The sequence below is a fragment of the Rhodococcus sp. NyZ502 genome, assembly GCF_041464245.1.
Taxonomy (GTDB): Bacteria; Actinomycetota; Actinomycetes; order Mycobacteriales; family Mycobacteriaceae; genus Rhodococcus_F; species Rhodococcus_F qingshengii.
The window spans coordinates 4,080,172-4,195,514 of the sequence record NZ_CP167155.1; the positions used below are offsets into that span (position 1 = coordinate 4,080,172).

A 115,343-nucleotide genomic window follows, 5' to 3' on the forward strand; every position below is an offset into this window, starting at 1 on the left:
CGTCTGGAATGAAACCGATTCCGGTCTCGGGCATTCCGATCATCGAGCGCTCGGTCACGATGCGAATGTCGCCGTGTGCGGACACTCCGACGCCACCGCCCATGACGATCCCGTCCATGATCGCGACGTACGGCTTCGGGTAGTTCGCGATCTCGGAGTTGAGGATGTACTCCTCACGCCAGAAGTCGAGCGAACCGGTCTTGCCGTCCTTGGCGTCATGGTAGATCGAGACGATGTCGCCGCCGGCGCACAGACCACGCTCGCCGGCGCCCGTGAGTACGACTGCCTTGACGTCGTCGTCGGACTTCCATTCCTCGAGGGCCTTGGCCATCGCCTTGACCATCGAGTGGTTGAGGGCATTGATCGCCTTGGGACGGTTGAGAGTGATGAGCCCCAGTCCGTCACGCTTTTCGATCGATACCTCGAGCTCGTCGCTCATGCTGCTCCCTGCTTTCCCTGACCTGATGCGACCACGCTGCGGGCGATGACCACCCTCATGATCTCGTTGCTGCCTTCGAGGATCTGATGAACCCGAAGATCGCGGACGATCTTCTCGATCCCGTACTCAGCAAGATAGCCGTACCCGCCGTGAAGCTGGAGGGCCTTGTTGGCTACGTCGAATCCGGTGTCGGTGGCAAAGCGCTTGGCCATCGCACACAACTCCACGACGTCGGACGCTCCGTCTTCGAGTGCGGCAGCGGCGCGCCACAGCAACGTCCTGGCCGCTTCGAGTTCGGTACGCATGTCGGCGAGCTGGAACTGCAGGGCCTGCGACTCGATCAGTGCCGAACCGAAAGCTTTGCGGTCCACCAGATATGCGACTGCCTTCTCCAGCGCTGCCTGGGCCCCACCAACCGAACAGGCGGCGATGTTCAGCCGGCCGCCGTTGAGACCTTTCATGGCGATGCGGAATCCGCTGCCCTCTTCACCGAGCATGTTGGCGGCAGGAACTCGCACGTCTTCGAAGATCACCTGACGGGTGGGCTGCGCGTTCCAGCCCATCTTGATCTCGTTGGCACCGAACGACAGTCCGGGCGAATCCTTGGGCACGATGAACGCCGAGATCCCCTTGGCACCGGCAGATCCGGTGCGTGCCATCACGACGTACACGTCGGAAGTGCCTGCGCCGGAAATGAACTGCTTGACGCCGTTGAGGATGTAGTCGTCGCCGTCACGAACGGCCTTGGTGCTCAGGCCCGCAGCATCGGAGCCAGCGCCGGGTTCGGTGAGGCAGTAGCTGCCCAGTTGATCCATCGAGCAGAGTCCGGGAACCCACTTGTGGCGCTGTTCGTCGTTGCCGAACTGGTCGATCATCCACGTGACCATGTTGTGGATGGAGATGTACGCGGCGATCGACGGATCGCCCTTGGCCAGCTCTTCGAAGATCCGGGCAGCGTCGACGCGACTCAGCTCACTGCCACCCACGTCTTCACGAATGTAGATACCGCCCATTCCCAGGGACGCCGCCTTACGGAGGACGTCCACCGGGAAATGCTTGGTCTGATCCCACTCCACTGCGTTGGGCGCCAGATGCTCGGCCGCAAAGTCGCGGGCAGTGTCACGAATCGCCCGCTCGTCATCGGTCAGAGTAAACATGGAAAGTGTTCCGATCAGTTCATCGTGGGGATGACGAAGTGGTTGTCAGGAGCGGAGTCTACGGAGCGACCCTCCTGACCTGCTTCCTTCTTGCCGGAAGGCCAGCGCTGCGTCACGGTCTTGGTCTTGGTGTAAAAGCGGAAGGAGTCGGGACCGTGCTGGTTCAGGTCACCGAATCCGGAGCGCTTCCAGCCACCGAAGGTGTGGTACGCGATCGGGACCGGGATCGGCACGTTCACGCCGACCATGCCGACGTTGACGCGAGCGGTGAAGTCACGCGCGGTGTCGCCGTCGCGGGTGAAGATGGAGACGCCGTTGCCGTACTCGTGTTCGGTCGGAAGACGCAGTGCCTCTTCGTAATCGGCAGCGCGGACCACCTGAAGGACGGGTCCGAAGATCTCTTCCTTGTAGATGCGCATGTCCGAGGTGACGTTGTCGAACAGGGTTGCGCCGGCGAAGAATCCACCTTCGTGGCCTTCGAGGGTGAAGCCGCGGCCGTCGACGACTGCCGTTGCGCCCTCGTCGATGCCGATCTGCACGTAGTTGTTGACGCGGTCGAGGGCATCCTGGCAAACGAGCGGTCCGAAATCGACGCCTTCGTCGTCACTGCGACCGATCTTGAGCTTCGCGACGCGCTCCTTCAGCTTCGCAACAAGAGCGTCCGCGGTCTCCTCGCCGACGGGAACGGCAACCGAGATGGCCATGCAACGCTCGCCGGCGCTGCCGTAGCCTGCACCGATCAGGGCGTCGGCAACCTCGTCGAGGTCCGCGTCCGGCATGACGATCGCATGGTTCTTGGCGCCACCGAAGCACTGTGCGCGCTTGCCGTGAGCTGCGGCCGTCTCGTAGATGTACTGAGCGATCGGCGTGGAGCCGACGAAGCCGACAGCCTTGATTCGGTCGTCGGTGAGCAGAACGTCGACAACTTCCTTGTCACCGTTGACCACGTTGAACACACCCGCGGGCAGTCCCGCCTCGAGGAACAGTTCAGCCAGGCGCAGCGGGACGGAGGGGTCGCGCTCGGAGGGCTTGAGGATGAAGGCGTTACCGGCGGCGAGGGCGGGGCCGGCCTTCCACAGCGGGATCATCGCGGGGAAGTTGAAGGGCGTGATGCCTGCAACGACGCCGAGCGGCTGGCGCATGGAGTACACGTCGATGCCGGTGCCGGCACTCTCGGTGAATTCGCCCTTGAGCAGGTGCGGAGCGCCGACAGCGAACTCGATGACCTCGAGGCCACGCTGGATGTCGCCCTTGGCGTCGGCGACGGTCTTGCCGTGCTCGGACGAGAGGAGGCGGGCCAGAGAATCCATCTCGGCCTGGGCGAGCTGCAGGAACTTCATCAGCACGCGGGCACGCTTCTGCGGGTTGAACGCTGCCCACACCTGCTGCGCCTCTTCGGCATTGGCGATGATGGCTTCGGTCTCGGCCTTGCTCGCGAGGGGAACGCGGGCCTGCACCTTGCCGGTGTTGGGATCGAACACGTCCGCAAATCGATCAGATGTCCCGGGAACACGCTTGCCACCGACGAAGTGCGTCAACTCGTGAACCGTCGCATTTTCAACCATTGTGCTAACCCGTTCCTTGCTCGTATGGACCGCCCAGGAGGCAGCAGTGAATATGTCTACCATCCTATAGTTGGATGTCCATGTATGTCTAGAGCCCAAGGGCTGTGCGCCTTTATTAACCGCGGGGGGTTAATAAAGGCGCACAGCGCGGAGCGCGGCTGCCGCTTCCTGCGCGACTACTGCATCGGTGACGTCGTATCCGTCCGATCCCCCGCCCGGGCCACCGGACACCGCGACAACCTTGCGTGCCGAGAGATGCACCGCATCGACGCCGACGGCGGCGATTGCCGGGATGTCGTCGACGGTGATTCCGCCACCGGCCATGATCTGGATCCGGCCTGCGGCATGTTCGACCATTCGACCGATCTCGTCGAGTCCCTCACTACAGGTATCGGCACCCCCGGACGTCAGCACGCGGGTCACGCCCAGGTCGATCAGTTCGTCCAGCGCGGTCAGACGGTCGGTCACCACGTCCATCGCACGATGTACTGTCACCTCGACCCGCGCACGGTCCACGCATCCGATGATGCGGCGCAGCACGACGGTGTCGATCGAATTGTCTTCTGTCAGCGCGCCGATCACGATGCCGGAAGCTCCACCGGCCACAGCAGCATGTACGTCGTGCTCCATCACCCACACTTCGTCGGGTGAGAACACAAAACCTCCGGCGCGCGGACGGATCAGCGGGTGAACCGCGATCCCCACCTCCGTCGCAGCCTCGATCACTCCGATGCTGGGCGTCAATCCCCCCGTCGGGCCGAGTGCCGCACACAACTCGACTCGAGTCGCTCCCACCGAACGCGCGATCCTCGCCCCCCGCACGTCCTGCACAGCCAGCTCCAGAACCGTCATGTCAGAAGGACTGCCACGACGGCTTGTGTTCGAGCGCATACCGGTAGTAGTCGGCAAGTTTGAGTGAACTGGCCGCAGCTTCGTCGATGACGACGGTGACATGGCGATGCAATTGCATCACCGAAGCCGGGCAGAAAGCAGACAACGGACCTTCGACGGCAGCGGCGATCGCGTCAGCCTTGCCTTCTCCGGTCGCGATCATCACCAGATGCCTTGCATCGCTGATGGTTCCGAGCCCCTGGGTGAGCACGTGATGTGGGACGTCGTCCACACCGTCGAAGAAGCGTGCGTTGTCGATCCGGGTCTGCTCGGTCAGCGTCTTCACGCGAGTTCTCGAGGTCAACGACGATCCGGGCTCGTTGAAGCCGATGTGGCCGTCGGTACCGATGCCGAGCAACTGCACGTCCACTCCCCCGGCCGCCGCGATGCTCTGGTCGTACCGGGCGATCTCCTGCTCCGGGCACGGCGCTTCACCGTTGGGACTGGACACCATCGCGGGATCCAGGTTGACGTGATCGACGAACTCCGACCGAATCACCGAGTAGTACGACTGCGGATGGCGTTTCGGCAATCCCAGGTACTCGTCGAGCAGGAATGCCCGAGCCAGCGAGAAGTCGAGTTCGGCGTCGCGATGCCTCGCTGCCAGTTCACGATAGGTTCCGATCGGCGACGACCCCGTTGCGAGACCGAGCGTCGTCGCCCCGGCTCTGACGTAGCCTTCGACGATGTCCGCGACGGTCGAGTCGACCTCCGCGGGTGTCGGCTGAATTACGATTTCCATGATTTTTCCTTTCCGGCGACTTTTCCGCCGAGTAGTACACGCCCCAGGCGCAAGTGACGATCGGTGATCAGGATGTCGGCTCGGCAGCCCACGGCTAGCGATCCGATCAGGTCGCCGAGCCCCAGCAGATGCGCTGGGCTCCGAGTTGCCGCTGCGACAGCGTCTTCCAGCGCGACGCCGCCGTCGAAGACGGTGCTGCGCAGCACGTCGAGCAACCTCGCGGTCCCTCCGGCGATCGCGCCGACCGAGCCGTCGGTCGTCGCGAGCCGTGCGACGCCCGCCTGTACGGTGACGTCGAGCGCACCGAGTTGGTAGTCGCCGTCGTCCATTCCCGCAGCGGCCATCGAATCGCTGACCAAGGCGATCTGGTCCGGTCCGACAGCATCGAAGACCATCGACACGGTCTCGGGTGCAAGATGCACACCGTCTGCTATCAGTTCCACCACCATCTCGCCTCTCGCGGCAGCCGCCAGGCACGCCGCGACGGGACCCGGAGATCGATGGTGCAGGGGCGGCATCCCGTTGAAGAGGTGGGTCGCGCTGATCTGTCCGGCCCAATCCCCGTGCACCGCAGCATCGATCCGCGCCGACGTCGTTGCCGCGTCGGCATCGGTGTGACCGAAACTCGGCACGATGTTGCGATGACGCATGATCGCGAGCAGCTCTTCGAAATTCTCGGTCTCGGGCGCCAAGGTCATGGACCGCACGGTCCCCCGCGCGGCGTCACACACGGCTTCGAGCAGATCCGGATCACCGGGAATGATCGCTGCCGGATCCTGGGCACCGCAGCGGACGCCGTTGATGAACGGCCCCTCGAGGTGGATACCCAGAAGTTCTCCGCGTTCGACCAGATCGGCGAGCATCGTTGCTTGTCGCACCAGATCTGCGCGCGGTGCGGAGACCAGGCTGGCCAGCATTCCGGTCGTGCCGTGCTCACAATGATGCGCCGCCGCGCGGCTCGCTCCATCGGCGTCGGTGTTCGGGAAACCAGCACCCGCGGCGCCGTGGCTGTGGACATCGATCAAGCCGGGCATGATCACCGCGTCGGTGCGTTCCGGAATGACGACGACGGGTGTGGACGCCACATAGTCCGCAGCCGAGCCGACCCAACTGATCTTTTCGCCGTCCACGACGACGACTCCGTCGTGAATCTTCCCGGCCGGAGATCCGATCACAGTTCCCCGCAATACGATCGGATCGCCGACAGTAGCCGAGCCTGATGTACTCATGCCGACTCGCGAATCCGCGCGACGGCCGCTCTACCCTCGATCGGGTTTCGCGCGCCCCGCGCCGCCGCGGCCATGTCCTTGCACACCGCCAGATCGAGAGAGGCCAGTTGCGCGCGAACTGCGCCCAATGCCGGGACCGACATCGACAGACTCGTCACGCCCAAACCGACCAGAACCGGAGCCAACAGCGGGTCCGACGCGGATTCTCCGCACACACCAACAGGTTTCCCGGCATCGGCGCCAGCCTGACCGACCATCGCGATCAGATCGAGGACCGCCGGCTGCCACGGATCGAGCAGTTGGGCCAGGCCTCCGGCCATACGATCCACGGCGCAGGTGTACTGGCTCAGATCATTGGTACCGATACTGACAAAATCGAGGTGCTCGAGGATATCCTTCGCCCGCAACGCTGCAGCTGGAACCTCGATCATTGCTCCGACCTTGCCGATCCCCCGCGAACGCGCAAGTTCTGCAAAGTCTTTCGCCTCGTCGGCCGTAGCTACCATCGGCGCCATGACCCACAGATCGGCGCCCGTCGCATTGCCTGCCGCCGCGAGGGCGTCGAGCTGGCTGATGAGTGTGTCGGGATAAACCGTGCCGACACGGAGCCCGCGGATACCAAGGGCCGGATTCTCCTCGACCCCGAGATCGAGAAACGGCAACGGCTTGTCCGAACCCGAATCGAGAGTGCGGACCACCACCTTCTGTCCGGCGAAGTGCCCGAGCACCGACGCGTACGTCTGTGCTTGCTCCTCCACCGACGGTGCGTCGTGACGCCCGAGATACGAGAATTCGGTACGGAACAGTCCGACGCCCTCGCAATCCGCCGCTCCGGCCCGCGCGGCGTCCTCGAGGGTTCCGATGTTGGCCGACAACCTCACCGCGAACCCGTCACGCGTGCGTCCTGGACCCTGTGCCGAAGCCGACTGCTCTGCCACGAACGATGCTTCGAGGACAGCGCGCTCGCGCGTTTCTGCCGAGGGATCGATGGTGACCGTCCCGGTGGTGCCGTCGAGGATGAGAAGTTTCCCCTCCGCCAGCAGATCGGTTCCCGAACAGTTGACCACGGCCGGGATTCCGAGCGACTTCGCCAAGATAGCCGTATGGCTGGTCGGACCTCCTTCGGCAGTCAACAATCCGACCACGTCACTGGTGCCCAGCGTCGCTGTATCCGCCGGAGCGAGGTCGCGCGCCACCAGTATGTACGGGTAACCGGGAGTGGGGATTCCGGGCATCGGCTCCCCTCGAAGAACGGCCACAGCTCGCTGCCCGAGATCGCGCAGATCGGTTGCCCGTTCGGCCATGTACCCGCCGAGCGCCGTGAGCTTTTCACAGAAGGCGTCGAAGGCGACTGCGACGGCGTGTGCGGTCGGCAGCCCCGATTCCAGGTTCGCCTTGGCCGCCTTCACGATGCCCGCGTCGCGCGCCATCGCAGCCGACGTCGTCAGGATCTCCGCGGAGACGCCCTCGACTGTCTTTGCACGCGAGAGCAGTTCCTCCGCGACGGCGTCCAGTGCCTCACGGATCCTGATCAGCTCCGCCTCGGGACTGCCCGTGATCGGGTCCGCCGCCGAGGTCGGCTCAGGCGTGGAGAATCGCAACCACGGCGCGCAGACCGAACCCGCGCTCACTCCGATACCCGCGATGCGGTTGTCCACACTCGCCGTCATCAGGCTTCGTCCAGTTCGGATGCGAGAAGCTCTGCGAGCGAACCGACCGCAGCGTCGGCGCCGTCACCGTCAGCACGCAAGGTCACCGAATCCCCGAATGCTGCACCGAGAGTCATGACAGACAACATGCTGGAGGCATCGACGGGTTCGCCGTCGCCGAGCGCGATGGTGACGTCTACCGGTAGATCGGCTGCGGCGCGCGCGAAGAGCGCTGCGGGTCGTGCGTGGAGTCCGACACGGGATCCGATTGTCGTGGTTGCGATCGCCATGTTCAGCGTCCTTCCAGTTCCTTGTCGAGCTTGTTTTCCAGTTCGGCGACGAGCGGGGCGTCGGTGCGGCTGTCACCTTCGGCAGCCAGTGCCAGTTCGGCCTCGAGCAGCGCTGGGTCGGGCTCACCTGCAGCCACCTCGACCTCTTCTTCTCGTCCTGGCGTGCGCAGATTCCACTTCTTGATGACGAAGCTGAAAAGGAAGTAGTAGATCACGGCGTAGCCGAGTCCGATCGGGATCAACATCCATGCATTGGTTGCCTTGCCGAAGTTCAACACGTAGTCGAAGAAGCCTGCGGAGAACGTGAATCCGTCGTGAATCCCCAGCGCATTGACCAAGGCCATCGACGTTCCGGTCAGGAGCGAGTGGATGACGTACAGGGGCCACGCGACGAACATGAAGGAGAATTCGAGCGGCTCGGTGATACCGGTGAGGAATGCGGTCAGGCCGGTGGAGAGCATGATGCCGCCGACGAGCTTCTTCTGAGAAGGCTTGGCGTTGCGCCAGATTGCGAAGGCTGCAGCGGGGAGGGCGAACATCATGATCGGGAAGAAGCCGGTCATGAACGTACCGGCGGAGGGGTCGCCGGCGAAGAACCGATTGAGGTCACCGCGAACGATCTGACCGCTCGCGTCCTGGTAGTCGCCGATCAGGAACCACACGGCGGAGTTCAAGATGTGATGCAGGCCCGTGGGGATCAGGAGGCGGTTCGCTGCGCCGTAAATGCCGCCGCCCACAACGGTATTGGAAGCAACTGCTTCACCGACCCAGTTGAGGCCGGAGTTGAACAAGGGGTACACGAATGCCATCAGGACACCGACCACAAGACCGGTGATCGCTGTCAGGATGGGAACCAGCCTGCGCCCGTTGAAGAACCCGAGATAATCGGGAAGCTTCGTTCGATAGAACCGCTGCCACAAGATCGCCGACAGCAAGCCCATCACGATACCGGCGAGCACACCGTAGTTGATCAGGGATTGATCCCCGTTCGGGTCGGTCTTCCCTTCGAGGACGATCGGCGACATCGCCTTGAACACGCCGTCGATCACCATGTAGCCGACGACGGCTGCCAAGGCAGTCGATCCGTCGGCCTTCTTGGCCCAGCCGATCGCGATACCGACGGCGAAGATCAGCGGCAGCCACGTGAAGACTGCTTGTCCTGCCGCAGAGATCACTGCAGCAGCACTGTGCATCGAACTGAATCGCCCGAGCAGGTCGTCCTGGCCGAGGCGGAGCAAGATTCCCGCAGCCGGCAGAACGGCGATCGGAAGCATCAAGCTTCGGCCGAGGCGTTGAACCCCGGCGAACACTTTCGATTCCTTCTTCGGGGTGTCTTCGAGAGTCATCAAGGACCTTCTTCGTTCGCCGGGCCGCGTCGCGATCGGCCGCTGGTTCTGGAAATTCGGGTGTCGTACACGTGCAGGTTTCGTGAAAATGCAGGTCACGGTTCTTGCTCGGAAGTGAGGCCGAAACCGTTTTGTCGAAACTGTTGTGGAGCCGGACTTCCAACGGGTACTGTCCGGTCATAACCAGTTGTAGTTTTACCTGGTGGAGGCGAGTTGTCAACACCCAAATGTGACATACGTAACCGGGATAGCCTTGACCAGCAACTAGTCAGCCCACCTGTACGACCGTTCAACGATCACGACCAACCCGACAATCAGGAGCAGCAAATGTCGAAAGCGGAAGCAATCATCAAAGGCCTCGGCGGCGCAGAGAACATCGTCGAGATCGAGGCTTGCATCACCCGCCTGCGTACCGAGGTCAAGGACGGAGCGAAGGTGAACGAGTCCGCTCTCAAGGCTGCCGGCGCACACGGCGTACTCAAGGCCGGAACGGTTGTCCAGGTCATCGTCGGGCCCGAGGCCGACACCCTTGCCGAGGACATCGAGGACATCCTGTGACGGTCGTCCTCGCCCCGCTCCCCGGTCGGGTCGTCGCACTCGCTGACGTACCGGACCCGGTGTTCGCTCAGCAGATGGTCGGCTCGGGCGTCGCGATCGAACCCGCCCGCGGTCAGGGCCCGCTCACGGTCGTGGCGCCGATCAGCGGAAAGATCCTGAAACTTCACCCCCACGCGTTCGTGATCTTCGGCGAGAAAGCCACCGGCGTGCTGGTCCATATCGGCATCGACACGGTCAAGCTGGAAGGCGACGGATTCACCCTCATCGCCGCCGAGGGTGACACCGTCGATGCGGGTGATCCCATTGTCAGCTTCGATCCAGCGCACATCGACACGACCGGTTACTCGGCGATCTGCCCGGTAGTCGTGATGGATTCCAAACCGGACACCGTCGAATCCCCTTCCGTCGGTGGGGACGTCGCCACTGGCGACACTCTGTTCGACTGGTCGGCGTAACGCAAAGGGCGAGCACACCGGAAGGTGTGCTCGCCCTTTCGCTTCGAACGATGACTATTGGTCGCCGCGCGTTTTGGGCCGCGCTTGGCCCTGGACTTCCATCTGCAACTGGTAGCGGTCGGATCGGTACCAACTGCGAGTGTGCTCGACCGGTGCGATCTCGCTGAACGACACTCGATCGAAGTACAGAACCGGAGCGCCCTTACGAGTGCCCAGGAGAGTCGCGATCTCCGTACTGGCACCATCGGCACTGACTGTCTGCTCTGCCCGATCGATCGGCTTGTCGTACTTGTCGGCGGTTGCCCGATAGATCGAACCCGTCAAGTCCATGTCGAGTAAACCCGGCAACAGTTCGGGATTGAACCAGCCGTCGTCCACGCTCACCGGCTCGCCGTCGGCAAGGCGCAAGCGCTTGACGTGGTAACCGTCGGAACCCGGTCGCATATTCAGTGCGGCAGCAGTATTTTCGGGGACCGGCCCCTGTTCGCTGACCAGGACCACCGTCGTGGGGTGATGCCCCTGGGCGCGCATTTCCTCGGTGAAGGATGCAAGGTGCAGCTTGGATTGGACAGCACGGTGCGCAACGAAGGTTCCCTTGCCACGCACGCGAACGAGGTGTCCGTCATTGACCAGTTGCCCGATTGCCTCGCGAACGGTGATCCGACTGACGCCGTAGTCCTGCATCAGGTTTCGCTCGCTGGTCATCAAGTCGCCAGGCTGGAGTTCTTGGGTGCACTTGCGCAGGAGAATGGTGCGCAACTGTTCGTGTTTGGGTATTGCGCTGTCGCGCAAATGAACGGGCATCACAGCGACTGTCCCTCCGAGAAATGAATAGTCGTCTATTCGCCGACGACAACGACCTGAAATCGCAGGCAGGTCCCGACCGGACCGGTCCAATTAACGATACTGGAATTTACGACAGGAAACTAGCACCAGTCCGGAGTTGTCCGATTTCAACCGTCCAACCGTCGGTAGATGGACCGTATTTCGTCCAAGGCGACGTTCTGCTGAGCCATGTCCAATCCCAATGCCGCAACCGCCTCGCGCAACCGCCTGATATCCAGATCGTCGATCGCCGCGCGAAAAGGCACCTTCGGTAGCGCAGGGAGGGCAGCCGCGATTCCGAACCAATTCTCGACGTCCACCGAAACAGTCGACTCGTCTTCCACTCCCCCGATCAACTGCTCCAGGTCGACCCCGCGAAGTCTCAGCAACCTGAGCGGATCGGTGTCGATTCGCTCCGCGGTCAAGAACGCCACGGCCGCAGCGTGTTTGCACGGCCAACCGACATCGGGGCAGGTGCAGTCGAAGCGAAAAGCCGACGGGCCGTCCGGTATCAGTTGAGCAGCAAGCATGTCCGGGACAACGCCGGACACCAGTGCGGCAAGACTTCCCGGCACGCGGCGGATCTTGGTGATGATGTCGTCGATATCCGATTGGTCAAGGGTGTCGATCGACAGCGTGGAAACGAACGGTTGAAGTTGGCTGCCCTGAACCTCGGCCGTCACCACTCCTGGTTCGATGTCGAGCGCCAAGACCTGACCCGAACGCGCATACGTACGCCCACGCGTGACACGAGGTTTGTCGCCGATCTCTTCGACGACCCGAACAAAAGCCTTGCCCCAGAACGTCCTCCCGAACGCTGGACGAGGCTTGACCGGCGCGGGTGCTCGCCGTCGAGGCCCGGTGTACTCGCTGAAATCGGGGCCCTTGCCGCGCGGACTCATTCGCCCACCGCGTCGTCGCCGAGTCGCAACAACTCGTCCAATTGCTCGACGCTCATCTCCGTCACCCAGTTCTCACCGGTCCCGACTGCAAGTTCGGCGAGTTCACTTTTACTCGCGATCATCGTGTCGATTCGCTCTTCCAAGGTTCCGACGCACACCATCTTGCGTACCTGAACGTTCTTTCTCTGACCGATGCGGAAGACACGGTCCGTCGCCTGGTTCTCTACCGCCGGGTTCCACCATCTGTCGAGGTGAACCACATGGTTGGCCGCCGTGAGATTCAGACCCGTGCCGCCGGCCTTGAGCGAGAGCACCATGATGGGCGGGCCGCCTTCACCTTGGAATGCCTCGACCATGGCGTCGCGCCCGGCTTTCGACACTCCGCCGTGGAGAAACGGAACTTCGGTGGTGAACCGGTCGGCCAGGTACGGCACCACCAATTCGCCGAACTCACGAAACTGTGTGAACAACAGAACCTTCTCGTCGTCGCCGATGACCGACTCGACGATGTCCTCGACCAGTCCGAGCTTTCCCGAACGGTGTTGCCCGCGGCGCATCACCGGCGAACCGTCGCGCAGGAAGTGCGCGGGATGATTGCACACCTGTTTGAGTTTGGTCAGCGCAGACAGGACGGCGCCCTTGCGCTTCATCCCTTCCGTCCCCTTGATCTGCGCCATCATCTCGTCCACCACGGCGCGGTACAACGCGGCCTGCTCTTCGCTGAGATTCGCTCGAACCGTCATCTCCAACTTCTCCGGGAGATCCGCGATCACGGCGGGATCGGTCTTCACGCGCCGCAGCACAAAGGGGGACGTGACGGCTCGCAGTCGCGAGACGGCAAGCTGATCTTTTTCCCGCTCGATCGGTACGACAAACCTTTTGCGGAACATCTGCTCCGAGCCGAGCACACCGCGATTGGCAAAATCGAGGATGGACCGCAGCTCGTCCAGTCGGTTCTCCACCGGCGTTCCGGTCAGAGCAACACGATGATCCGCGGGTATGCTGCGAGCAGCTCTCGCCTGAGATGTCTTGGCGTTCTTGATGTGTTGAGCCTCGTCGAGCACTACGCGCCGCCAGTCGAGATCCTTGAGGGCCGCGACGTCGCGGGTCATGAGCGCGTAGGTGGTGATCACGAGGTCACTCTCACGAACTGCCTGTTCCAACTCCGCCCCGGTAGCGCGATCCGAACCGTGATGAACGTAGACGCGCAAGCTCGGCACGAATCGCGCCGATTCACGCTGCCAGTTACCCACAACCGACATCGGGCACACCAAAAGGGTTGCTGTCTTGGACTTCTCGTGCGCAAGTAACGCCAACAGTTGCAGCGTCTTACCCAGACCCATGTCGTCGGCCAGAACAGCGCCGAGCCCGAGAGCACTCATGTACGCCAACCAGTCGAGACCGCGTCGTTGATACGGACGCAAAGTCGCGTTGACCGTCGACGGTACCGCCACCTGCCGCGGAGCCACCGACTGGTCGAGCAGTGCCGAGGCCCATCCGGTTGCTTTCACTTCCTCGACCGGCAGGTCTTTGAGGTCGTCGGCGATCAAGTCCTTGATCAGATCGACGATCGCTCGGTCCCCGCTCGAGTGCCGCTGACTGACAAAACGAGCCGCGCGGGCCAGGACGTCTTTGTCCGCCTGAACCCACTCGCCGCGCAACTGGACCAGATCGGACTTCGCATCGACGAGTCGGGTCATTTCCTCGGCGGTCAGTACCTTGTCTCCGAGCGCCAATTCCCAATCGTATTCCAGCAATTGGTCCATACCGACCGTACGATTCTCCGCAACGATCGGAGATGCCGCCGAGGTCACGCGCACACGCAGGGATGGAGACACCACGTTCCATGCGCGAGGAAGCAGCAGCGTGATCCCTCGCTCTCGCAGGACAATCGCGCCGTGTCCGACCAGGTCCATCACGACAGGTGTGGGCAGCAACAGGTCGAGGCTGTCCTCGTCGCGCGGCACGTCGCGAAAACGTGGGTAAGCCTTGATTGCGTCTTCGAGCTTGCGGCTGCCGAGCTGGATACGTTTGGGATCTGCCCGGTGCAGTCGAACACGTTCGGGCGCTTCACCTTCAGGACGCAAACACACTTGCAGACGCCACAGCGCATCGTCGTCGGGATCGGAATTGTCGTCGAGTTCAGGCTCGATCAGCCGCAGAACCAAGTCCGGCTCTCCGGCGGTGAACGTCGACCCCCATTCGGCGAGTCCCTCGGCCGCTCGTAACGACACGTCGTCGAAAGCGTCCCCGGACAACACGGCCTGCCACAGCGGGGTCTGCACCACCGGATGTGAGTCCCCGAGAGCACGACGAACGATCGGGTCCGTGAGTTCGTTCGTGATGTCTTCGATCGTCGCCCTCGGCGAACCGACCGCCCGCTGCACCGGCGGCATCGCCACGACCAGTTCGCCGATCCAGGCGCGCTGGCGTTCCCCCACCGACAACTGCCAGCGTGGCCACCAACTTCCTTCAGCCCGCGTCAGTGCGGGGACCACCCGTCCGGCGCGCACCCACCGGTCTATTCCTCGCGCCACATGTACGAGAAAGTGCAGGTCTCCCGCAATTCGCTGATCGTCGGCCTTGAACCGCAGCAGGAGATCGACTGCGTCCGGCGGCGCCAACGCAACAGCTGCGTACTCACTCTGCAAAGGCCCGCCAGGTACGGGCGGCATAGCGACATTCACACGATGACGGAACTTGCGATGCAGGACAGCACTGACCGGATCACGGGGATCGTCGGTCCCGGCACCCTCGTGCCCGTCGACCCACAGTTTGAGCCCCGATCCCGGTGACCAGAGTCCATGCAGCATCCGACCATCCAATCAGGTGCCACCGACACCACTTCCCGCCTACCGGGCAATAGGCTGGCAGGCATGACGACGGCATACGGCTTCACCGAGTACGGCGGACCCGACACACAGTCCTACTTCGACGTCACCTTGCCCCCGCCCGGTGCCAGCCAACTGCTGGTGTCGGTCCGAGCGGCGGGCGTCAACCCCGCTGACTGGAAAGTTCGCGCGGGTACTCGAAAAGATACTGTCCCGGTGACGCTGCCTGCGGTTCTGGGCCGCGAAGTGTCCGGTGTTGTCATCGGAGTAGGTCCGCGGGTCACCGAGTTCGAGGTCGGCGACGAAGTGTTCGGCGCTACCGCGACCGGCTTCGGCGGCTACGCCGCGTCGACATTGCTCAACGTCTCCTCGACAGCACACAAGCCGCCTACCGTGTCCTGGGCCGATGCCGCAGTGCTGACGGTTGCGGCAGGAACGGCCTACGACGCACTCCACGATCTCGGTCTGAAACCCGGGGCGACACTCCTGCTGCTCGGCGCCGGCGGCGGCGTTGGTCGCAGCACGATCGCGCTTGCTCTGGCGCGGAGTATCAACGTGATCGGTGTCGCGAGCGAGTCCAAGAGAACCGCGATCGAGGAAGCGGGAGCACGTTGGGTTGCGTCGGGGGACGGCTTCGCAGACGACGCGTCCGCGTTGTCCCCAGTCGGAGTGGACGCGGTTTTCGACCTGGTCGGCGGGGACACTCTCACTCGCGGCGCTGAGCTCGCCCGACCGGACGCACCGATCCTGAGCATCGCCGATCCTCTGGCGGCGAGCCGACTCGGCGGCGGTGGTGTCGAACGCCGAAGAACTACAGCAGTATTCACGGAGATCGCGGCGCTCGTGGCCGACGGGATCCTCGACCCGTCCGTGTCCGGGCGGTACCCATTCTCCCGCGCTGGGGAAGCGCTCGCTGCAGTCGAAGACGGCCATGCCGCCGGCAAAGTGGTGATCGAGTTTGGCTGATTCCTGTCGGCCCCCGATGGTTCAATCACCGTCTACGACGGACGGCGTTGAATCACCGTCTACGACGGGCGGCGTTGAATCACCGTCTACGACGGACGGGGGCACAGGTGGTTGCACGGTTATCTGCGATCCTGTCGACGCTCGTGCTCGTATGTCTCGTCGCGTCCTGCGGATGGTTCGGGGACGAGCGTCTCGAGTCGGCCCCGGGCAGCCCGACACGATCGGAGCTCGAATCGCTGCTGTCCCGGACCGCGATTGTCGACACCCGACCACATCCGGGTGGATACCAGCGCGGCTGCGGTAACGGCGAGGCCTGCGTCTTCGGCCCCGCGTGGTCCGACGACCAGGACGCACCTGGTGGCCACGACGGGTGCGATACCCGCAACAACGTCCTGGCCCAAGATCTCTCGGACGTGGTGTTCAAACCGGGAACACGTGACTGCGTCGTACTGTCCGGCGCGATGACCGACCCGTACTCCGGAGATCGCATCGAATTCGAACGCAGCCAGGCCAAGTCCGTCCAGATCGACCACGTCTTCCCGCTCGCCGCGGCCTGGGACTTCGGCGCGAACTCCTGGACTCCTGCGTTGCGGATGAGGTTCGCGAACGACATGTCTCTGAACCTGTTGGCCGTCAACGGCCCCGACAACCAGGCGAAAGGCGACAGCACGCCCAGTGACTGGTTGCCGCCCGATCCTGCGTACCGATGCTTCTACGCCGGCAAGTACCTGACCGTCGCGATTTCCTATGGCTTACCAGTCAGCCGAGCTGATCATTCGACCCTGACGGACCTTGCCACTCGCTGCTGATCTAGCGGCAGTCCTTCACCACTCGCCCACTCTGGATGACGAGTGCGATCCGCTCACGATCGGCAAAGATCGAGGGATCCGTCAACGGATTGCCGCGGAAGGCAACGAGGTCGGCGAACTTACCGACTTCGATGGTGCCGACCTCGTCGGCGATTCCGAGAATGTCGGCGTTGATCCGGGTAGCGGAAACCAGTGCATCCATGGGTGTTTCGACCTTGGCGCGCAGGACCAACTCCATCCCACGGCCCGTTTGATCGGTACCGATGAGGTCGGATCCCAGCCCCACTCTGACCCCGGCATTTCGAGCGGCGAGGAGCCCGTCGATCTGCCCCTGCATCATCTTTCCGATGCGAGCCGAAATCGATTCGGGCAGACCCGCCGACGCCGCACTGTCCGAGAGCGCCTGCACCACAGCCAACGTCGGCACCAAGGCGACGTCGTGCTCGGCCATCAACTTGGCGGTCTCGTCGTCGATATCGGAGCCGTGCTCGACGCATTTTGCCCCGGCAGTGACAGCGTTTCGGATTCCCTCGTTGTTGTGGGCATGCACCGTGACATAGGTACCGCGCGCATTGGCTTCCTCGACGGCAACTTCGATCTCGTCGACCGTGAATTGGGTATCGGTTAGCTTGTCGTGAGTCGATACCACTCCCCCGGTGACGCACAGTTTGAGGAAGTCGGCACCCCTGCGAAACGTCTCGCGAACGTTTTTTCGCATCTCGTGCGGACCGTCGGAAAGCAGAGACATACAACGCAATCCGGGGATGTCGTGATCGGACCAGTCCGAAGTCGGCTCCCACTCGGCCGCCAGGTGTCCGTGTCCACCGGTCTGGCACTGGATCGGGCCGCACTGAATGATCCGCGGACCCGGAATCTTGCCCGAGGCGACAACTCCGGCGAGTCCACCGTCGATTCCGCCGCAGTCACGAACAGTGGTGAATCCCCCGTCGAGGGTCGATGCGCAGGTCGCGAACATGTCTGCAGCGAGCTCGGCTACCGAGATCTGACGCCGCAGACTCGGTGCGAGATCGCTCGATCCACCGAGATGAACGTGCGCGTCGATGAGGCCGGGCGTGATTGTCAGCCCGGTGCAGTCCAACACCTCCGCCCCCGCAGGTGGCGTGCCACCGAGTGCACTGATGCGCCCGTTTTCCACAGCAACAGCGCAGTTCTCGATCGGGTCGGCGCCCGTCCCGTCGATGATCGTTGCACCGGTCAGCCATACGACAGACATATTGAATGTTCCTCCGACGTGTACCGATCGCCGGAAGATTCCGCCGACATACCGAATAGGGTTCGGTTAGTATGATGCATATCGGCTCCCGAAATCAAGGAGTTGTCATCACTCGATGAAGTCCGAGATTGCTGACGAATCCCTCACCAGGAGAATCGATGCCGCGTCCCACCCAGCCGATACTGTCCACGCGAAACATCACCGACGCGGCTCTGGATGCTGTCGACGCGACCGGCGACTTCACCATGCCCGGGATCGCCAAGCAATTGAACGTGACTCCGTCTTCGCTCTACACACATATTTCGGGTCGATCCGAGATCGTCGAACTCATGCGCATCCGCGTGATGTCGTCGATCTCTGTCCCCGAACCACCCGCAGGATGGAGCGAGCGGATCAGCGCGTGGGGGTGGGCCTATCGCCGAGCTGCCGTCGAACATTGGCGCCTCATCCCGCTACTCATGACACGCAGCGTCCGCACCGAGGTGACTTTTGATATCGATACTGCACTGGTTCAAGCATTTTCGGACGGGGGTTTCAATTCGGCCGATACGCGTCACGCAATCTCCACACTCGACAGTCTGGTTCTCGGATCCGTCGTGAAACTCTCGACGCCGGATGTCGCGTGGACTCAATCCTCCAATCCGAGCGAGGTCACGCGCGAGGCTACGACCCCGCTGCGAACCGACGACACGTTCGACTTCGGCCTGCGAACCCTGATCGCCGGATGGATGGCTCAACGCGTTGTTCGTCTGTATACCGAACCTCATTCGGATTCCGACGTCACTTCACGGTGAACGACCTGGTGTGCCATCCCGTGGCGCCACCGGGAATCGGCGGAGTGCGCTCTTCCACCTGAACGTTCCCGTCCAAATCCGTCGCTCTGACCTGCACCGTGTGCAAACCCGAGCCTGCATCCCACATCCACGACCATTGACGCCAGGTGTCGATCGAGTACTCCTGCGCCAGTGTCGCCTGTTGCCATTCACCGTTGTCGACGCGAACCTCGACCTTCTCGATCCCGCGATGCTGCGCCCAAGCAGTTCCCGCCACCAGCACCTGTCCCGGCTCGATCGGCGCCAAAGCTGCCGGCACCTCGATACGCGACGACGTCTTGATCGGTGCCTGCGCACCCCAACCGCGCTGGGTCCAATAGGCCTCGACCTTGTCGAAACGCGTGAGTTCCCACTCCGTCACCCACTTGGTGGCGGAGACGAAACCGTACAGGCCGGGAACTACCTGCCGAACGGGATAACCGTGCTCGAACGGCAACGGCTCACCGTTCATCGCCACGGCGAGAATCGCGTCACGGCCGTCGGTGACTATCTCGACGGGAGTCCCGACCGTGAAGCCGTCGACGCTGGTCGAGAGGAGCATGTCGGCGTCGGGATGGACACCGACTTCGTCGAGCAGGTCCTTCATGGGATAACCGATCCACTTCGCGTTTCCGGCCAGAACGCCGCCCACCTCGTTGGAAACACACGTCAGCGTGATGACCCGCTCGATGGGCGTTCGCGCCACCAGATCGTCGAACGACAACGTCATCTCCCGGTCCACCATTCCGTGAATCCGCAGTTCCCACGAATCCGTCGTCAATTGCGGAACGAGGAGAGCCGTGTCGATTCGGTAGAAGTCGTCGTTGGGCGTGATGTACGTCGATGCACCCGAAATCCCGATGTCCGCACCCGCCGGAATCGGCGGCGCCGGGTCAGCGGCGGTGGGCACGACAAAATCTTCACGATTCGCTACTGCTCCGGCGATTCTCTGCCCCACGAACTTCCCGGCCGCACCCGCTGCCGCAGCCACTGCCAACGCCGCACCTGCCAGCAGAAGGAACTGACGACGAGGCAACCACGAGTCGGCGACGCCAGGCGAGAGCGGCACCTCCAGCTGTGTGATCAGCAAACGCAGTGTTGCGACGCCCGCCACCACACCGACCAGTGTCGGGAACACGTACATCGCGTCGGCAGTCGGCCGCTGCATCGCCGCATACACACCAACCGCGCCCAGAAGAACGAGAATGACGCTGCCGATCGGGCGGCGTCGCCGTTCCAGGAGCCCGGCCACCGCACCGAGCAGAACGATCAAGATCGACATTCCGATGAACAGCGCCGGCTTGTCATTGGTACCGAAAGTATCGATCGCGAACTCGCGAGCCCACGCCGGCGTTCGGTCGACGGTAGTCGCACCTACCGCGTAGAAGGGCGACGCGTCCGGGTTGATCGGCAGCGCCACCAGTTCACCGACGCCCAGGACGACAGCCGCGGCCAAGACCCCGGAGATCGCGTGAGCAGCCCATCTACGACGCGGTGGACGAGATTCGGTGCTCGGGTGCTCGTCGATGTTCTGTGTGACCATGTCGTCTCGGCTCTGTCGGTGCGAGTGGTGCTTCGATCGGATACCCGACATTCGGCGCTGCGGGCCATCCGGATGGGTGCACTCCTCCATCAAGAACTACTCCGAACTCGCGATTAGAGTGGGAACGATGACCGTCGACCTCAACAAGGACACGCTCCTGTGCATGTCGCTCTCCGGGCGACCGAGCAACATCGGCACCAGATTTCACAATTACCTCTACGAAGAATTGGGCCTGAACTTCGTCTACAAAGCCTTCACCACCGAAGACGTGCCAGCCGCGATCGGCGGCATCCGAGCACTCGGGATTCGAGGCTGCGGGGTGTCGATGCCGTTCAAGGAACAGGTCATCGAGCACATCGACGTCATGCATGATTCGGCCAGCGCCATCGACTCCGTCAACACGATCGTCAACGAGTCCGGAGTGCTGCACGCCTACAACACCGACTATCAGGCGGTGGCCGATCTACTGCGTGACAACAACGTCGACACGAGCCTGTCCGTCGCTGTCGCCGGCAGCGGTGGCATGGCAAAAGCAGTCGTCGCCGCGGTGCGCGACACCGGATTCACCGACGTCACCGTGATCGCCCGCAACCAGCAAGTGGGGTCATCGCTTGCGAAGCAGTACGGCTTCGACTGGCAGGCCGAACTCGGTGAGCTTCGTCCCGGTGTGCTGATCAACGCCACCCCGATCGGTATGTCCGGCGGCGCAGAAGCAGATGCACTGTCGTTCCCCGAGCACGCAGTGCGCGCAGCCGATGTCGTCTTCGACGTCGTCGCGATGCCTTCGAAGACGCCACTGATCGCGTTGGCGACCGAACTCGGCAAAACGGCGATCACAGGAGCGTCGGTCATTGCCCTTCAGGCCGCCGAGCAGTTCGTTCTCTACACCGGTGTGCGCCCGAGCGCGGAGCAGATCCAGCGAGCGTCGGAATACTCACGGGCGTAGGAACCACGTCGCCGTGAACGAGACCGGGGAGACTCCACCTCAACAACTCGCGCGGAACTTCAACGAGTTGTTGCAAGAGCTGCGCGTCGCGCTCTCTGGTGTGCAGATCCTGTTTGCCTTCCTGCTGGCCGTGGCATTCACCGAACGCTACGAGGAAGCGTCGGCGTACATCCGCGGCATCCACTTGGTGACGGTGATCCTTGTTGCCATCTCGTTCGGGTTCCTGATGGCACCCGCGGTCTGGCATCGCATGCTTTTCCGCCGTGGGCACCGCGAGAACATATTGCCCGTGGCCAACCGATTCGCCCTGTGCGGCATAGCCTTTCTGGCCGCCTCCATGACCGGCACGGTCCTGTTGATCGCCGAGGTCGCCGTCGGCGGAGTTGCCGCAAAGGTTTTGGCAGCGTGCGCCGCGATCATGTTCACGGCGCTGTGGTTTCTCGTGCCGTCATTCATCGATCGCACCAAGAGCTGACTCAGGCTCCGGTGTCGACGGCGCGAGTGCTGTCGTTGGACCACTGTGACCACGAGCCCGGGAACAGCGTCGCGTCGTAGCCGGCGATCGCGAGCGCCGCGATCTCGTGCGCTGCAGTCACTCCGGATCCGCAGTACACCGCCACCTTGTCTCCGACGCCCAGTCCGGCGAATCGCTCACGCAGGTGGGTCGTATCCAGGAATCGCCCGTCGCCGGTGATGTTCTCGGCGGTCGGCGCGTTCACCGCACCGGGGATGTGCCCTGCGACGGGATCCATCGGCTCGACCTCGCCGCGGTACCGCTCCCCGGCTCGGGCGTCGAGAAGGACACCGCCCTCGCTCGTCCAGTTGCCGACACCGTCGATGTCGACAGTCGGCATGTTGCCGCCGGTGAAAGTCACGTCGCCCGGGCTGACGGACTCGCCGATACCGGCCGCCAACGGCAGTCCTGCGGACTCCCAGGCCTGCAGCCCGCCGTCGAGCAGTCGGACATCCGAGAGTCCGGCCCACCGCAGCAGCCACCAACCACGGGCAGCGGCCGTGTTGCCGGTGGCGTCGTAAATCACCACCGAATCACCGTCGTCGATTCCCCAACGACGCGCCGCGGCCTGCAGGTCTTCGAGACTCGGCAGCGGATGCCTTCCCTTGCCCGGCGACGGCGGCGAGGCAAGTTCCTCGTCGAGGTTCACGAATACCGCACCGGGAATATGGCCGTCGCGAAAATGCTGCTCGCCGTTCGAATCACCCAGCGCCCATCGGACATCGAGCAATCGCGGCGCAGCGCCGGCCTCGATGAGAGCGGACAGTTCTTCGACGTCGATCAGCACGGGAAGTGTCATGAGCCCATCCTGACACGACCACTCATGCAACCCCGAAGAAGGCACCGAGGCCCACCAACAACACTCCCGTCACCACGTCGATTCGCTTGCCGACGCCAGGGCGACGCAGCTTCTTGCCGGCTCCGGCCGCCAACACCACCACGATCGCCCACCACAGTGCCGCGGCGACCACCGTCGCGCCCGCCAACATCAACGTGCGCAGCCCTGCGCCTTCACCCGGCTCGATGAATTGCGGGAGTAGCCCGAGAAAGAACAACAGCGCCTTCGGGTTCAGCAGGTTCGAGAGGAAGCCGTAGCGAAATGCCGTGGTGACCGCGATCGGTTCTTTCGCTGCCGGAATTCCCTCGTCCGAGGCTCGGGCTTTGAAAGCACTTCGAATCGCGGAGATGCCGAGCCAGGTCAGATATGCCGCCCCGGCGTATGTGAGCGCAGAGAGCAACTGTGGCCGTGTCGCCACAAGTGCGGAGAGACCAAGTGACGCGGCAGCGGTGTGAACGAAGAGCCCGGAAATCACACCGGCGGCCACCACCGCGCCGGTCCGACGATCTGCCAGAGAATGACGCAGGATCAGGACAAAATCCGGTCCCGGCGTGAACAGGACGATGGATAGCAGGGAGCCGAAAGCGAGCCATTGACCGACACTCATCCGAAATACCTCACACCCGAGCTGATTCGAGACACATGTTCATGCCAGGAGTGTGCAACTGGATCCGGGAAGTTCAAAACGACTCCGGATATAGTTCGGCAGATGACGAAGAATGAGCCTCTGGATCCGGTGGACTGGAAGATTTTGGCCGAATTGCAGAACGACGCGTCGATCACCAACAAGGTGTTGGCCGATCGAGTCGGCTTGGCGACGTCCTCGTGCCACGAGCGCGTACGACGCCTACGTGCCAACGGAACGATCAGCGGTATCCACGCGGTTGTCGATCCGGCAGCCGTTGGCCGGTCGATGCAGGCGATCATCGCCGTTCAACTGCGACCACACCGCCGCGACCTCGTCGACCGGTTCACCGCCGACGCCCTAGCACTGCCGGAAACGCTTGCGCTCTTCAACGTCTCGGGGCCTGAGGATTTCTTCCTCCACGTCGCGGTCCGTGACAGTGCTCATCTACAGCGAGTATTGATCGACCACCTCGCCGCACATCCCGAGGTCTGGCACGCCCAAACGCACCTCATCTACGGCAAAGCGGTCACCTCACCCATCCGACCGGACAGGTAAATCGGGTCTGGGGCGGGTCGGGCAGAATCACTGACCATGTCGGACTCCACAGATACCACCGAACCGGAAGCCGTTCGCAGCAACTCGCAACCGATGAGCGCAGGCATCGTCACGGCCCTCGTCGGCTTCACCAGTTCGTTCGCGGTGGTGCTCACCGGCCTCGCGGCTGTCGGTGCGGACGCAACCGAGGCGGCGTCCGGACTGCTGGTTCTGTGTGTGACCCAAGCGTTGGGAATGCTCTGGCTCTCACGCCGGTATCGGATGCCGATCACCCTGGCCTGGTCGACGCCCGGTGCCGCTCTGCTCGCCGGCGCCGGAGCGGTCGAGGGTGGGTGGCCGGCCGCGGTCGGAGCATTCATCGTCGTCGGAATCGCGATCGTGCTGACCGGACTGTGGCCGACGCTCGGAAGGATCATCTCGGCAATCCCGACGCCCCTCGCGCAAGCGATGCTCGCCGGGGTTCTGATGCCGTTGTGCCTGGCGCCGATCATCGCCGTCCGGGACGCACCGGCAGCGGTCGCGCCCGTCATCCTGGTTTGGCTTGCCGCGCAGCGCTTCTCCAAGCGATGGGCGGTTCCGCTCGCGTTTCTCACAGCAGCGGTCGTGATCGGGATCAGCCTCGTCACGTCGGATCGAGTGCTCGACGCCGGCGCCATGATTCCCCGCATCGATCTCACCGCGCCGTCGTGGACCTGGCAGGCAATGATCGGCATTGCGATTCCCCTCTACATCGTCACGATGGCTTCGCAGAACATTCCCGGTGTGGCCATGATGAATTCGTTCGGATACACCGTTCCCTGGCGGCCGTCGATGATCGTGACGGGTATCGGCACCATCGTCGGCGCACCGGCCGGTGGCCATGCGATCAACCTCGCGGCGATCAGCGCAGCCCTGGCCGCCGCCCCCACCGCACATCCGGATCCCAAACGTCGATGGATCGCTGCCTTCACCGCAGGCTGGGCGTATCTCGTTCTCGCTGCCGGCGCGGCCGCGGTGGCCGCTCTGGTAGCCGCCGCACCGGCCGGAGTCGTGGAAACTGTTGCCGGACTGGCGCTCCTGGCAACGCTTGCCGGCGCCCTCACTTCGGCGCTGAGCGAGGCGAGTGAACGTGAAGGCGCCGTGGTCACGTTTCTGATCGCCGCATCCGGGGTCAGTATCCTGGGAATCGGATCGGCATTCTGGGCGCTGTTAGTGGGGCTGATCGTGCGTGCAGTCCTACAGGGCACCACCCTGCCCCCACTCTCGCGAAAGTCCTCACTACAGTCGAAGCCGTGAGCACAGCGCAGACGCCCCCGTCGATCAGCGAGTTTCCCGTTCTCTGGCCCGTCCCGACGCGGTGGGACGACAACGATCACTACGGCCACGTCAACAACGTGACCTACTACTCGTACTTCGACACCGCGGTCAACGCCTGGCTGATGTCTTCCACAGGAACCGACATCCGCACCCTGCCTGCCATCGGCGTCGTCGCCGAGACGTCGTGCCGGTACCTGAGCGAGCTGTCGTTCCCCGAGCAGTTGCAGGTGGGTATCTCCGTCGAGAAGCTCGGCACCAAGAGCATCGTCTACGCGCTGGCGATATTCCACGAGGTCGAAAGCGGCCATTGGGAACCTGCCGCGACCGGGCGCTTCGTGCACGTCTACGTCGACGCCGACACCCGTAAGCCGGTGGAGATCCCGGCGGCCATCAGATCGGCAGCCGGGACCTTGACCGAAAACTAGCTCAGGCCGAGCTGATCTGCCGTCAAGACGGCGCGTGCAACGATTCCGTCGATCAGCGCGACCGTCGGGCCGCCGTGCTCGGCCTTGTTGCGCGGATCGTCGAGAATGCGTCGCAGCACGCCCTCTGCGATGATCGAGAGCTTCCACAGAGCGAGTACGTGCCAGTATCCGACCGCTGACACGTCGCGGCCAGTCGCCTCGACGTAGGCAGCGACCAGCTCGTCACGGTTCGGGAAGCCTTCCAGCGTGGACGCCATGAACGGACCGGCAACCTTGTCACCGGCTTCCGGCCAGTACGCGAGTAGCGCACCGAGATCCGCGAGCGGCTCCCCCAACGTGCACAGCTCCCAGTCGACGACGGCAACGATGCGCCCCTCGGCCGGATCGGTGATGACGTTGTTGAGGTGGAAGTCGCCGTGAACCAACGTCACTTCGTTCTGTTCCGGAATGTTTCGGTGCAGAATCTCGGCCAATCGGTCGACATCCGGAACATCGCGGGTCTTCGACTTCTCCCACTGCGCCGACCACCGCTTGAGCTGACGCTCGGCAAAGGGCTTGCGGCTGGCCAGGTCGTCCAGCCCGGTCTCTTCCAGGTCAACTCCGTGGATGCTGGCGAGGGTTTTGGGCATCGCCAAGCCGACCGCGCGACGCTCGTCCTCGGTCAACTTCTGAGCCACCGGAACGCCGTCGATCACAACGCCGTCGATGTAGCTCATGAGGACCAGCGGAGCGTCCGTGATCTCCGGATCTTCCGTGATGCCGAGGATCTTCGGAACCGGCACTTTGGTTCCCTGGAGCGACGACAGGATGCGGTGCTCGCGGACGACGTCGTGCGCGGACGCCAACAACGTGCCGAGTGGAGGTCTGCGCAGTACCCACCGTCCTCCGCCCGCATCCGTCACGGAGTAGGTCAGGTTCGATTGCCCGTTACCGATCCTCTCGAAAGTCAGTGGTGTCGTGGCGCCGACCCCCAGTTCGGCGATCCACGCGGAAACAGCTTCTTCGTTCAAACCGACTGCAGTCACCGCACCGATGCTAGCGGTTGAAGTCCGATCGGTTGGCCGTACCGACACGTTTGTTACTCGCCAGTTCGCAGTTCAGGTCTTGATACGGCAGTGAAAATACTTGCGGATTTCCCAATCAGGGGGATCCTGATGGTAGAGCGACAACTGCATACGACACATCGGGATTGTGCGGCGTACTCACGAGGCGCGCCGGGCATGAGCAGAAACCGAGGTGAGCGAAGATGATCGACAACCTCGATTATCCGGTCCAACTCATCCAACCGAACGGCGCACGAGTGTGCCGTCCCGAATTCGACCGCCTGATAACAGACATCGGGCCTGACGAACTGCTGTCGTTGTATCGCGATCTCGTCGTGAGTCGCCGAATCGACACCGAAGCTGTTGCCCTGCAGCGTCAAGGCGAAATCGGTTTGTGGGCTCCGATGCTAGGCCAAGAAGCCGCCCAGGTCGGTTCCGCGAGAGCGCTCGCCCCAGACGACTTCGCGTTCACCAGCTACCGCGAACATGCCGTCGCGTACTGCCGGGGTGTTCCCCCCGAATTGCTGACCACCATGTGGCGAGGAATCTCCCATTCCGGTTGGGATCCAGAACAATTCAACGTCACCAATCCGGCGATCGTCGTCGGCTCCCAAGGGCTGCACGCCACCGGATACGCACTCGGCGCACACCTGGACGGCGCCGAGATCGCAACGATCGCGTACTTCGGCGACGGCGCCACAAGTCAGGGCGACATCGCCGAGGCGATGGGATTTGCCGCCAGTTTCCGTGTCGGCGTTGTCTTCTTCTGCCAGAACAACCAGTGGGCAATCAGTGAACCGGTATCCCTCCAGTCACGCACGCCCATCTCACATCGGGCAATCGGTTACGGCATCCCCGCGAACCGCGTCGACGGTAACGACGTCCTTGCCGTGCTCGCCGTGACGCGCTCGGCGCTCAATCGCGCACGCGAAGGCAGCGGCCCGACGTTCATCGAGGCGATCACCTGCAGAATGGGCCCGCACACGACCTCCGACGATCCGAGCAGGTACCGCACCGATACGGATATGTCGGAGTGGAGAAGCCGCGATCCGCTCGAGCGAATGCGTCTGCTCCTCGGCCGTCGCGATCTTCTCGGAGAAAACGAACTCAGCACCATCGCGGCAGCCGCCGACGACGTCGCCGCTGGACTGCGACGCGCAACCATCGCGCTCGCCGATCCGCCCCCGTCAGCGCTCTTCGATCACGTCTACGCCGAGGCACACCCACTGATCGACGCTGAACGCGAAGAGCATCGCGCGTATCTCCGTAGCCTGGAAGGGGCTTCGTCATGACCGTCATGAATCTGGTGACCGCGCTCAACACCGGCCTTCGACGCGCACTCGAAGACGATCGTCGCGTTGTCATCATGGGCGAGGACGTCGGCCGTCTCGGCGGCGTATTCCGGGTTACCGACGCCCTGCAGAAGGACTTCGGCGACACCCGGGTGATCGACATGCCCCTCGCCGAATCAGGGATCGTGGGAACAGCTTTCGGTCTTGCCTTGCGCGGATATCGGCCTGTCTGCGAAATTCAATTCGACGGGTTTGTCTACCCGGCTTTCGATCAGATCGTCTCGCAGGTGGCCAAGATCCAGTACCGCACCCGAGGCGCTGCCTCTGCGCCACTGACGATTCGGATTCCCAGTGGCGGCGGAATCGGTGCGGTGGAACATCATTCGGAGTCGCCGGAAGCGTACTTCGCTCACACCGCGGGACTGCGGGTGGTGTACCCGAGCAATCCGATCGACGGTTTTCACATGATCCGCCAATCCATTGCGGCCGACGACCCGGTGATATTCCTCGAACCCAAACGGCGCTACTGGGACACCGCCGACGTGGATACCGATGCCGCGCCCGAGCTTCCGCTCCACCGTGCCCGCGTCGCTCGCCCTGGAGACGACGCGACAGTGGTTGCGTACGGATCCATGGTCGCCACCGCACTCGACGCCGCGCGGATTGCCGAAGAAGAAGGCCACGATCTGGAGGTCGTGGATCTGCGTTCACTCTCCCCCATCGACTTCGACACGATCGAGGCTTCGGTGAACAAGACAGGCCGGCTTGTCGTCGTCCATGAGGCGCAGAAGTTTCTCGGCGTCGGCGCCGAAATCGCAGCACACGTCGCGGAACACTGCTTCTATCAGCTGGAGTCACCGATCCTGCGGGTCACCGGATTCGACATCCCCTACCCGCCCGCCAAGCTCGAGCGATTTCACCTTCCGGACGCCGACCGGATCCTCGCGGCGCTCGATCGAACGCTGGCAGCATGAGCACGGCGCACGAATTCCGGTTACCGGATCTCGGCGAGGGCCTGACGTCCGCCGATCTGGTCGAGTGGGCGGTCGGCGTCGGCGACACGGTGGCACTCAATCAAGTTCTCGCCCAGGTAGAGACAGCCAAAGCTCTTGTCGAACTGCCGTCGCCCTACGTCGGCATTGTCAGGTCACTCCTCGTCGAACCTGGCTCTACCGTCCCGGTCGGCACTCCGATCATCCGCATCGAGGAGTCTTCAGATTCACCGTCTCCAAGTGATTCGCAGTCTCCGAGTGTGCTGGTCGGGTACGGACCCGCGGCCGAGAGACCGAGCCGACGACGGAGCAGGATCACGCCGGACTCGCAATCCGCGGCGAGTACCGAGCGACGGCCCGCAACCCCCGCGGCGCGGCGCGCGGCCCGCGAAGCCGGCATCGATCTGAGCGAAATCACCGGCAGCGGATTCGACGGTGCCGTCACCGCGGCTGACGTCGCAGACGCGCTTACCGTGCAGGCGCCTTCGGATAACGCGACACGCCTGGCCCCGTCCGGCATACGAAAACAGATGGCGTCGGCGATGGTTGCCAGCACCCGCGCTCCGCAGGCCAGCGTCTTCCTCACCGCTGATGTCACGCCTTCGATGGAACTGCTCGGCAGGCTCCGTTCCTCGGAGGCGTTCACCGGACTGTCCCTCACTCCGCTGACTCTCGCTGCCAAGGCAATGGTGGCCGCCATCGCCTCGCACCCGATGGTGAACGCGCATTGGGACGAGGCCCGCGGCGACGCCGTCATCGACGATCACGTGAATCTCGGCATCGCCGTCGCCTCCGAACGTGGACTGTCCGTGCCCAACATCAAGAGCGCCCAGACCCTGAGCCTGGTCCAACTCGCACGCGCGGTGACCGAACTGACCGTCGCTGCCCGTGAGGGAAAGACGGACGTCCATCACCTGACCGGTAGCACCGTCACGATCACCAATGTCGGAGTCTTCGGCGTCGACGGCGGCATTCCGCTTCTCAATCCAGGAGAAGCCGTCATCCTCTGCCTGGGCTCGGTGAGCGAGCGTCCGTGGGTGATCGAGCGCAAGATCGAAGTGCGGAGCGTCGTGACACTGACGTTGACGTTCGACCACCGCGTGCTGACCGGTGAGCAGGCCGCGAGATTCCTCTCATTTGTCGCAGAGATGCTCGCGAACCCGGACCTGTTGCTGACTCACCTGTAGAAAGGAACGAGTGAGCGTCAACCCCACCGACCGCGCAGTCCCCACCTCCGCCCTGGTGCGCGCCCGCGCCGGCATCTTCGGCATTTTCGGCATCAACGGATTTCTCCTCGCGATGTGGGTCGTCCACATCCCGTCCATCGAACACCGAGTGGGGATCAGTCACTCGACGCTCGGCTCACTGCTTCTCCTTCTTGCTGTCGGAGCCATTGCCGGTATGCAATTGAGCGGTCCGCTCGCCGATCGATACGGCAGCAGGCGCATGGTCATCCTGGCGGGTAGCGGGCTGGCATTCGCCACTCTCGGCCCGGGATTTGCCACGAACACCTGGCAACTGGGCGCTGCACTTGTTGTATTCGGCTTCGCGAACGGCGCGTTGGACGTGTCGATGAACTCGCAGGCCGTCGAGGCCGAACAGTTGTACCGGCGCCCGATCATGGCGGCCTTTCACGGCATGTTCTCGGTCGGTGGCGTATTGGGCTCTGTCATCGGATTCGGCACTCTCGCACTGGATCTTCCGCCGTACGTCACGCTCAGCATCGCGTCGGCAATCGGCTTGCTGGCAGTCTGGTTGTGCTCGCGACCCCTTCTCCCTCACGTCGACGTGCATGCCGAAACCGGGTCGACTACCGGAAAGACACACGGCAGATTCTCGGCTCGCGTACTTGCCCTCGGAACCCTCGCCTTTGTTCTGATGCTGGCCGAGGGAGTGGCAAACGACTGGAGCGCGCTGCAGGTCAAGGAAGATCTCGGTGTTTCGAATGCCGTTGCCGCACTGTCGTTCGGCGCATTCTCCGCCATGATGACCGTCGGCCGGTTCACCGCGGATCGGATCAGCGCGGCGGTAGGCCCGGTGGCCGTGGTTCGCTACGGTGCGTTGCTGTCGTCCATCGGAATGCTGACCGTCGTGGTATCCGGCTGGCTACCACTGACGTTGCTCGGTTGGGCCCTGTTCGGCGCCGGCCTGTCGGGATGCATTCCGCAGATCTTCACCACGGCCGGAAATCTGGGCTCAGGTTCGGCCGGCACCAACATGTCTCGCGTCGTCGGCATGGGATACATCGGATTCCTCGCCGGTCCGGCAACCATCGGCTGGGTCACCAAGCTTGTGCCTCTCACCACAGCAATGTTGATCCCGTTTGCATGCGTCCTGGTCGCAGCGGGTTGTGCGGGTGTCGTTCGGCGCGATTCTCCGACCGCCTACAGACCTCACAGCTGATCCTCACGATCGGCACAGACTCAACAGGGATGCTGGTACTCGTGACCGTCTCGACCTCCACCCAGCACCCCGCTCCCTCCACAACCACTCGCTTCCTCGTCCTTGCCGCGATCGCCGTCGTAGCGCTGGGCGTCTTGTATTTCGTGCGACCCACCTCGCCCGGTTTGAGCGTCCCGGAACAGGTGCGCGCACTTGCCGAGTGGACGGTAGGCCGATTCGACGTCACCGCTGTACTCGCAGCCACTACCGCTCTGGCCGTCGTCTCGATGGTCCGCGGACTGCCATACGGCATCGGCGCGATCCTGCTCCTCGGAATGGGCGCCAATCTCACCAACGCGGCATTCGGTTCCTGGCTCCCCGATGTGCCCCAGGACCTATTGCCCAGCGGTCACGTCGCAGCGGCGACCGCGCTGTACTGCTCGGCGATCTTGATCTCCGCCCCGCAGTGGCGTCCGGTGGTCGCCGGGCTCGGATTCGTCGGAGTTGCTGCGATCGGTGCCAGCGCGCTCGCCGCCGAGCTGAGCGGCCTTTTCGGAGTGATAGCTGGCATTCTGATCACCCTGGTATGGGCCTGTGCCGCAGCCATTTTGATGGCACGATCGCCCATCGCCGCGAAACGTGAAGAGCTACGCCCGGATACGGCAGCCATCGCGTTCTCCAGGCACCGGAGCATCCGACTTTAGTCCTAAATCTTTGGGATTCAGAGATTTTCGCCGATAGCTCTCCCGCCACGGTTGGACATGACGTATGTTCTGAAATGTCCGAATCAAGTAGTTCCACAGCGAAGGAGTCTTTACCGTGAGCCTCGAAGATCTGAACCCGCTCGAACTGATCCAGAAGTTGATCGAACTACTTTCCGGCTTCTCTTCCGACCCCGAAACCCCCGAGGTTCCGTAAAACGTCGCCAGAGGCGCCTGTTCCGAGTTTCGTCTCGGACCAGGCGCCTTTGTCGTTTCAGCACAAGAAGTCGTTTCAGCACAAGAAGTCGTTGCATCACACGACATCTTTGCAACACACGGCCACGAAAAAAGGCGTCCACTCGCAGCTGCGAGTGGACGCCCCTTCCGAGTACCAGCGCTAGAGCGCCTTGAGTTCCTCGGTTACTTCGGAGACCGACTTCTTGGCGTCACCGAAGAGCATCGAGGTGCCCTCGGCGAAGAAGAGCGGGTTCTCGATACCGGCGAAACCGGAGTTCATCGAGCGCTTGAGCACGATGACGGACTTCGACTGGTCGACGTTGAGGATCGGCATTCCGTGGATCGGTGAGCTCGGATCGTTGCGCGCCGCCGGGTTGGTGACGTCGTTCGCACCGATCACCAAGGTGACATCGGTACGAGAGAACTCGTCGTTGATGTCGTCCATTTCCTTCATCGCGTCGTACGAGACATCCGCCTCTGCGAGAAGAACGTTCATGTGACCGGGCATACGGCCGGCGACCGGGTGAATGGCGTACTTGACCTCGACACCCTTCGACTCGAGCAGTTTCGCCATGTCCTTGACGGCATGCTGAGCCTGCGCGACGGCAAGTCCGTATCCGGGTACGACGATGACCTGGTTGGCGTAGGCCATCTGGATGGCCGCGTCGGCGGCCGAGGTCGCCTTTGCCGTGCGCACGACGCCGTCGGAGGATGCGGCTTCACCGCCACCACCACCGAAGCCGCCGGCAACGATGGCCGGGATGGACCGGTTCATGGCCTTGGCCATGAGGTTGGTCAAGATGGTGCCCGAAGCACCGACGATCATGCCGGCGACGATCATCGCCTGGTTGTTGAGCGCCAAACCTGCAGCAGCAGCTGACAAACCGGTCAGAGCGTTGAGCAGCGAGATGACGACGGGCATGTCCGCGCCGCCGATGGGCAGCACGACCATCAGTCCGAGGATGCCCGAGAGCACGAGCACGCCGACGATCCACAGTGAGCTGGTCGGGCCTTCCGGTGAGATCGCCTTGATACCGATGATCACCGAGAACGCGACGGCGGCAATGAGCAGCAGAGCATTGAGCGGCTGCTGGAGCTTGCCGATTCCGATCGGACGACCAGGCAGAGTTTCCTGCAGCTTCAGGAACGCGATCACGCTGCCCCAGAAGGAGATCGATCCGATCACCGCGGCAAAGAGCGAAGCGATGACGATGTGTACCGTCGGCGATTCGCCGTGCTGGAATGCGGTGAAACCGTCCGAGTCCAGGAACTCCGCGTACGCGATCAACGCGACCGTGCCGCCGCCGACACCGTTGAACAGTGCCACCAACTGCGGCATGGCCGTCATCTTCGTCCGGAGCGCCGGCGGAACGCCGAGCACGACACCGATGACAAGGCCGGCAGCGATGAGGATCCAGTTCCCCATTTCCGCATCACGAATGGAGATCAGAGTTGCAACGACGGCGATGAGCATGCCGACCGCGGCGATCTGGTTGCCGCGGACTGCGGTCTTCGGGCCGGTAAGACCCATGAGGCCGTAGATGAACATCGAGAACGCGACAATGTAGAGCGCATTGACCAGGTATTCCATTACTGGTCACCATCCTTCGACACAGACTTGGCGGCCGGCTTGGCCTTGAACATCGCCAACATGCGGTCCGTGACCACAAAACCACCGACAACGTTCACGGTTCCGAAGACGAGCGCGACGAACAAGATGATCTGCAACCCGATCGAGGGATCGTGCACCTTGCCCAGGACGACCAACGCACCCAGGACGACGATGCCGTGGATGGCGTTCGTACCGGACATCAACGGGGTGTGCAGGGTGTTCGGAACTTTGGAGATCACAGCGAAACCGACGAACCCGGACAACACCAGGATCGCGATGTTCGCCAGAAGTGATGTGTACATCAGGCGCCCTTCTCTTCACGGGTGACGCACGCACCGGCCAGAACCTCGTCGGAGAAATCAGGCGCCAAGGCACCTTCCACCAACATGAGTTCGATCAGCGCGGAAATGTTCTTCGAGTACAACTCGGACGCATGCTCCGGCATGGACGCCGGCAAATTCAACGGAGAGCAAATGGTCACGCCGTGCTTGACGACGGTTTGACCCGGCTCGGTCAGCTCGCAGTTACCACCGGTTTCACCCGCGAGGTCGACCACCACACTGCCCGGCTTCATGCCTTCGACCGCGGCAGCGGTCACCAGGCGCGGCGCGGGACGACCCGGAACCAGAGCTGTGGTGATCACAACGTCGAAGCCCTTGATCGCATCTTCGAGTGCCTGCTGCTGCTTCGCTCGCTCGCCGTCGGTCAACTCGCGGGCGTATCCACCCTCGCCCGCCGCATCGATTCCGAGGTCGAGCCACTGTGCACCCACCGAACGCACCTGGTCGGCGACCTCAGGACGCACGTCGTACCCGGTAGCGCGGCCACCGAGACGCTTGGCTGTCGCCAGCGCCTGCAGACCTGCCACACCCACTCCGAGGACCAGAACCGTCGCAGGCTTCACCGTGCCCGCAGCGGTGGTGAGCATCGGGAAGAACCGCGTCGACTCCGATGCTGCCAACAGAACAGCCTTGTACCCGGACACGTTCGCCTGCGAGGACAACGCGTCCATCACCTGCGCGCGAGAGATACGAGGAATCGCCTCCACGGCGTATCCCTCGATGCCGGCAGCCTTCAACTCGGCGATGCGGTTGTCCGCATTACGCGGATTCAGGAAACCGATGAGCTTCGCGCCGGTACTGATCCGGGCGATCTCTTCTGTCGACGGAGGCGCAACCTTGACCACCACGTCAGCAGTCCACGGATCGCCGATCTTCGCGCCGGCAGCGGTGTACAACTCGTCGGGAATCAACGCCCCGAGACCGGCCCCGGACTCGACGACCACGTCGACACCCTTGCCGATCAAAGCGGACACAATTTTCGGCACCAATGCGACCCGACGCTCACCATCACTCGATTCTCGAGGGACGCCGACCGACGGACGCACTTGTGCGCTCTTCGATGTTTCCATTTTCCATTACCTTCTGCGGTTGGTGGTTCGCCTGCTGCGACGAGCGGCAACCAGCATGTGATGAGCGGAAGATGACCCGCTTTTGGGTGAATGGTGACTGATAGTAGCCAGAGTTAACGCGGCGTAGGGAAACCGACGACGCACTTTCTCCATCTGAATCGAGTCCGAACAGTATGTTTGGACATACCTGAAGAAGCCTGCTGTGAGGCCGATCACACCGGAATGGCGGACTATTCCACTATTTGAAACGGCCGAAAGACGTAAAGGCATCAGAATGACGCGCCGAATAATCACCGTCGAGCGAGTTTACGAACCGGCTTCCGAATGTAACGCCGTCCGACTCCGCGTAGACCGACTCCGGCCACGCGGCCTCAAACGCGAAAACCTGCAGTACGCCTCGCACCGTCCTCGGATGCTCGACCCGTTGTTCTACTGACAGCAAGCAAGGACCTGCCGTACGGTCACGCGCAGGTCCTTGCCGACTATCTCGCAGAATTACTCTGATGTCCTAGTATTTCACTAGAGCATCAATTGCTCACATATTGAGACCGCAACTTGTGCTTGACGAGCTTTCCTGTAGCGGTCCTAGGCAATTCGTCGGCAAAGTCAATGCTTCTCGGAGCTTTGAAATGTGCGACCTGACTGCGAACGTATTCCAGCAATTCCTCGGCGACATGGGCACCAGGCTCGATTCCCTCCGCTAGTTGGACAACCGCCTTGACCTGCTCACCCATTTCCTCGTCGGGAACACCGATGACCGCCACGTCGAACACCTTCGGGTGCAAAGTAAGGATGTTCTCGGACTCCTGTGGGTAGATATTCACACCACCGGAGATAATCGTGAACGCGGCGCGGTCGGTCAGATAAAGGAAACGCTCGGAGTCGATATAGCCGATATCTCCACTCGTCGTCCACGTCGGATGATCCGGATGCTGCGCGGCAGCCGTTTTCTCGGGATCATTGTGGTACCGGAACGGCAAAGTCTCCCGCTCCCAGAACACGGTACCGATCTCGCCGACCGGAAGATCGCGCCCGGCGTCGTCACAGATGTGCACGATCCCCATCACTCCGTCACGCCCGACGGAACCCGGATGCGACAAGGCCTGCTCACTGTTGATGAAGGTAGCGCCCGAACCCTCGGTCGAGGCGTAGTACTCGTAGATCACCGGCCCCCACCAGTCGATCATTGCCGTCTTCACTTCGGGCGGGCAGGGAGCAGCAGCGTGAATGGCAACCTTCACCGTCGAGACGTCGTAACGATCACGGGTCTCCTTCGGAAGTTTCAACATTCGAACGAACATCGTCGGTACCCACTGACTGTGCGTCACAGCGTATTTACCGATCAACTCCAGCGCGGTTTCGGCTTCGAATGCATCCATCAAGATCACGGTTCCGCCGACCGAATTGATCACGCCGCAAAAACGCAGGGGCGCCGCATGATAGACCGGAGCCGGGCACAAATAGACTGTGTCGGAATCGAACCCGTACATCGGTGCGAACACCGCGGTGTACGGATCCATGGTGGTGTTCACCTCACCCTCCGGGAGATCTCCTTTGATCCCCTTCGGCCTGCCGGTCGTTCCCGACGAATACAGCATGTCAGCCCCACGCGGCTGCGAGTCGAGTGGAGCAGTGGACTGCGCATCGACCGCGTCTTCGTAGTCGTCGAAGCCCTCGAGGGCGCCGCCGTACACCAATCGGTGCCGCACGCGTGGAATCAGCTTCTCGTCCAACGGAACTGCTGCGGACGCCTGCCCCGACGCCACCAGAATTGTCGCCTCGCAGTCGTCGACGATGTAGGCAGCCTCCGCAGCCGTGAGATGCCAGTTCACCGCGGTGATGTAGAGGCCGGATCTCAACGCTGCCCAGTACACCTCGAACGCCCGGAGATCGTTGTTCGAGATGAGAGCGACGTGGTCCCCAGGCTTGGCACCGACACTTCGGAAGTATCGCGCCAACTGCGTCGACCGTTCGTCGAGTTCCCGATAGGTGATGGACTCACCCGTCGCAGGGCGAATGACGGCGGGCTTGTCCGGTGTGGACTGGACAAAATTTCCTGGAAACACGAAGACTCCTCTGTCGGTGACGACAACGCCGCGTGAGCCTGATTCGGCGTCGACAATCCTGGTCTACCACAGGAACTCTGCCACCCTCGGAGGTTTGGCGACACCGACTCGAAGCATGGGAATGCCCGCTCACTTATCCGCCGGGACATACAGTGAGGAGAACCGCACCGTCCGAAACAGGAGATGTCCACATGAGTGGTTGGCCCCAGGACTCAGTAGTCGACGCATTGACCGAGGAATGGAGAGTCATCGACGCACTGCTGGCCGAACTCGACGGCGATCAGTGGTTGGCACCGTCGAACCTTCCGGGGTGGACGGTTCACGACATCGTGTCCCATCTGATCGGTACGGAATCACTGCTCTCGGGCATCAATCCGCCGTCGATCAATCTGGACGTGCACGCATTGCCCCACGTCCACAACGAGATAGCGGCGTTCAACGAGCGCTGGGTCGAAGGCCTGCGGCGGACACCGCACTCGGACCTGCTGACCCGATATCGCGAGATCACCGCCGAACGAACCGAAGCGCTGCGCTCGATGACCAGCGCGGACTGGGACGCCGAGACACAAACACCGGTCGGTCTTGCGCCCTATGGCCGGTTCATGCGTATTCGGACCTTCGACTGTTGGATGCACGAACTCGACATCAGAGATGCAGCTGGCATTCCGGGTGAGGAAGGCGGATTGCGCGCGGAGACTGCATTCGGCGAAATCACCAGCGCGCTCGGATTCGTCGTCGGAAAACGAGGAAAGGCGCCAGAGGGAGCACGGATCACTTTCGAACTCGAAGGGCCACTTGCCCGTTCACTTCACGTCTCGGTCGACGCGCGAGCAACACTCGTCCCGGAGCTGGACGGTCCGGCGACCACGACCATCTCGATGAGCTCACCGCTCTTCACCCGAATTGCCGGTGGCCGCGTCCACGCGTCGGATCACCGAACCGACATCTCGCTTCGCGGTGACATCACGGTGGGCACACGCGTCGTCGACAATCTGGCGTTCACGATTTGAGGGCTGGGTGGGTAGGTCGCGAAGGTACTGAGAAGTGAAACTGTTTCTCTCGTCCTACCGATTCGGCGATCACCGCGAGGCTTTTGTCGATCTCGTAGGCCGCGGCGCTCGCATCGCGGTCATCGCCGCGGCTGCAGATTCGTGGCCCGCCAATGCCCGCAGTTCAGCAGTCACCAGCGAATTGACTCCGCTACGGGCAGCGGGCTTTACCGCCGAGGAAGTGGATGTCCGAGACTTCCTGGGTGCATCGGAAGCACTGGAACTCCGGCTCCGCGAATTCGACTGCCTGTGGGTTCGCGGCGGAAACACGTTCGTCCTGCGAGCTCAGCTAGCTCGAAGTGGCGCTGACAGGGTCATCGAGATGCTGGTTCGTTCAGGCGTCGTGGCCTATGCGGGATACAGCGCCGGAGCGTGCCTGGCGACTCCGACTCTGATCGGGCTGGACGCGTCGGACGACCCCGCTGAAGTCATGCCAACGTGCGGTATCGACCCGATCTGGTCCGGGCTCGCGCTGATCGACTTCGCGATAGTGCCGCACGGCGGCGATTCGCTACTCGAAGATCCACAGGTGACTGCGCGGACGGTTGCGGCCCTGACCACGGCGGGCGTGCAATTCACCGTGCTCACCGATTACGAGGTGATACTCGTCGACCGTTGATGTAACGCAGACGGTTGATCTTGACGCAGACTGAGCAGTCGACTCGGCCCGACCGGATCAGCCGTGCTCTGCCACCGCGGTTCCGGCTGCCGGCGACTGACGCTCGAGCCTCGTCCACGCGATCTCCCAGCGCTTGACAGAGACCTCGTCAGCGTCCTCGAGAAGGGCGTCGAGGAGCAGGCGTGGATTTTCGCGCCATGCCAGTTCAGCGGCATGAACTTCCGCAGCCGAGAACAACCCGGAAGCCTCGAGATCACGAATCCATTCGCAGATCTCGCCTCGGTGAATCCGTGCGATGGTCTCGTATCCCAGACCTTCGTCAAGGAAGTCGTACGAAAAAATTGCGGCAAAGTAACTGTTCGACTCACGCTGCCCGAAAATCATGTGCGTTCCTTCCTCGAAGTTGTCCGACGAAGACTCGAAATCGAACCGTTGAGCAGCGACGCCAAAGTTTTTTTGGCGAAGTTGTAACGCTTCTTCTATCCCCGACGATTCAAACGCTAACCCCCCGAGCGGGTCTTTGGGATCACGTCCGAGAAACGATCTGATGACCAACGCAATACCCCTGGGGTTTCCGGCCGCTCGCACCCATCATCGACACGCAACCAGCGCGCCGCTGACCTGCAATTTGCCCGTTTCAGGCCCTCCACTTAATCCATCCGAACAGACGACAAAAAACTTTGTGACCGGTCCCACATATTGGGATGTTTACGATCGTGATGCATATGTATCACCCGTTGTGGGCACAAAAGTACGGGCAAATCGGCACGTACAGACCAGTTTTGTTCGTTCTCCATGGCGACGAAGGTCCCTTGAACGGTCGTCCAGTTGTAGTTGCGCTAAGTAACGGATCCCACGTCGGCAACCGATATTGCGGACGGCCTGCCAGGTAGCGTGCTCCAGAGAACGTAGACGCGGCGCGGCGCAACCGGCCGCCCTTTCGAAACGGAGCCCGAAGATGACCGAGACAGTGGCGCACAATCCCGCGGAAACGCGTTTCGAGATCCGAGTCGACGGCGAACTCGCCGGTTTCGCCGAGTACTCGGACCATTCCGGCGTCCGTGATTTCCACCACACGGTGACCTATCCGCAGTTTCGTGGGCGCGGGCTTGCCGCCATCGTGGTGCGTGAAGCGCTCGATCAGACCCGGAACGAGGGATTGAAGATCCTTCCGACGTGCTCGTACGTCGAGAAGTTTGTTGCGGAGAACCCCGTCTACCAGGCATAACCGAACGAGAACGGCCGGCGAAAAACCAGTCGCGAACCTGCAGACCCCGCTGCTAGCGTCGATGGTGCCGTCGTCGAAATCCTGGGCGGCACCATCTCGGGGAAGGAAAGAACGTGGTCGCCTCAGCAGATCGGCGTCCACCTGCGTCCACGGACGTAGCTATCCCCAGCTATCTCCCTCTCGTACTGGTCAATCTCGCGACGCTGTTCTCGGCGATCGGCAACGGTATCGCCATCGTCGTGCTCCCCTGGCTGGTGCTCGAACGAACCGGTAAGGCTACCGACGCGGCGATAGTTGCCGGCGCAGCAGCCATTCCGCTACTCGTGTCGAGCCTGTTTTCGGGGACATTCGTCGACAAGTTCGGACGCCGTCGAACGTCGATGATTTCCGACGCTCTCTCCGCGACGTCCGTTGCAGCGATTCCGATCATCGCGGCCACCGCGGGCTTGACGATCCCGGTGATCGCGGCGTTGGCCGCACTCGGCGCCGTGTTCGACCCCGCCGGAATGGCGGCGAGGGAGTCCATGCTGCCTGCAGCGACTCGGACCGCCAAGTGGAAGCTCGATCGAACCAACAGTGTGTACGAGGCCAACTTCAACGTCGCGTATCTGATCGGCCCTGGCATCGGCGGTGTCCTCATCGCAACGATCGGAGCGGTGAACACGCTCTGGGTCACGGCGGCAGGTTTTGTGTTCTCGATAGTCGTGGTCGCCTTCATCCGGCTTCCCGGCGCCGGAGTGCCCGAACACGAACACCGTCCGAAATCGATCTGGCACGGCACACTCGACGGTCTTCGGTTCGTCTGGAACAACAAACTGCTGCGCACCCTGGCGCTGATCGACATGGCAGTCGTCGCGCTCTACATGCCGGTGGAGAGTGTCGTGTTCCCGGTGTACTTCACAGAGTTGGATCAACCGGCCCAACTCGGATCGGTGTTGATGGCCTTGGCGATCGGCGGCATCATCGGCTCTCTCGCCTACGCCCCACTGGCACCGATCATGTCCCGGCGGCTGATCATGATTTTTGCCGTCGCCGTTCTCGGCATAGCGATGCTGGCCATGGCGCTTCTACCTCCGCTGTGGGTGATCCTCGTACTTGCCGGACTGCAGGGTCTCGTCTACGGACCAGTCGGCCCGATCGCCAACTACGCCATGCAGACGCACAGCCCGGAGCACATGCGCGGACGCGTCGTCGGTGTCATGACGTCGACGGCCTACGCCGCCGGCCCGCTCGGCTACCTCGCGGTCGGCCCTCTGCTCGATCAACTCGGAATCGCGTCGACCTTTGTGGCCCTGTCGATTCCGATCATCCTGATCGCCGCAGTCTGTGCCTCTCTGCCGGTGCTTCGCGAACTGGATCGTCCGCGGCACTCGACCGACGTCAGTTGAACCCCATCACGTCGTTGCCCCAGGCGACGCGCAGTCCGTGATCTGGGTCGCTGACGAGGGTGTCGGCGGAGTCGATCAACAGCGTCGACCGCTTCTCTTCCTCGTACGGCGCCCAGTGCTTCGAGCCGTCGAGGGCCGCCGGCACGGCATGCCTGGCGAAGGCCAACCATCGCCGTTGGATACGGCCGGCCACCTCCATCGCAGCCTTCCGTCCGCCGAGCCAGAACGTGGGGTCGACGTTCAGGGTTCCGAAATTGCCGAATACATAAGGTAATTCGGTCGCGTGGCCCGCGCCGATCCGCGCCGCCTTGAGCATCGGCGTCGCGTGATCGAAGCGGTAGACCCACGTAGGGGAATGCCTGCAGTGCGCGTCGGCGATCCACAGGGTCGGCATGCGAAACGCCGCGTCCCGTGAAAGAGCCAGCGCGCCACTCGGTTTCGCATGGTCAGGGTAAGCCGACATGATCTCGGCAAGTTTGGTCGCCGAGATGTCGGGGTGATCGTCAGCCAGTAATTGGAGCATTGCCTCGACGGACTGCGCACTCACCGGCATCAGCGGAGACTTCATGAACTTGAAGATCGACGCCTCGTCCTTGTTGGAACCGATGATCAGTGGGATTCGGTGCGCGTAACCCTTCTGGAAAGCCGCAACCGGGTAGTGCGGCACCAGATCGCGATCGACAACGGGTGCCATCGCCAAAGTTCCCGGAATCCGGGTCGGAATTTCGTTGACCAGGTCATCGCTTGCCTTGACGAGCAGTTCCAGATCCGTGGTCAGCAGATCGCCTGCGTCTTCGGGGTCGATCGAGAGCAGTTCGAGAAACCGCTCCGCCACGGTCTTGGCGCGCTCGGCCCCGTAGACGGAGGTCGCGGGAGGACTCTGGGCAATCGCACGATGGAACAGACCTTCGGCGCTCGGACAGGTCATGAGCGTCGTGATGGATCCTGCGCCGGAGGACTCACCGAACACGGTCACCGCACTCGGGTCACCACCGAAGGCGTCGATGTTGTCTCGAACCCATTCGAGTGCCGCAATCTGGTCTCGCAGACCACAGTTCGATTCGAAAACGGTATCCGCGGTGGAGAATGCAGACAGGTCCAGGAATCCGAGTGCGCCGACGCGATAGTTGAAGGAGACGAGAACGACGTCGCCGGTTTCAGCCAGATGACGGCCGTCGTAGATCGTTTGGGCGGCGGATCCGAGGCAGTAGGCGCCGCCGTGAATCCACACCATCACCGGTCGCGGCGTGCCGTCGGGTCGCGGGGCCCAGACGTTGATCGACAGGCAGTCCTCGTCGATTTTGAAGGCCCGATCGATCGGAACCGCCGGACTCTGGCCTTGCGGCGCGATCGGCCCGAACTCACGACAGTCGCGCACCCCGTCCCACGGCTGTGCGGGTTGCGGCGCTCGGAACCTCCGCTCACCCACCGGCGCCGCTGCGTAGGGCATGCCCTTCCACGCGAATACACCGCCATCCGGATACCCGCGGGCTTCTCCGCCTCGCGCCCGGATCACCAGAGTTCCGTCCTCGCCGAGATTTGGTCGAACGTCGGTCTCCATGTCTGAATCCCCTCCCGACCCGCGCGTGTGGCAATCAAGACCAAACCTACCAATCTCGGACGGGTGTGCGCCGAGTACACAACCCCTCGGTGTTAAGGTCGCCTAGTTCTGACACGGGGTGCTCCGCATGGGCGGGGCTGAGAACACACCCGGGAACCTGATCAGGTAATGCTGACGAAGGGATGTCATGGCTACTACGCAGCCTGCATACAATTCTGCCGAAAACTCGGTGGCCACAGCGCCGTCGACGGATCGGTTCACAGATCGACTCTGGGCCGAGACGAAGGCCCTCCGCGAGTCGATCGACTCACTGGAGTTCCTCCGCCGCCTCGGCGACGGAACATTGCCTCTCGACGCGTTCCGCACGTACATCGAGCAGGACAAGCTTTATCTCGAGGGATATTCGAAAGCGTTGTCCCTGGTCGCGGCCCACGCCCCGGATCCGCAGTCCGCGGGCTTCTGGTCGAATTCCGCGTCCACGGCAGCGACAGTGGAATCTGCGCTTCACGACGGACTTCTCACCGGTGGAATTCTTCCAGCGGGATCGGGAAGGCTCGAGCATTCGCAGGCCTGCCTGGGATACGTCTCGTATCTGACGGCGACTGCAGCAACTGCGCCTTACCCGGTCTCCGCAGCGGCAGTACTCCCCTGCTTCTGGATCTACGCCGAGGTCGGCCGCGATCTTGCCGCTTCAGCGCGCGAGGTACTCGACGCCGATCCGTCGCATCCGTACGCACAGTGGGTCACGACCTACGACGCACCCGAATTCCACGAGTCGGTGGCGCAGGCCCGCGTACTGGTCGATGCTGCGGCCGAAGCTGCCACCGAGACAGAGCGTGAGGCGATGAGTGAAGCATTCCGCATCGCCAGCCGCTATGAGCTGATGTTCTGGGATTCCGCACTCCACCAGCAGCCTTGGCCGGCGTCGTGATGTCGTTTGCGGCGCTGCGCCGCACGCTTGCCACGTCTGCCGCGATCGCAGCCGCGTTCACAGTTCTGACCGGATGCGCCTCTGACACCGGCTCTTCCGACGGGACCATTCGGTTCGCACTCGACTGGACACCGAACACGAACCACACCGGTTTGTACGTAGCACTCCAAGAGGGCTACTTCGAGGACGCCGGCCTGGACGTCTCGATCCTGCCGTACAACAACACCTCGCCCGACACCCTGGTCGATGCCGGCAATGCCGAGTTCGGCATCAGCACACAGAGTCAGGCCACGTTCGCCCGTGCAGCCGGCGCCGCCACGACGTCCGTCATCGCGCCACTTCAGCACCGCGCCACCGGCATCGGCGTGAAGGCGGATCGTGCGGACATCACGCGCCCACGTGATCTCGACGGGAAGACGTACGCCGGGTTCGGCGATCCCGGCGAAGTCGAAACGCTGCAGCAGATCATCCGCAACGACGGCGGGACCGGGAACTTCACGACGGTCACGCTCGGAACTTCCGCGTACGAAGCCGTGTACTCGGGCCAGGCAGACTTCACCGTCTCCTACTTTGCTTGGGAAGGCCTCGAAGCGGAGCGAAACGGAACTCCGATGCGGTACTTCCAGTACACCGATTACGGCTTCCCCGATGCATATTCGATCGTGATCAACGGCAACCAGCAGTGGTTGAAGGACCATCCCGACGAGGCACGCAAGTTCGTCAAAGCCGTTCAACGCGGATATCAGACTGCTGCCGACAACCCGGACCAGGCCGCGCAGGATCTCATCGACGCGAACCCCGGAGCATTCACCGACGAAGACCTCGTGCGTGAGAGTCAGCGGATGCTCGCCGCCGACTACATGAAAGACGCCAACGGTGTTGTGGGCGCCCAGAATCTCGAAACCTGGTCGGGCTACTCGGGATTCCTCTTCGAGAACGGATTGCTCGCCGGACCCGACGGGAAGCCGTTGACCCAGAAGCCGGACTGGTCGGAGTACTTCACCAATGAGTATCTCGACGCGTCCTGACGTGAGCGGACGGTTGGTCTCGACCATGCGGCGGGCGCTTCCCGCGCTCGCCGTGGTGGTGCTCCTCGTGGCGGCGTGGCAGATCTACGTCGAGATCAGTGGGATTCGGCCGCAAGTACTTCCGTCTCCGGGGCGCGTTCTGTCCCAGGGGTGGGACAACCGCGAGATCATCTCCGGCCACGCCTGGTCGACATTGCAGGTCACGTTGGTCGGCTTCACTGTTTCATTGGTGTTGGCCTGGATTCTTGCTGTGGTCGTGGACTTTTCGCCGTGGTTGTCACGCGCGCTGGTACCACTTTTTGTCGTCTCGCAGACGCTGCCGATCATCGCCATCGCGCCGCTGATGATCATCTGGTTCGGCTTCGGGTTGTTGCCGAAGGTGTTGGTGATCGCCCTTGCGACGTTCTTCCCCATGACCATCGGACTCATCGAGGGATTTGCCGCGGCCGATCGGGAAGCGGGCGCTCTCCTGCGCAGTATGGGCAGCACTCGCTGGCAGGAGTTCCGATACGTTCGCCTTCCTTCGGCAATTCCGCGATTCTTCACTGCCCTGCGCATCGGCATCACGTATGCGGTCGTGGGTGCGGTGTTCTCCGAATACGTCGGCGCTACTTCCGGTTTGGGTATCTACATGAGCACCCAGAAGAACTCCTTCCGCACCGACCTGGTGTTGGCGGCCGTACTGGTGACCGCGTTGATCAGCGTCACGCTGTACTTGCTGACGTTCGCCATCGAGCGCATCGTTGCACCATGGGCGATGAACGAAAGGTCGCGGACATGACTGACCCGATGGTCGAGGATGCAGTGGTCGAAATCCAGGACCTGACCAAGAGGTTCGACACGGCCGGAGAATCGCGTCTCGTGCTCGATTCGGTGTCCTTTGGTGCCGACGCGGGCGAATTCGTGTCGGTGATCGGGCCGAGCGGCTGCGGCAAGAGCACGATCTTCAACGTCCTGGCCGGGCTCGAATCCCCGACCGCGGGTTCGGTCCGTGTGGGCACGCGCGCAACGGAATCCGAAGCAGCCGTCGAGGTGCACACCGCGTACATGCCGCAGAAGGATCTTCTGTTCCCTTGGCGCTCGGTACTGGACAACACGGCCCTCGGTTTGGAAGTGCAGGGAGTCGGCAAGAAGGAAGCACGCGAGCGCGCTCGCGAGTTGTTCCCGGCGTTCGGACTGTCCGGATTCGAGGACGCCCGGCCGTCACAACTGTCCGGCGGCATGCGCCAGCGAGCGGCGATGCTGCGCACCGTTGTTCAGGGCAAACCTGTCCTGCTGCTCGACGAGCCGTTCGGCGCACTGGACTCGTTGACCCGCACCGAGATGCAGGCCTGGCTACAAGACGTGTGGCAGCAGTACCGGTGGACCGTGCTGATGATCACCCACGATATTCGTGAAGCGATCTATCTGTCCGATCGCGTGGTCGTTCTGTCGGCGAGGCCGGCAACGGTCAGGTGCGTCGTCGACGTTCCCTTGCCGAGGCCACGCGAACTGGACATGATCACCTCGCCCGAGTTCGCCGACGTCGAGCGTGAACTGCTTGCCGTACTCCACGACGAGACGCGCAAGTCGCTACACCCCTAGCGGTTACTGACAATGCGCTGAGAGCGCGCCGATTTCACCTGCCGTTCAAGAGAAAGTGCATCGCAACGGTGCAACTTCGCGTAGGATGTCGCGGCGCGTTCGCCCAAAACGCCTTAATATCAGCAAGATCCGAACGCTCGACACGCAATCCGTCAACGCTGCACAATTCTCTGTACTCTTCGGTAACGTACACTCGGTCGCCTACGAGACCAACGGCCAGAAGGTAACTGGACGGTAAAGCGGAATCGTGGAGGCACAGTCATCGCAACAGATTTGGAAAGGGACAGCGTGAGCACACTGCAGTCAGGTCAGAGCCTCGGAGTCGGCCAGGAACTCAAGTCCGACAACGGCGCATACACCCTCACCTTGCAGGACGACGGCAACCTGGTTCTGTCCGAGGGCGGACAGGCTGTTTGGGCCGCAGGCACCAACGGATCCGGCGCCAACCGCGCCGAGGTGCAGGCTGACGGAAACTTCGTCATCTACAAGGACTCCGACGCCGTGTGGGCATCGCAGACCGCAGGCAACGACGGTGCCTCCCTCTCGGTTCAGGACGATCGCAACGTCGTTCTGTCCGTCGGCGGAAATGCTCTGTGGTCTTCGGACACTGCAATCGCAGCGCCGGCCGCCGAGGCTGCCCCGGAGCCCGCTCCGGCACCCGAGCCCGAGCCTGCCCCCGCCGCTCCGGCAGCGCAGAGCTACACCGTCGAAAGCGGCGACACCCTGTGGGCGATCGCAGAGCGTTTCTACGGTGACGGCAACCAGTACCAGCGCATCGCGGATGCAAACGGCATCCCGAACCCGGATCTCATCAACGCCGGTCAGGTACTGACGATCCCCGCCTGATTCACTGCTTGACCTGGCCCTGGGTGCCGACGTCCGCGTCGGCACCCAGGGCCTTTTGTGTTCTACGCCACACGGATTCGCGTCCCGCCCAGCAGACCCTGATACTCCATTGCGGCATCTTTTCGCCTACAGTACTTCCGTACTGCTCCCGAAGGACAGGTGTGCATGAAAGACAGAACAGTCATGATCGGCGCTGTCGCAGTGGCCGCTCTTTCTCTGACATCAGGCCTCGTTTTCGGCGGAGCAGCCGGCGCATTCGGTGCCGGCGGCCCTGTGGTGAAGCCTCCCACTCTGGTCTCGTCGGTTTCCGTGGAGTCCGTCGCCGGGATCGAACCGGCCGCGTTCTACAGCTCGGTTGCAGTCCCCACGGTTGTCATCCCGCCGACGCCGACCTGGCGAATCGCCGACGAGACGACTGCTCCTCGTAATCAGCCGCTTGTGGTGACCGCGACAAGCACGAGCTCCACCACCTCGACTACGACGGCCACCAGTACGACAACACCCGTCTCATCCACGACAACTGCGTCGGCTACCGCGACCTCGTCACCGACCGCGACGGCCACAACCACCAAGACCAGCACCACCCCCGTTGTCACGACCGGATCCACGCCGCCCGTCGTCGAGGTCTCGCCCGTTCTCGCCGGATAACCCTCGCTCTTTCGCCCGCACACCGCCTGGCGTGACGGCGGTTACAGGCACACTTCAGTCGCCGCTCTCGAATAACCGATCTACCTGCAACTACCTTCCTCGTCGTCACGGTTCGTGGTCCGCTGCAATCCGGTCGACCGGAAAAGGACAGCAGCATTGTCGGAGCCTCGCGATACCGTATAGGTCTGAGCTTTTGCGGAAGGAGGTGGCTGATGAGCGCAATGGGCTTCGATCTCGATGTCAGTGTCGACCGGGCGTGGGCAGAATTTCAACGTCGCCTCGGCGATCACATTTCCATCATGGTCGACGGCGACGTTCTTGCCGTGGAATCGTCCACCGGCGACTTCGATCCAGCTGACGGCGCAGCGCCATGCGTTCAGTTCCTCGTGTGGGACGAGAACACAGTCCGCTGCGAGGTTCCTTCCAACGACTTCCTTCATCCGCGCTATCGACTCGACGATGCCGACGAACAAAAGTTGATCGCACTCGGCTGGAATCCGCCTTCCGAGAATCTCGAGGATCCGAACAACTCCCCCGCCTTCTGCGTCGACAAGGCGCAGAACTGGGCCGATCAGCTCGCAGCGATGACTGTCGCTGCATTCCGTGATGTGTTCGGTGTGCACCACCCGGCTTTTCTATCCAGCGATCTCACCGGCAACGAGCAGACTCCGGATTTCGATCCGTCGGTCGTCGAGTCGACAGAACTTCCGACACTCGACCCCACCGCGGCCTACATGCCCAACGACATCGACCACCTCAAGGAGTTGGTCACTCTCGCTTTGCTTCCCATGCTCGGCACTCTTCCCGAGCGAGACAGCGACGGCGACATACCCATTCGTGTCGGTTCGACTGTCATGTTCGTCGGTCCGCTTTCCGAGTCCATGGACGTGCAGTTGTTCTCCCCACTCGTTCAGGACATCAGCAACCGCACCCGTGCAGCCGAGGTCATCGCCGATCTCAACCGCAAGTGGTCGCGCATCAAGTTCGTCTTGATCGACGACCGTCTGTCGGTGTTCCTCGAGGTGGCGGGTTCGCCATTCGTTCCCAAGCAACTCACCGATACGTGCGCCGCCCTGACATCGTTCCTGCGTACCGTGGACGACGAGTTCGCCGCACGCGTCGGCGGAGACCTCTTCTTCGCGAACAAGAGCAGTGATTCCTCCTCTCTACAGCCCGATCTGACAGCCGAGGACCTGCCTCCCGAACTCGAGACCCTGCTGCACCTCGATCTGGATGTGGCCGAGGATCTCGACGCGGTAGCCGATGTCTGCGGTCGTGATCGCGATCTGATTCTTCAGCTCCTCCACATCAGCAACGAATGGCAGATTCAGCTGCGTAGTCAGGCTGTGGACGCCCACAGTCGCGGGGACGCCGAAGAGGCGGCGGGCTACGAGGATCAGGTCGGCGGGTGGGAACTCATGGTCGACCGTCTGCGCGGGGCTTTGCGACTGGTGGTCCTGCCCAATTCTCGGACCGAGACGCCGGCAAAGCCGCAACCTGAGCAGATGGGCTTGTTTGCCGATCCCTTGCAACAGAGCCTCTTCGACGATCCGTCCTGATAACACGGATCGGCCTTCCCGCTATTCGAAGTGGGATTTGACGATCTGTCCGTGGACGCCCACGGTTCGATCGACTACCTGCGAGACCGTGAAATCGGCTGCGGCAGAAAGATAGGCGTAGGCCGTCGCTCGATCCATTCCGCGATCATGCTCGAGGAAGTCGAGTGCGTTGACCACCGCGCGCCGCATGGCGCCGTTGAGGTCACTGTTCTGCCCATCGACCGAACCGTTGGGGTCGGACAGGCCGATCGGAATCCAGGCCTCCTCGGTCTCGGCGAACGGGTATCCGAAAGCCACCGATGGAGCGTCACCGGAATCCTTCTTACACACGCTGAGTCGGAACGTGCCGCGCAGCGATCCTTCCATCGCGGTCAACGCTGCCTCACCGTCTCCCATCGCCATGTGGGGGTCACCGACGTAGAACAGGGCGCCTTCGGCAAAGACCGGCAAATAGAAGGTTGATCCGACACCGAGATGCCTGATGTCGATGTTTCCGCCGCCCAGCGTCGGAGGAATGGAGTTCGACGACGGGGATGTCGGGTCGGCATCCGAGGAATAGGCAACTCCCATCATTCCCATGAAGGGCCGCAGGGGAAACCGCACCTTCGACTGTCCGAAAGGCATCACGCCCTTGCCGTCTTCGATCGCCGTGAAAGTGGAAACACCGCCGTACTTCAACGGGTCCTTTGTTGCGCGCCCGTCTGTGGCGACCGGCGGCATGACTTCGTCCAGAGTGATTCCCGCTGGAGCGGTTCCGTCTGCTGTGACGGCGAGAGCGCCCTTGCCGTGTCTGCTCGACACAACGCCGTACGGCACGCGGGGAATGGCTTCGAGAGTCTCGATCTTGAGTACGTCTCCAGGCTGGGCGCCTTCGACGAAGACCGGGCCGGTGACGACGTGCGGTCCGTCCTTGTCGAAGTTTCGTTCGGTTCGGTTGTATTCGGCCGCAACGGCAATCGCATCCTCGAGCACGTCCTTCTCGGAAACGCCTTTGCTACCGAAGTATTCGAGAGGATTGCGCCCTTGATCCTCGAGAATTCCCTCGTGCGAGAGGGCGTCGATCGTGACGGTCTGGCCCGACTTCATCCGCATCACCTCGCGGGTGTGGATGTTGGGCACATAACCCCACATGACGTCCGACGGATCCGAACTCAGATAGTGATCGCCACTGACGTTTCCGCTGCCCGGTTGCAGAATCGGAATGCCATCGGCGAACGGTAGTGCAGAGGAGGACGATCCAGCCGGTGACGCGTTCGAGTGCGCGCATCCCGAAGCCACACCGGCAACTCCTACGCCCGCACCGAGGGCAGCGACTGCCCTCATGAATCCGCGTCGGCCAAGACCTTTCGTCAGGTCTTCGGCTGCGTTGCGGGCAAGAGTGTATTCCATCGAGATTCCTCCGGAGTGCGTGACGATGTACGACTGCGAAGAAAGCTAGACCCGATTTGTTACTCGTTCATTACCATCTCATGGCAAGGAAATACCGCTGACTGAGAATGAATTCAGCGACGGCGAAGCCGCCAGAGCGAGGTCGTCTCTCGTGCCCGGGCAGCGTGAAGCGCATCGGTTCGGTCACTGACCTTTGCGTGCGTCGGTTTGACGTCCATGCGATCGACAACAGTGAGCCCACCGGCCGCAATCAGATCGTGCAGTTCGGATCGCGTTCGGAGACCGAGGTGTTCGGCAATGTCCGAGAGGATCAGCCACGCTTCTCCCCCGTCGTCCAGATGCGCTGCGACACCAGTCAGGAAGCCCTTCAGCATCGCTCCAGCGGGGTCGTAGACGGCGTATTCGATGGGCGAGGTGGCCTTGGCCGGAATCCAGGGAGGATTGCAGACCACCAACGGAGCGGTGCCTTCGGGAAAGAGGTCTGCTTCCACCACGTTCACCTGATCGCCGTAGCCAAGCCGCGAGAGGTTGCTACGAGCGCATTGCAGTGCCCGGGGGTCCTGGTCGGTGGCCGTCACTACCTTGACACCGCGCTGCGCCAGGACGGCAGCAAGAACGCCGGTGCCGGTGCCGATGTCGAAAGCCGATTCCGTCGACGGCAGTGGCGCAGACGCGACAAGATCGACATACTCCCCGCGGACGGGTGAGAACACTCCGAAGGCGGGATGCACTCGTGCGTCGAGAGCCTCGATGAAAACACCTTTGCGGTGCCACTCGTGAGCGCCGATCGCGCCGAGGATGTCACGCAACGAGCGAACCGAAGGCTCACCGGTAATCCCGAAAGCTTCGGTCAACGCGACTTGCGCGTCCGGGGCTCGCCGGAGTGGAATCGACAGATCTGCATCCAAGGGAATGAGCAGCATGCCGAGGATCTGCGCGCGGCGTCCTTGGGTCTGCCGGTGGAGATGGAAGGCTTTGGCTGGGTCGTCGGACGCTCGGCGCGGCTTGCGGTCGATGCGCGACGCGACGGCCTTCGACAGTTGGCGAGCGTTCTGAAAATCTCCGCGCCACAACAACGCCGTGCCTTCGCATGCCAAGCGATAGGCGTCGTCGGCCTTCATCGTGTCGTCGGCGACAACGATGCGCTTGGGCACCGGGGCGTTGCTCGTCGAACCCCAACGGGCCGATTGCTCGGCGTCGTTCTCGGTCCACACAGCGAATTGTTCAGTCATGTAAGCCCTTCCGGCGTCCGACGCATAGCGGCCGGTCTACCGGCTGATGTGGTCCAGATCTGCAAAATCTGCTCGTCTGGTGTCCACACTAGTCGGGACCGGCCGCGCTACATGACTGCGAGAGGGATGTCAGCCCTTGGCGACGCGAGCTGCCTCGGCGATCCGAGCCTCGGCGACCGCGTCAGCAGCCTCGCCGGCGAGGATTCCGTCCTTCTTCGACTTCGCGAAGATCTCGGTGACCGTGTCGAAGATCTTCTCGACCTTGAGCTTGACCTCTTCGGCCGAGTTGCCCTTCAGCTCGCCGGCGACCTGGATGAGGCCGCCGCCGTTGGCCACGTAGTCAGGGGTCCAGGTGATGCCGCGGTCGCGGAGAATGTTCTCGACCTCGGGCACGGTGAGCTGGTTGTTGGCAGCGCCGCAGACAACCTCGGCCTTGATCGAGCGTGCGGTCGTGTCGGTGAGGGTTGCGCCCATCGCGCACGGTGCGTAGACGTCCAGATCGGCGTCGATGATGCTGTCGACGATGCTCACCTGCGGGAAGTCCGCCTTGACGCGATCGAGCGCTGCGGCGTTGACGTCGGTCGCCAACACGGTTGCGCCGTCTGCGAGGAGGAGCTTGATCAGCTCGTAGCCGACCTTGCCTGTGCCCTCGACACCAACGGTCTTGCCTGCGAGCGACGGAGTGCCCCAATGCGACTGTGCCGCGGCGCGCATCGACTGGAATACGCCGAGGGCCGTCATCGGAGCGCTGTCGCCGGAACCGCCGACCGTAGCGTTGCGGCCGACGACGAAGTCGGTGTTGCGACCGATGATGTCGAGATCGTTGGAGTTGGTTCCGACGTCACCAGCGGTGATGTAGCGGCCACCGAGGGTCTGGACGAATTTTGCGTAGGCGCCGAGCAATTCGTCGGTCTTGGCCGTTGCGGGGTCGCCGATGATGACAGCCTTGCCGCCGCCGAGGTCGACGCCGGCAACCGCAGCCTTGTAGGTCATGCCGCGCGAGAGGCGCAAAACGTCTGTGACTGCGGCAGATTCGTCGGAGTACGGGTAGAAGCGCGTTCCGCCGAGCGCGGGACCGAGCGTCGTGGAGTGGATGGCGACGATGGCCTTGAGGCCGCTCGCGGGATCCTGGAAGAAGCTCACCTGCTCGTGGGGGTAATCGCGCAGGTAGTCGGCGCGATCGAACACGCCCGCAGTGTCGTCATGGGAAACAACGGAGTTCACGGGCTCGGCGGTGAGAGTCATTGTGGGATAGACCTTTCCGAAGGATAAACGGGGCGCAGTCGAAATATTGGGACGAATTGGCCGTTGGGTACTATTGGGGACAAATAACCCAAAGAGAATCCCGCTGAGCAATTCGTGGAACCAATGCTCTGCCTGAGTTACGATTTGGTCAATGCAAATCTCTTGAACTAGTCAATTCGATCATCCAGTGACTCATATCACTGAGGAGAGGTTCACAAAGTGCTCAGCATCGACAAGCTCGACGTCCAGTTGCTCGGTCTGCTCAGCAAGGACTCGAGGATGAGTGTGGCCGAGTTGGCCAACTCGTTGGGCGTCGCCCGCAACACCGTCCAGTCGCGAATGAAGCGCATGGAATCCAACGGACTTCTCACCGGGTTTCGGCCGAATCTCAATCTCCCCGAGGTCGGTATCCCGATTCAGGCATTTGTCGGTCTGGAACTCGAGCAGGGCAAGATCAGCGCAGTCGCTCGGAGTCTGACCGAGTTGCCCGAGGTGATCGAAATTCACGCCACAACTGGTCGCGAGGATTTGCTCGTTCGCGTCGCCACCTCGACGCACGCGGCGCTGCAGAAGTTGGCCGAGCAGATCGTGTCACTTCCAGGCGTCACGCATTCGACCACGACCATCGCTCTGACCAATCCCCTTCCGTATCGAATTCAGCCTCTCCTCGAGCACCTCACCAATGACGCCGGATGGGGTCGTTCGACCGCCTTCCCCCGTCAGCAGGACTAGGACGGGTGGTCGCGTCGATGCTTCCCAGTGCGCTAGTTTCATGGTTATGAGTGAGATCCAGGGACAGCGCATCGCGTTCATTCAGGCGACGTGGCATCGCAACATCGTCGACCGTGCACGCGACGGATTCACCGACGCGATCGTCGAGCTCGGCTACCCCAAGGACACGGTTGATTTCTTCGAGGTACCGGGAGCTTTCGAGATCCCGCTGCATGCTCGGCGGTTGGCCAAGACCGGCCGCTACCAGGCCATCGTTGCCGCAGGTCTGGTCGTCGACGGCGGTATCTACCGGCATGACTTCGTGGCGACGGCTGTCATCGACGGTCTGATGCGCGTGCAGCTCGACACCGACGTTCCGGTCTTCTCGGTGGTCTTGACGCCGCATCACTTCCACGAGCACGCCGAGCACGTCGACTACTTCAGCACGCATTTCGTGAAGAAGGGCGCCGAGGCTGCTCGCGCGGTCGACGCCACCGTCAAGTCGTTGAAGGCCCTGCCCACCAACTAGTCGTTACCCAAGTCTCGCTGAGTCGAATGCCATCGGCTCAGCGAGATTTTTTGTGTCTATCGAGGGGTCTCGACGCTTGCCAGTGCGGAGGCATTCGAGTCGTCGACTTCGCCGTAGCGGTCGACGCATTGCTGGAAGAAGTCCCGCATCTCGGTGATCACCTGGATGTGGCTGCTCAACGACTTCTCCAACGAATCCTCACCGCCTACCGCCTTCTTGGAGAATTTCGCGGCGAGGTTGATTCCAGACTGGAGTGTCCCCATACCTGAGACATTCTCAATCCCCAACAGATTCCTATGCGCCTCGTTTAGTACGCCGAGAAACTCAGCACACGCCAACACGACATCCCGCGCAACGTCTGGAGCAAGGTCCAACTGAGAACCCGCCGTCACATTGTTCCAACCTGATCTAGTCACAGAGACCTCACTTTGGTAGGACATGTTCAATATCGACCGATACTCGCTGCGCTACAACACAACTGGGCTCTTCCTGAGCTTCGGACAGCATTCTTTCGATATTGACCCAGATTGAGCCTTGCTCGACTGGGAACGCAATATAACAACCATTACCGTCCACATCGTCAACGCGTTGGAATTGGATACCGTGCCGTGAACCGGCGCGCAGTTCCTCGACACCTCGGTAGTCAGCATTCCGTCGCACATCGTCGACGGCGCGCGCTGTTGAATACACGGTTAAGAAGTACCAGGACCCGCTCCACCCACAGATCTTCCATCCTGGCTGCTCAACGCCCGCGATATCAACTTCCTCGGTAGCCGGATCAAGCCCCACTTCTTCCAACACCGAGTCCGGGATGTCCTTGCACGGATCGAACAGACCCTCTTGGCCGGATGCAGGCTCAGCCGCCCCCTCCACGACTGAGCTGCATCCTGCCGCAGCCCACACCAACACCCCAGCCATGAGCAGTCGCCCAACCCCCACCGACCCCCGCATGACACCCCCTGTTGATGTGGACCCACTGTATTGGATGCACCGGAGGCTCGATCGGTTCCCGCAATCTTGAAATTCCCAGTTCAGGTTCGCCGGTTCACTCAGAGCGCATCGTCAGCGATTGACGCTCAGCTCAGCAGTCGCATACTGGAGAGGTTGACTACGACTTCGGGAAGGCACCGAGTGAGCGCACCGAAAGCCCCGGCCAAACCAGCGATCCTCAGCGTCGACGACGATCCTGGTGTTTCGCGTGCCGTCGTTCGAGACCTTCGCAAACGGTACGGAGAGAAGTACCGAATCATTCGTGCGGAGTCCGGCGACCAGGCTCTCGAAACCTTGCGTGAAATGAAACTTCGCGGCGATGCAGTCGCTGTGATCGTCGCCGATTACCGCATGCCCGGTTTGAGTGGAATCGAGTTCCTCGAACAGGCAATGGACCTGTATCCCGTAGCTCGTCGCGTTCTCCTCACCGCGTACGCCGACACCGATGCTGCGATCGACGCCATCAACGTCGTCGACCTCGACCACTACCTCCTCAAGCCTTGGGATCCGCCGGAAGAGAAGCTGTACCCCGTCATCGATGCGCTGCTCGATGCCTGGGCAAGTTCGAGTCATCACCCCGCCGAGGAAACCAAGGTGATCGGCCATCGTTGGTCCGAGCGATCATCCGACGTCCGAGAGTTCTTGGCACGCAACCAACTTGCCTATCGCTGGTACATGTCAGACGAGCCGGAAGGCCAACGACTGCTCTCGGCTGCCGGTACCGACGAACTGCGGCTTCCCGTCGTCATCGCATCCAATGGGGATGTCCTTGTCGAGCCCACTGACGCCGAACTCGCCGACAAACTCGGGTTGAGTACCACCCTCTCCGAAGACTTTTACGATCTCGTTGTCATCGGCGGCGGCCCTGCGGGTCTGGGCGCTGCTCTGTACGGCGCTTCGGAGGGACTTCGGACGGTTCTCATCGAACGGCGGGCGACTGGCGGTCAGGCCGGCCAGAGTTCACGAATCGAGAACTACCTCGGCTTCCCCGACGGAGTTTCCGGCGCACAGTTGGCCGATCGCGCGAGGCGCCAGGCAACCAAGTTCGGCGCCGAGGTCATCACCGCGCGAGACGTCACCGGTTTGGAAATCAACGGCTCGGCCCGCACCGTGCGTTTCGACGACGGTTCGTCGGTCGACGCCCACTCGGTCATCTTGGCGACCGGTGTTTCCTATCGCCAACTGTCGGCGCCGGGGCTCGATACCTACACTGGCCGAGGGGTCTACTACGGGTCAGCTGTCACCGAAGCCGCTCGGTGCAGCGAACAAGATGTGTACATAGTCGGCGGCGCCAATTCGGCAGGCCAAGCTGCGGTCTATCTCTCCCGCGGAGCTAGGTCCGTCACCATTCTCATTCGCAGCAACTCGCTCGAAGCCTCGATGTCCTACTACCTGATTCAGCAGATCGAAAAGAATCCGAAGATCACCGTGCGCACGTGCACGGAGGTAGTCGGCGCTGAGGGTGACGATCACCTCGAACGAATCACACTGCGTAACAGAGCCACCGGAGAAGAAGACACTGTCGATGCTCAGTGGTTGTTCATCTTCATCGGTGCCGCTCCCCTCACCGACTGGCTCGGAGACGTGGTGGTCCGCGACGGAAATGGCTTCGTTCTTGCCGGCCCGGACCTTCCGTCCGAAGGCGTCACACCGGAGGGGTGGCCGCTCGACCGCGCACCACATCATCTCGAAACCAGTGTCCCCGGAGTGTTTGTCGCCGGGGACGTACACGCCGAATCGGCCAAGCGCGTCGCGTCGGCCGTCGGAGAGGGCGCGATGGCCGTGATGTTCGTCCACCGCTATCTCGCTCAACAATAGGGAGATTCGATGTCCATTCCTGAATGCAGCCCAGACTTGCTTCGCACCCTGTTCCTGTTCGAGAAGCTCACCGACGATCAGCTCGAATCACTCTGCCAGGCAGGCCATATCACCGAGATCGATCGAGGTCAGGTCTACCTCGAAGGTGAGCCTGCCACCTGCTTCTACGTCCTCATCGAGGGCGAGGTGGTGCTGTCCAAGCTGTCGGGCGGCGAAGACATCGAGATCAACAGGACCACCCAGCGCGGCGTCTACTCGGGAGGATGGACGGCGTATCTCGGCGATCGGGTACCGCAGGTCTACGCGGGGTCGATGCGAGTGACGACTCCTTCGACGTTCTTCGTCCTGGACGCCGACAAGTTCGGCAACGCGATGCGCGAGTGGTTTCCGATGGCGGTACATCTACTCGAGGGTGTCTTCTTCGGCAAGAAGAACACCCAGCAGATCATCGACCAACGAGAACGACTGCTGGCGCTTGGATCACTGTCGGCGGGATTGACTCACGAGCTCAATAATCCCGCAGCCGCGGCGGTTCGAGCGACCGCGTCTTTGCGCGAGCGTGTCGCAGGCATGCGTCACAAACTGGGAATGGTTGCATCGGGCACCTACGACCGCGATGCCCTCGTGACGCTCATGCGGCTTCAAGAGGAAGTTGCAGAGGTTGTCGCCAAGGCGCCGACGCTCACTCCCCTCGAAGCCTCGGATCGAGAGGATTCGTTGGGTGAATGGTTCGAGGATCATTCGATTCGAGAGGGTTGGGATCTGGCTCCGACCTTCGTGCAGGCTGGTCTCGACACCGCTTGGCTCGAGAATGTTGCTGCAGCCGTAGACGAGTCGGTGCTAGAAGGCGCAATTCGCTGGCTGAATTACACCATCGAATCCGAACTACTGATGAACGAGATCGCCGACTCCACAACGAGAATCTCGACGCTCGTCGGTGCGGCGAAACAGTATTCTCAGATGGATCGCGCTCCCTTCCAGTCCATCGATGTCCACGAATTGCTCGACAGCACGTTGATCATGTTGGGGCAAAAGATCGGAAGCGGAATCGAAGTCGTCAAGGAATACGACCTCGCGTTGCCTCCGATCGACGCCTACGCCGCCGAACTCAATCAGGTGTGGACCAACCTGATCGACAATGCGGTGTCTGCCATGGACGGATCGGGAACACTCACCGTTCGGACAAGCCGCGATGGCGACCGCGTGTGCATCGAGATCTGCGACACCGGCGCCGGGATTCCCGATGACGTCATCGACAGGATCTTCGAACCCTTCTTCACGACTAAGCCTGTCGGTGAGGGAACCGGTCTCGGCCTTGATATTTCGTGGCGAATTGTGGTCGGCAAGCATCGTGGTGAGCTTCGGGTCACGTCGGAGCCCGGTAACACCCGGTTCAGAGTTTTGCTGCCCATCGCGGGCCCACCGCGGGATACGCGCGACGACTAGCCACCTTGCACGGCCGGTAGGCAAAGCGCACGATGAAATGACCGACTTCAGTCAGCGAGAGGGTGGACCATGACCGACGGACTTCCAGCGGGGATCGATCCGAGTGTGCCGCCCAGTGGCGCGGGATGCGTTGAATGCGATGCGAGCGGCGGTTGGTGGGTGCACCTGCGTCGATGCGCGCAATGCGGTCACGTGGGGTGTTGCGACTCCTCACCGTCACAGCACGCAAGCAAGCATGCGGCCTCGACGAAGCACCCGTTCATGCAGAGCTACGAACCCGGTGAGGATTGGTTCTGGAGCTTCGAAACCAACGAGGCGTACGACGGACCTGAATTGGCTGCGCCCACTTCACATCCCGTAGATCAGCCGACGCCGGGGCCTAAGGGTCGTGTCCCAGCCGATTGGCAGCAACACATCCACTGACTCAGTTCGGTTGGTCGATCGACCTCAAAGTCGAGGCGTTCGACGACTCCTGATCCAATGCGTTGTCGATGCAGGCTTGAAACAGAGCCTGCATTGCCTCCACGACCGCGATATGACTCGCCAACACATCGACGAGCGCATCCGGGCCGCCAACCGCCTTTTCCTCGAACTTAACCTGCAGTGCCCGGGCGGATCCGAGAGTGCCGAAGCCTCCCACTTGCCCGAGATAGTTCGCATCGTCCGACAGTGACCTGAACAGCGAAATTAGATCATCACACGCCTTCGCCAGATCCTCTGCGACCCTCTTCTCCAGATACAAACCGGACATCACATACTCCAATTCACTACGAGTCGAATCTCTTCCGAGCGTTACTCGGGAAGCAGCGGTAACACGGTCAGACCGACCCGCTCAACCAGTTCACACGGAGTTTCGGGGCGCTGGTCACCGACTTTCGCACCCACTCGAATCATCGCCGTGGACTGAGCAGTCGCGAAGGCGATATTGCACGCGGTGTCCGCCTTGTCATTGTGTTCCTGGAACATCAGGACCTGTCGGCCGGCGAGTTGAATTCGATGTAGATCGCGCATCACCGGATTTGCTTCGACTTCCGCAAGCGAGTGTGTTGTGGAAGTCAGACGGAGGAAGAACCAAGATCCTTCCCACTTGCATATATTGAACCCATCGATATGGGTGTTGACTATGTCAACCTCTTTTGTTGCCGGGTCAACTCCGACTCTCTCCAATTCCTCATTGCTGAGAACCTCACACGGATCAAACATCCCAATCACATCGACAGGGAAAGCCTCGCCCTCGACGGTCGAGGAACAACCCCCAACCAACAGCGCGGCCGCGACCAGGACCACTGCACCCCTCACTCCCACAGCACTCCCCCTCGTTCGCGGCCCGCTCACCGTATTGGACGCTCCCCAGCACCGATCGGTTCCACGACATTGCATTCCGTTGCAACCCTTCACCCACGCCGATAATCGGCCTAGCGTCGATCTACCAGGGGATTCACAACGAAGTGAGGTGCGGATCAATGAAGGCAGCACGGTTCCACGGGCAGAAAGACATCCGGATCGAAGAGATCCCTGAGCCCGAATTGCGGCCAGGAACAGTCAAGCTGAAGGTCGCATGGTGCGGAATCTGCGGCACCGATCTCCACGAGTACCTCGAGGGACCGATCTTCATCTCCGCACCGGGCCACCCGCATCCACTCTCACACGAGAATGCGCCGGTCACGATGGGCCACGAGTTCTCCGGCACCGTCGAAGAGGTCGGCGAAGGTGTCACGGACGTCGAGGTCGGTGAAAATGTTGTCGTCGAGCCGTACTTCGTCTGCAACGAGTGCGCCCCGTGCAAGGCGGGCAACTACCACCTGTGTACGAAGATGGGGTTCATCGGCTTGGCCGGCGGCGGTGGCGGGCTCAGCGAGAAGGTCGTCGTCGACCGTCGCTGGATCCATAAGATCGGCAACATCCCGCTCGACGAGGCAGCCCTCATCGAACCGTTGAGCGTCGCCCATCACGCAGTCGTGCGCAGTGGAGCCGAAAGCGGCAACGTCGCCATCGTGGGCGGAGCCGGACCGATCGGACTCCTCGTTGCGGCAGTTCTCAAGGGTCTGGGTGTCACGACGATCGTCACCGAACTCAGCGAAGCCCGCAAGGCCAAGGCGCTCTCCAGTGGCGTGGCCGACTACGTCATCGATCCCACCACCGAAGACGTCAAAGCGCGCGTCCTCGAACTCAGCGGAGGCATCGGCGCAGACATCGGCTTCGAGTGCGCAGGCGTCAACGCGGTCCTCGACACCATGCTCGACACGGTCCGGCCTGCTGGAGTTGTTGTCAACGTGTCGATTTGGGGCAAGCCCGCGACCATTGACATGCAGAAGCTGGTCCTCAAGGAAATCGACCTACGCGGAACCATCGCGTACGTACGCGACCATGAAGCGGTCATCAAGATGGTCCAGGACGGTGTCGTCGATCTGGCGCCATTCATCACCGGTCGTATTCAGCTCGAAGAATTGATCTCCGAAGGATTCACCACTCTGATCGAGCACAACGACACTGCAGTCAAGATTCTCGTCAGGTCGTAACCGGACGGGGCACCTCCGGGCCCACCGCAGTCAGGGACCCAGGTGCCCGCCCTTTGCCCCATCCGATCTTCTCTCGGTAGCGGCCGATGTGATCGTCCTCGATCACATCGGCCGTTTCCAATGGTGTGGATTGCGGATGCACATACAGCGCATCCGTCGGGCAATATGCCTCACACATGAAGCAGGTCTGGCAATCCGATTGGCGCGCAATCACCGGGACGCCCGAGGGCGTCCGGTCGAAAACATCTGTAGGACAAACGTCTACGCACTTGTCGCAACCGATGCAGTCAGGCGCGGACACCAGCTCGATCATGACGCCACCAATGCAGACCCGACAGGTTCCGACGTTCGGGTCCACACCGAATCCAAACCTCCGGTGAGAACGTGATGATGCTGCGTTCCATCGAGTTCGGGATAATCGTCACGCTTGCTCATTCCCCGAGTCTCGGTCCGCGCCAACGTCGAGTGGTACATCCAGCGACCGACGGCCGTGATCGCGGCAGCCTGCCGCGCCGCCATCCGACCTGCTGGATCCGCGCCCAGATCCGCACTCACTGCACCCCACAGCGATTCGAGCTCACCGAGCGCTGCGGATACTCGATCACCGCTGCGGAGGTAGTTCTTGTCGAAGGGAATCAGCTGCGCCTGAGCAGCTTTCACCACATCGTCGGCAGCAAACCCGGTTCGTACCGGATTACGCAATCCGACGGTTCCGGCTCCGCGAAGACCACTGGTAGACCCACGTCCGACCGACAGCGCATAGCGCGCAGCACCGCTTCCCGCCCACGAACCAGAAGACATCGCCCACGCGGCGTTGTGACTTCCCCCGCCGGTAAACCCTCCGCAGATTCGCTCGCGGGTCGCAGCGTCCCCGGCGGCAAACAGTCCTGGAACGGATGACGCGCAATCGTCATCGACGACGTTGATTCCCCCAGTGCCGCGCACCGTGCCTTCAGCGAGCATGCCGACCTCGAATTTATCGGTGAAGGGATCGATTCCGCGGCGATCGAATTGCAGGAAGAAGTTGGGTTGCCCCAGCCTCATTCGACGCTGCACCTCAGCGTCGGCCCGATCGATCTGCGCGAAGACCGGCTCGTTCCGCAACGTGCTGGCGATGACGGACCTCCCCTTCGCCGAACCGGCACCTTCGAGCACGCTTCCGTCTGCGTGAAAGAACGTCGCGTACGCGTAGTAAGCCGTCTTGGTGATCGTCGATCCGGCCGCTGCGATTCCGTACGCGTTGGAGAACTCCATCCCAGAGAACTCCGCTCCGACTTCGGCTGCCATCAATGCACCGTCACCGGTATCGACGTTGGTACCCAACGCACCGGACAGAAACGCACAACCTCCACTGGCGACCACTACCGCGCCTGCCGAGACTCGGTAATCCTGTTGCTCGTGGCGTTGGTAGCCCGCCGCTCCGCGAACTCGCCCGGCGTCGTCCACCAACAACTCCAGCGCCGGCGAATGATCGAGGATCCGCACACCGGTTCGACGAATCCAGGTGCGCATCCGTCGCATGTACTCAGGCCCCTGCAAGCCGGTGCGGATCTGCTTGCCCGTGCTGGAGTCGACGGGGAACGGATATCTGCCCTCCACCGCGAGGAGATCCATGTTGGAGTATGTCTGCTCGAGGACGCGGTCCATCCAATGGTGGTCGGCAAGATATCCGCCGAGCGCCTCACGACCGGCCTTTGCCCGCTCACGGGCAGTCGTATCCGGTTCGACGTACCAAACACCCGTTCCGGAGGGGGCCGTTGCGCCGCTCGTTCCGCAGTAGCCCTTGTCGACCAGGACGACGTCTGCACCGGCCTTGGCCGCGCGCAACGCTGCCCACGCGCCGGCGGGGCCACCACCGATCACCAATACATCGGTGGAGAGTTCGAGGACGTCCGTCACTGGCCAGCTCCTGTCAGAGGTCTACGCAACACTTCTGTTGCCGCAATATTCCTCGAACGAACTACCCAGCGCCACAGTCAGAATCACTGTGAACTCAACCGGTCGCTACGACGCTTCCCGCTCCTCGTCGGTGCACAACGCGGAGTACTTGGCGAAGGCTTCCTGCAAGGTCAGCGATTTGCGTCGCTCGGCGATGTCGCGGGGCTTTCCCTGTGCAACACATCGACGAGCATGCTCGATCACAGCTTCACGAATGACGCTGGAAATGTCCGCGCCCGTGAGCTCTTGGAGGGTCTCTAGGGCCCTCAGTTCCTCTACGTCGAATCTCACCGTTACCGATCGTCTAGCCACGCTCAGGATGTTACTTGCGGGTACACCAAATTTGGTGAGTTACATATGCGTCGAGTCGAATATCTTTGGGCGCCAAAACCTTCGAATTCCGATCTACGTGGGTAAATAGTTTTCCACTCACGGCACTCATGTAATGCAACGCACACGGCGCTAGCCAGCGTGCCGACGGACACTGTCGCTGTCTATGCTTGCGAAACACTGCCTTCGATCGGAGATATACCGCGTGAGCATCGACCACATCGTTTCCGCAGTCGACGGCGATGCTGCCGAGCGAATCAAAACGGCCCTGACCCAGAGAGCCGCAACCTCGGCGGACACGACCACGCTGGTGTTCGACGGCGTCCGGATCGAGATTCCACCGTCGGTCGGCGACGCCGTCGTGCAGCTCCTGACCTACCTCGCTGCCGGGGACAGCGTCGCCCTCGGGCCAGTCGCAGAGCTCCTCACCACCTCGCAGGCAGCAGAGATCCTCGGCGTTTCGGACACGTATGTGCGCAAACTCGCCGACGCCGGGAAACTCCCGATCGAACTACGCGGCACCCACCGCAGGTTCCGCCTCGACGACGTGATGGCTTACCGCGAGCAGTTCCCCAAACGCGCCTAGCTCTTCGCGTACATTCCTTCGATCTCTTTCGAGAACCGATCGACGACGACATTGCGCTTGATCTTGAGCGTCGCTGTCATCTCACCGTCTTCCTCGGTCAGATCGCGATCGAGAATGACGAACTTCTTGATCGACTCTGCATGTGAGACAGCGGCATTGGCGTCGTCGACGGCCTTCTGCAGCTCCGCTCGAAGGTCCTTGTCGTCACGTAGTTCGGCGACGGTGGCACCAGAAGGCTTGCCGTTCTCCGCCTTCCACTTCTCGAACACCTCGGGGTCGACGGTCAGCAACGCCGTGATGTAGGTCTTCCCGTCGCCGACGACGACTGCCTGCGAGACGATGGAATGCGAACGGATACGGTCTTCCATCGGGCCGGGCGAGACGTTCTTGCCGCCCGCCGTCACCAGAAGATCCTTCTTGCGTCCGGTGATGGAAAGGTAACCTTCGCTGTCGAGTTCACCGAGATCACCGGTTCGCATCCAGCCGTTGACGAATGTCTCTTCGGTGGCCTTGTCGTTCTTCCAGTATCCCTTGAAGACGACTCCACCGTTGAGTTCGATCTCGCCATCCTCGGCGATGCGAACCCCGTTGCCGCCCATCGGCTGTCCGACGGTTCCGATCTTCTGAGCACCCGGGACGTTGACGCAGTGCGCTGCTGTGGTTTCGGTGAGGCCATAGCCTTCGTAGATCGGAACTCCGAGCCCACGGAAGAAGTGCCCCAGTTCAGGAGTGAGGGCGCCGCCGCCGGAGATCGCGAACCAGCACTCGCCGCCGAGAGCCGCGCGAAGTTTCGAGTACACGAGCTTGTCTGCCACTGCGTGCTTCACCTTCAGGATCAGCGAGGGACCGCCCTTGTCGAGAGCCTGGCTGTACTCCTTTGCAGTGGCTTCTGCGAAGGCGAAGATCGCGCCGGGAATCTTTCCACCGGACTCCGCCTTGCGTGCTGCGCCGTCACGAACTTTTTCGAAGACACGCGGAACACCGAGGATGGTGTTGGGCTTATAACGCTCGAATTGGGTTGTGATGGTGGCAAAGTCGGACCAGTGCGCCTGCGACGCACCAGCTTCGAACGTCGCAAGGGACACCGCGCGGGCCAGTACGTGCGCGAGCGGGAGGAAGGTCAGGACTCGGTTTCCCGGAACCGCCACCTTGCCGATCGATGCCGTGAGAATCCCGCGCACCTCGGACAGGAAGTTACGATGCGTGAGGATGCATCCCTTGGGACGGCCTGTGGTGCCGGAGGTGTAGACGAGTGACGCCAGATCGTCGGCCTTGATGCCCGCGAGTCGCTTCTTCAACTCGGTATCGTCAACGTCGGCGCCCTGTGCGGTCAGCTTTTCGACTGCTCCGTCGTCGATCTGCATGACGGCCTTGAGAGAGCTTGGCGCGTCCTGGAACAGCTGCTCGTGCGCGCCGGTTTCGACGATCGCGATGACGGCCTCGGAGTCTTCGAGGATCCAGCTGACCTGCCCCTGAGACGACGAGTCGTAGATCGGAACGGTAGCGGCGCCGGCAGCCCAGATGGCGAAGTCGAAGAGCGTCCACTCGTATCGGGTCGCGGAGAGGAGTGCGACGCGGTCGCCTGCCTGCACCCCGGCTGCAATGAGACCGTTTGCGACGCCGGTGACCTGCTCGGCGAACTCTTTAGCCGTTACATCTACCCAACCCTCGCCCTTGGGGCGGGAGAACACCGTCAGTTCGGGCGTGCGCTCGGCGTGAGTGAAGACGGTGTGCACCACGGACTCATTGTCGGAGATGGTGAACTGGGCTTTGGCGCTGTACTCACTCACAGGGTGTCATCTCCGTTGGTCTGCGATTCGATGCTGATTCTGAAGCGGTGGAGTGCGCGGGCGAAGTCTGCGACCTCGGACTCGGTCCAATCGTGCAGCCTGCCGGCGACTTGGTCGAGCCGACGCGCGTCGGCGGCGTCGAGGTATTTGCGGCCAGCCTCCGTGAGGTGCAGCGGATTGCCCTGACGAACGGATCCCGGATCGGCATACACCCAGCCAGCCTCGATGCACCCGCGCACTTGGCGCGAGATGGTCGAGCGGTTGACGCCGAAGACTTCGGAGATCTCCGTGGCCTTGCATCCGTCATTGCGGCCGATGAAGGAGAGGAACGAATGCTGGGCGATCGACGGGTGGTCATCGGAATGCCGATCCCCCGTCATCAACTGCCGCGTCAGGTGCACCAGCTCGTCATGAACCGCTGGTGGACCGGTGAGCGCCATTGCTCCGTCGTGTTGCACTGGGCAACTATAACGCTGCCCCCAGTCCCGATTGCAATATGACCGCCGCCACCGACAAGAAGTCCGTCGGTGGCGGCGTGAAAAGTTAGACCAGATCCTCACCGTTGCGGCGAGCAGTTGCCCAATCCTTGAAGAATCCCTTGCTGATGACTCCCAGCACGACCAAGACCAACGCCGGCCAGATCAGAACATAAATGGTCAGTAGAGCTGTACTCATTCGTAGCCCTTCCACTTGTCTCGACGGTTACTTTCCGGACGCTCCCACGGCAGGAAGCTCGTCATCGTCGAAGTCTCCCGTCCGCTGCTTGATCAGTTCGAAATCGAACGTCTCACGCTGATTGACGGACATCGCAAAGCACACGACGGTACTGACGGCATAGGCCACCAAAGAACCGCTGAGCGTTGGGTAGTCGTGCAGGAAGCCGATTGCGAACGGCGCGGACAGCACGATCGCCAGGCCACCGACGATCTGCGCAACCTTCAGGCCGAAGAATCCAAATGCCATGAGCCCCAGCACCACTCCGATACCGACAACGGCAACGATGTCGGAGAAGATCCCGAACATCCCATCCATCGGCACCCAACTGAATCGGACGGGCAAGAAGGCGGCAAGCGCCACCAGAACCGACACAGTGAAGGCCTTGTTGGTGACCTTTCCCCAATAGAAGCTCGCGATAACCGGGAACACCAGCGCGCCCCACAGCGCGCCGACGAACACCAACAGATCAAGAATGCTCAGTTGCAGACTTGCCAAGGAGATAGCCGCCGCCGTGGCAACTATCATCGTTACTCGGCCGATGAGCAGCATCCGTCGAGGGTTCGCATTGGCCTTGCCTGCGACGGCTTGGCCGTAAACGTCGGTCATCACGATGGACGAGAGCGCAGCAAGGTCCGAGTCCGCCGTCGATGACAGCGCGCCGATGATCATGACAAAGAAGACAGCCAGCAAAATTCCGGGCAGGTACGACGCGGCCATCTGCGGAATCAGATTGTTGACGTCACCATCCATCGGCTCGATTCCGAGGTATAGAGCGAGAACACCCAGCATTCCGACACCAATGACCGTTGCGCCGTATCCGACGGTTGCGGTGATGAAGGTGGGCTTGATCAGGTCTTCGCGGACCGCGAACAGACGTTGGGCAATGGTCTGGTTGCCGATTGCGTAGGCAAGAACTGCTGCGATGTACGGCGCGCCCTGCTCGAAGAAGGCAACGCTCGAGAAGAAGTTGCCCTGCTCAGCAGTGAGGTTGCCTGCCCCGGATTCGAAGGCTGCCGGGAACCCTGCCGCAAAGAAGATGAACGGCACCAAAACCGCTACCGCACCGAGCATTCCGATCAGCTGAACGAAGTCGGTCAACACCGAAGCGCGGAAGCCCGACCACAGTGTGTACAGCAAAACGCCCAGCGCAACGATGAACACACCCTGGATGAAGTTGAACGGCGAAAGTAACGCGATCAGCAGACCACCAGCGAGGAAGTTCGACATCAAACTGATGAGACTGCCGACGATATTGGAACCCGCGAGCATCAGCTGACTCGAGCGTCCGTGCCGCGCGTACATGACCTCAGCCAGCGTGTGGGCTTTCGGTGCCACTTTACGAATTCGCTGGCCGAACGGATAAATGAAGAGAATCATCAACGCGCCCCACAAACCGTAGTGAATGGGGCCGGAGATTCCGTAGGTGTAGCCAGAAGTGGCAGATGCGTACATCGACGACGCCCAAATCCAGGTGGCCGTCATACTCGCGGCCGAAACACCAAATCCTAATTTGTTTCCGGCGGTCATAAAACCGTCGGCATTTTCCTGTTTCTTACCAATACGAAGAGAAATCAGAAATGTTCCACCATAAAAAGCAACAAGCAGTGAAACAATTACCAAGGTACTGAACTGGACCATGTCGGACCCCGTCACATGCCACATCCTTCGCACATAATCGGCAGAGCAAAGCACAAAACCCCTGTTCAGGATCTTTGCGCTTCGTTTCTGCACGCCCTAGGAGCGACCGCCATACCAACACCGGTCACATATTCAATTGACTAGCAACACGCACTTCGTCTTTTCGGAAACCCAACCTCCACAAAATAAATCTTCTGCGCAAGCTTTTGGCTCGACCACGCAATTCAACAACTGAGAATCGACCATAGCATGATGGCAATTTCGAACAAAAACTCCGATATTTTCCCACCCGAAAATATTCATGTTTCCGCCGCAGTAAAATCGTGCGCTTCCAGCGCATATAACAACTCCGCATCGATTGAAATCGATGCTCGATTCGATCGCATACCTACATCGACAGGACCATCCTGGCAAACCGTCGGCCCCACTCGGGATCGGCGGAAACATGCTGGTCCAGCGGATTGGAGACAATCGCCCCGATCATTCGCAAGTACACGAGAGTGTCTCGCACCATCCACGTCCAATCGTCGTCCCCGAGTCGTGTTCCGTCTGTTGTCGACCAACCCAATGCCGTGAGGCCTTCGATCATCACTTCACTACGTTCGGACTCCGACAAGCCGGCAGCCAACGTAAGGAACAGAATTCGGCCGGCTTCCTGCGCCAACTCACCCTTTCCCAACGGCATGGCCGACACGATGTGACGCCACAGCTCGCCTTCATATGCAAGCACTGACGCGCCGAGTCGAGTCAGAAGCAATGTGCCTCGGAGTTTCCGGACAAATCTCAGTGTCTTTGCGACTTCAACGAGTACTGCTAATTGCGAGTCACTCCCTGCCGTGACACCGATCCAGTCGCTGCCCCAATCGAGTTCGTCTCGGGCGGCCGCAACATGGTCCGAAGGAAGTGCCCCGGACGCCGTCAAAACAATCCCACCACCTCGCGCGGAGTTCAGCAGCCACAGCAGTTGGCGGGTTGCTCCTTCACGCATCACCTCGAAATAGTTGTCATATCCGCCACGAAGCTCCGCTTCGGCAACTGCGGCAAATAGTTTCGGCGCGGAATGAACAGACAAGCGGCGCAAGAACTTCTCGAACAGCAAGCTTCCCACAGGCGGCGATTTATGCAGTGCCACTGCAATGATGACTGCTGCATTGGACTCTGCGGGAACAAAACGTTCGGGATCGAACAGTCCGGTACTCGCCTGCACATTCAGGAACTCGCGATACCCGATCGGACCGCCAGAATCCTCCGGCGGGCACGCTCTCTCGCCGTCGAGACAGGATGGCTCAGGAATCGGCTGGTCTTCGACAATCTGCTCGAGAACCAACGTGTGACTCCACCTTGCGCGGGCGTTGTACTCATAACGGACGTACTCCCCTACCGCGGTAACTGCCTCGTCGATCCGGACTTCGTCCTCACCAAACTCGTCTTCCTGGTATCCGTCGCGCTCGATCACATCTGGCGCGATATACCGATCTGGGCCATTGTCCGTTGAATGATGGACACTCACCCACTGATGAGCGTGTTGATCTCCCCACCCCATCACCGCCTGCACAATCGAATGAAGTTGGTCCAGTTCGATATTCGACGGAACCGAAAACCGTCTCCAAATAGGCGGCGTGATGCAATCGAGTTCGATCCGCATGACAAAGTTCGCCACCTCCGGCCGTCGACGCTGATTCCGCATCTGCCTCGGCGTAAGGACCTTCATCTGGCTTTGCGCCGCTTGATATGCAGCTACCAAACGCAGATGTGAAGCTCGCCGAACTCTCTGACCCGTCATGCATGGAGGCTAGATCTACCTACCGACAGCCGAGATACTCACTGCCACAAGGCTGTCCGATTTGTCGGGGCTCGCATCACGTCGCTGGTCGGCTGTTAAAGTCCTGATCGCGCGGACCTGCCCAGGCATTTTCAATCATCCACTGCGCGGACAATAGTGTGCGCCGATTACCGTAGACCTGACAGCTACCGCACGAAAACAGTGCCCAGCGCCTGCTCGGACTGGCACAGAACATGAGGATCCATGAGCGACCAAGACACGACCGCCGACCAGCCCCTCCACATCAACGGCGCAATTGCCTTGGTGACGGACGAGCGCGACGAATTGGTTCGCCTGTGCGTTCAAACTCTCGCCGAACTACTGGGCAGTGAGCCTGCCACCGATGACGACGGCGACATTGTCGTGCCGGTTCACGGGTTTGTCGTCTACGTAACTGTTGCGGATGACGGCCCTCAGATCAACGTCTGGTCCTCGGTCCTGACGGGCCTCGGCAATCCCTCGCACGCTGCGACTCGACTGATCGAACTCGCGCAGGAATGGCCACGCCTGCGCTTCGCCTTCAGCGGCGACCACCTACTGGTCTCCACGATGCTCGACGCCGATCCCTTCGCTCCGCAGCATCTGCTGAACCTGATCGACGAGGTTCACGACTTCACTCACGAACTCGACGACGATTTTGCTGAATCCTTCGGAGGGTCCCTCGACTGCGACGCGGATGACGACAGCTACGCCGGCGAATGCAACACCGGTGGCTGCGGCGACGATTGTGACTGCGATTGCGGCGATGACGCAGACGGCGAGCTCAGCATCAGGGCCGTCACCTCGACGCCCAGCAAGTAAGCAATAACCCACGGCTAGTATTGCGTGCGTGCATCTCTGCGATTGCGGAGATGCACGCCCGCTGACGTTTGTCGTCGCTCCGCGGGACGCCGGAAGCCTTCGACGGCGAACGCCCGTTCGGACAATTGAGCGAAGTGCGAGCGCGGCTATACCGCTACGGTCGCGAAACGTGCCGGGATCGCCACATACCGATCGAAGACGCTGGATTCGAACCGCCAGAGGCATGCGTTCACTGGTGCCAGGCAAGAACTTACGATCTGCACATCCTCGACGACGGAGCCAGCGTCGACCTCGACTGGTGGAACTCCCACCTGCGTGATTCCGAGCATGACATTCAGCTACGCGGTCGAAATGACGATGGAAAAATCGTCACCGCGGGACTGGCAACCGTGCAGCGAAATGACCTTCGACTTGGCAGCGAACTCGTCAGCGCGACCCACGACGGTCTCGGACTGCTATTTCTCTGCGCGGCGTGGCAAAGCGCTCACCGGGACCGCCGCTTCAAACGCAGATTTCCCGACGTATTCGGCGCGCCAGCGACAAAGGGCGACGATCCGTTGCAGGCGATCAAGTCCATCCTCGATTACTGCTTGAAAACTCGCACCTTGCCGGCAATCCACCGCGGAACCTGGTCAGGGTGGCCCGTGACACCGGGTGTTGGAGTTTCTCTCCTCGCTGCATTCATGTGGGCAGCCGAGGTATCAGAGGCAGGTAGCCGCGCACAGTTGATCGACCAATTCGGGGTCTCGACCCTAATTCACGAAGGCTGGCTGGAAGATTCATCGGTCAGCAGCTTCACGCTTCGTAGGTACCACCGCTACAACCAACTTCTTGGTTCGTGGGCAACCAGTGCCCAAACACGCCCCGAATTGATCGAAATGTGGCTGATCAAGCGCTGGAATGCGCGAGTTCAAGAGGCCCGCCACGGCGAACGTACGATGCCCACGCTGTTCTGAACTTCTAAACGACGTCATCCAAGTAGTACGCACTCCAACAACCATTCGAGCACGCTAGTGATCGTCGCAGATACCCGAGCGCGGCAGCTGAACCCGGCAGGTCGGACACAAGGCAGCAATCGGTTCTGGTTGAGGTTTCGCTCTCCGCCTCTGGGCGATGACCGCCGGCGGTAAAGCAGGAGCGCCGCCATCTGAGGGGATAACGGCACCGAAGTACTTGTAGCACTGGAGCCGCGCCTCAGCTGCATGTTGATCGAGGTCTTCAGGAATTTCAAGTCCAGCGACTTCGAGTACGTAGCGGTACCCATCACCAACGCTCTGATCCTGCTTGACACACAATGCAGTCAGCGATGGTAGGCCCTCGGCGGCGGCTCGGTCGACAACCTGACCGAGCACACCACCGATCCAGTTTCGCATCTGCGAGCGGCTCCGAATCCCGGTGCTCGCCTGAACTTTCTCGGCAAGATCCTTGTAGGTGATGAACGCGTGATAGTTCGACGCAACATCCACGAGAACGTCAAAAGCAGCGGCAGCCCACACCGACGTGGCGTCCTTGAACGGGACAGCCGTGCCGTCCGAAACTCTCCAGGTTCCTGGAGTCTGTACGCCTTCTAGTTCCGAACTCAGTTCACTCACAATGTTTCTCCCACCAAGTCGGAAATCTTCTCGGTGCCAAGCAGTGCTAACTGCTCCCGCGCACGCGAGCCTGCCACATAAAGAATCCGGCGCAGCTTCAGTTCACCCTGAACGCGATCCACCCCGGTCAATCTCTTGACGTAGAAGGGCGGGAATTCGCCTTCGCCGAGCCTGCACATTGCAACTGCTCGGAACTCCAGCCCCTTCGCACGGTGCATCGTCATAACGCGGACCGCATCACCACTCTGGTCCTCGTCTGAACGATCAGTCACGATGACGCTCTGAATACCCGAGGATTGGAGCGATTCAGCCAGGTCTTTGACGCTGTCTTTGTCCAATGCGAAGACTGCGATGTCGGAGAGATTCAAGCCTTCGCCGACCCATTTCTGAACCTGGGCAGAAAGACCCTTGTTCTCATCCGCGATGTTTTTACGTACGAGGACCTCAGGCGCAGGCCCGCCGAAGACTGACCGCGCACCCGCGAGGGTGTCCGCTGCCAGATCGAGGTCGTCGACTTCAGTGTCTGCAACGCCCAAGCACCATTGCAGAATTTCTTTCGATGTTCGGTAGTTGATCGTGAGGCGACGCGATCGGCCCCTCGTCTCAATTCCGTAGCGAGAGAGCGGCGCCGGGCGGCCGTAGATGCGTTGGTGGGCATCACCAACGATGAACATGTCGTCGCTATCGGCAGGCACCAACGCTCGCAGCAGCTTCCAATGGGCAGGATGAAGATCCTGTGCCTCGTCAACCACTACATGTCGATACCCCAGTTGGTCGCGAAGCGTCGTGTCGGACAGCAATATTGCGGCTGCTTGAGAGGCCAGCTGAGTGAAGGTCATCAGACCCTGGGACCGCATCAAGCTTTCGAATTGCTCGATTACCTTCCAGACATCAGCGCGCTGAGGCCGGCTCAGACGCTGACTCCGACCACTTCGGGGCACTCTGAGATAGCCGGCTTCATCGACAATCGCATTGCCCAAGACAACCTGCGACCATTCATCGGCCAAGAATGTGGCGTCCCAGGTTCCCGTGGCAACCAATGCCGCGGAAGACCACAGTTCTCTCACCTCGGAACTATCGGACGACACAAACTTCGTGTTTGCGACTGCAATTCGTCCGGCATCCGATGCGGTGACAACCCGTCGGGCCAAGGCGTCAATGTTGACTACATCAACTCGATCCAGGACCTTGGGTCCGGCCAGCTGTCTGAGCTGGGATTCAATAGTCCGAGCAAGGTTCTTGGTGAATGTAGTGAACAGAACCTTCGTCGCGGCTCCTTGCGAATCGAGCTGTCGAGCAAGGAATCTCGCGCGGTGAATCGCCGTTACGGTCTTGCCCGTGCCAGCTCCACCCGTAACACGGAAGGGGCCATTCCAACCCTTGTGGGTCGCGAGTTTGCGCTGAAGTGGATGCAGCCACACGCGCCATTTCGCGAAGTCTCCTTCAAGAACAGCTCGAAGCTCGTCTTCATTTTCACCGTCGAAGCTTGTGAAGCTCAGTCGTGACAGCGGTCGTTGCAGTGCAGCGGAGAGATCCTCGACGTCGACTTCACCAGGCTCGTCAACCACGAGGTCTGCCCACACATCATCCGGACTCTTGCCGTACACCAAATCAAGCACGGCACTGCCTTGCGACGAAGGAAGTGCAGTGACAATGGATTCCAGGGTGTCCTCATCGGACACCTTCTTCAACTGCTCGGCGATCTCGGATTCGACGCCAAATCGTTCCAGGTCCTTTTGACTGACCTTCGCAGGCATCAAAGGTTTGACGGTATCAATCGACTGCTGAACCTGTCGCGCTTTGTCCACGGCTTCGTCAAGGGCCAATGAGTCGAACAGCTCGGCCGCGCCAGTCTTCGGATTGACCTGAAGCGTGAGCTTGCTGGCGTACTCGTACGCGTCATCGTGCTTCTTGACTGCGACGAGGTACAACGTGCTGGTTTCCGAATCCTCCCCTGCAGCAATGAGGACAGCACGATAGTTGTCAGTGACTCGAGCGGTACGCACGTGTTTGGTCTTTGCGAGCTTCGGGATCTTGAAATCCAACCCGGTTGCATCCGGGTCCTGCTGCAACTTCACCATGAAACTGAGGACACGACTGCGCACGCTGCCGTCGAGGCTGTCATAGGAGTCTTGAAACAGGTCATGCATCAGGACGTGTGTCTTCACTTGCTGCTCCCATTCACGGCATTCTCCAGATCGCGGGCAAGCGTATCCGGAACGTTCTCGTCCTCGACGGTTTGTACTGTCCATCCGTCCTTCGCGAGCCATTGGTCACGGTCGTCGTCGACATCAACGACGACGGCAACCTTTGCAGCGGGCCACGCAAGTTCAACCTGCCAGATACTTTGATCTGGGCCCACTTCTGCACCGGCTTCGGGCACATCCATGGCGGCTGCAGCCATGATCTCGATCAGCTTCGCAAGGACTGGATCTGTGTAGTCCCGAACAACCGCCCATTCAGGTGCCAACTCGGCGACCTTGCCGGCTGTCGCGGATTGTGTAGGAGCTGACAACGGAATGTGCGACTGCGCCAAAGGATCAACGCAACGTCGAGTCCATATCTCCACCATCCGCATCGGCATCTGATGTCCAAAACGCGGAAGCGTGAGAAACTGAAGAACGTTCGCCCATCGCAGCCATTCGCGCCATTGCGCAGCGTGCTCGGGACCACCAACCTCTGTGTGGCGGTCGTCCAGCACGCTGAGTACTCCCGTCGTGGGAACGTGGTCCGCGGGATCGGCAACCACGATCAGCGGCAATCCACTCAAGCCGGTACGGGGTACCAGCATTACGGTTCCGTCTGATTCTGAATCCGCCTTGGTGCCACCGAGAAATGAATTCAGGCTCGCGTCAAAGCTTCCCGGTTTCACCATGATCGGGGCATCAGACCCGTGTCTTCCCGGATTTACAATGGCCAATACGGTCCCTTGCGCACCATCACCCCACACTGCAGCGTCGGGGTCGGCCAGGTACTCGATCATGAAGTCGATCGGGTTTCCCCACAACAGTTTCAGACGGGGATCGTCGATGCCAACACTCGCAGTATTCTGTATCTGTTGGTGAACAAGGTCCGGCACTGCAGCCTTCAGAGAATTCGAAATAAAGGCCTGAACATCGTCCCATGAAATCGACCACACTCGCCGGCCGTCGCGACGCAGTGCATCCCGCTTCACCGCATCGTCATCGGTTCGGTTGTGCTCAACGCTCGCATGAAATTTCGCGCCGTCCAGATACACCGCAACGTCGCACCCCTGCGCGTCGCTTCGTGTCAGGAGGAAGTCCGGTTGCGTCGCAATCGATCCTGCTCTGACGTCAACCAACGGTCGCATACGCCACCGCCGGGGCTCTCCGTCGGGATTCGCGAGTCGCAGGTCCAGCTCTTCACCCTTTGAACCGATAGCGGCTTCGATTGACCATCCCTCTCGAGACGTGATCCTTTCCTTGAGCGCCTCACGGAACTGCAGTTCCAGTTCGCTGAGTTGAACTTTGGTGATGTCCACTGTGCTGACGGTCGGAATCTTCTCGACGTCCCAATCTTGAAGGAAGTTGTCGAGCAGCCCTAGTGCCGATTCTCTTGACGCATTGGGCATTTCACGGGACTGAAGCACTCCGTACAAGCATCGGTGGCATGCGGCACGGCCTTCTAGTCTGCACGGGCATGCCGCAAGAACATCCCGTGCGAGGGTGAGAATATGCCGCAAGCGTTCAGGCTGCCCAAAGCGGTCGAGGTAGCCGGTGCCGCCCGGGACAGTGTCATGCAAGACGAGGAAGCGCCTCACCGAACCCATACCGTCACTCATGCTCGAGGCAACAACCGCAAGATGCTGGGGGTCGCCACCGAAATCACGCCGCAGTCCGAGCAGCAACGCTCCCTTGAAGGATGTCATTGTCGTCTCGAAATGCAACAACGAAACCGGCAGCAACAGCCGGACAGCTTGCGTTTTCAGTTCATGAGAGAGCAGCAGCTTCTCCCATTTTTCAGCTGTACCCCGCCTGGTCGCGCAGTAGCCCCGGTGGCGGGCCTTATCCTTTTCGGTCGCCTTCTTGGCGACGACGCCGCAGTGGGAACACGTGGCGAATCCTGCTGCCGAGAGCGTCTCTCCGGCAATGATCGTCTCGTTGCCAGGCACATCACCTAGACCCACATTGATCGAACGTATTACCGCAGACCGCGCGTACTCGGCGCCGAAAACGGTCTCTTTCAGCTTCCATGCGTCGACGATGTCCACGGGGTCGATATCAACCCCGGTGACACGGCCGAAATACGTTTTGGTTCTGTCGTCGGCGTCCTCATCAATCAGAACATCGTCGAGCCGGTGCACCGCTGATACCCGCTGCAATGGCAGAACCTTGTGCACAGCACCGGCATCGGTCACTGCTGAGCTATGGCATCGCGGACATGCGGTCAATGCCGCCGAAGCGTTAGTTGTCCCCCACCCACAGGACGGGCACAGCCTGGTGTTGGCCCACAGCGGTTGCGATAGCGGCCCGACATCGACGGCGTCGACCTCCACTCGTTTGCCGCTGGCGTAGAAGTATGCGCCCGGAGCCAACTCGGTGAGGGCGCTACTGCTGCTTCGTTCGTAGGTGAGGTCGAGTGCTTGCGGCTCTGGGGAATCGTCTTCGTTTGCGGTCCACCACAGGTGCACGTCGAGCGTGGTGGAATCGTCGAGCAGGTTGTAGTTCGGCAGTAGCCCGACCCCACTCAAACCCGTCAACGTCTCTTGACGTCCGCGCTCACGTAGTTGATCGCCAAGTGCTCGCGACTCTCCCATACATCGCTTGCGATCGTCCTTTTGCTTGTCGTCGAGATGACCATGCTTGTCGATCTCCGCCACAGTTTTGGCGAGATCGTTGAGACGACTCCGAATCTCGTCAGAATCCGTTTGCCACGCCAGTGCTACTCGCGCCGCGCTCTCACGGAGCCCTCCGCCAGCGAAGTCCTTCACCGAGGACTGCGCTTCCGGCACAAGCTTCTTACCGAACAGTCCAAGGAACTCTGCGCGCAGAGAGTCAGCGTCCGCAGTCGCAGCGTCGACCACAGCGCGCAACCACGCTCCATCCGCCATACCTCCGCTCAACGCTGCGCTGAGCTTGGGTGGCATCACAGGTACGACGCCGAGACCACCAGTTGCGAGGCGGTCCAACGCGAATGCGAAGAACTGCCGATAGAGCAACTCCGTCGCATTGAGATATGCACCAGGAGGCAGCACCTCACCGGCGAGCAGGTGGCCTGGCTGGGCAAAGTAGTAGAGGTCGCGCGGCGAACTAGGCACAGCAGCGAGAACGAAGGCGTTGCCTGTCGAACGGCCGGCACGTCCGATCCGCTGAAGGTAGCTCGCGGTGGACCGTGGCAGCGAGGCTAGTGCGACGGTACTCAGATCGCCGATATCGATACCGAGTTCCAGGGTCGGCGTACACGCAAGGATGTTGGGGTCAACAGGCGAGCCACCGCTCTTGAAGCGCGCCTCCACTTCCTCTCGCTCTTCCCTGCCAAGCAGCCCGGTGTGCTCCGCACTGACAATGCGCCGGATTCGTCCCGACTGATACATCTTCCGGTAGAAGTTTTCGGACTCCAACTCGACCAAACTCAGAGTGCCCGGGCACCGCATTCGTGGGCACGGAGATCCTGTCCACAGTGACTGCCGCTGCTTCGAGCTGGGCTGCACGTGATGACAGATCGGGCACTGCAACCGAGCAATGTCATTGGGATCCAGAATGATCCGGTCCGGCGTGATGCCGTAAACCTTGGATCCCTTTTCGCCACTGCGTCGTTCGAGTGGCCCGTCTTCGCCTGCGAGAGAGTCGATCACGTCTGCGAGTAGCGCTCTAGCTTCAGGCGCCGTCACTCCAAGGCACCGCCTCGTCCAATCGGTCAGCCAAGACTCACCCCGCGGATTTACCGCCATGAAGTCTGTGTCGCCAGCCGCACCAGTGGTCAAAAAGCCGGGAGCAGGTCGTCCAAGCGGGAACTTGGGCATTCCTTCAGCGCTACCGCCCCAAATCGACCAGCGCCTGCCTTCATCACGGATGTAGCGCGTGAGCCATTGGTGGTAGACACCGCCGTTCACCCGAAGATGCTCCAACAACCCCAAGATCCAGATGTCATAGCGCGGGCCGCTCACGGACTCAGATTCAAGCTCGAGCTGTTGTGGCCTCTGGTCAGGAACCTCGAGACTGAGCTGACCCGAGGGCCCCCCACCAAGACTCAAGCTCAGCTGTGGCAGGTTCTGGTGAATGTCGTGAGCGCGCCGCGAAAACAGCGGCAGATCAACGTCAACATCGACAGCCATCGCGCCAGTGAGCTCGAGCGTACGACCCACGCGGGCATTCAATCCTGCTTCCAGTTGCGCTTGGAAGGCGATCCGCACCCCCAACAGTTCGCGCATGCGGCTTCTAGGATCGTTCTCCAACCACGCGCCGTCCACTCCCGTACGACGTACAAAGTCTGGCGGAGTGATGGAGTAAAGCTGATCGACGGGAATGTCGGCGACAAGTCGATCGGACGTTTCCTTGAGAGTTGTCCGTTCGCCGTAAGTCGCGCCCAGCAGAGCGGATCGAAAGTTGAATTGGAACGCGCGCCCCTCAATGAATGCCGCACGGTGTGCGGCGTCCTGCACAGAATCGGTGAAAACGAGGGTCTTCTTCTCGCTATCGGCTAGAAGAGTGGATCCGAACTCGCTGGTGAGCCCCACACTCAGGAGGGTGGCGACACTTGATCCCATGAATCGGATTGCGTTCTTCGCGCCGCACGAGGGGCATGTCTGATCGAATGCCGCCTTTTCGTCTGGAGTGCAATGGACCGCAAGAGCATTCGCACTCGGGACTGACCCGATTTCAAGCGTATCGGGGTCGAGATAGCTGACGCCTTTGTCACTTTCATCGGCGAGGAGCAGGGCACGTGTTTTGAATCGGGTGGTCAGCCGGGCACTGTCTCGCCAGATTGTGACGGGATCATGGCCGAGCTCGTCACCGAGTTCTGTTGTCGTTGCAATCCATCCGGAGTGTCCGCATACGCGGCAGTGTGCCGCGGGCAGAAACGTGCCTTCGGTTGGTAGCCCGTCATGCCACCAATCGAATCTGGTTTCGCGACTGAGGCTTCGGAGCATGCGGGTAAGTTCCCGCACCCACAGCTGAACCTGAACGTTGATCATCGGCCGCAGGTTGCCGTTGTCATCCTTGATTCTCGCAACGGACATCAACGCAAGGAACTTGAGCAGCGCCTGCTGCACCTCGAGAGGTTTCGTCGAGTTATGCACCCCCCAAGGGAGGACACCGGCCTGAGTGATCCTCGTGACCGCATCAGCCGGCGTGAGGGGCTCACCACCAAGAGTGTCAATCACAACGCGAGTCAAGAAATGAGTCCGCAGAGTTTCGCCAATTTCCACCGGGTCGGCATAGTCGATCTCAGCCGCGTGCGCGCCAGGTTCCGACGAGGGTTGAAGCACGGCTCGCGCCAACGGTTCCCATGATCCGGCGACTGAGGCATCTACCTCCGGAGCATCCAGGATCGCGTCGACCGAAGGGATCTCAAGCCCAAAATCGACGTGTGGCACAACATCTGCAGCAGACAATGAGGTTTCGGTGATCAGCGATTCTGGTGCAAACTCGGTACCGAAGATCGTTTCAGCGAACTCTCGCAGTTCATCCGAGCGAGTGCCTCCACCAAGTGTCGCAGATGTTGCGACGGGAGTGATGCGGCCCAGTGGCCGTCCGTCCTCTGCAACACCGGTTCGCGCGCCGAGCCTGCGGATGAGCATCGCAACATCAGTTCCCTGAGCCCCGTCGTATGTATGAAACTCATCGAGCACAAGGTACTGCAGGGTAGCTGCAGCGTTGTCCCACAATGGCTTATCGCCTGATCGGAGCAGAAGTAGATCGAGCATCTTGTAGTTGGTGAGCAAGATGTCGGGCGGGTTTTTCCGTAGCTCGTCGCGGTGGTCGACCAGCTGGTTGCGGGTTCGAGCTCGACGACGTCCCTCACCTCCGATGTAGACGCCCGCTGTGACCTCGCTGAGCTGAGGATCGTCGTGGAGGTAGTTCGCTAGACGACGAGCCTGGTCGGTGACCAATGCGTTCATCGGGTACAAGATGATCGCTTTGATCCCCTGCTCTCCCCTAGCGGCTGATCGCCGGGCGTGGTCAAGAAGCGGCACCAGGAAAGACTCAGTTTTACCTGAGCCTGTTCCCGTGGTCACGATCGTCGGCTGTGCACCTTGCCCATGTGTTGAGAGTCGATCGAATGCCTGCGCCTGATGCTCAAAGGGTTGGAACCCCTTCGGCATCCATTCCAGCGGCGATTTCCAACTCTTCGCCACTTGTTGGTACGGCGTGCGCAGCTTCAGATACGGCCCCCGGAAGATCCCGGTCTCGGGATCACGCAGGAACTCGCTGAGCGCGTTGCCCGCATTGGCATCTGCCAGCGAGAAGGTGGTGGACAAGTATTCGGTGATTGAATCCCGCGTTTCCTCTGCTAACAGCGAAGGGAATGTTGGGGAGGCGTCCTTAACCATTCAGACCCAACCTCTGCTCGAATTCGGCGTAGGCGGTGCGCATCTCCGCTTCACGGTCAGGCTTGTAGAACCACGGTTCATCGTGGTTCTCGTCCTGGGAGAAAGGCATGTAGCGATCGAGGAGGTCGCCGCTATCCTCGCCATTAAGATATGCCTGCAGCAGTTTGTAGTCTTCCTTCTGCTGTTTCACACCCTGCGCCTGATGATCCTTTGTGATCTTGCGCCCCCGGCTGTCAAAGTACATCTCGTACTCGTATTTGCGAAGAACCGGGAACTGAGCACGAAACATCAATGCCAGATGATCCGCGGAAAGTCCGAGCATGAGCGCCGCCAAGGCATCAATCTCAACAAGGGCAGCACGGCGCTCAAAATCAGTCCGGAGCGGAACATCCTTGGTCCAATTCGCCTGATTCATATCTAACCCGACGAGCTGTGGGAAGGCTGGCGTCCAAGAATCGCTCGTGAATGAATCCTGATTGAGATCATCCCAAAGTGGGGCATAGTCACGTGTGAGACAATTCAGACGAAGGGTGCGATGAAGTAGATAGGGCCACGCACGATGCTCAAAAGGCGCAGGAAATCGATCGATGAGCTCTGAGGATAAGTTCGCCTTTCCGCTTACCTTAACCAAGTAGTCAAACGGAAGCGAAGCCCATAGCCCAGCTGTCAAGACAGTATTTCGGACTTCCGTCAGAGCATTGTAGTCCAAGGCCGGACCAGGCATCGATCCTCCCGAACCGACTGCCGCTGACTGCACACCGTGTATGTGACTCGCACCTGGAGGAACAATCGCAGCGTGCAACGAACGTTCAAGACCCGGCTGAGTCATTCCCCGCCAAGCAACCCGCCAATAGTCAACCGCTGGACGGCCTCCCCACTGTGGAATTCCTGCGTCATAAGTCTCACGATCACAGGCACGTTGATAGTTTGTACGCGGAATCACCGAATCGGGCAGCACTTCAAGATCCCAAGTAGTGTAATCAAACTTACTCTTACAGAACTCATTGGGTTGTCGTGCAAATGGAGTTGCGACGGTGAAGTGTGGCCCCTGGAGTATGACTTCATCCCATGAATCCGGATACTCCGTGCGCCATTCGATATAGCCGTCTTGCTTCGCGCCTTTCTCATGCCAAAGGCTAGTCCAACGATAGCCTACGTCCGCGAGCCTGGCGGCCTGATCTGCTATCACTGAGAGGAGTTCCACCTGCTCGTTGGTAAGCGGGCGGAGCAGCCTAGCCTTCGAAGCACTAGTCCCTCGTTCGTCGAACAACCTTCCCCAGTCGGAGAGTACGGCCTCGTCGATCCAGGTTAACCTTGAACGGTGAGGCCTCACATCTCGCCCACCCCATAGGTATTGAATCCCTGGCAATTCACCCTCACCGTTATGTTCGTACGAGCCGTCAATCGTCGACGGATCGCACAGCGATGCGATCTGAGTGAAGCCGATACTGGCTGGTGGACCATAAACGTGCAGGCCGAAAACAGCCATCCCTCCAACACCCTCAAAGAGATCGAGTTCGTTGAAGAACTGGTAGTGGCGCCGGAGTCTGCGATAGGCAGTGTCCCGAAGAAAACCGGCCTTTGGATCCGTGAAATGACTTTCTGGGTGAATCAAACCTGAAACACCAGCGATAGTCGTGTTACGCCAAATACGCTCCATGAAATTCGTATAGAGGTTGGTCTGCACGCCTGCGAGCACCGGGTGCTCAACAACTGACCCAAGGTGCTCAGCAGTTCCCGCCCATGCAGTCAGATCTCCAAGATACTGCGCCAATACTTCATCCGCGCTGAGTGCCGCCATTCTCCTAGTCTTGAAAACTTTCTCCGAAATCTTATCTTGGAGCATGAAATAGGGGTCTCGTTCCGCGAGTACCACGTCGTCCTTCCACACTGGCCGCACCCACGGCGGATTACCGACCTGCAGATCGAAACCACCAGCCCGGAAGATATGTGCGAAATCCAGCTCCCAATGAAAGAACCCTTGCTCGTTAGCAATTCCGCGCGCCGTCCCGAGCCACTTGTGCTTCGAAACGAGCTGCCACACCGGCCGCATGCCGTAAAAACCGCGCTCGAGTTCATCCATCTTCGATAGCTGATCGAAGCTCTCAACGGTCTCGTGGAACATTCCCTGGTCTTCTGCGCCCTTACGCAGCCCATCAGCGCCAAGGAGGCCTTCGAGCGCCTTCATCCATTCGTCTAGATTTGGCGGACCCGGGTGGTTGTCTTTGTCATCGTCAGAGTCCTCGATCGACCCAGTTAAGGGCCAGAACCACATCGCGCACCACACATCCATCGCGAGGCGCAGGCGCATGTACGGCCCCTCGGGATCGAGCAGCTCAGATTCAACTTGCTCACGCGTTGCGGCCGTCTCTACAGGGTCGATCTCAGAACCCCACACGTTAATGCGCCGCGACACCTCTCGTTCGCTGATTTCGAGCCGACGGAGCGCCAGCTCCCATAGTCGCTCCACACGACGTGATAGCGCTCGAAGACGATCAAGCTGCTTCAGAGTTGGCTTTTTCGTAATATCAGATCGCCACTTCTTCAGTGCTGCAGTGGCTTCCGGAGCCAACTCCTTGACTTGCTTCGCGTCTGCCACCGCCGCCCATCCCTCGGCAGGTAGAAGGAAATGATGAATCTCGCCCTCCGCGATGGGCCCTTCGGACAGCGGCCTATCTGTCGGGGGTGTCTTCAACCAGCTTTTCTTCGCCCTCCCGAGCGCGGTGAAGTCGTAGGTCGCGCGGCGCGCCCCGATCAAAGAGTTGCCACGGCGAAGGTGCAAACCAAACCATGGCGCTTGCAGTCCCTTGTGCATCACATTGAGCCAGAGCGACACCTCCGCAAGTTCAACAGCGGTGGCGTTAAGGTCCACACCGTAGGCGCGATGAAGCGCCAGGTATGCCTTGACCTTCTGCAGCTCGGTCGCATAGTCCTCCGGCTGAATGCGGTCGCCGAGTTCATTCTGGCGACGGGTCAGATACTCAGCAGAAAGCTGATTGATTGCCTCGTTCAAGAAGGCTCCACTACCGAGCGCCGGCTCACAGATCCGGTACTCGAGAATCTCGGCCGCAGTCGTCTCGTCAGTGATCAGTTCGGCAAGCGAATGCTTGACAACAGTCTTGGTCAACACTTCTGGGGTGTAATACGAGGCACTGCGCTGGCGATCACGGCCGGACAGCCGAAAAACAAAGCTCCCTTTCGGATGTCGGACGATATCCTTGCGCCCTGTCAGTCGATCCTCGCGCCAAACAATATCGTCAGCGTCGTAATCGCCCGACTTGGTGGATGGCACGAGCCATGAGCCCTTGTCCGCGTTGCCGTCCTTCGCTACCTCGACCATGTCGTCATCGGCAATCAGGCCTGAGTAGGACATCAACCCCTCGTAGACGGCACCCAACTGGTTGATGCCGAGCTGCGCATATGAAATGTAGCCACGCTGCTTGTTCTTGTTCTTCGAAGGCTTCGACAGCAGAAGGAGGGTCAGCACTTCCTGCAGTACTTTGTTGCTGATCTTTACGTCATCAATCAACGGCGTACGAGCAGGATCGAAGAGGTCCGAACGCATCGCTTCGAACACGAGGCCGTCGCCATTTCGATTCTCAGCGCCATGCCCATCGTTGACGAGCCTGAATAGCAGGTTCAGAGATTCATGCAGGTGATGTCCGCCAGCCGATTTCCCTGTCAGCGGTACCTGGGTGATTTCGCGCAGGCGGTCAACGCCATAACCGGATCCGTACTCGGGTGCTCCGACCGGCAGAATTCCAAGCTCTGGTCGCGCTTCAGCGAAGAGTAGGAACAAGATTCGATACAGAAAGCGCAGCGACTGGATAGTCAATTCCTTAGGAAGCTCAGGAATGCCATTGACCGGCCTGCCCGCCCCACGACGCTGATCAAGAACTTCGTTGGCGATCTTCTCGATCGAATTACGAAGTCCCTCACGAAGGTCCTCGCTGACACCTACTGCGTGTTTCTCAGAGTCTTCGGTAAAGGCATCCAGCGCCGTCTTGCCGTCATCGTTCGGGAGCAATACGTCTGCAGACCAAAGACCAGCATGGTGTGCGAGTTCGCCCGTTGATTTCTCATCGCGACGGTCCAATGCCGTTGCAACATCGAACGCCAGGTACCGGCCTTCAGACCAGCGGGCGGCATCAGTCAGGAGCACGACGCTGCCCGCAATCACGAGCAGATATCGCGGAGCATGGTCACTGACGAAGAGCTGAGTGACAGCCTTCGATACTGATCCCAGCAGCTCGGTCTTTGCACCTGTAATCGACAGTTGCAGAGGGGAAATCAGTTCTGCATCCGCCGAGAACAGCGCATCGGCGTCGATAGCCGGTACGGCCTGCAGGATGTGCAGCGCGTCCGTCGCAGAAGCACTGGCGAAGCGCCCCAACAATGGGACGGCGATCGGTGTTTCACCCTGGAAGGTTTCGAGAACAGTTTCGGTGCTGTCGAAACCGACTGCGCTGAGCAGCATCCGATGAAGGTCGGTCACCGATTCGACGAAATCCGCCTGACTCGGTTCGGGTAGCTTTCCTAGCGCCGTCAAATAGCTACCGCTGATGGCCGACAGCCCCTTAACAGGAGTGTTCTTGCCCTGGGAATCGAGTTCCTTCCAGCCTTTCGCAAGATCCTTCAGCTTGTTGGGGAAGACTTCGGCGAGCCAATGCTCAGATAGATAGTCATTGACGTTGGAGACTGAATCGAACATTGGTTACAGACCTGCTTTCGGCACAATCACAGCAACGACGCGAACAAAGGGGTCACCGCTGGCAGCGAGTGAGTCGATGAGAGCAGAAGATTCGTCGATGGTCTCCGAGATCTCCAGCTTCGATCCGGTTCGCCGGCCGGAGTCCGTCACTATCTCGAGAACTGTTTGTTCCCAACCTTTCAGGCTCTTTCGATACTCGTCGATACGCCGGAGCAAGTCAGCTTCGAAGTCGTCGCGGCGGTCACGAAGGTGTTCAGTCGCAGCATCTACCGCAGCGGAGACCATGGCCTGCAACACTTCCAAATCCACGTCGCCAAAACCAGCATTCGCGGCACCTTCCCTGATGCCCGCTTGATCCAATGTCTCGTCGAAGTCGCCGACTTCGGGATTGTCAGGTAGCCCGCGAACTGCACCCCAGTGCGCAATTGCCGGTTTCCCCTTGGCATTCGACCAGACTGCCTGAGTTAGGAAGACTGGCTCGCTGACAGCTCCTGACAGAACTGGTATCTCGTTGCGCCCGAACCGAGACACCGATCGGTCAGCCGCCCAATCAAGAACCGGGTGCACTGGAGCAAGGAAATGGACGTCCGGCCACGCACTGTCAGTTGACTTCCGAGCTTTATCGAGCCGGCCTTCGGCGAATTCAACACTCCCCGATACTCGGAGGCGGTCGACAATTTTCTGTTCGACGAGATATTCAGAGGGCAGATCACGAAACCGCGGCACAAGATCTGCCGGCGGGTTGAAGGCGATCATGTCTGTATCTTCGTCGCGAGCGATATCCAAGCCGTGGCCGCCGGGTTCGGACGCGACGTCCTTCAATGCGTCCGCGAGGAAATTGTCGTCGTCCTGGAACAACGAACGCTGTGGGGCGCGCTCGGGTGTCGGGTCGCCGGTATGACTGCCGGCCGTTACTTGGAGTTGCGCAAACGGATTCAGGGCTGCGGGCGTCGGCTCCGGAACGACGTCATCCAAATCCTTCCCTTCACGAATCGCCTGGATAACAGTCTTCTCTTCGATGTCAGCGTCATGCACATCAAGGAGCACTCCGGCGTCACCCAACGCGAGATTGGCTTCGTGTTCCTTCAGAAGGAGCTTGGTGACCACGCGCAAATCGCTCGGCACGTCATCGGAGTCGCTGGTGAGTGCTAATGCCGCAATCTGCGGTTCATGCATTTGCCCGTAGCGATCGATGCGGCCGTTGCGCTGCTGAATCCGAATGAACGACCAAGGGAGGTCGTAGTGCACGAGCTGGTGACATTCCTTGTGCAGGTTCAGGCCTTCGGAAGCCATGTCGGAAGCGAGTAAGACTCGAATTTCAGAATTAGCCTGGCCGAAGCCCTCCACTACCGACTGAACCTTCTCATCAGGAAGTCCGGCATGCAGCACCTGCACTGCCTTAACTGGAAGCTTGAGGGCCTTCGAGACCTCAACCCCAAGCCACGTCAGGGTGTCGATTCGCTCCGAGAACACAACGACGCGGGTCGTAGATCCCTTCCCCACACCGACAGACTTCAGATGCTCAACGAGCGATTTGAGCTTCGAAGATCCTTGTTGATCAGCTTCTTCGGCGAGAACATCCAAGCGCACGAGCGCTTTTGCCTCTGGAGATGATGCGGAGTCGAGAGACTTCAACCGTCGACCGACACTTGCGCGGAGGGCCTTGGGGGACGAGAGAAATGCCTTGAACAGTGTCCAGGGAAAGAGCTGACGTCCTTGCCCCGTGACGACAGAATCGCCCGCCGGGTGAAGCCATACGTCCTCGAGTTCGCGCAACACAGCTACCTCGGCCGCATTGGGAACAACCTCAATCACGCGTGGGGTACGTCGTTGCTTCCACCGATGCGCGACATCCAACTTGACGTCGGGTGAATTGCGGTGCCTTCGGACATAGAGGTGCTCGATATCCTTGGCGGTGTACTCCTCACGATCTGCAATGGCGGTTGAATCGAGGAGATTGATCAGTTCTGCAAATGACTTTGATTCCCCGTTATGGGGCGTGGCACTAGCCAGAATTAGTGCATCAGTCTGTGCTGCAAGAAGTCTGGCAAGTTCGTTGTTCTGGGATGTGCGGTTGATCAAGTTATGGCACTCGTCAATAACGACGGCGTCCCACTGCTGATCCTTCAAGTGGTGCTTGTACTTGGCTGGGTTCTTTAGGGTATCGATCGAGACGATGACCCGCTTGTAGTAACTGAACGGATTTCTCGAACTCGGCAGCGTCTGCTTAACCTTCTGAATACCATTCGAGTCCAGACGCACCAACGGTATGGCGAACCGCGTCCACAGCTCATGCTGAAACTGTTCGAGCACCGCTCTGGGAGTGACAACCAGGATGCGCTCGCCACGACCACGCCGGATGAGCTCCGACAGCAAGATACCGATCTCGAGTGTCTTGCCGAGTCCCACCGCATCCCCGATGAGTATTCGGGGCCGGAGATTCTGTAGCGCTTGTGCAGCCGGCCGCAGCTGGTAATCCATGCGATCAAGCAGTGCCCGGTCGCCTACGGCAATACGGGTGTCGCTGGTGGGAACTGGACTGCCCCGTCGGACAGACTCGAGCCAGAGCCTCGAACGGCGGAATCCTGCAGATTCATCGATGACCAGCTTGCCGTCCCGCGGATTCAGCCGGTCAATCTTGTCGAGAGCTCCGAAGAACACCGCGTCCTGATCTCGAACCAACTCACTGACCCCAGTGACCTCGACGCGAGCCCCATCACTTTTGGTGTTCCGGACTGCTCGAACGAGCCATTCCTCGTCACGAACAACTACGCGTTCACCTGCGGCAATATCAGCCACGTGTCACTCCTCATATCGGACAGCCAGATCAGATTAGCCCGCGAAACAAACCCGTCCGTGCGGCACTCCGGGCAACGGCCAGACACATCACATGGTGGGGCGCCATTCAGCACCCCACCATGTGATGGCAGACCTAGCCGGTAGCGACAACAGCGCTGAACAATCCTTCGTTCTCTTGATTGTTTTCGGGCGAACCGAACAACAACGCACGATCCAAAAAGGTGTTGTTCAGCTCGCACGATGTCTCAGGAACCAACACACAGGCATGACACGCTGCCAGGTTAAGCGCGTCAGTTCCGGATGCACCTGCTTCGACACAGACTGGGTCGGCTGAGCACCAGGACAGTCGGATTAGTCCTTCATGGAGTGCACTTGCGAAGGACTCGGGCTCTGCCTGTGAAGCTACGCCTCCCAGGCTTCCTGCCGAGTCAGAACTTGCTGTGTAGATCAGCAGCCCGGCCATCTCGTCATCGACAAACAGCCGTTCGCGCAGCGATGCCGCCGGATACCCCGCGTCAAGCGACAGCTGATCGATCAACACATGCGCGAGCGTATGAAGCGCCACCTTCACGATGTCGACCTCGGCAGCCTCCGTTCGCCCAAATTCAACTGCCTGTCGATCTGCGGCTCGCTTCAGCAACTTGCGACGATCCTGAGCGAATCGCTTCTTCTCCCAATCATCGAGTTGAGCCCGATCAAACGCTACAAACACACCCTCGCCGATGACTTCAATCGCCGGAAACCAGCTTTTCCGGCCGTGCGACAGTTCACAGAGACCGTCGGCGCCAAGTTCATTCACGCCGTTAAGCCGCGAAAAGCCGTACAGGGCGCGAACTTCCCGAAGTCGGGTTACCTTACGCACTTCCGTGACACAGTCCGGCAACGACGAGTCACGATCCATTTTGATACTGACGAAGTCGGAGCCTTGACTCTCGTCACGGCCGTCAATCAGCGCCGAATACTCCTGCTTCCGGAGCGCTTCTTCCGTAAGTTCCTCATCCTCGTCGTCTCCTCGGCGACGTTCAGCCTCGGCGTTGATCTGATCGACCGAAAACTTTCCGGTCGAGGAAGCCGCGATATTCGCTAAAAGTTTGTCAGTCACGGCCTCGGGGTCCGCCAGAGCAATCCAATGCCGGTCTACAAACTTCGCAAGAGCCTCCGAGTACGGAGGAATCGAGATCGCAGATCGCACGGCAGGCAACCAGACGTTCGACGCACCGCGCTGAAGCACCCTCGGGATCTCCGCGCAATCCTGCTTGTGATCGAACCCCAGCCAAGGCCGCGCACCACTGCAGTGACCGTATTCGGCAAGAGCTTTAGGGCCGAAGGTTCCGTCCAACGACTTCGGATTCACGCCGCAGGTGCACGTCAGAACCAAGTCAGCCAGCGACGAAGTCTTACCAAGGGACTGCATACGCATCTCATGGTCTTCGCCCTCACTGCTTTGTCCCTTGTGAAGCCAGCGGTAGTACGGAAATTCGTCGATGTGCCCCTTGTTGCATGCAGTGATCAGACGAAACGGTGCCAGGTCAGCCTTGTCCTTACATTTATTACATTTCGCGACGTTCCAATCCCCCGAGAGGTCAAAGATCGATCCGATCCTGCGGCAGGACGGGCATACCTGAGTGTAAGGAAATCTGATTACCGGGACATCTCGAGTTGTTCCTGCTGGCGGTGACTTCAACTCCCGAACCCGCAGCGAACGCGCAAGGCGTGGCTCGCTGACGATTGGCGCTCGACTCTCATTCCAGTCGTCCAACCCAGTGATCATGAAACTTGTTGATTCTGAGGGGAATAGCCCACCAATTCCGTATGTACTCAGGAGCTGGCTGCGGCGTGCCTTGGCGCCAGTTGTCATTATTTTCTCCTCATCGGAATCTGATACAAACCAGTCTCAGCATCAACGTCGCGCATGCTCTCAAGGGTTGGCCAGGGAGCTTCACTCTGCGAGTACTCGATCGTGTCGTTGGTCAATGCGGTCGCGGGATCCACCAATAGTGCCGCATCCAGATTCTTGGAATTTCGATACTTCATACGAGGCTTTTGTTCGCCGGCTTCGGCCCACACTTCCAGCAGTTTGTCGATTTGGTCGCGCGTATCGTCGGATTCTTCCGAAGCCACTTCTGCGACCCGCCGCTCCAATATGTCCGCCACCTGCCGGAGACCGTCCCAGTTGTCTTCCGCCAGATACGCAGAACCGTCAGCAGCAAGTCCTGGAACCAGCAGTCTCGCAAGTGAAACCAAGACACCGTGCAACCCTCGATCTCGGGCACGCGCCGCGAAAGGAGTCGCACTTGTCGCCTCCACTGCCCGGTAAAGCGCTTGGTGGTAGGGAATGAAGCTCTCGTAGTGTGAACGGTCACGAGACCTCGCGGAGTTGAAGATTGTGACTACCAACCCCGGATACTTACGGCCTACCCGGCTGGTGGACTGGATGTACTCGGCACTCGACTGTGGTTGCCCCATCACCGCCATCAATCCGAGTCGGTCGATATCGACCCCCACAGAAATCATGTTTGTCGCCAACACGACGTCGTCTGGCGTTCCGTCGCTGACCGTCCTTTCCATCTGCTTCAACGCACCTGGAATTTCCGAGGATGGCACACGACTTGTGAGCTCATTCAGACGACGAATCTCTCGTGGGTCTCCCTCGCTCCTATTAGCTACAACCCGTAGACGTTCTCTAACGTCTCCTTCGACCTGGAGATACGCACTTCCGAGAACACGCAAACTGTTGAAGTAGCCCAGCAGGGTCCAATAGGGATCGCGCGTGTCATCGTCTCCCTCGAGATCCTTTGCTGCCTGTAGCAGCGCCGAATAGACACGCACCATCAGCGTTGCGTGGCTTGTGCCCGGAGTCATGATGCCTACGTATCGACGTGTTCCGTGGGTGTCGCGCGGTGCCGGTTCTGCAAAGAAGGACTGATCTGGGTCGACCCCTGGCGGCGGGAACTGCGCTGCGTCCCTGGCAAATACCGACTTGATCTGCTTCTCAGCACGCCTGATGGTGGCTGTCGATGCGATGATCTTCGCCCGGCCGCGAGTAGTACCTTCCGCCAAATTCTTCACCTCGCAGGCAGCATCAATCGCGGTTTCATACAACCCGACCATCGAACCCAACGGACCTGAAATGAGATGCAACTCATCCTGAATGATCAAATCCGGCGCATAGCCGACTCCGTCACGAGCAAAAAGCTTGCCTACGTCAGCCTTCCACGCCATTGCCGCAAATTTGTCGACTGTGCCCAGAATCAGCTCAGGGCGAGCCCGATAGATATCCTCGTCTACAACATGTACTGGTAAGCCGTCCGCGAAGTCACAACCAGTCGTTCCACACGCAATATGCAAGTGCCGTTCTGGAGCAGTTTTCACCGAGTAGTTCTGATAGTCCAGTTCACTTCCGCACCAAGGACACTGCGTAAGTTGAACTGGATTCTTCTCGGTCAACTCACGACCAGATTTCAGGTCACGCAGCGACCTCTTAGCTTCGTCCAGCGTATTGGGTGTGCCTCCGGAACCAACCCACAGGCCGATGGAGAATGCGCGCGATCCAAGTTCGGGATTTGCCAACCGCACAGTTTCAAGAGAACACATAAGCATCGTGGCGCGTTCGAACTGTTGGATTGTCAACAGCCGCAGCGTATAGCGCATGATGACGGCGACACCGACCGCCTTTGGATCCTTGAGACGTCGATGAAAGATCGAGAACGCAACCAGGCCGAGGTATGCCTCAGTTTTTCCTCCACCTGTGGGGAACCACAGAAGGTCTGCGATGTCACGATCGGGATGTGCCGGATCACTCAAACCAGGCAGGTTAAGAAGAATGTACGCAATTTGGAACGGATACCATTGCTGATCCAAGCCCTCATCAGCTGTGCCAGTAGCTCCCGAACGAACCCATACCTGCCGTGCACGCTGCAACTGCATAGCTTTGTTGGACAACCGGAATGCCCGCATCGTGTCGGTATCGTTCTGTAGACGGGAGATTCCTGCATCGATGCGATCGGCCGCCTGCTTCGCGGCTTTCATATTGTTGCGTGCGATGTCCACCAGGTGCGTCCCGACGTCAGCGGTACCGTCGTCGAGCGTTGCCTCGAGGTTTTCAATCCACTGTCGATACTGTCGCGACATCGCGCGCAGGCTCCCCAAGACCTCCGCATCGGTCGCGTCGGATAGAAAGGACATGCGCAGATTGACCGAATCGTCAAGGATGCCCGGCCTCGCACGTGGGACTTCATGTGTTGGGAGGAACGTTGTCGCAACTTGGGCGATGCACTCGCCTACGGCATCTGCCCCCACCCATTCGACCGCGCATCCGTGACCGATCGCGAAAGTTCGCATGTTTCGGTACAACAGAGCGGCGCCGTCAAGGTCAGGATCAGAACCAAGATTTCGCTGACGCGAGCGATCAACGATCGCCGGCGAATCGGTGTCAATGATCAACCCGACTTGGAACCACGCTTTCCCGTCGCGCAGTTCACCTTTCACAGATTCCCGGGTATTGCGCAAGGCCACAGATACCGTTACTGAACCTTCGCGGGCGGGTCGCACATACACATAAAGCTCCAGCCCTTCCGGCATTTCGGGCCGGTAAGTTCCTGGCACGTCAACTGCATGAATGACGGGTTCGATGTCGAGCTCATGACGCTGCCAATCACTTTCCCGGCGGCGTTTCGGCTTCTCCCCGCCGTCGTCTCGCGACTCCAACGGAAGGTAGTACGCGGCCTTGGCGGAGATCTTGACCGTCGTTGCGGCGTCCAACTTCACCGAGAACGTGAGCCCCATCGACGACGGGAATCGCATACGAGCCTGAGCGACCGGGCTGTCTTCGGTCGCAGTCTGATCGCTCGGCTCAGTCCCGTCCGGCTCAGGTTCTTCCTGCAATACCTCATCAGCCGGCCACAAGACCCCGACGATGTACCGATCCAATGGTGCTTCCTTGATCACCTCAGATGCACCATCCCCCGGACCGATCACATCGCGGGACAGCTCCTCGACCATCTCGTCGCGGAACCGATATTTTTCGTCAAGCGAAGAATCAACTGGCGAGCTCACTGCATGTCCTCCATATTCGACCAATCAGGTTGTGCCAGACCAAAAACTCGCGGAGCCAACCAGAATCCTGCAAAACTGACATCCATCTTTTCCGACTTCGCCGGATCTCCCGCCACTGTCTCCACCGAGACAACCGACAACCCGGTTACCGAAGCAGGCCACGACCCGCCTTTCAGGTTGAATGCCCTCTTGAACTCCTCGTTGAAGGTCTCACTGGTCCGTCCGATCGTGTGACCGTCTTCCGTCGTCAGCAAGTACATCGGCAGCTCTGACGTAGACAAATCCAGGTCGAGTGTTGCCTCAAGTCTCTGACCAACCAATGCGTCATCACTAAGTCGAGACTGAATCGCTGCCGCGCTCACTTTGCCGTTACCGACAGGGGCATCAACTTCGACATCGTTGTATCGAAATTCCACAGATCTTGTTCGCTTGGTCTTTGGCTTCTTGCCCGGCACCCGCTCCATCAACCGATCCCGCAACCAAAACTCGGATCTAAAACTCGCCCAGTCCTTCGGAAGCCTGCACAGAAATAGGTCATCGCGCGCCCTACTCAGCGCAACGTACCGACCACGCATCACTACCCACGGGTCTTCGTCCTTCCGCGAGAAATTCGGTTCTACAACGAAGACACGTTCAAACTCGAGCCCCTTCGCTTTGTGCACCGTCGAGACGATGACGTCGGCCGTGTCAGGTTCGGTCAGGGTCAATGGAATCGCGCCCGACCGAATCAACGTACGCAGTCGAGAAAGATTGAGCTGATTATGGTTTCGCGAATCACCTTCTGCAGACTTCAGTAGGTACCATCGGTCCTCGGCCACTTCCGCTGAACAGAACTGGGACAGCGCCTCCTCGACCTCCGATCTGGGAATACGCTGCCCCACCAATGAACCCAATGCCTGCGCGACCCACCTCGCGGCGCCGAACTCTTGTGCAGTCCGTCGAACAACATGGCCCACACCGGCTTCGCGCAGGTACCTCGACACACGAAAGACCTCAGCATTGGTGTTACACAAGATGGCGGTGCGCGAGCCTTCTTGGTGAACCGAGGAAGCCCAATCCTCGATGTCTCCGCGGTCGATGAGGTTCTGTTCAAATTCGTCGAGGACGGCTCGCCCTTCGTCGGCGTTTGCTACCTCGCGCAGAACTTCCCCGAGCTCGATAACCTGCTTGGGGTCCAACCCACGTGCACGATAGTTGTCGCCTAGCCCAACTTGCCTGAGCCCGAATTCATCTCGCAGCGCCTCGAAGACAGCAGAGGACGGAGTCTTCGTCTTGGAATCCTCGAGTTGAAAATCGTAGATCCCTTGAAGCGGGTCGCCTAGCGCAGTGATACCGACATCACGATCCAACTTGCGAAGCAATGCCAGCACAAAATCCGCGCGGTCCCCCACTAAATCCTGGACCTCATCCATCACCACATGTCGGAGTGTCTCGATCTCATAAGGAACATCGTCACCGTCGACGAGCAATTTCGTTGCCTGTCGAATCCGCGCTTCAAAGGAGCCCACCGGCTCAATATCTGCGTCCAGCAAAAGGCGGCCGGCTAGCGAATCGAATGTACGTACATTTGCTCGAGCTATATCTCGCGCATCTAAGCGCAGCTTGACAGCTTGTACCGCGGCGCGCGAAAAGCTCAACACCAAGATCTCGGTAGAAGCAGACAACTCCTCTTCGGCAACCAGACGGCCGATACGTGACGCCACCACTTCGGTCTTGCCTTGACCGGCCCCGGCAACGACGAGCAATCGCTCACCGATGGGAGCGTCTGAAACCTCGCGCTGTGGAGCATTCAATTCCATTGCACACTCTGGCCCACTCATCACTACCTCTTTCGCAACCGCCGAAATGATGGATCGTCATCTCGGGTTCAAATGCGTCAATATTGTCATGTTCCGAAGGAACCGCCCTCGCACCCGGTGCGCGATTCGTCGATCAAAGTAATGCTCCCAGCGCGGCAGCGCTTTCAATCTATATCGGTCAGTAAGCGCTGACTGTTGCAACAACGCCAAACACCTGGACCCAAGGAAATCGATCACTGGCACCTGTCAGACGATTTCTCATCACCTTGCTCGGCCAATTCTCCCGAGCCCCGATGAACAGACAACCGACGCCTAGCCATGCCGTCGCAGTCGGCGCTACCAGGTACCCTTCACGTGTGCGCGCGAACGAATCGACGATCCAGGTACTCGACCTCTTCGCAGGCGCCGGCGGGCTGACGCAGGGCCTCCACGAATCCAGTGCGAGATACCGAGTCGCAGGGGCAGTCGAAATGGATCGAGCCGCTGCTGAAACGTACAAACAGGTCTTCGGTGAAGTCATGCATCAAGGCCGGATCGAGGATTGGCTCCAAACCCACACGGTCCCCGACGTCGATCTTGTTGTCGGCGGGCCACCCTGCCAGGGTTTCTCTGCACTTGGTCGTCAGGATGCTGACGACGCCAGAAACCAGATGTGGCGTCACTATGCAAAAACGGTGGCCCTCGCCGGCCCGAAGTACTTCGTACTGGAGAATGTCCCACAGTTCCTGAAGTCGCCAGAGTTCCAAATCTTCTACAAAACTACTCAGGCCGGTGGCGAACTCGCTGACTACGTATTAACGCCTCATACACTGAACTCGGCAGATTACGGCGCACCGCAAGCGCGTAAACGCGTCGTGGTCATTGGGCGGCATCGCGACATGGAAGATCCTGGCGAACCCAAAAAAACACATGCCGACGCGCACCTCACCGTGGGCGAGGCTCTCCGTGGGATCAAAGCCCATGTAACCGAACAACTCCTGCCAGAAGGTCGCTTCATAGAATTGGAAGACGGCAAGATGCTGCCCGGTGAGTTCAAAACAACCGAACTGCATCTAACTCGAAACTTCGAGCAGCTCTCGCTGGATCGATTCGCAAGCATCCCGATCGGCGGAAACAGATTCGATCTGCCCGACGAGCTGAAGGCGCCGTGCTGGCGAAGGCACACAACTGGTTCCGGCGACGTCATGGGACGGCTCCACTCGGACCGACCGTCGGTGACCATACGCACCGAATTCTTCAAGCCAGAAAAGGGTCGCTACCTCCATCCCACAGAGAACCGAGCAATCACCCACTTCGAAGCAGCTCGATTGCAGGGATTTCCAGACGATTACAAGTGGGTAGGCTCGAAAACCGCGATCGCGAAGCAGATCGGAAATGCAGTGCCCATCAAGCTCGCATCAGCAATCGGAACACTTCTCTCTCGGCATTTATAACTGTGCGACGGATAAGGTGTCGGTGAACGGGATTCGGCGACGCCAGTCTCGATACTGATCTTGGGGGAGGTGCTTCAATGGAGCAAGACAACATTCAGAAGCTCGTCGACGAGCTCTACCGGGGCCGCTCGCGAGCGTGGGACGCAGCGCTGGTAACCACTCAGACGTTTCTGGAAACACTGGCAGACGAGCTGTTGGACAACGTCGACCGTGACCGAATGAACGCCAAGAACGCGCGTATCAAGTCGCCCGAACGCGCCGCAGACAAAGTTCGTCGCAAGATCGCCGAAGCAAAGATTGCGGTGCCAACGACACCGGAAGCGGTGATTGACGCCCTCGGCGATCTGGTCGGCATCAAGGTATTGTGCAAAAGTCCCAGAGACCAGCTTGCGTTCAGTCAAGCACTCGAGACGTCCTGCCGTTCGTCTCAATGCTCGATGCGTTTTGCAGAAGAACCAATCGACTACGTCTCCAGCCCCAAGGACAGCGGATACCGCGCGTACCACGCCGTTCTCCTCGTTCGGGTCCCAACCCATCAAGGCGATCTCGATGTAAAGGTCGAAGTTCAGATCAAGACCAGACTCCAAGACGCATGGGGCGAGTTGACGCACGAAGACATGTACAAGCCTGGAGAGGCGCTGAAGCCAAACGAGTTTCACAATAACTACGCCAAACAAATGGCGGGATTGCTGGCGCAAGTTGACGAAATGGCTGACAGTCTCGCTGAAGAGCTTGATCAGCAGACTTCTCCATTGGCACCGTCTGAACGTGGGCCGGCCCCTGTCTCAAATGGGAATAGTGAGCGCCCCGCAACCATATCTGCGCGGGTCACGAAGACCGGGCCCAAATATGCCCTTGCTGTCGGTCCCGATGGGCGTCGTGGATTGATTCCTGCTCGCTCTGTTCGTGAAGCCGTCCGTGAGACAAAACGGATCGATGTTGATGCGTATCTCAGCATTGGCGATGAAGTGTCCGTCAATGTCGAAGAAACCGACGACGCTCTGTATTACCACCCGATCAAAATCGGGTGATTCGCTCGTCCCGACTTGATCTTGGAGTGCTCACTTGTCGCTGATCGCCTGGCTCGACACGTCCGCTGAGGAAGAACGACGAATGCGCGAACTCGTTGTGCTCTTCAGCGAACCCGGAACCCTCGACAATCTCGGTATCGGTCAGATCCGAGACGGACTCGCAGACCGCCTGTTCCCCGGGATCTCCACCGTCCAGACGCGGGCCCGCTATCTGGTCCTGATTCCGTGGACATTCCAACGAGCAGCGCTGCGCAAATCAGGTGCAGCGCTGGTCAAAGCTGCAGACCGAGAACAACGCGAGGTACTGCTCGCACTCCGCGAGGCCGGCCACACTCAGGGGCTGATCGGACGGGTCGCCGGCGCAGCGGTGCGGGTACTCCCCTCCGCGATCTACTGGAATGCACTGCAGACCTACAGGATCCTTCGCCACGACACCCGACCACAGCACCTGCCACAGTCGCGCAAGGGGGAGGCAAATGACGACGAGATGCACGACACCTCACCGTGGTCGACGCTCCCTCTGCCTGAGTCATTCCCCGCGGATGTGACAGACCAGGGGTTTGATCTCTCTGTGGCGGAGGCTAATTGGCTTCGCGAGCGGATGGTCGTGACCTGCGACGGTTCCTTGCTCGCGCATCTACTGAGCCAACCGACGATGCCTGACCTCAACGTCGATTACCTCTGGGATCTCGATCTGGATGCAGCACCGCAGGAGCTTCACGGCCTGGTCGAAGACACCGAGCTGTTCTCGCTTGCCCTGCACGGCGCGTCGCTACTCTACAACTTGATGGTGGGCGAAGCGTACGAGCGCCACGAGCTGACAAGCGTGGAGGCACCCGCGCAGCGGTACCGTGACGAACTCGAGCAGTGGAGCGAGCGGTACTGGAATCATCCACTTGCCCCGACCTGGGACCGGTCGCGGTTGTGGAGCCGGTTCCCAGCACTGCCATCGCGAACGCGGCAATTTGCCGAAACCTGGATCGACGGCATCAATGACCTTGGAGCGGGCGCGCCGGCAGATTCCGTCGAACTGCGAAAACTCATCGGCGATCGTGAGTTTCAGAACAAGGGCGCGCAGTCGCGTCTGACAAACGAGAAACAACTGCGACTCTGGCAAGGCGCGTCCGGCGCCAGTCGACTCCAATTCCGTTGGCCACAAGCATCACAAATACTGAGCGACATCTCCGAAGGACTGAACAATGCTGGCGCCTGACGAACGAGCCACACTGGTGGATCAACTGCGGCCACCGGCAGGCTCTCGGCTCGACCACCTGGTGGGAACTACATTCACCCTCGACCTACAGGCCGCGTTGGTACCTGCACTCGCCTTTGCGTCACCGTCCCATGCGACGGATCCCCTTGCAATGCTGGCGTCTATCCGCATCTGCGCCAACGCTATCGACATATTCCATCAAGCCGGACACATTCGAGTTCCTGAGCGAACGAATGCACTCATGGCCTTCCTCGAGCCCGCAGTCCATGCTGTGCGCAGCAGACCAGGGACACTCTTTCACCCCAAGATCTGGTTGGCCAAGTACATTGATGACGAAGACGCGGTCAGTTTCCGACTCCTCGTTCAGAGCCGAAACCTGACGCGGGACAATTCCTGGGACATGGTTGTGGCACTCGACGGCACTATGGGGAGCGCGCGAAACAAGACCAACAAGCCGCTGAGGGCATTGCTTCAATACCTAGCTGACGATGCCACTGTCTCGCCGTTGGAGCCGACTCGACGCGGACGTGTGCATGCATTGGCCGACGACGTCAGGTTTGCCGAGTGGACTGCGCCGGAGGGACTCTCGGATATCGCCTTCCATGTGTTCGGCGTGCCAGGCCATAAACCATCACCAAACTTCGAAGGCACACGGCACCTCGCCATTTCACCGTTCCTGGGCGACGACGGCTTCGACACTGTGATTCCGGGTGAACGGGTACTCGCGAATGTCATCAGCCGCGCAGAATCCTTGGAACAGCTCCGCCCAGACACCCTGAGCTGGTTCGAGGCGTCGTACGTGCTCAACTCTGACGCAGGAATTCCTGATCCCGAATCAGACTCGGCAAATGTCCAGGGCGGTTTACACGCCAAGGCCTATGTAGTTGAATACAACCACTCGGCAAGACTTTTCATCGGTTCTGCAAATGCAACCGCTGCGGCATTCAGCAAAAACGTCGAGATTCTGGTCGAAATGACCGGCGCAAAAAAGAAATTCGGAATCAATGCCATGCTTAGCAGCGGCGGACTCGGACCCATCATCAGCCCGTACGAAGCCACCGGTGGCGCAGAACCGGATGAAGCCGATGCCGTTCGCCGTGAACTCGACAAGACCTTGCGAGCTGTTGCATCAACTCCGTTCACCGCGACGGTCCAACCGGCCGGAGAATTCTTCGATTTGCTGATCGAAACTGCTGTAGCCATACAACTTCCCGATGGTTACACCGCCACGATCGAACTGACCACCCGCCCCGGATCGGCAGTTACCATGACGGCCGACAAACCCGTTGACTTCATCAGTCCCGGGCTGACGCTGGTCGACATCACGCAGTTCCTCGCAGTTCGTGTCGCTGAACCTGGCGGATCGAGCGGCGGCACAGTGGTTGTTGCCAACCTGATCAACGAGCCCGACGAGCGCCTCGACGAAATCCTTGCATCGCAGCTGAAGAAGCCCGAGGATGTTTTGCGCTTTATTGCGCTAATGCTGTCCATCTCCAATGGCGGGGACAGTGCAGGCGGAGCATTCGACCAGATGATCCGCGGTCAAGGCTCCCAATCCGGACCGCTCCCCGGCATTCTCGAATCACTCCTACTCGCTCTGGCGACGGCCCCGGCCGTCCTCACCGATATGGACGGCTTCATTCGCCGACTCCATCGTGACGACACACGTCGCGACCTGCTGCCTCCAGGATTCTCCGCACTTTGGACGGATATTCACTCTGCCGCAACGGTTCTGAATCGGAGAAACGCATGAACAAGAAATTCCGCGCCGAAACAATACTCTCCGGACTACGCGACTTTCAGCGGGACACCGTTGACCATGTATTCGAGCAGTTCTACAAACCGGATCCCAGTCGCCACTTCCTCGTCGCAGACGAAACTGGACTCGGCAAGTCGATGGTGGCGCGCGGAATCATTGCGCGCACAATCGAACACCTTCAACAAGGCCCGCCCGGTACCGAGATCAACATCGTGTACATCTGCTCCAACATCGACCTCGCGCGACAGAATCTCGAACGTCTCAATGTCACCGACAACAAAGACATCACACACACCAGCCGGTTGACACTGCTCGCCACTCACAACCGCAGACTGGACTCCGTAGAAGACAACCTGCGCGTACCCGTCAATCTTGTTTCACTGACTCCGGATACATCATTCAAGACGGGACTAAGGACCGGCCGTTCCGATGAGAGGCAACTGCTGTTTCTGTTGCTCGATCGCGAGTTCCAGTTCTCAGCCACCCAACGCGTGGCTGCGCTGACGATCCTGCAGGGTTCCGTCGCTTCCTTCGATACCTTCGAAAGGGACGTCGCAGTTTTCGAGGAGAAATTCGGCGATTCGATTGATCCGTCGATCTTGGAAGCGTTTGTTGCCACGATTAACGCCGGCGAACCGTCCATCGCCGACAGGTTGTTCGACCTGATGAAAAAGCCGATCAACGATCCCGGTCGAAACTCCGCCATCACGACCCTCATTGCAGATTTGCGGTACGAACTTGCTCATGCCAGCGTAAATTCGCTGGCGCCCGATCTTGTGATCATGGACGAGTTTCAGCGGTTCACAGAGTTGATGGACGAGACGACATCCGCCGGCGAACTTGCGCGCCATCTGTTCGGTCACCACGGGACACGGGTACTTCTTCTGTCTGCAACGCCATACAAGCCTTATACCGAGGCCGACGATTCCGGTGCCGATCACTACTCCGATTTCACCAAGACGATTGATTTCCTCGCTGATGGTTCGAAGCTGGTGAAATCCAGTGACGTCATGGCGTTGCTAGAGCAGTTCCGCAATGCCGTTATCGAGGATCGCGAAGCCACGCAAACGATGTCAGACCTACGAAACCTCCTCTTGTCCTTGATGTGTCGCGTGGAACGCCCGGCCAATTCAGACAACACAATGGTTCGGGAACGCAGGTCCACGATCTCTGGAATCGAACCTCGAGAATTACTCGGGTACGCGGCCCTGCGCCGCCTCGCCAGGGAACTCGACGCCCAGTTCAGCGTGGACTACTGGAAGTCCGTTCCCTACTTCGTCAACTTCATGAGCAACTATCAGTTCGGTCGGAAGTACGCTGCAACCGTCGGCAGTAGCGAATCGCGTTTACTCGACATCAGCAGAGTCGACGCCGCTGCTGTCAGACAGTTCGCTGAGATCGAAGCGGGCAACGCTCGGACTCGAAATTTCCGCGACGATACCGTCGATACGGGCTGGGAAAAACTACTGTGGATCCCGCCCAGCCTTCCGTACCTGACCCCCGGAGGTCCGTTTGCTGATCCCAATCTGGCACAGACGACGAAGCGACTGGTGTTCTCCAGCTGGTCGTCAACTCCTCCCGCCGTCGCATCAATTCTGAGCTATCACGCGGAACATCGCTTGATGCAAGGACATTCCTCGATAGTTCCCAACGATCCGGATAGTCTCCGAGCCATCGGTTCACCGCTCGAATACCGCGGATCCAATCCGCAGATGACCACCCTTGCCCTCTTCTGGCCGATGCCACATCTCGCAACAATGTCGGATCCACTCGCCCTTGCTCAAGACCACGTCGACCCGGTTGATACCGTGTCCTTCGAAGCCACTGTGGTGGAGCGACTTCAGTCGACCATTCCGCGTGGTCGCGGAACTTCGTCTGCGACCGGGGCACAACACTTCTATTGGTCGTGGCCGATGCATATCGATCGAGAGCAATTCGACGTGTTCGATTTCAGCTCGGACGATCAAGGATGGCTCCGCAATATCTTACAGTCGCACCATGACTCAGATGCCGAGGCGGCTGACGAGGCAACTAGTCTCGATCCATTCCTGACCCTCGCCGAGAGCACCACAACGCTGACCGACGGTCGGATACCGCCCGACCTCGTCGAGGTAACTGCCAAACTGGCGGCGCACTCTCCAGCGAATTGCGCGTGGCGATCGCTGAAACGATTGCGGATTGCCCCGAGCGTTGCAGAAGGCGACATCTGGGGAGCTGCTGCCACTATCGCGTCAGGACTCCGATCAACGTTCAATCGTTGGCAATCCGCAGTGCTTCTGCGGCAGCTCTATCCGGACTTACCGTATTGGCGACAGGTTCTGCAGTACTGCGCCGACGGTAATCTCCAAGCAGTCCTCGACGAATATCTCGGGCAATTGACACCGACCCACGACAGCGAGCCTCTCGACGTCGATCAGATCTACGCCATCGCCAATTCTGCAGCCGAGGCGATGTCACTTCGAGTGGGTCAGAGCCTGTCGCACGACCCCATAGACGAAGCCGATAACATCCGCTTCCGAACTCACCTTGCCGTTCAATACGGCGGTAAATCCGAGAGCGACGAGTCGTTTCGACCGGCCCTTATTCGCCGTGCATTCAACAGTCCGTTCTGGCCGTTCATCGTCATCTCGACCAGCGCCGGCCAAGAGGGAATCGACTTCCACCCTTGGTGTCACCATGTGGTGCATTGGAATACACCGTCGAACCCCGTTGACTTCGAACAACGCGACGGTCGCGTCAACCGGTTCCGTGGCCATGCTGTGCGGCGCAACCTAGTCGAGCGCCACCGGATCAGCATTTTGGGTGCTCACGACGTCCACCCCTGGACGGCCGCGTACGCCATCCCGGACGAAGAACTCGGCGGGCTGGTACCGGATTGGATCTACTCTGGATCTCACAAGGTGATTCGCGAACTGATGCCCTATGAGTTGAGCATCGACGGCCCTCGACTGGAGAACTCCAAAGCCGGAGTTGCCCTCTACCGCCTGGCATTTGGGCAACCGCGACAAGAAGACCTGATCGAACTACTCCAGCATCGGGATGTAGACGCCGAAGCAGCCGCCGCAATGCGACTGGACCTCACTCCACCGTCTCGAGAAACAAATCGAGGTCAATCATCCACTTCGACACCGTAGCCGACAGCCATAGCACCGAGTCCGTGGTTATGCCCCTGACCTACCGCCCGAAGCCGCCAAACATTTCCGCGGCGGTAGATCTCGGCGAGAACCATGGTCCGCTCAACCGTTCCGAGATCGAGTACAAATGTGGCAAATGTTCCGTCGGAACCATCAATGCTGACCGAGACTGCTCCTAAGTCGCCGAACGTCTTGTCACCGTCGACTGCTGCTGCGATGACAACACGTTGACATTCCGCAGGCAAAGAGTCGAGATCTGCACGGACACTCTGCTCACTGTCACCGTCGACGGAGAGCTCGACTGCGCCGTCCTCATCCACGGTGTTGTTGTAGAAGACGAAATCCTGATCCGAATCGACCTTGTTGGTTCCGTCAAGGAGAAAGGCAACCACATCGACGTCGAATTCGTCTCCAACGTTCTCTGCCCGCCACGCAACATTGATCGACCACAACGACTGAGCGGCAGGAAGATCGACGACCTCGCCACGCATCAAAATCGGTGCAGACAAGCGTGATTCGAGCCTCATGTGGGCGGGAACTACACCCGAGACCAACGCCTCGTTGACGTCGGATTCCGTGATCTTAGGAAGCCCTCGATCCGTGACCCTCGCCATCCGCTTGTCGGATTCACCGCCTTCCAACACCAAAACCTCGGTGACCGCGGTTGTGAAGTTGAGAGACGGACGAGCACCGAGCTGCAGGATGCGCGACCGCATGATCACGCCGTCGAGATGAGTACCGCCGAGAATCAGAACGCGACGCCCCTGCCACGCCTTCGCCTTGCGATTTGCGAGCGGGGATGCAGTCGCGATCGATGATGGCCGTACCCCGGCGGTCGATTCGTCGGGACGATGTTGCGCAGACACGATCATCTCCGGCACCAGGACCACCTCGCGCTCGACCTCGACTTCCGGCGCTGTCATCGTGTCAGGCACGGGTTCAACAGTGCTCACTCCCACGGAAGCGCCCTCAATCTTGATCTCACCCGGCACTGCACGTTCCAACAAGTGCTCCAACTGCTGCTCCGAGATCACGGGAATTCCATCCGACTCGGCCTTACGTACTTTCGAGCTTTGAGATGCAGTGTTGTCACACACCAGAACACTCGTCTGTCGACTCACGGTATTTGTGAACTCGAATCCCGCATCCGTGAGGCGGGCAGCCAGCGTAGCCCGGGGTGCGGATGTCGGACCACTGATCGCTATCTTCATTCCTTGGACCAAGCCGCGAGTCAGATCTAGGCGTCCGGGGTTGGTGAATGACGACGGCACTCGCTTGATCTCGCGAGAGTGGACCGTGGCCCGGCGGTCCTTACACCCCACCACCGGAAGCGGAAGTTGCAGCGTTTCCGCGAGAGATGCGCTCCTGCCGAAGACCTCGACGAGTACCCGCGCATCGTCGTAGGCGTCGTGCGCACTGACCTGTTCTATCTTCCAATACTCGGCCAGTGTTGCGAGCCTGTGATTGGGTACGTCGAGCTCCAGGCGTCGCGAGAGCGCCAAAGTACACAGCCGCTTCTCGATCGGGGTGCCAAAACCTGCGCGTTGAAACTCTGCGTCGAGGAAGCCGTAGTCGAACGACGCGTTGTGTGCCACCATGGTCCGGCTTGAGAGCAAGTCGGCGAATTCCTCAGCAATGTCTTCGAAACGCGGCGCACCAGCCAAGCGGTCGGGAGTGAGGTTGTGAACGTGGACGGGCCCCGGATCGCATCCTGGATTGAGCAGAGTCGAGAACTGACGCTCTACGGAACCATCCTCACGCAGTACTAATGCGGCGATGCTGAGCACACGATGCGATGCCGACCGCATCCCCGACGTCTCGACGTCGAGAACAACCCAGCGGTGGTCCGCAGGCAGACGAAGCGTCTCGGCGTGGCTCAACGCACTAGTCATTCGGTACCTCCCATAACGCCCATCAGCTGTTCGACTGCGGGCACCAATCTCACCTGGATATCATCGCGCATGGGGCCGACACGTCGGTTTTCGACCCGGGCCAGGCGCCAAATTACTCATCGTTAGCGCCCTTTGCCGACTGATTGTGCCAATGAAATTCCAGATCCGTCGTCAACTATCCAATCGATCCATCCATTGCATTCGACGTCGTCGCCGGCAATTACCGATTTGGCAGCAGTCGCCGCGCCACCCGGATCTGCGAACGTTCGCCCTTCCAGTACTTGGAACCCAGCAGCGCGTGTGACCTTTACTCCGCCCCCAACCTGGTCGTAGAGCGCCACGACACGGTATCCCTCAACATCCATATAGATGCGAATGCTGTTCTTGGTCGCCAGCGTCCGTTCGACGACCTTCCGAGTGCTTGCTCTCAGCGACAATGAATTCTGGCCCACTGAATTCGAGTTGGTCGCATGCTTCGCCGGAGTTTTAGGCAACGGCGACGTCAGAGCAATTCGTGGGACTGCGATATTTGTCTTTGCAACACCACCAGTGCCACACCCAATGTAATCCCAGCGATCGCGGCCGCTCACCACAATCGATCGCGGAATCGGATGCAGTTGACGTGTCAGTCCCGGATTCGCGATCATCCATTCGTCGATTTCGTTGCGGACCGACCGTGAAATATCGAAGGCCGAACATATGTAATGGGCCTGGGGCTGTTCAGAGGGATCGACAAAGATCCACGACGTGGCGTGAGTGTCATCAAGCGATCGATTTCCGTCATCTTTCGATGCGAACCAATCACCTGCTGTGGGGGCCAGCACTCGCGCAACGCGACGGATACCGTCTGAGCCAATGACAGTCAAAGCAGTCCGACGTGAGTTCTCGACCAAAGTGGCTCTACCGCCCTGCGCTTCGATTGCTTCGATCAGGGCGCGAAGTTCCTGATCACTTGGGGGCACGACTGCTTGCTTAGGAGGTTTATCAGCAACGACCTCGACGCCGGGCGCCGAATGGTCGACCCGTGATTCGAGTACCTGAGAGCTACTTCCTGCCAAAGACTCCCATAGTTCTGCCAACCTTTGAAGAGAAACACTCTGGAGCGGAGTGCCATTCGCAGCACAGCGCAGCTGCTTCAGTCCGGGATTGGGCGCAATAGCTGCTCGGGTATCCCTGAGCGCCCACAGCCGCGCAACACGATCCTTCCGACTCGTCCGGTCCTGCCCACCGTCACCGACCAACACGCCATCAACCAAGGTCCAGCTGACGCGTCCGTCCAAGTTTCCTGCCATAAGAGTTTTTCGGATCTCGTCATCAGGCAATAATTCAATCAGTTCATCCCAAGTTGCAAGCCCCTCAAAATCGTCGAAAACGTCGAGGATGGCTTCCTTCGTCCAGCTATTGGACTCCGACGCAGTCACGGCTGCATGATCCGGATCGAACTCGGTCGGATCGCTTTTCACAGGCGCATCTAGTACTTCTGCAGCAATGTTCATTTCTACGTCTTCTGGACGCTCCAACAACCAACGTCTCAGCAAAGCTGCTGCATCTGCACCGCTTACTGAACGTACCTCGTCGGCAATGTCCAAGATCTGTCTAAGAAACGTTTCATGCGCACCCGACGCCGGATCCTCCGAGGTACCTTCGACATACACAATTGCAAAGATCGCATGGCGGCCATCATGTTTGGGCCGAATGATCCGGCCCATCCGCTGGACCATCTGACGCCGGCTTCTACTTGCCGCGAGAATGAGCCCGAGTTCTGCTTCTGGTACGTCAATTCCCTCGTCCAAAAGCCGCGGCGTCGCAAGTGCAACCACCTCACCGACCCTAAATCGTCCCAGCAACGCTGCTCGTTCAGCAGGTTTCATCCCACTAGTCATCGCTTCCGCAGCAACACCTTGGTCTGCGATCATCGCTGCCGCCGCTTCAGCGGCCGCCACTGTCTCAGAAAAGAGAATCGACCGAGCAGGCCCCCGCATTGCGGAGCCAATCTGTCTGAGCAGATCCAGCTTTGCATGGCTCTGAGCGAGAATAGAGCGCCGATCATTGAATGCCTTCATGAACTTTCGCGCCAGAAATGTTGCAGGACCGGCATTTTCGTCATTCGATAGTCGATCAACTTCTTGCATGAATAGCCCGAACGGCTCGGCGGGGATGCCACAGTTGTTGATCAACTTCGTGCGCGCGGACCTTGCCCGCTCGTCAGCATCTTCGTAATCGTGACGCTCCTTCGGAGTGAACCGAACCGCTATGTTCACTACTCGGACAGGAGCGAGGATCCCCTCTTCGTAACCACGCCGGTAGTCACAACCGTCGATGGTCGATCCGAAATAGGGACTCAGTATTGTATCGATCGAATCATCACTGCGTTCATAGGTCGCCGTCAAACCGAGCCGCTCCTGAAAGTCATCGGTCAGTGCCCGCGCAAAAGCCGAAGCCCCGTAACGGTGCACTTCATCCGCCACCAGCAGACAACCGGAGTTAGCATGGAACGATTCACCGCGAACTGCGGATTGAACGGTCGAGATCAAAATGCGATGCGAGACAAGCGTATCCCTGAACTTGTCACCTCGCCGACCAATTTTTGTGTTTGGGACAGCTCGCTGAAGGACTGAATGCCATTGCTCCATCAGGTCTATTCCAGGCACTAGAACCAGGCTCCGGAGCCCTCTCGAATACGCATCTGCAATCGCAGCCACGCCGACGGCCGTCTTACCCGTTCCCGTGACAGCTTCTACAACGCCACCTCGCCCCGCCACAATCCACTCCTGAAGCGCATGTTCCTGCCACTTTCTTAGTGGCTGCTCAAGGTAGTTGCGTGCAATCGGGAACGCCCTCCCGCTCAGCACATGCCACTTGCGAGACATGCCGCCATCATGATCAAACACGTCCGGGTGGTCGAACAATATTCGCTCCACCATACTGGCCGTGCAACTCGATTCCGCGAGCCGGCCTACCAATTCCTCTACCGAAGACTCGGGGACTTCCCGTAGCAAGTTCAGCACGCGCGACGACACGGTTAGCACTTGGCGCCCCTCCCTCATGTCAGACAGCTCGACTAACGTGTCATTTTGTTCCCTAGAGATATCACCACACACCGACACCAAGGATGCGCAATGGATGCTCGACCCCACACCATCCGAGAAATATTTGGTTCGGACGAGTGTCTGATCGTCCCGATCTTTCAAAGACCATACGTATGGAAAGAAGATCGTAACTGGGAACCTCTATGGAACGACGTCGCGAGCATGGTGACGCTGTTCGCGGATGACGACGACGCCAATCCTCACTTCCTCGGGGCGGTAGTTCTGGATCATCTCAAGGCCACGAAAGGCTCGATTCCGTCGCGTCAAGTTGTGGACGGTCAACAGCGCCTCACCACATTGCAAGTGCTACTTGCAGCAGTGAGAGATGCATTTACGACGCGAGGTGTTCCCGACCGATACATAAATGCACTGCGCCAGCTCACACGTAACCAAGACGAACTATCCACTGACCGCCATGCACGCTTCAAAGTCTGGCCGACGTTAACCGATCGTGGTCCGTTTTCAACCATCATCGTGGCGGACACTCAGCACCAGATCGACGAACTACTCACCGACAGCGATTCTGATTCGGTACTCCTTGACGCATACAGGTACTTCTTTCGACGTGCCCTCCAATGGCTCGAAGAGTTCGTTGGATCCGAGGCCCAAGATTCCGCTGCCAATTCGCTGGTAAACGTCCTCCGCGATGGGCTGCAATTAGTCGTCATCAATCTCAGCCAGCACGACAATGCACAAGTGATCTTTGAGAGCCTCAATGACCGTGGCACACCCCTGCTTCCGAGCGATCTCATCAAGAATCTCCTATTCCAACTAGCAGAGTCTTACGGCCATGACCCCGAGACCCTTTACAACCTCTACTGGCAACCGTTGGAATCGAAGGCATGGAAATCAGAGATCCGGCAAGGCCGACTGAACCGATCGCGGCTCGACGCCTTTTTCGCCCACTATCTGACGATGCGGCTGGGCAAGGAGATCCTGGCACCAGCACTCTTCACTCAATTTCGCACCTTCACAGCGACGCTTAGTCGCGAAAGAATTCCGGATCTGATGTCCGAGATCAAGCGATTCAGCAGCATTTACGAGAACCTCACGGAATCGAAGGGTGAAAGTTCCGATGAGACACTCTTCCTCTCCCGCCTGAGCGTGCTTGATACAACCGTGATCACACCAGTATTGTTGTTCTTATTTGACAGCTATCCATCACACGAGAGAAGTGCAGCCCTTCAACTGCTCGAATCATGGCTGGTCCGCCGAATGGTATCCAGACTGACCAGCAAAAACTACAACCGCATGATGCTTGAGCTCCTCCACCTACTGAAGCGCCGAACAGAACCTCCTACCACGACGATCCGCGAGTACCTGCTAAACCAGTCCGCGGAATCCGGGTTTTGGCCGACCGACGAGGCCGTTCAAGATGTACTCCTTACGCAACCGATTTACCGCCAACTGACCCGAGCACGAATTCGACTCGTGCTGGGTGGATGCAATCGAGCGCTGGCACCCACGGAAGAGTCCGCTACCTCTGACCTGGCTATCGAATACCTTCTAGCACCCAATCTTCGGGACGCTCCAGACGAAATTCTCGACACGTTAGGCAACCTAACGCTATTGCCGAAAAAGCTTGGCGCAACAGCTTCCACTGCGTCTTGGGAGAAACGACGGTCATTGATTCTGGAGACCACCCCATCTGGAGTCAACCAACTGCTTCCACTCGATTTCGGGCCCCAGCAAATTCTGCAGCGGAGTGTCAGACTTGCCGATTCCTTCTGCAAAGAGTGGCCGCACCCGCTCTCCATCCCTGTTCCAGTCTCGGTCCCTTCAAGTCGACCCACGCCGACCGACCGACCTCGAATAACACCTCCTGCCCCGCCTCAGGTGGATATCGCCAGCCATGTCAACGAAGTGTTCAGATCGATGCCGATCGGCACTGTGCTGACCTCTGTACAAATTGCCAGTCTGCCGTCAGCTTTCTTCGGGCTAGGTCAGCTCAGGGCCGACCACGTTGAATCAGGTTTAAGACTGTTGCCGGGCTATCTCAACATTATCGAACGAAATCCTCTGACAATCGAAAAGATATATGTTGCAGCACTTGCCAAAGAATCTCAGCCTCCAGATCCCGCAATCAAACGAAAACACTACACCGAAACAATTCAGGTCCTCCTCAATCAAGGATTGTTACAACCCGACGACGAACTCGTCTATCGCGAACCGAAGAAGAACCTTGTCCATCGAGCCCGCGTTCGACATGACGGTGCGATCTTCGCTGGTGGGCGCGAGTTTTCTTCCGTATCAGCAGCACTCACGCACTCAGTCGGCCGGTCGGCGAACGGATGGGAATGGACCGTTGTTCGGACCAACCTAACGCTGAGCGATATGCGAATCCAGGCTCAGGCACCGAAGTTCAGCAGCTAGCTGGTCATTTTTGCACCGTGCAAAAATACGCAAAGCCAGCGGACCAAGAACTACAGCCACAACCGACTTCAGCAAGTGCATCACACCCACACCTCAGGAGCTAATGGTGAGTCAAAATTACTGGCACAAATCGGCTTTCATGAAGACTCGGCACGCCTGCACACTCGTCGCGCTTGCAGGTCTACTGGCACTCTCAGCCTGCTCGACACCTCCAGCCGAAACCGCACCCTCGACGACCGCAGCCTCGTCCACTCCTCGATCGGAGGCTACAGCGAATCCCCTGACTACCCCAATCACATCCGACGTCGTGGTCACGTCAGTAAGCGCGACTGCTGTTCAATCCATTCCACCCACCACCGAAGCGCCTACTCCCGCGGCGCCGGTCGTGGTCGAATGTCTACACGGCACACCCGGCCCTGCGCGGATGAGCGACGGAACGATGGCATTTTCACAGTGGTGCTTCGATCAACTCGGAGGAAACAAATACTTGGAGAGCGAGCGCCAGGCAAATACCTTCAATTGCGACGGGACTGTCTGCCGAAATCCGTACACGGGTGGTTCATATCCAGATCCGAATGCAACCGTGCCAGTTACTACCGTGAGAACCGCAACTCCGGCTGAAGTTATCCAAAACCAACAAGGCGTCGCCGAATCAGGATGCTCGACGTCGGGTTGCATTCAGACCTACTTCGGATGCCGCGATGGGTACATAACCGGAGAAGTTTGCAGTCGGTGGGGATTCTGAATCGGCCAGAGAGTCAAGGCGTCACCAGCCCCTACCTGAACGCACTCCCCTTCGAGGTAAGAGTCTTCACCCGCTCGACAGTCCAGATCGCAAGCACATCCACTTTGCGCTTGCGACCCGTCTCCTTGTGCGTATCCATTTCCTGCTCCGCGATGATGTCCTTGATCCCGTCGGCATCGAGGGCCGAAAGACGCTCCAAGAGAGCCTCTTCCCCATCAAGCTTGAAGACCTCGAACGGGTCGAAAGCCCCCGGCTCCCGCTTCACCTTCGGTACAGCAGCACGACGACGCGGCGCCGGCGCAGAAGCAGGTACCACAACGGCGGATCCATCCGACGGAACTGCGAAAGCGCTTTCGATTGCCTTCGCGAACCGCGGGGTACGGGCAGCTTCCTCCGCGACGACCTGAACCAGCTTGGCCAGCAACACCGAGGCCGAGGCATTAGTTGCACCCAACTTCAAGAGCGCGGCACCGGTCTCCTGCACCTGCACGCGACGACGCGCCTCATCGATACCCGCACTCATAGCTTCGCCTGCGCTTCCGTGAGAATGTTCTGCGTAATTGCACGCATCTGATCGAACTGACCTGCGTTGCCGTACTTCACCTTCAAAGTGCTGTACGGGTGAAACTCCGCCGACGCGGCAATCTGATTCGACTCCGCGAGATATTCCGGCAATACGTGTGGGACGTTGGGATCGCGCCGAAGATTTCGCACAGTCGTGCGGTGCACCGCCGAGTTGGACTTGTACTTGGTGATCACCAACCCGAGTTCGAAGAGTTCACGGCCGAGTTCTTTGCCGAACTTCGCGATGTGCGTCTGGATCTGCGGAATGCCGTACGTGGAGAGTACATCCGGGATCGTGGGGATCACGTAGCCGTCAGCCATGGCCAATCCGTTGAGTGTGATCGGCCCGAGATTCGGCGGGCAATCGATCAGAACATAGTCGTAGTACGGCATCACCGGGGCGACGGCATCCCTCAACAATTCAACCGGCTTGGTGGAGTTCCGATCAGCAACCCGAAGGGCACTGATCTCCTCCTGCAGCTCGATCAAATCGAGAGATGAGGGAAGCAGATCCACACCCGTCACTCGCTTGACCGGCGAGACTCCGCGCTGAATCGAAGCTTCGAGATCGAAGTTCGACGTGCCATCGACAGCGTCACGGAAAATGGTTGCGCTGGTCAGCCCTTGCTTGTTGAGTTCGAGCCAGTGATCCTCACTGATCATCATCGTCGTCAGATTGATCTGCGCATCGAGGTCGATCAGCAGCACGCGCTGACCGAATTCGAGCGACATGAACTCGGCCAACCCCGCGGTGATCGTCGTCTTACCGACGCCGCCCTTGAGGTTGATCGTCGCAATCGTCTTAGCCATCAGAACCCATTCCTGTCTCCCACCACAACACACCTAGTTCGCATCGACGATCGCCCCTGTACCTGACTGCTTCACCCGAAAACCGATTCGCCCCAACGGCTCCGCCGCGTGCGGAAGCGCGTACGAGAACAACGTCGCAAAATCGCGCGAGTCCACGGGACCAGCCTGTGCCCGTTTCAACTGACGAGGAGCCGGATCGTTCGCCAATACCAGAATCAATGCACCGCGAGTCTTCCGATGAAGTGCACCCGCAAGCGGTCCACCGTTCTTCTTCGGGCTGCCCGCAATGTGCTCGATCGCATCGCGCTCACGAACTGCCGTACCGGTGAAACCTGTTCGGTACTCGCGTTCCTGACGCTTGCGATTGACGATCGGAAGTTTCTCGTGCCAACCCTTGATCTCGATCGGCTCCCGGGTCTTGGGATACGGCAGCAGAACTGCGAAGTCTTCGAGCAATCCGGATTCGATTGCGGTCGAAAGCGCTTCGCGGTGGGGACCGAAATCCCACCCGTTCGCCCACTCGAACTGGTCGACGGCCTCCAACACCACATGGGCAGGGACAATGCCGTATCGCGCAGTGAACGATCGCGAAACATCATCCTTGTCAACGAAATTGAAGGACCCTGTTTCGCCCAACGACTTCAATAATGGTGCAACCGCGTCGAAGTGCCGAGCGTTGATCGAACCGTCACCTCGCGGGGGCTGCATCGTGAAGCTGAAACTTTCACCGCCCATGCCTCGATAAACCAGATCGGCGTTGAACATCTTGTTTCGAGCCGTTGGCCTCAGCCACGGCAGCTGCTGAAACACCATCGGCGGCACATCGCGTGGAGTGACCCACGGTTCGCCCTTCTCGTTCACGCCGCTGAACCGAGTGAGCTCGTTCCGGAACTCCTGCTCGTCCCGAACGATCGCCTCGAACGCCTTGTACATGTCGTAGTCCGCGCCGGCGGGTCCGCCAACCGTGCGGCCGATGAACAGGCGCACCAAGTCTCGGTACCCGGGGCGGAATCCGAACCATCGTCCCATCTGCATCAATGTGTCAGCTTGGCCCGTTCGACGCGTATAATAAGTGATGGTCAGGCCCTCGACCGTGAAGCCGCGACTCAGCTTCGTGCCGCCGACCAGAATCTTCCACACGCCGCGTTCCTGGAAATCGAGGGAATCCTGTTTGTAGTCCTTCTCGGCCGCACCGTTGACCACGATAACGGGGCTGGTTCCCTCGGAAATCTTGTCGTAGGCAGCGCCGATGAATTCCTCCAACTCGGCAAACGAACCAGGATTCTCCAGTTCACTGCCCCGAGCCGCACTCACCACCGCAAAGTCTTCGGCCCAGAGCTTGTCCAGCCGGGAAAGACTCTTGGCCTGGCTGTATCCGGCCGATTTCCACAAGGCCTTGAAGTCGTCGGCTACGGCGTCATGCTCGGCCTGCTTCACCGATTCGTGCACCAGCATCGTGTGGTGCCGATACGGCTTGGCGCCCTTCGATTCCCGGAATAGCTTGATCGCCCCGGTCAGGACAAACGAGTCGAGCGCTCGCAACTGCTCGGCTGAGCGATCCTCGTCGCACTCGGCCCGGAGATCCCGTACGTACGCTTTCTGGTTCGAATTGGCCGGAGTCTTGTCGTCGTCTTCGAGATCGTCTAGATCGTGGAAGTCCGCACCACCCATGTACGGGCCGGGCCGCTCGAGACTGACGATGAAGT

92 protein-coding genes and 1 riboswitch (2 of these 93 only partly in view) are annotated in these 115,343 nt (G+C 60.2%); of the genes, 41 read left to right on the plus strand and 51 right to left on the minus strand.

Annotated features, from left to right (window positions below):
- From ACBG85_RS18750 to ACBG85_RS18790, 9 genes are all read right to left on the minus strand, one after another.
- A protein-coding gene (locus tag ACBG85_RS18750) for an enoyl-CoA hydratase/isomerase family protein (RefSeq protein ID WP_372024320.1) crosses the window boundary here: on the minus strand, positions 1-439 show its 5' end (the start). 620 nt of this gene lie to the left of the window's left edge; 439 of the gene's 1,059 nt are visible here — the first part of the coding sequence; it begins with the start codon at positions 437-439; its stop codon lies off the left edge, out of view.
- The gene (locus tag ACBG85_RS18755; RefSeq protein WP_064075262.1) at positions 436-1,596 is read right to left on the minus strand and encodes an isobutyryl-CoA dehydrogenase; all 1,161 of its coding nucleotides are present in this window, start codon (positions 1,594-1,596) and stop codon (positions 436-438) included. Before ACBG85_RS18755 ends, ACBG85_RS18750 begins: the two co-directional genes overlap by 4 nt.
- A 14-nt stretch (positions 1,597-1,610) precedes the next feature.
- Positions 1,611-3,161 carry a CoA-acylating methylmalonate-semialdehyde dehydrogenase gene (locus ACBG85_RS18760; protein WP_042445510.1) on the minus strand — a complete coding sequence of 517 codons (1,551 nt, stop codon included), beginning with the start codon at positions 3,159-3,161 and terminating at the stop codon, positions 1,611-1,613.
- 129 nt (positions 3,162-3,290) lie between these two features.
- Positions 3,291-4,013, minus strand: a complete 723-nt coding sequence (locus ACBG85_RS18765) for a copper homeostasis protein CutC (protein WP_075833746.1) — start codon at positions 4,011-4,013, stop codon at positions 3,291-3,293.
- A gap of 1 nt (position 4,014) precedes the next feature.
- Entirely contained in the window at positions 4,015-4,794 is a 780-nt protein-coding gene (gene nagB, locus ACBG85_RS18770; RefSeq protein ID WP_007726140.1) for a glucosamine-6-phosphate deaminase, read from the minus strand.
- A complete protein-coding gene (locus ACBG85_RS18775) occupies positions 4,782-6,023 on the minus strand; it encodes an N-acetylglucosamine-6-phosphate deacetylase (RefSeq protein ID WP_230358841.1) in 1,242 nt (413 codons plus the stop codon). The genes nagB and ACBG85_RS18775 overlap by 13 nt, the downstream gene beginning before the upstream one ends.
- Complete coding sequence (gene ptsP, locus ACBG85_RS18780; protein WP_083059485.1) at positions 6,020-7,693, minus strand: phosphoenolpyruvate--protein phosphotransferase; 1,674 nt, start codon at positions 7,691-7,693, stop codon at positions 6,020-6,022. Before ptsP ends, ACBG85_RS18775 begins: the two co-directional genes overlap by 4 nt.
- A complete protein-coding gene (locus ACBG85_RS18785) occupies positions 7,693-7,962 on the minus strand; it encodes an HPr family phosphocarrier protein (protein WP_003941322.1) in 270 nt (89 codons plus the stop codon). Before ACBG85_RS18785 ends, ptsP begins: the two co-directional genes overlap by 1 nt.
- 2 nt (positions 7,963-7,964) lie before the next feature.
- On the minus strand, positions 7,965-9,308 hold the full coding sequence (locus ACBG85_RS18790; protein ID WP_003941307.1) for a PTS transporter subunit EIIC: 1,344 nt from the start codon (positions 9,306-9,308) through the stop codon (positions 7,965-7,967).
- A gap of 327 nt (positions 9,309-9,635) precedes the next feature.
- Between ACBG85_RS18790 and ACBG85_RS18795 the strand changes: the two genes are divergently transcribed.
- Entirely contained in the window at positions 9,636-9,866 is a 231-nt protein-coding gene (locus tag ACBG85_RS18795; protein WP_003941324.1) for a glucose PTS transporter subunit EIIB, read from the plus strand.
- Positions 9,863-10,321: a glucose PTS transporter subunit IIA gene (locus ACBG85_RS18800; protein WP_019749215.1), complete on the plus strand. Its 459-nt coding sequence runs from the start codon at positions 9,863-9,865 to the stop codon at positions 10,319-10,321. The genes ACBG85_RS18795 and ACBG85_RS18800 overlap by 4 nt, the downstream gene beginning before the upstream one ends.
- Positions 10,322-10,375: 54 nt before the next feature.
- Here ACBG85_RS18800 and ACBG85_RS18805 read toward each other — a convergent pair whose 3' ends face one another.
- The 3 genes from ACBG85_RS18805 to ACBG85_RS18815 form a co-directional block, all read right to left on the minus strand.
- The gene (locus ACBG85_RS18805; RefSeq protein ID WP_007726130.1) at positions 10,376-11,125 is read right to left on the minus strand and encodes a GntR family transcriptional regulator; all 750 of its coding nucleotides are present in this window, start codon (positions 11,123-11,125) and stop codon (positions 10,376-10,378) included.
- A 149-nt stretch (positions 11,126-11,274) separates the two neighbouring features.
- The gene (locus ACBG85_RS18810; RefSeq protein WP_047270178.1) at positions 11,275-12,048 is read right to left on the minus strand and encodes an SWIM zinc finger family protein; all 774 of its coding nucleotides are present in this window, start codon (positions 12,046-12,048) and stop codon (positions 11,275-11,277) included.
- Positions 12,045-14,861 (minus strand): DEAD/DEAH box helicase, encoded by a 2,817-nt coding sequence (locus ACBG85_RS18815; protein WP_372024325.1) that lies wholly within the window; start codon positions 14,859-14,861, stop codon positions 12,045-12,047. Before ACBG85_RS18815 ends, ACBG85_RS18810 begins: the two co-directional genes overlap by 4 nt.
- Before the next feature lie 63 nt (positions 14,862-14,924).
- Here ACBG85_RS18815 and ACBG85_RS18820 point away from each other — a divergent pair, with 63 nt between their 5' ends.
- Together ACBG85_RS18820 and ACBG85_RS18825 are read left to right on the plus strand one after the other, a co-directional pair.
- Positions 14,925-15,845: an NADP-dependent oxidoreductase gene (locus tag ACBG85_RS18820; protein WP_372024327.1), complete on the plus strand. Its 921-nt coding sequence runs from the start codon at positions 14,925-14,927 to the stop codon at positions 15,843-15,845.
- A gap of 107 nt (positions 15,846-15,952) precedes the next feature.
- Positions 15,953-16,654 (plus strand): HNH endonuclease family protein, encoded by a 702-nt coding sequence (locus ACBG85_RS18825; RefSeq protein ID WP_341514440.1) that lies wholly within the window; start codon positions 15,953-15,955, stop codon positions 16,652-16,654.
- A gap of 1 nt (position 16,655) precedes the next feature.
- On the opposite strand, the gene ACBG85_RS18830 is transcribed toward ACBG85_RS18825, so the two are convergent.
- Positions 16,656-17,888 carry an amidohydrolase family protein gene (locus ACBG85_RS18830; protein WP_341514441.1) on the minus strand — a complete coding sequence of 411 codons (1,233 nt, stop codon included), beginning with the start codon at positions 17,886-17,888 and terminating at the stop codon, positions 16,656-16,658.
- A gap of 158 nt (positions 17,889-18,046) precedes the next feature.
- Here ACBG85_RS18830 and ACBG85_RS18835 point away from each other — a divergent pair, with 158 nt between their 5' ends.
- Complete coding sequence (locus ACBG85_RS18835) at positions 18,047-18,682, plus strand: TetR/AcrR family transcriptional regulator C-terminal domain-containing protein (RefSeq protein WP_372024330.1); 636 nt, start codon at positions 18,047-18,049, stop codon at positions 18,680-18,682.
- On the opposite strand, the gene ACBG85_RS18840 is transcribed toward ACBG85_RS18835, so the two are convergent.
- Complete coding sequence (locus ACBG85_RS18840) at positions 18,669-20,243, minus strand: molybdopterin-dependent oxidoreductase (RefSeq protein ID WP_372024332.1); 1,575 nt, start codon at positions 20,241-20,243, stop codon at positions 18,669-18,671. The two genes, ACBG85_RS18835 and ACBG85_RS18840, sit on opposite strands and share 14 nt — an antisense overlap.
- Before the next feature lie 127 nt (positions 20,244-20,370).
- Between ACBG85_RS18840 and ACBG85_RS18845 the strand changes: the two genes are divergently transcribed.
- Together ACBG85_RS18845 and ACBG85_RS18850 are read left to right on the plus strand one after the other, a co-directional pair.
- Positions 20,371-21,189 (plus strand): shikimate 5-dehydrogenase, encoded by an 819-nt coding sequence (locus ACBG85_RS18845; protein ID WP_007726117.1) that lies wholly within the window; start codon positions 20,371-20,373, stop codon positions 21,187-21,189.
- A 13-nt stretch (positions 21,190-21,202) separates the two neighbouring features.
- Complete coding sequence (locus tag ACBG85_RS18850) at positions 21,203-21,664, plus strand: DUF6328 family protein (protein ID WP_003941357.1); 462 nt, start codon at positions 21,203-21,205, stop codon at positions 21,662-21,664.
- 1 nt (position 21,665) lies between these two features.
- Here the strand turns inward: ACBG85_RS18850 and ACBG85_RS18855 are convergent, their stop codons facing one another.
- Both ACBG85_RS18855 and ACBG85_RS18860 read right to left on the minus strand, forming a co-directional pair.
- Positions 21,666-22,502 carry a sulfurtransferase gene (locus ACBG85_RS18855; protein ID WP_234552404.1) on the minus strand — a complete coding sequence of 279 codons (837 nt, stop codon included), beginning with the start codon at positions 22,500-22,502 and terminating at the stop codon, positions 21,666-21,668.
- Between the two features lie 22 nt (positions 22,503-22,524).
- On the minus strand, positions 22,525-23,148 hold the full coding sequence (locus tag ACBG85_RS18860) for a LysE family translocator (protein ID WP_003941342.1): 624 nt from the start codon (positions 23,146-23,148) through the stop codon (positions 22,525-22,527).
- 102 nt (positions 23,149-23,250) lie between these two features.
- On the opposite strand from ACBG85_RS18860, the gene ACBG85_RS18865 reads away from it, so the two are divergent.
- From ACBG85_RS18865 to ACBG85_RS18875, 3 genes are read left to right on the plus strand one after another with little or no spacing between them, the layout of a single operon-like run.
- On the plus strand, positions 23,251-23,724 hold the full coding sequence (locus ACBG85_RS18865; protein WP_003941284.1) for an Lrp/AsnC family transcriptional regulator: 474 nt from the start codon (positions 23,251-23,253) through the stop codon (positions 23,722-23,724).
- 36 nt (positions 23,725-23,760) lie between these two features.
- Positions 23,761-24,999, plus strand: coding sequence for a benzoate/H(+) symporter BenE family transporter (locus ACBG85_RS18870; protein WP_372024334.1), 1,239 nt, complete (start codon positions 23,761-23,763; stop codon positions 24,997-24,999).
- Positions 24,996-25,445: a thioesterase family protein gene (locus ACBG85_RS18875; protein WP_007726113.1), complete on the plus strand. Its 450-nt coding sequence runs from the start codon at positions 24,996-24,998 to the stop codon at positions 25,443-25,445. The genes ACBG85_RS18870 and ACBG85_RS18875 overlap by 4 nt, the downstream gene beginning before the upstream one ends.
- On the opposite strand, the gene ACBG85_RS18880 is transcribed toward ACBG85_RS18875, so the two are convergent.
- A complete protein-coding gene (locus tag ACBG85_RS18880; protein ID WP_003941376.1) occupies positions 25,442-26,470 on the minus strand; it encodes a phosphotransferase family protein in 1,029 nt (342 codons plus the stop codon). The genes ACBG85_RS18875 and ACBG85_RS18880 overlap by 4 nt on opposite strands.
- Positions 26,471-26,691: 221 nt before the next feature.
- On the opposite strand from ACBG85_RS18880, the gene pdhA reads away from it, so the two are divergent.
- From pdhA to ACBG85_RS18905, 5 genes are read left to right on the plus strand one after another with little or no spacing between them, the layout of a single operon-like run.
- Positions 26,692-27,780, plus strand: coding sequence for a pyruvate dehydrogenase (acetyl-transferring) E1 component subunit alpha (pdhA, locus tag ACBG85_RS18885; protein WP_372024337.1), 1,089 nt, complete (start codon positions 26,692-26,694; stop codon positions 27,778-27,780).
- Positions 27,777-28,754 (plus strand): alpha-ketoacid dehydrogenase subunit beta, encoded by a 978-nt coding sequence (locus ACBG85_RS18890; RefSeq protein WP_372024340.1) that lies wholly within the window; start codon positions 27,777-27,779, stop codon positions 28,752-28,754. The genes pdhA and ACBG85_RS18890 overlap by 4 nt, the downstream gene beginning before the upstream one ends.
- Complete coding sequence (locus ACBG85_RS18895) at positions 28,751-29,959, plus strand: dihydrolipoamide acetyltransferase family protein (protein ID WP_372024341.1); 1,209 nt, start codon at positions 28,751-28,753, stop codon at positions 29,957-29,959. Before ACBG85_RS18890 ends, ACBG85_RS18895 begins: the two co-directional genes overlap by 4 nt.
- A gap of 10 nt (positions 29,960-29,969) precedes the next feature.
- Positions 29,970-31,175 carry an MFS transporter gene (locus ACBG85_RS18900; RefSeq protein WP_372024342.1) on the plus strand — a complete coding sequence of 402 codons (1,206 nt, stop codon included), beginning with the start codon at positions 29,970-29,972 and terminating at the stop codon, positions 31,173-31,175.
- A gap of 29 nt (positions 31,176-31,204) precedes the next feature.
- Positions 31,205-31,858, plus strand: a complete 654-nt coding sequence (locus ACBG85_RS18905) for a hypothetical protein (protein ID WP_007726101.1) — start codon at positions 31,205-31,207, stop codon at positions 31,856-31,858.
- Positions 31,859-32,252: 394 nt separating this feature from the next.
- Here ACBG85_RS18905 and ACBG85_RS18910 read toward each other — a convergent pair whose 3' ends face one another.
- The 4 genes from ACBG85_RS18910 to ACBG85_RS18925 form a co-directional block, all read right to left on the minus strand.
- On the minus strand, positions 32,253-33,683 hold the full coding sequence (locus tag ACBG85_RS18910; RefSeq protein WP_003941368.1) for an NAD(P)(+) transhydrogenase (Re/Si-specific) subunit beta: 1,431 nt from the start codon (positions 33,681-33,683) through the stop codon (positions 32,253-32,255).
- Entirely contained in the window at positions 33,683-34,006 is a 324-nt protein-coding gene (locus tag ACBG85_RS18915) for an NAD(P) transhydrogenase subunit alpha (protein WP_003941319.1), read from the minus strand. Before ACBG85_RS18915 ends, ACBG85_RS18910 begins: the two co-directional genes overlap by 1 nt.
- A complete protein-coding gene (locus ACBG85_RS18920; protein ID WP_333837220.1) occupies positions 34,006-35,115 on the minus strand; it encodes a Re/Si-specific NAD(P)(+) transhydrogenase subunit alpha in 1,110 nt (369 codons plus the stop codon). The genes ACBG85_RS18915 and ACBG85_RS18920 overlap by 1 nt, the downstream gene beginning before the upstream one ends.
- A gap of 527 nt (positions 35,116-35,642) precedes the next feature.
- Positions 35,643-37,181: an AMP-binding protein gene (locus tag ACBG85_RS18925; RefSeq protein ID WP_042447907.1), complete on the minus strand. Its 1,539-nt coding sequence runs from the start codon at positions 37,179-37,181 to the stop codon at positions 35,643-35,645.
- 191 nt (positions 37,182-37,372) lie between these two features.
- On the opposite strand from ACBG85_RS18925, the gene ACBG85_RS18930 reads away from it, so the two are divergent.
- Positions 37,373-38,191: a maleylpyruvate isomerase family mycothiol-dependent enzyme gene (locus tag ACBG85_RS18930; protein WP_372024347.1), complete on the plus strand. Its 819-nt coding sequence runs from the start codon at positions 37,373-37,375 to the stop codon at positions 38,189-38,191.
- A gap of 34 nt (positions 38,192-38,225) precedes the next feature.
- A complete protein-coding gene (locus ACBG85_RS18935) occupies positions 38,226-38,849 on the plus strand; it encodes a Type 1 glutamine amidotransferase-like domain-containing protein (protein ID WP_058227699.1) in 624 nt (207 codons plus the stop codon).
- A 57-nt stretch (positions 38,850-38,906) separates the two neighbouring features.
- On the opposite strand, the gene ACBG85_RS18940 is transcribed toward ACBG85_RS18935, so the two are convergent.
- Positions 38,907-39,233, minus strand: a complete 327-nt coding sequence (locus tag ACBG85_RS18940; RefSeq protein ID WP_003941297.1) for a hypothetical protein — start codon at positions 39,231-39,233, stop codon at positions 38,907-38,909.
- A gap of 574 nt (positions 39,234-39,807) precedes the next feature.
- On the opposite strand from ACBG85_RS18940, the gene ACBG85_RS18945 reads away from it, so the two are divergent.
- Both ACBG85_RS18945 and ACBG85_RS18950 read left to right on the plus strand, forming a co-directional pair.
- A complete protein-coding gene (locus ACBG85_RS18945; protein WP_007726096.1) occupies positions 39,808-40,077 on the plus strand; it encodes a GNAT family N-acetyltransferase in 270 nt (89 codons plus the stop codon).
- A 161-nt stretch (positions 40,078-40,238) separates the two neighbouring features.
- Positions 40,239-41,465 carry an MFS transporter gene (locus ACBG85_RS18950; RefSeq protein WP_372027879.1) on the plus strand — a complete coding sequence of 409 codons (1,227 nt, stop codon included), beginning with the start codon at positions 40,239-40,241 and terminating at the stop codon, positions 41,463-41,465.
- On the opposite strand, the gene ACBG85_RS18955 is transcribed toward ACBG85_RS18950, so the two are convergent.
- On the minus strand, positions 41,458-43,026 hold the full coding sequence (locus ACBG85_RS18955) for a carboxylesterase/lipase family protein (protein ID WP_007726092.1): 1,569 nt from the start codon (positions 43,024-43,026) through the stop codon (positions 41,458-41,460). The genes ACBG85_RS18950 and ACBG85_RS18955 overlap by 8 nt on opposite strands.
- 104 nt (positions 43,027-43,130) lie before the next feature.
- Positions 43,131-43,226: riboswitch (TPP riboswitch) on the plus strand.
- Here ACBG85_RS18955 and ACBG85_RS18960 point away from each other — a divergent pair.
- The 7 genes from ACBG85_RS18960 to ACBG85_RS18990 all read left to right on the plus strand — a co-directional run bounded on the left by ACBG85_RS18960 (position 43,214) and on the right by ACBG85_RS18990 (position 49,622).
- The gene (locus ACBG85_RS18960; protein WP_007726090.1) at positions 43,214-43,957 is read left to right on the plus strand and encodes a TenA family protein; all 744 of its coding nucleotides are present in this window, start codon (positions 43,214-43,216) and stop codon (positions 43,955-43,957) included. It overlaps the preceding riboswitch by 13 nt.
- Positions 43,957-44,985: an ABC transporter substrate-binding protein gene (locus ACBG85_RS18965; protein ID WP_030536827.1), complete on the plus strand. Its 1,029-nt coding sequence runs from the start codon at positions 43,957-43,959 to the stop codon at positions 44,983-44,985. Before ACBG85_RS18960 ends, ACBG85_RS18965 begins: the two co-directional genes overlap by 1 nt.
- Complete coding sequence (locus ACBG85_RS18970; protein ID WP_003941393.1) at positions 44,963-45,766, plus strand: ABC transporter permease; 804 nt, start codon at positions 44,963-44,965, stop codon at positions 45,764-45,766. Before ACBG85_RS18965 ends, ACBG85_RS18970 begins: the two co-directional genes overlap by 23 nt.
- Positions 45,767-45,774: 8 nt before the next feature.
- On the plus strand, positions 45,775-46,569 hold the full coding sequence (locus ACBG85_RS18975) for an ABC transporter ATP-binding protein (protein WP_372027880.1): 795 nt from the start codon (positions 45,775-45,777) through the stop codon (positions 46,567-46,569).
- A gap of 288 nt (positions 46,570-46,857) precedes the next feature.
- Complete coding sequence (locus tag ACBG85_RS18980; protein ID WP_030536825.1) at positions 46,858-47,415, plus strand: LysM peptidoglycan-binding domain-containing protein; 558 nt, start codon at positions 46,858-46,860, stop codon at positions 47,413-47,415.
- Positions 47,416-47,580: 165 nt separating this feature from the next.
- The gene (locus tag ACBG85_RS18985; RefSeq protein ID WP_372024352.1) at positions 47,581-48,063 is read left to right on the plus strand and encodes a hypothetical protein; all 483 of its coding nucleotides are present in this window, start codon (positions 47,581-47,583) and stop codon (positions 48,061-48,063) included.
- A gap of 212 nt (positions 48,064-48,275) precedes the next feature.
- Positions 48,276-49,622: a hypothetical protein gene (locus ACBG85_RS18990; protein ID WP_372024354.1), complete on the plus strand. Its 1,347-nt coding sequence runs from the start codon at positions 48,276-48,278 to the stop codon at positions 49,620-49,622.
- 21 nt (positions 49,623-49,643) lie between these two features.
- Here the strand turns inward: ACBG85_RS18990 and ACBG85_RS18995 are convergent, their stop codons facing one another.
- From ACBG85_RS18995 to ACBG85_RS19005, 3 genes are all read right to left on the minus strand, one after another.
- Positions 49,644-51,011 (minus strand): acetamidase/formamidase family protein, encoded by a 1,368-nt coding sequence (locus ACBG85_RS18995; RefSeq protein WP_065351158.1) that lies wholly within the window; start codon positions 51,009-51,011, stop codon positions 49,644-49,646.
- A gap of 113 nt (positions 51,012-51,124) precedes the next feature.
- Positions 51,125-52,243, minus strand: a complete 1,119-nt coding sequence (locus ACBG85_RS19000) for a methyltransferase (protein ID WP_372024357.1) — start codon at positions 52,241-52,243, stop codon at positions 51,125-51,127.
- A 129-nt stretch (positions 52,244-52,372) separates the two neighbouring features.
- Positions 52,373-53,488, minus strand: a complete 1,116-nt coding sequence (locus tag ACBG85_RS19005; protein ID WP_003941274.1) for a Glu/Leu/Phe/Val dehydrogenase — start codon at positions 53,486-53,488, stop codon at positions 52,373-52,375.
- 219 nt (positions 53,489-53,707) lie between these two features.
- Between ACBG85_RS19005 and ACBG85_RS19010 the strand changes: the two genes are divergently transcribed.
- Positions 53,708-54,220: an Lrp/AsnC family transcriptional regulator gene (locus tag ACBG85_RS19010; protein ID WP_003941343.1), complete on the plus strand. Its 513-nt coding sequence runs from the start codon at positions 53,708-53,710 to the stop codon at positions 54,218-54,220.
- 46 nt (positions 54,221-54,266) lie between these two features.
- On the plus strand, positions 54,267-54,728 hold the full coding sequence (locus ACBG85_RS19015) for a 6,7-dimethyl-8-ribityllumazine synthase (protein ID WP_007726074.1): 462 nt from the start codon (positions 54,267-54,269) through the stop codon (positions 54,726-54,728).
- A gap of 56 nt (positions 54,729-54,784) precedes the next feature.
- Here ACBG85_RS19015 and ACBG85_RS19020 read toward each other — a convergent pair whose 3' ends face one another.
- Both ACBG85_RS19020 and ACBG85_RS19025 read right to left on the minus strand, forming a co-directional pair.
- On the minus strand, positions 54,785-54,991 hold the full coding sequence (locus ACBG85_RS19020) for a hypothetical protein (protein ID WP_230358883.1): 207 nt from the start codon (positions 54,989-54,991) through the stop codon (positions 54,785-54,787).
- A 160-nt stretch (positions 54,992-55,151) separates the two neighbouring features.
- Positions 55,152-55,679, minus strand: a complete 528-nt coding sequence (locus ACBG85_RS19025) for a DUF3558 domain-containing protein (RefSeq protein WP_311093706.1) — start codon at positions 55,677-55,679, stop codon at positions 55,152-55,154.
- Between the two features lie 180 nt (positions 55,680-55,859).
- Between ACBG85_RS19025 and ACBG85_RS19030 the strand changes: the two genes are divergently transcribed.
- From ACBG85_RS19030 to ACBG85_RS19040, 3 genes are all read left to right on the plus strand, one after another.
- Positions 55,860-57,536: an FAD-dependent oxidoreductase gene (locus ACBG85_RS19030; RefSeq protein WP_372024361.1), complete on the plus strand. Its 1,677-nt coding sequence runs from the start codon at positions 55,860-55,862 to the stop codon at positions 57,534-57,536.
- A gap of 9 nt (positions 57,537-57,545) precedes the next feature.
- Positions 57,546-58,982, plus strand: a complete 1,437-nt coding sequence (locus ACBG85_RS19035; protein ID WP_372024365.1) for an ATP-binding protein — start codon at positions 57,546-57,548, stop codon at positions 58,980-58,982.
- A 69-nt stretch (positions 58,983-59,051) separates the two neighbouring features.
- Positions 59,052-59,405, plus strand: coding sequence for a UBP-type zinc finger domain-containing protein (locus ACBG85_RS19040; protein ID WP_003941317.1), 354 nt, complete (start codon positions 59,052-59,054; stop codon positions 59,403-59,405).
- Between the two features lies 1 nt (position 59,406).
- On the opposite strand, the gene ACBG85_RS19045 is transcribed toward ACBG85_RS19040, so the two are convergent.
- Positions 59,407-59,733, minus strand: a complete 327-nt coding sequence (locus ACBG85_RS19045; protein WP_095971524.1) for a hypothetical protein — start codon at positions 59,731-59,733, stop codon at positions 59,407-59,409.
- 41 nt (positions 59,734-59,774) lie between these two features.
- The gene (locus ACBG85_RS19050) at positions 59,775-60,269 is read right to left on the minus strand and encodes a DUF3558 family protein (RefSeq protein WP_003941299.1); all 495 of its coding nucleotides are present in this window, start codon (positions 60,267-60,269) and stop codon (positions 59,775-59,777) included.
- Positions 60,270-60,445: 176 nt separating this feature from the next.
- On the opposite strand from ACBG85_RS19050, the gene ACBG85_RS19055 reads away from it, so the two are divergent.
- The gene (locus ACBG85_RS19055; protein WP_003941279.1) at positions 60,446-61,501 is read left to right on the plus strand and encodes a 2,3-butanediol dehydrogenase; all 1,056 of its coding nucleotides are present in this window, start codon (positions 60,446-60,448) and stop codon (positions 61,499-61,501) included.
- On the opposite strand, the gene ACBG85_RS19060 is transcribed toward ACBG85_RS19055, so the two are convergent.
- From ACBG85_RS19060 to ACBG85_RS19070, 3 genes are all read right to left on the minus strand, one after another.
- Positions 61,491-61,814, minus strand: a complete 324-nt coding sequence (locus tag ACBG85_RS19060; protein ID WP_007726052.1) for a ferredoxin family protein — start codon at positions 61,812-61,814, stop codon at positions 61,491-61,493. The two genes, ACBG85_RS19055 and ACBG85_RS19060, sit on opposite strands and share 11 nt — an antisense overlap.
- Positions 61,811-63,400 carry an FAD-dependent oxidoreductase gene (locus tag ACBG85_RS19065; protein ID WP_007726050.1) on the minus strand — a complete coding sequence of 530 codons (1,590 nt, stop codon included), beginning with the start codon at positions 63,398-63,400 and terminating at the stop codon, positions 61,811-61,813. The genes ACBG85_RS19060 and ACBG85_RS19065 overlap by 4 nt, the downstream gene beginning before the upstream one ends.
- A 105-nt stretch (positions 63,401-63,505) precedes the next feature.
- A complete protein-coding gene (locus ACBG85_RS19070) occupies positions 63,506-63,751 on the minus strand; it encodes a hypothetical protein (RefSeq protein ID WP_020908376.1) in 246 nt (81 codons plus the stop codon).
- A gap of 223 nt (positions 63,752-63,974) precedes the next feature.
- Between ACBG85_RS19070 and ACBG85_RS19075 the strand changes: the two genes are divergently transcribed.
- The gene (locus tag ACBG85_RS19075) at positions 63,975-64,355 is read left to right on the plus strand and encodes a helix-turn-helix domain-containing protein (protein ID WP_030536813.1); all 381 of its coding nucleotides are present in this window, start codon (positions 63,975-63,977) and stop codon (positions 64,353-64,355) included.
- Here ACBG85_RS19075 and ACBG85_RS19080 read toward each other — a convergent pair.
- The 5 genes from ACBG85_RS19080 to ACBG85_RS19100 all read right to left on the minus strand — a co-directional run bounded on the left by ACBG85_RS19080 (position 64,352) and on the right by ACBG85_RS19100 (position 70,187).
- Complete coding sequence (locus tag ACBG85_RS19080; RefSeq protein ID WP_030536812.1) at positions 64,352-66,145, minus strand: long-chain fatty acid--CoA ligase; 1,794 nt, start codon at positions 66,143-66,145, stop codon at positions 64,352-64,354. The two genes, ACBG85_RS19075 and ACBG85_RS19080, sit on opposite strands and share 4 nt — an antisense overlap.
- Complete coding sequence (locus ACBG85_RS19085) at positions 66,142-66,585, minus strand: MarR family winged helix-turn-helix transcriptional regulator (RefSeq protein ID WP_007726042.1); 444 nt, start codon at positions 66,583-66,585, stop codon at positions 66,142-66,144. The genes ACBG85_RS19080 and ACBG85_RS19085 overlap by 4 nt, the downstream gene beginning before the upstream one ends.
- A gap of 103 nt (positions 66,586-66,688) precedes the next feature.
- Positions 66,689-66,820 carry a putative transporter small subunit gene (locus ACBG85_RS19090; protein ID WP_003941363.1) on the minus strand — a complete coding sequence of 44 codons (132 nt, stop codon included), beginning with the start codon at positions 66,818-66,820 and terminating at the stop codon, positions 66,689-66,691.
- Between the two features lie 27 nt (positions 66,821-66,847).
- Positions 66,848-68,500, minus strand: a complete 1,653-nt coding sequence (locus ACBG85_RS19095; protein WP_172436616.1) for a sodium:solute symporter family protein — start codon at positions 68,498-68,500, stop codon at positions 66,848-66,850.
- Positions 68,501-68,888: 388 nt separating this feature from the next.
- Positions 68,889-70,187 carry a plasmid pRiA4b ORF-3 family protein gene (locus ACBG85_RS19100; RefSeq protein ID WP_372027881.1) on the minus strand — a complete coding sequence of 433 codons (1,299 nt, stop codon included), beginning with the start codon at positions 70,185-70,187 and terminating at the stop codon, positions 68,889-68,891.
- Positions 70,188-70,526: 339 nt separating this feature from the next.
- Here ACBG85_RS19100 and ACBG85_RS19105 point away from each other — a divergent pair, with 339 nt between their 5' ends.
- Positions 70,527-71,123: a hypothetical protein gene (locus tag ACBG85_RS19105; protein ID WP_283569165.1), complete on the plus strand. Its 597-nt coding sequence runs from the start codon at positions 70,527-70,529 to the stop codon at positions 71,121-71,123.
- Between the two features lie 185 nt (positions 71,124-71,308).
- Positions 71,309-72,079, plus strand: a complete 771-nt coding sequence (locus ACBG85_RS19110; RefSeq protein ID WP_283569173.1) for a hypothetical protein — start codon at positions 71,309-71,311, stop codon at positions 72,077-72,079.
- A 54-nt stretch (positions 72,080-72,133) separates the two neighbouring features.
- Here ACBG85_RS19110 and ACBG85_RS19115 read toward each other — a convergent pair whose 3' ends face one another.
- From ACBG85_RS19115 to ACBG85_RS19150, 8 genes are all read right to left on the minus strand, one after another.
- On the minus strand, positions 72,134-72,715 hold the full coding sequence (locus tag ACBG85_RS19115) for a hypothetical protein (RefSeq protein WP_283569164.1): 582 nt from the start codon (positions 72,713-72,715) through the stop codon (positions 72,134-72,136).
- Positions 72,712-74,883 (minus strand): UvrD-helicase domain-containing protein, encoded by a 2,172-nt coding sequence (locus ACBG85_RS19120; protein WP_283569163.1) that lies wholly within the window; start codon positions 74,881-74,883, stop codon positions 72,712-72,714. Before ACBG85_RS19120 ends, ACBG85_RS19115 begins: the two co-directional genes overlap by 4 nt.
- On the minus strand, positions 74,880-81,158 hold the full coding sequence (locus ACBG85_RS19125; protein WP_372024375.1) for a DEAD/DEAH box helicase: 6,279 nt from the start codon (positions 81,156-81,158) through the stop codon (positions 74,880-74,882). The genes ACBG85_RS19120 and ACBG85_RS19125 overlap by 4 nt, the downstream gene beginning before the upstream one ends.
- A 64-nt stretch (positions 81,159-81,222) precedes the next feature.
- Positions 81,223-85,941 (minus strand): Eco57I restriction-modification methylase domain-containing protein, encoded by a 4,719-nt coding sequence (locus ACBG85_RS19130; protein WP_372024378.1) that lies wholly within the window; start codon positions 85,939-85,941, stop codon positions 81,223-81,225.
- Positions 85,942-85,944: 3 nt separating this feature from the next.
- Positions 85,945-88,740 (minus strand): SNF2-related protein, encoded by a 2,796-nt coding sequence (locus tag ACBG85_RS19135; RefSeq protein WP_372024381.1) that lies wholly within the window; start codon positions 88,738-88,740, stop codon positions 85,945-85,947.
- Positions 88,741-88,873: 133 nt separating this feature from the next.
- On the minus strand, positions 88,874-90,598 hold the full coding sequence (gene drmB, locus ACBG85_RS19140) for a DrmB family protein (RefSeq protein ID WP_372024384.1): 1,725 nt from the start codon (positions 90,596-90,598) through the stop codon (positions 88,874-88,876).
- The gene (locus ACBG85_RS19145; protein ID WP_372024386.1) at positions 90,598-93,795 is read right to left on the minus strand and encodes a helicase-related protein; all 3,198 of its coding nucleotides are present in this window, start codon (positions 93,793-93,795) and stop codon (positions 90,598-90,600) included. Before ACBG85_RS19145 ends, drmB begins: the two co-directional genes overlap by 1 nt.
- A complete protein-coding gene (locus ACBG85_RS19150) occupies positions 93,792-95,594 on the minus strand; it encodes a UvrD-helicase domain-containing protein (RefSeq protein ID WP_223257941.1) in 1,803 nt (600 codons plus the stop codon). Before ACBG85_RS19150 ends, ACBG85_RS19145 begins: the two co-directional genes overlap by 4 nt.
- A gap of 356 nt (positions 95,595-95,950) precedes the next feature.
- Here ACBG85_RS19150 and ACBG85_RS19155 point away from each other — a divergent pair, with 356 nt between their 5' ends.
- The 5 genes from ACBG85_RS19155 (at position 95,951) to ACBG85_RS19175 (ending at position 104,164) form a co-directional block, all read left to right on the plus strand.
- Complete coding sequence (locus tag ACBG85_RS19155; RefSeq protein ID WP_075833832.1) at positions 95,951-97,027, plus strand: DNA cytosine methyltransferase; 1,077 nt, start codon at positions 95,951-95,953, stop codon at positions 97,025-97,027.
- Positions 97,028-97,104: 77 nt separating this feature from the next.
- Positions 97,105-98,058 (plus strand): GTP pyrophosphokinase family protein, encoded by a 954-nt coding sequence (locus ACBG85_RS19160; protein ID WP_075833834.1) that lies wholly within the window; start codon positions 97,105-97,107, stop codon positions 98,056-98,058.
- 34 nt (positions 98,059-98,092) lie between these two features.
- Positions 98,093-99,271, plus strand: coding sequence for a DUF6361 family protein (locus tag ACBG85_RS19165; RefSeq protein ID WP_372024390.1), 1,179 nt, complete (start codon positions 98,093-98,095; stop codon positions 99,269-99,271).
- Positions 99,258-101,024, plus strand: coding sequence for a phospholipase D family protein (locus ACBG85_RS19170; protein WP_372024392.1), 1,767 nt, complete (start codon positions 99,258-99,260; stop codon positions 101,022-101,024). The genes ACBG85_RS19165 and ACBG85_RS19170 overlap by 14 nt, the downstream gene beginning before the upstream one ends.
- Complete coding sequence (locus ACBG85_RS19175; RefSeq protein ID WP_372024395.1) at positions 101,021-104,164, plus strand: helicase-related protein; 3,144 nt, start codon at positions 101,021-101,023, stop codon at positions 104,162-104,164. The genes ACBG85_RS19170 and ACBG85_RS19175 overlap by 4 nt, the downstream gene beginning before the upstream one ends.
- Here ACBG85_RS19175 and ACBG85_RS19180 read toward each other — a convergent pair.
- Both ACBG85_RS19180 and ACBG85_RS19185 read right to left on the minus strand, forming a co-directional pair.
- On the minus strand, positions 104,140-106,056 hold the full coding sequence (locus tag ACBG85_RS19180; RefSeq protein ID WP_372024397.1) for a TerD family protein: 1,917 nt from the start codon (positions 106,054-106,056) through the stop codon (positions 104,140-104,142). The two genes, ACBG85_RS19175 and ACBG85_RS19180, sit on opposite strands and share 25 nt — an antisense overlap.
- Before the next feature lie 122 nt (positions 106,057-106,178).
- Positions 106,179-109,085 (minus strand): DEAD/DEAH box helicase, encoded by a 2,907-nt coding sequence (locus ACBG85_RS19185; RefSeq protein ID WP_372024400.1) that lies wholly within the window; start codon positions 109,083-109,085, stop codon positions 106,179-106,181.
- A gap of 90 nt (positions 109,086-109,175) precedes the next feature.
- On the opposite strand from ACBG85_RS19185, the gene ACBG85_RS19190 reads away from it, so the two are divergent.
- Complete coding sequence (locus ACBG85_RS19190) at positions 109,176-111,518, plus strand: DUF262 domain-containing protein (protein ID WP_372024403.1); 2,343 nt, start codon at positions 109,176-109,178, stop codon at positions 111,516-111,518.
- A gap of 776 nt (positions 111,519-112,294) precedes the next feature.
- Here the strand turns inward: ACBG85_RS19190 and ACBG85_RS19195 are convergent.
- The 3 genes in view from ACBG85_RS19195 to ACBG85_RS19205 are tightly spaced (at most 33 nt apart) and all read right to left on the minus strand, a layout consistent with a single transcriptional unit that may run on beyond the window.
- On the minus strand, positions 112,295-112,786 hold the full coding sequence (locus ACBG85_RS19195) for a hypothetical protein (RefSeq protein ID WP_070160179.1): 492 nt from the start codon (positions 112,784-112,786) through the stop codon (positions 112,295-112,297).
- Positions 112,783-113,637, minus strand: a complete 855-nt coding sequence (locus ACBG85_RS19200; RefSeq protein ID WP_003940667.1) for a ParA family protein — start codon at positions 113,635-113,637, stop codon at positions 112,783-112,785. The genes ACBG85_RS19195 and ACBG85_RS19200 overlap by 4 nt, the downstream gene beginning before the upstream one ends.
- A 33-nt stretch (positions 113,638-113,670) precedes the next feature.
- Positions 113,671-115,343, minus strand: the 3' portion of a protein-coding gene (locus ACBG85_RS19205; protein ID WP_372024406.1) for a Z1 domain-containing protein. The gene runs 1,252 nt beyond the window's last position; 1,673 of the gene's 2,925 nt are visible here — the last part of the coding sequence; its start codon lies off the right edge, out of view; it ends in the stop codon at positions 113,671-113,673.

Bases quoted from the DNA above. Each gene is read 5' to 3' on its own strand.
- ACBG85_RS18865 (WP_003941284.1), top strand. From the start codon at position 23,251: ATGACGAAGAATGAGCCTCTGGATCCGGTGGACTGGAAGATTTTGGCC.
- ACBG85_RS18945 (WP_007726096.1), top strand. From the start codon at position 39,808: ATGACCGAGACAGTGGCGCACAATCCCGCGGAAACGCGTTTCGAGATC.
- ACBG85_RS18805 (WP_007726130.1), bottom strand. From the start codon at position 11,125: ATGCCCGTTCATTTGCGCGACAGCGCAATACCCAAACACGAACAGTTG.
- ACBG85_RS18795 (WP_003941324.1), top strand. From the start codon at position 9,636: ATGTCGAAAGCGGAAGCAATCATCAAAGGCCTCGGCGGCGCAGAGAAC.
- nagB (WP_007726140.1), bottom strand. From the start codon at position 4,794: ATGGAAATCGTAATTCAGCCGACACCCGCGGAGGTCGACTCGACCGTC.
- ACBG85_RS19000 (WP_372024357.1), bottom strand. From the start codon at position 52,243: ATGACTGAACAATTCGCTGTGTGGACCGAGAACGACGCCGAGCAATCG.
- ACBG85_RS18920 (WP_333837220.1), bottom strand. From the start codon at position 35,115: ATGGAAACATCGAAGAGCGCACAAGTGCGTCCGTCGGTCGGCGTCCCT.
- ACBG85_RS18895 (WP_372024341.1), top strand. From the start codon at position 28,751: ATGAGCACGGCGCACGAATTCCGGTTACCGGATCTCGGCGAGGGCCTG.
- ACBG85_RS18840 (WP_372024332.1), bottom strand. From the start codon at position 20,243: ATGGTCACACAGAACATCGACGAGCACCCGAGCACCGAATCTCGTCCA.
- ACBG85_RS18820 (WP_372024327.1), top strand. From the start codon at position 14,925: ATGACGACGGCATACGGCTTCACCGAGTACGGCGGACCCGACACACAG.
- ACBG85_RS19055 (WP_003941279.1), top strand. From the start codon at position 60,446: ATGAAGGCAGCACGGTTCCACGGGCAGAAAGACATCCGGATCGAAGAG.
- ACBG85_RS19190 (WP_372024403.1), top strand. From the start codon at position 109,176: ATGGATGCTCGACCCCACACCATCCGAGAAATATTTGGTTCGGACGAG.
- ACBG85_RS19045 (WP_095971524.1), bottom strand. From the start codon at position 59,733: ATGTCCGGTTTGTATCTGGAGAAGAGGGTCGCAGAGGATCTGGCGAAG.
- ACBG85_RS18995 (WP_065351158.1), bottom strand. From the start codon at position 51,011: ATGGAATACACTCTTGCCCGCAACGCAGCCGAAGACCTGACGAAAGGT.
- ACBG85_RS18755 (WP_064075262.1), bottom strand. From the start codon at position 1,596: ATGTTTACTCTGACCGATGACGAGCGGGCGATTCGTGACACTGCCCGC.
- ACBG85_RS19015 (WP_007726074.1), top strand. From the start codon at position 54,267: ATGAGTGAGATCCAGGGACAGCGCATCGCGTTCATTCAGGCGACGTGG.
- ACBG85_RS18940 (WP_003941297.1), bottom strand. From the start codon at position 39,233: ATGATTTTCGGGCAGCGTGAGTCGAACAGTTACTTTGCCGCAATTTTT.
- ACBG85_RS18955 (WP_007726092.1), bottom strand. From the start codon at position 43,026: ATGGAGACCGACGTTCGACCAAATCTCGGCGAGGACGGAACTCTGGTG.
- ACBG85_RS19020 (WP_230358883.1), bottom strand. From the start codon at position 54,991: ATGGGGACACTCCAGTCTGGAATCAACCTCGCCGCGAAATTCTCCAAG.
- ACBG85_RS18985 (WP_372024352.1), top strand. From the start codon at position 47,581: ATGAAAGACAGAACAGTCATGATCGGCGCTGTCGCAGTGGCCGCTCTT.
- ACBG85_RS19090 (WP_003941363.1), bottom strand. From the start codon at position 66,820: ATGAGTACAGCTCTACTGACCATTTATGTTCTGATCTGGCCGGCGTTG.
- ACBG85_RS18975 (WP_372027880.1), top strand. From the start codon at position 45,775: ATGGTCGAGGATGCAGTGGTCGAAATCCAGGACCTGACCAAGAGGTTC.
- ACBG85_RS18930 (WP_372024347.1), top strand. From the start codon at position 37,373: ATGAGTGGTTGGCCCCAGGACTCAGTAGTCGACGCATTGACCGAGGAA.
- ACBG85_RS18960 (WP_007726090.1), top strand. From the start codon at position 43,214: ATGGCTACTACGCAGCCTGCATACAATTCTGCCGAAAACTCGGTGGCC.
- ACBG85_RS19170 (WP_372024392.1), top strand. From the start codon at position 99,258: ATGCTGGCGCCTGACGAACGAGCCACACTGGTGGATCAACTGCGGCCA.
- ACBG85_RS18970 (WP_003941393.1), top strand. From the start codon at position 44,963: ATGAGTATCTCGACGCGTCCTGACGTGAGCGGACGGTTGGTCTCGACC.
- ACBG85_RS19005 (WP_003941274.1), bottom strand. From the start codon at position 53,488: ATGACTCTCACCGCCGAGCCCGTGAACTCCGTTGTTTCCCATGACGAC.
- ACBG85_RS18860 (WP_003941342.1), bottom strand. From the start codon at position 23,148: ATGAGTGTCGGTCAATGGCTCGCTTTCGGCTCCCTGCTATCCATCGTC.
- ACBG85_RS19150 (WP_223257941.1), bottom strand. From the start codon at position 95,594: ATGGAATTGAATGCTCCACAGCGCGAGGTTTCAGACGCTCCCATCGGT.
- ACBG85_RS19160 (WP_075833834.1), top strand. From the start codon at position 97,105: ATGGAGCAAGACAACATTCAGAAGCTCGTCGACGAGCTCTACCGGGGC.
- ACBG85_RS19085 (WP_007726042.1), bottom strand. From the start codon at position 66,585: ATGGCGCTCACCGGTCCACCAGCGGTTCATGACGAGCTGGTGCACCTG.
- ACBG85_RS18910 (WP_003941368.1), bottom strand. From the start codon at position 33,683: ATGGAATACCTGGTCAATGCGCTCTACATTGTCGCGTTCTCGATGTTC.
- ACBG85_RS18835 (WP_372024330.1), top strand. From the start codon at position 18,047: ATGCCGCGTCCCACCCAGCCGATACTGTCCACGCGAAACATCACCGAC.
- ptsP (WP_083059485.1), bottom strand. From the start codon at position 7,693: ATGACGGCGAGTGTGGACAACCGCATCGCGGGTATCGGAGTGAGCGCG.
- ACBG85_RS19035 (WP_372024365.1), top strand. From the start codon at position 57,546: ATGTCCATTCCTGAATGCAGCCCAGACTTGCTTCGCACCCTGTTCCTG.
- ACBG85_RS18765 (WP_075833746.1), bottom strand. From the start codon at position 4,013: ATGACGGTTCTGGAGCTGGCTGTGCAGGACGTGCGGGGGGCGAGGATC.
- ACBG85_RS18815 (WP_372024325.1), bottom strand. From the start codon at position 14,861: ATGCTGCATGGACTCTGGTCACCGGGATCGGGGCTCAAACTGTGGGTC.
- ACBG85_RS19105 (WP_283569165.1), top strand. From the start codon at position 70,527: ATGAGCGACCAAGACACGACCGCCGACCAGCCCCTCCACATCAACGGC.
- ACBG85_RS18760 (WP_042445510.1), bottom strand. From the start codon at position 3,161: ATGGTTGAAAATGCGACGGTTCACGAGTTGACGCACTTCGTCGGTGGC.
- ACBG85_RS18990 (WP_372024354.1), top strand. From the start codon at position 48,276: ATGAGCGCAATGGGCTTCGATCTCGATGTCAGTGTCGACCGGGCGTGG.
- ACBG85_RS18870 (WP_372024334.1), top strand. From the start codon at position 23,761: ATGTCGGACTCCACAGATACCACCGAACCGGAAGCCGTTCGCAGCAAC.
- pdhA (WP_372024337.1), top strand. From the start codon at position 26,692: ATGATCGACAACCTCGATTATCCGGTCCAACTCATCCAACCGAACGGC.
- ACBG85_RS18965 (WP_030536827.1), top strand. From the start codon at position 43,957: ATGTCGTTTGCGGCGCTGCGCCGCACGCTTGCCACGTCTGCCGCGATC.
- ACBG85_RS19040 (WP_003941317.1), top strand. From the start codon at position 59,052: ATGACCGACGGACTTCCAGCGGGGATCGATCCGAGTGTGCCGCCCAGT.
- ACBG85_RS19060 (WP_007726052.1), bottom strand. From the start codon at position 61,814: ATGATCGAGCTGGTGTCCGCGCCTGACTGCATCGGTTGCGACAAGTGC.
- ACBG85_RS19195 (WP_070160179.1), bottom strand. From the start codon at position 112,786: ATGAGTGCGGGTATCGATGAGGCGCGTCGTCGCGTGCAGGTGCAGGAG.
- ACBG85_RS18775 (WP_230358841.1), bottom strand. From the start codon at position 6,023: ATGAGTACATCAGGCTCGGCTACTGTCGGCGATCCGATCGTATTGCGG.
- ACBG85_RS19180 (WP_372024397.1), bottom strand. From the start codon at position 106,056: ATGACTAGTGCGTTGAGCCACGCCGAGACGCTTCGTCTGCCTGCGGAC.
- ACBG85_RS18855 (WP_234552404.1), bottom strand. From the start codon at position 22,502: ATGACACTTCCCGTGCTGATCGACGTCGAAGAACTGTCCGCTCTCATC.
- ACBG85_RS18830 (WP_341514441.1), bottom strand. From the start codon at position 17,888: ATGTCTGTCGTATGGCTGACCGGTGCAACGATCATCGACGGGACGGGC.
- ACBG85_RS19025 (WP_311093706.1), bottom strand. From the start codon at position 55,679: ATGCGGGGGTCGGTGGGGGTTGGGCGACTGCTCATGGCTGGGGTGTTG.
- ACBG85_RS19130 (WP_372024378.1), bottom strand. From the start codon at position 85,941: ATGTTCGATTCAGTCTCCAACGTCAATGACTATCTATCTGAGCATTGG.
- ACBG85_RS19200 (WP_003940667.1), bottom strand. From the start codon at position 113,637: ATGGCTAAGACGATTGCGACGATCAACCTCAAGGGCGGCGTCGGTAAG.
- ACBG85_RS18785 (WP_003941322.1), bottom strand. From the start codon at position 7,962: ATGGCGATCGCAACCACGACAATCGGATCCCGTGTCGGACTCCACGCA.
- ACBG85_RS18845 (WP_007726117.1), top strand. From the start codon at position 20,371: ATGACCGTCGACCTCAACAAGGACACGCTCCTGTGCATGTCGCTCTCC.
- ACBG85_RS19175 (WP_372024395.1), top strand. From the start codon at position 101,021: ATGAACAAGAAATTCCGCGCCGAAACAATACTCTCCGGACTACGCGAC.
- ACBG85_RS18790 (WP_003941307.1), bottom strand. From the start codon at position 9,308: ATGACTCTCGAAGACACCCCGAAGAAGGAATCGAAAGTGTTCGCCGGG.
- drmB (WP_372024384.1), bottom strand. From the start codon at position 90,598: ATGACAACTGGCGCCAAGGCACGCCGCAGCCAGCTCCTGAGTACATAC.
- ACBG85_RS19095 (WP_172436616.1), bottom strand. From the start codon at position 68,500: ATGGTCCAGTTCAGTACCTTGGTAATTGTTTCACTGCTTGTTGCTTTT.
- ACBG85_RS18915 (WP_003941319.1), bottom strand. From the start codon at position 34,006: ATGTACACATCACTTCTGGCGAACATCGCGATCCTGGTGTTGTCCGGG.
- ACBG85_RS18890 (WP_372024340.1), top strand. From the start codon at position 27,777: ATGACCGTCATGAATCTGGTGACCGCGCTCAACACCGGCCTTCGACGC.
- ACBG85_RS19100 (WP_372027881.1), bottom strand. From the start codon at position 70,187: ATGCGGAATCAGCGTCGACGGCCGGAGGTGGCGAACTTTGTCATGCGG.
- ACBG85_RS18905 (WP_007726101.1), top strand. From the start codon at position 31,205: ATGCTGGTACTCGTGACCGTCTCGACCTCCACCCAGCACCCCGCTCCC.
- ACBG85_RS18810 (WP_047270178.1), bottom strand. From the start codon at position 12,048: ATGAGTCCGCGCGGCAAGGGCCCCGATTTCAGCGAGTACACCGGGCCT.